This is a genomic window from Sphingomonas sp. PAMC 26621, from assembly GCF_000251145.1.
Taxonomy (GTDB): domain Bacteria; phylum Pseudomonadota; class Alphaproteobacteria; order Sphingomonadales; family Sphingomonadaceae; genus Sphingomonas.
Genome location: NZ_AIDW01000037.1, coordinates 56,047 through 171,389, shown reverse-complemented (window position 1 = coordinate 171,389; position 115,343 = coordinate 56,047). Strand labels below are relative to the sequence as shown.

At 64.1% G+C, this 115,343-nt stretch carries 105 protein-coding genes and 2 tRNA genes (2 of these 107 only partly in view); 61 read left to right on the top strand and 46 right to left on the bottom strand.

The features are described from left to right. On the top strand, positions 1–613 hold the end of the coding sequence (locus RI03_RS18465; protein ID WP_010219123.1) for a transglycosylase domain-containing protein. The gene continues 1,520 nt to the left of window position 1, outside the view; only the last 613 of its 2,133 coding nucleotides appear in the window; its start codon lies off the left edge, out of view; it ends in the stop codon at positions 611–613. A 218-nt stretch (positions 614–831) separates the two neighbouring features. Beyond that, positions 832–1,728, top strand: coding sequence for a GTPase Era (gene era / locus RI03_RS18460; protein WP_010161764.1), 897 nt, complete (start codon positions 832–834; stop codon positions 1,726–1,728). Positions 1,729–2,083: 355 nt separating this feature from the next. Here the strand turns inward: era and RI03_RS18455 are convergent, their stop codons facing one another. After that, positions 2,084–2,782: an NAD-dependent deacylase gene (locus tag RI03_RS18455; protein ID WP_010219122.1), complete on the bottom strand. Its 699-nt coding sequence runs from the start codon at positions 2,780–2,782 to the stop codon at positions 2,084–2,086. Between the two features lie 60 nt (positions 2,783–2,842). Between RI03_RS18455 and dapB the strand changes: the two genes are divergently transcribed. The 6 genes from dapB (at position 2,843) to RI03_RS18425 (ending at position 5,506) form a co-directional block, all read left to right on the top strand. Then, positions 2,843–3,571, top strand: a complete 729-nt coding sequence (dapB, locus tag RI03_RS18450) for a 4-hydroxy-tetrahydrodipicolinate reductase (protein ID WP_010219121.1) — start codon at positions 2,843–2,845, stop codon at positions 3,569–3,571. Beyond that, on the top strand, positions 3,568–4,239 hold the full coding sequence (gene nth, locus RI03_RS18445; RefSeq protein ID WP_010219120.1) for an endonuclease III: 672 nt from the start codon (positions 3,568–3,570) through the stop codon (positions 4,237–4,239). Before dapB ends, nth begins: the two co-directional genes overlap by 4 nt. 5 nt (positions 4,240–4,244) lie before the next feature. After that, the gene (locus RI03_RS18440) at positions 4,245–4,610 is read left to right on the top strand and encodes a hypothetical protein (RefSeq protein WP_010161769.1); all 366 of its coding nucleotides are present in this window, start codon (positions 4,245–4,247) and stop codon (positions 4,608–4,610) included. A gap of 55 nt (positions 4,611–4,665) precedes the next feature. Beyond that, positions 4,666–4,742, top strand: a tRNA-Arg gene (locus tag RI03_RS18435). A gap of 126 nt (positions 4,743–4,868) precedes the next feature. Next, positions 4,869–5,129, top strand: a complete 261-nt coding sequence (locus RI03_RS18430; protein WP_010219119.1) for a hypothetical protein — start codon at positions 4,869–4,871, stop codon at positions 5,127–5,129. Beyond that, positions 5,126–5,506 (top strand): hypothetical protein, encoded by a 381-nt coding sequence (locus RI03_RS18425; protein ID WP_010219118.1) that lies wholly within the window; start codon positions 5,126–5,128, stop codon positions 5,504–5,506. Before RI03_RS18430 ends, RI03_RS18425 begins: the two co-directional genes overlap by 4 nt. Before the next feature lie 267 nt (positions 5,507–5,773). Here the strand turns inward: RI03_RS18425 and RI03_RS18420 are convergent, their stop codons facing one another. The 3 genes from RI03_RS18420 to RI03_RS18410 all read right to left on the bottom strand — a co-directional run bounded on the left by RI03_RS18420 (position 5,774) and on the right by RI03_RS18410 (position 14,562). After that, positions 5,774–11,608 (bottom strand): DUF3320 domain-containing protein, encoded by a 5,835-nt coding sequence (locus RI03_RS18420; protein ID WP_010219117.1) that lies wholly within the window; start codon positions 11,606–11,608, stop codon positions 5,774–5,776. 402 nt (positions 11,609–12,010) lie between these two features. Continuing rightward, positions 12,011–13,450, bottom strand: coding sequence for an MBOAT family O-acyltransferase (locus tag RI03_RS18415; protein ID WP_010219116.1), 1,440 nt, complete (start codon positions 13,448–13,450; stop codon positions 12,011–12,013). Then, on the bottom strand, positions 13,447–14,562 hold the full coding sequence (locus RI03_RS18410) for an SGNH/GDSL hydrolase family protein (RefSeq protein WP_010219115.1): 1,116 nt from the start codon (positions 14,560–14,562) through the stop codon (positions 13,447–13,449). Before RI03_RS18410 ends, RI03_RS18415 begins: the two co-directional genes overlap by 4 nt. Before the next feature lie 183 nt (positions 14,563–14,745). Between RI03_RS18410 and RI03_RS18405 the strand changes: the two genes are divergently transcribed. Together RI03_RS18405 and RI03_RS18400 are read left to right on the top strand one after the other, a co-directional pair. Next, positions 14,746–14,991: an acyl carrier protein gene (locus RI03_RS18405; protein WP_026046858.1), complete on the top strand. Its 246-nt coding sequence runs from the start codon at positions 14,746–14,748 to the stop codon at positions 14,989–14,991. A 4-nt stretch (positions 14,992–14,995) separates the two neighbouring features. Next, positions 14,996–16,876, top strand: a complete 1,881-nt coding sequence (locus RI03_RS18400; RefSeq protein ID WP_010219113.1) for an HAD-IIIC family phosphatase — start codon at positions 14,996–14,998, stop codon at positions 16,874–16,876. Positions 16,877–16,948: 72 nt separating this feature from the next. On the opposite strand, the gene RI03_RS22375 is transcribed toward RI03_RS18400, so the two are convergent. Next, positions 16,949–17,275 carry a hypothetical protein gene (locus RI03_RS22375; protein ID WP_051007297.1) on the bottom strand — a complete coding sequence of 109 codons (327 nt, stop codon included), beginning with the start codon at positions 17,273–17,275 and terminating at the stop codon, positions 16,949–16,951. A 102-nt stretch (positions 17,276–17,377) separates the two neighbouring features. Next, the gene (locus RI03_RS18395) at positions 17,378–18,424 is read right to left on the bottom strand and encodes a biotin/lipoyl-binding protein (RefSeq protein ID WP_051007296.1); all 1,047 of its coding nucleotides are present in this window, start codon (positions 18,422–18,424) and stop codon (positions 17,378–17,380) included. Positions 18,425–19,354: 930 nt separating this feature from the next. Between RI03_RS18395 and RI03_RS18390 the strand changes: the two genes are divergently transcribed. Then, positions 19,355–21,019: a hypothetical protein gene (locus RI03_RS18390; protein WP_051007295.1), complete on the top strand. Its 1,665-nt coding sequence runs from the start codon at positions 19,355–19,357 to the stop codon at positions 21,017–21,019. 290 nt (positions 21,020–21,309) lie between these two features. Then, a complete protein-coding gene (locus RI03_RS18385; protein WP_010219110.1) occupies positions 21,310–21,768 on the top strand; it encodes a PEPxxWA-CTERM sorting domain-containing protein in 459 nt (152 codons plus the stop codon). Between the two features lie 46 nt (positions 21,769–21,814). On the opposite strand, the gene RI03_RS18380 is transcribed toward RI03_RS18385, so the two are convergent. The 5 genes from RI03_RS18380 to RI03_RS18360 all read right to left on the bottom strand — a co-directional run bounded on the left by RI03_RS18380 (position 21,815) and on the right by RI03_RS18360 (position 26,050). Continuing rightward, positions 21,815–22,339, bottom strand: coding sequence for a CAP domain-containing protein (locus RI03_RS18380; protein ID WP_010219109.1), 525 nt, complete (start codon positions 22,337–22,339; stop codon positions 21,815–21,817). A gap of 85 nt (positions 22,340–22,424) precedes the next feature. Next, complete coding sequence (locus tag RI03_RS18375) at positions 22,425–22,928, bottom strand: L,D-transpeptidase family protein (RefSeq protein WP_238542443.1); 504 nt, start codon at positions 22,926–22,928, stop codon at positions 22,425–22,427. Between the two features lie 116 nt (positions 22,929–23,044). Next, positions 23,045–23,704 carry a PEPxxWA-CTERM sorting domain-containing protein gene (locus RI03_RS24180; RefSeq protein ID WP_010219106.1) on the bottom strand — a complete coding sequence of 220 codons (660 nt, stop codon included), beginning with the start codon at positions 23,702–23,704 and terminating at the stop codon, positions 23,045–23,047. A 367-nt stretch (positions 23,705–24,071) separates the two neighbouring features. After that, on the bottom strand, positions 24,072–25,610 hold the full coding sequence (locus RI03_RS18365) for an ArnT family glycosyltransferase (RefSeq protein ID WP_238542442.1): 1,539 nt from the start codon (positions 25,608–25,610) through the stop codon (positions 24,072–24,074). Between the two features lie 176 nt (positions 25,611–25,786). Next, positions 25,787–26,050, bottom strand: coding sequence for a hypothetical protein (locus RI03_RS18360; RefSeq protein WP_010219103.1), 264 nt, complete (start codon positions 26,048–26,050; stop codon positions 25,787–25,789). Between the two features lie 436 nt (positions 26,051–26,486). Between RI03_RS18360 and RI03_RS18355 the strand changes: the two genes are divergently transcribed. The 6 genes from RI03_RS18355 (at position 26,487) to gyrB (ending at position 33,473) form a co-directional block, all read left to right on the top strand. Next, positions 26,487–27,272, top strand: a complete 786-nt coding sequence (locus RI03_RS18355) for a Coq4 family protein (RefSeq protein ID WP_010219102.1) — start codon at positions 26,487–26,489, stop codon at positions 27,270–27,272. A 216-nt stretch (positions 27,273–27,488) separates the two neighbouring features. Beyond that, positions 27,489–28,547, top strand: a complete 1,059-nt coding sequence (recF, locus tag RI03_RS18350; RefSeq protein ID WP_010219101.1) for a DNA replication/repair protein RecF — start codon at positions 27,489–27,491, stop codon at positions 28,545–28,547. An 85-nt stretch (positions 28,548–28,632) separates the two neighbouring features. Then, on the top strand, positions 28,633–29,412 hold the full coding sequence (locus RI03_RS18345; RefSeq protein WP_010219100.1) for an OmpA family protein: 780 nt from the start codon (positions 28,633–28,635) through the stop codon (positions 29,410–29,412). A gap of 373 nt (positions 29,413–29,785) precedes the next feature. Beyond that, positions 29,786–30,037 carry a hypothetical protein gene (locus RI03_RS18340; protein WP_010219099.1) on the top strand — a complete coding sequence of 84 codons (252 nt, stop codon included), beginning with the start codon at positions 29,786–29,788 and terminating at the stop codon, positions 30,035–30,037. Beyond that, positions 30,030–30,869, top strand: a complete 840-nt coding sequence (locus RI03_RS18335; RefSeq protein WP_026046856.1) for an SPFH domain-containing protein — start codon at positions 30,030–30,032, stop codon at positions 30,867–30,869. The genes RI03_RS18340 and RI03_RS18335 overlap by 8 nt, the downstream gene beginning before the upstream one ends. 84 nt (positions 30,870–30,953) lie before the next feature. Beyond that, a complete protein-coding gene (gene gyrB, locus RI03_RS18330; RefSeq protein WP_010219097.1) occupies positions 30,954–33,473 on the top strand; it encodes a DNA topoisomerase (ATP-hydrolyzing) subunit B in 2,520 nt (839 codons plus the stop codon). 59 nt (positions 33,474–33,532) lie between these two features. Here the strand turns inward: gyrB and RI03_RS18325 are convergent, their stop codons facing one another. Next, positions 33,533–34,123 carry a PEPxxWA-CTERM sorting domain-containing protein gene (locus RI03_RS18325; RefSeq protein ID WP_010219096.1) on the bottom strand — a complete coding sequence of 197 codons (591 nt, stop codon included), beginning with the start codon at positions 34,121–34,123 and terminating at the stop codon, positions 33,533–33,535. A gap of 488 nt (positions 34,124–34,611) precedes the next feature. Between RI03_RS18325 and RI03_RS18320 the strand changes: the two genes are divergently transcribed. Next, positions 34,612–35,001, top strand: a complete 390-nt coding sequence (locus RI03_RS18320) for a hypothetical protein (protein ID WP_238542441.1) — start codon at positions 34,612–34,614, stop codon at positions 34,999–35,001. A gap of 230 nt (positions 35,002–35,231) precedes the next feature. Here RI03_RS18320 and RI03_RS18315 read toward each other — a convergent pair whose 3' ends face one another. Further along, positions 35,232–36,137, bottom strand: coding sequence for a DUF808 domain-containing protein (locus RI03_RS18315; RefSeq protein WP_010219094.1), 906 nt, complete (start codon positions 36,135–36,137; stop codon positions 35,232–35,234). A 136-nt stretch (positions 36,138–36,273) separates the two neighbouring features. On the opposite strand from RI03_RS18315, the gene RI03_RS18310 reads away from it, so the two are divergent. Beyond that, the gene (locus tag RI03_RS18310; RefSeq protein WP_010219093.1) at positions 36,274–37,125 is read left to right on the top strand and encodes a class I SAM-dependent methyltransferase; all 852 of its coding nucleotides are present in this window, start codon (positions 36,274–36,276) and stop codon (positions 37,123–37,125) included. A 3-nt stretch (positions 37,126–37,128) separates the two neighbouring features. Here RI03_RS18310 and RI03_RS18305 read toward each other — a convergent pair whose 3' ends face one another. The 9 genes from RI03_RS18305 to RI03_RS18265 form a co-directional block, all read right to left on the bottom strand. Continuing rightward, a complete protein-coding gene (locus tag RI03_RS18305) occupies positions 37,129–38,727 on the bottom strand; it encodes a methyl-accepting chemotaxis protein (RefSeq protein ID WP_010219092.1) in 1,599 nt (532 codons plus the stop codon). Continuing rightward, on the bottom strand, positions 38,724–39,044 hold the full coding sequence (locus RI03_RS18300; protein WP_238542440.1) for a hypothetical protein: 321 nt from the start codon (positions 39,042–39,044) through the stop codon (positions 38,724–38,726). Before RI03_RS18300 ends, RI03_RS18305 begins: the two co-directional genes overlap by 4 nt. Positions 39,045–39,134: 90 nt before the next feature. Continuing rightward, positions 39,135–40,187 (bottom strand): sensor histidine kinase, encoded by a 1,053-nt coding sequence (locus RI03_RS18295; protein WP_010219091.1) that lies wholly within the window; start codon positions 40,185–40,187, stop codon positions 39,135–39,137. After that, positions 40,184–40,633, bottom strand: a complete 450-nt coding sequence (locus RI03_RS18290) for a response regulator (protein WP_010161796.1) — start codon at positions 40,631–40,633, stop codon at positions 40,184–40,186. Before RI03_RS18290 ends, RI03_RS18295 begins: the two co-directional genes overlap by 4 nt. Before the next feature lies 1 nt (position 40,634). Continuing rightward, positions 40,635–42,155, bottom strand: a complete 1,521-nt coding sequence (locus RI03_RS18285; protein ID WP_026046853.1) for a sensor histidine kinase — start codon at positions 42,153–42,155, stop codon at positions 40,635–40,637. Positions 42,156–42,321: 166 nt separating this feature from the next. After that, on the bottom strand, positions 42,322–43,086 hold the full coding sequence (locus RI03_RS18280) for a 3'-5' exonuclease (RefSeq protein ID WP_010161798.1): 765 nt from the start codon (positions 43,084–43,086) through the stop codon (positions 42,322–42,324). A 206-nt stretch (positions 43,087–43,292) separates the two neighbouring features. Then, positions 43,293–44,675: a phosphoglucomutase/phosphomannomutase PgmG gene (gene pgmG, locus RI03_RS18275; RefSeq protein WP_010161799.1), complete on the bottom strand. Its 1,383-nt coding sequence runs from the start codon at positions 44,673–44,675 to the stop codon at positions 43,293–43,295. Positions 44,676–44,736: 61 nt separating this feature from the next. Next, positions 44,737–44,997 carry a DnaJ domain-containing protein gene (locus RI03_RS18270; RefSeq protein ID WP_010219088.1) on the bottom strand — a complete coding sequence of 87 codons (261 nt, stop codon included), beginning with the start codon at positions 44,995–44,997 and terminating at the stop codon, positions 44,737–44,739. Continuing rightward, positions 44,997–45,761: a division plane positioning ATPase MipZ gene (locus RI03_RS18265; RefSeq protein WP_443208565.1), complete on the bottom strand. Its 765-nt coding sequence runs from the start codon at positions 45,759–45,761 to the stop codon at positions 44,997–44,999. Before RI03_RS18265 ends, RI03_RS18270 begins: the two co-directional genes overlap by 1 nt. 110 nt (positions 45,762–45,871) lie before the next feature. On the opposite strand from RI03_RS18265, the gene panC reads away from it, so the two are divergent. The 3 genes from panC (at position 45,872) to RI03_RS22915 (ending at position 48,576) form a co-directional block, all read left to right on the top strand. Continuing rightward, on the top strand, positions 45,872–46,717 hold the full coding sequence (gene panC, locus RI03_RS18260; RefSeq protein WP_010219086.1) for a pantoate--beta-alanine ligase: 846 nt from the start codon (positions 45,872–45,874) through the stop codon (positions 46,715–46,717). A gap of 291 nt (positions 46,718–47,008) precedes the next feature. After that, positions 47,009–47,305 (top strand): SEL1-like repeat protein, encoded by a 297-nt coding sequence (locus RI03_RS18255; protein WP_010161804.1) that lies wholly within the window; start codon positions 47,009–47,011, stop codon positions 47,303–47,305. A 210-nt stretch (positions 47,306–47,515) separates the two neighbouring features. Next, positions 47,516–48,576, top strand: a protein-coding gene (locus RI03_RS22915; protein WP_170318413.1) for an IS630 family transposase whose coding sequence is annotated in 2 segments (ribosomal slippage) — positions 47,516–48,008 and positions 48,008–48,576 — 1,062 coding nt in all. Because the reading frame shifts where the segments join, the coding sequence is not laid out codon by codon here. On the opposite strand, the gene topA is transcribed toward RI03_RS22915, so the two are convergent. Beyond that, the gene (gene topA / locus RI03_RS18240) at positions 48,577–51,231 is read right to left on the bottom strand and encodes a type I DNA topoisomerase (RefSeq protein ID WP_010219084.1); all 2,655 of its coding nucleotides are present in this window, start codon (positions 51,229–51,231) and stop codon (positions 48,577–48,579) included. It lies immediately after the preceding gene. Between the two features lie 106 nt (positions 51,232–51,337). On the opposite strand from topA, the gene RI03_RS18235 reads away from it, so the two are divergent. After that, positions 51,338–51,568 carry a hypothetical protein gene (locus tag RI03_RS18235; protein WP_138995728.1) on the top strand — a complete coding sequence of 77 codons (231 nt, stop codon included), beginning with the start codon at positions 51,338–51,340 and terminating at the stop codon, positions 51,566–51,568. A gap of 116 nt (positions 51,569–51,684) precedes the next feature. Here the strand turns inward: RI03_RS18235 and dprA are convergent, their stop codons facing one another. Continuing rightward, positions 51,685–52,782, bottom strand: a complete 1,098-nt coding sequence (gene dprA / locus RI03_RS18230; RefSeq protein WP_010219081.1) for a DNA-processing protein DprA — start codon at positions 52,780–52,782, stop codon at positions 51,685–51,687. Next, positions 52,775–53,380 carry a glycerol-3-phosphate 1-O-acyltransferase PlsY gene (gene plsY / locus RI03_RS18225; protein ID WP_010219080.1) on the bottom strand — a complete coding sequence of 202 codons (606 nt, stop codon included), beginning with the start codon at positions 53,378–53,380 and terminating at the stop codon, positions 52,775–52,777. The genes dprA and plsY overlap by 8 nt, the downstream gene beginning before the upstream one ends. 114 nt (positions 53,381–53,494) lie before the next feature. Here plsY and murI point away from each other — a divergent pair, with 114 nt between their 5' ends. Beyond that, positions 53,495–54,289: a glutamate racemase gene (murI, locus tag RI03_RS18220; protein ID WP_010219079.1), complete on the top strand. Its 795-nt coding sequence runs from the start codon at positions 53,495–53,497 to the stop codon at positions 54,287–54,289. Between the two features lie 71 nt (positions 54,290–54,360). Then, positions 54,361–55,602: a 5-aminolevulinate synthase gene (gene hemA / locus RI03_RS18215; RefSeq protein ID WP_026046850.1), complete on the top strand. Its 1,242-nt coding sequence runs from the start codon at positions 54,361–54,363 to the stop codon at positions 55,600–55,602. 315 nt (positions 55,603–55,917) lie between these two features. On the opposite strand, the gene RI03_RS18210 is transcribed toward hemA, so the two are convergent. The 6 genes from RI03_RS18210 to RI03_RS18185 all read right to left on the bottom strand — a co-directional run bounded on the left by RI03_RS18210 (position 55,918) and on the right by RI03_RS18185 (position 60,589). Continuing rightward, on the bottom strand, positions 55,918–56,358 hold the full coding sequence (locus tag RI03_RS18210; protein WP_010219077.1) for a DUF3429 domain-containing protein: 441 nt from the start codon (positions 56,356–56,358) through the stop codon (positions 55,918–55,920). 33 nt (positions 56,359–56,391) lie between these two features. Continuing rightward, complete coding sequence (locus RI03_RS18205; RefSeq protein ID WP_010219076.1) at positions 56,392–57,015, bottom strand: class I SAM-dependent methyltransferase; 624 nt, start codon at positions 57,013–57,015, stop codon at positions 56,392–56,394. 26 nt (positions 57,016–57,041) lie between these two features. Further along, entirely contained in the window at positions 57,042–58,283 is a 1,242-nt protein-coding gene (locus RI03_RS18200; protein ID WP_010219075.1) for a DUF3419 family protein, read from the bottom strand. Positions 58,284–58,548: 265 nt separating this feature from the next. Further along, entirely contained in the window at positions 58,549–59,103 is a 555-nt protein-coding gene (locus RI03_RS18195; RefSeq protein ID WP_010219074.1) for a fasciclin domain-containing protein, read from the bottom strand. A gap of 110 nt (positions 59,104–59,213) precedes the next feature. Then, complete coding sequence (locus RI03_RS18190; protein WP_010219073.1) at positions 59,214–59,975, bottom strand: anti-sigma factor; 762 nt, start codon at positions 59,973–59,975, stop codon at positions 59,214–59,216. Next, on the bottom strand, positions 59,972–60,589 hold the full coding sequence (locus RI03_RS18185; protein ID WP_051007300.1) for a sigma-70 family RNA polymerase sigma factor: 618 nt from the start codon (positions 60,587–60,589) through the stop codon (positions 59,972–59,974). Before RI03_RS18185 ends, RI03_RS18190 begins: the two co-directional genes overlap by 4 nt. Before the next feature lie 169 nt (positions 60,590–60,758). Between RI03_RS18185 and rpiB the strand changes: the two genes are divergently transcribed. From rpiB to RI03_RS18160, 5 genes are all read left to right on the top strand, one after another. Further along, positions 60,759–61,211, top strand: a complete 453-nt coding sequence (gene rpiB, locus RI03_RS18180; protein ID WP_010219071.1) for a ribose 5-phosphate isomerase B — start codon at positions 60,759–60,761, stop codon at positions 61,209–61,211. Then, on the top strand, positions 61,208–62,524 hold the full coding sequence (gene glyA, locus RI03_RS18175) for a serine hydroxymethyltransferase (RefSeq protein WP_010219070.1): 1,317 nt from the start codon (positions 61,208–61,210) through the stop codon (positions 62,522–62,524). Before rpiB ends, glyA begins: the two co-directional genes overlap by 4 nt. Further along, the gene (gene nrdR, locus RI03_RS18170; protein ID WP_010219069.1) at positions 62,525–62,995 is read left to right on the top strand and encodes a transcriptional regulator NrdR; all 471 of its coding nucleotides are present in this window, start codon (positions 62,525–62,527) and stop codon (positions 62,993–62,995) included. A gap of 108 nt (positions 62,996–63,103) precedes the next feature. Further along, complete coding sequence (locus RI03_RS22910; protein WP_010161822.1) at positions 63,104–64,261, top strand: TrmH family RNA methyltransferase; 1,158 nt, start codon at positions 63,104–63,106, stop codon at positions 64,259–64,261. Between the two features lie 52 nt (positions 64,262–64,313). Then, positions 64,314–64,574, top strand: coding sequence for a hypothetical protein (locus tag RI03_RS18160; RefSeq protein WP_010219068.1), 261 nt, complete (start codon positions 64,314–64,316; stop codon positions 64,572–64,574). 7 nt (positions 64,575–64,581) lie between these two features. Here the strand turns inward: RI03_RS18160 and RI03_RS18155 are convergent, their stop codons facing one another. Beyond that, positions 64,582–64,887 carry a chorismate mutase gene (locus tag RI03_RS18155; RefSeq protein ID WP_010219067.1) on the bottom strand — a complete coding sequence of 102 codons (306 nt, stop codon included), beginning with the start codon at positions 64,885–64,887 and terminating at the stop codon, positions 64,582–64,584. A gap of 212 nt (positions 64,888–65,099) precedes the next feature. On the opposite strand from RI03_RS18155, the gene rpsD reads away from it, so the two are divergent. Then, positions 65,100–65,714, top strand: coding sequence for a 30S ribosomal protein S4 (rpsD, locus tag RI03_RS18150; protein ID WP_010161826.1), 615 nt, complete (start codon positions 65,100–65,102; stop codon positions 65,712–65,714). A 282-nt stretch (positions 65,715–65,996) separates the two neighbouring features. Here rpsD and RI03_RS18145 read toward each other — a convergent pair whose 3' ends face one another. Then, a complete protein-coding gene (locus RI03_RS18145) occupies positions 65,997–67,973 on the bottom strand; it encodes an alpha/beta hydrolase family protein (protein WP_238542439.1) in 1,977 nt (658 codons plus the stop codon). Between the two features lie 167 nt (positions 67,974–68,140). Here RI03_RS18145 and RI03_RS18140 point away from each other — a divergent pair, with 167 nt between their 5' ends. From RI03_RS18140 to RI03_RS18130, 3 genes are all read left to right on the top strand, one after another. Beyond that, positions 68,141–69,772 (top strand): M28 family metallopeptidase, encoded by a 1,632-nt coding sequence (locus RI03_RS18140; RefSeq protein ID WP_010219065.1) that lies wholly within the window; start codon positions 68,141–68,143, stop codon positions 69,770–69,772. Between the two features lie 19 nt (positions 69,773–69,791). Continuing rightward, positions 69,792–70,766 (top strand): agmatine deiminase family protein, encoded by a 975-nt coding sequence (locus RI03_RS18135; RefSeq protein WP_010219064.1) that lies wholly within the window; start codon positions 69,792–69,794, stop codon positions 70,764–70,766. A 282-nt stretch (positions 70,767–71,048) separates the two neighbouring features. After that, entirely contained in the window at positions 71,049–72,086 is a 1,038-nt protein-coding gene (locus RI03_RS18130) for a metallophosphoesterase (RefSeq protein ID WP_010219063.1), read from the top strand. Between the two features lie 182 nt (positions 72,087–72,268). On the opposite strand, the gene RI03_RS18125 is transcribed toward RI03_RS18130, so the two are convergent. Then, positions 72,269–72,667 carry a low affinity iron permease family protein gene (locus tag RI03_RS18125; protein ID WP_010219062.1) on the bottom strand — a complete coding sequence of 133 codons (399 nt, stop codon included), beginning with the start codon at positions 72,665–72,667 and terminating at the stop codon, positions 72,269–72,271. A gap of 49 nt (positions 72,668–72,716) precedes the next feature. Here RI03_RS18125 and aguB point away from each other — a divergent pair, with 49 nt between their 5' ends. Continuing rightward, the gene (gene aguB / locus RI03_RS18120; RefSeq protein ID WP_010161833.1) at positions 72,717–73,568 is read left to right on the top strand and encodes an N-carbamoylputrescine amidase; all 852 of its coding nucleotides are present in this window, start codon (positions 72,717–72,719) and stop codon (positions 73,566–73,568) included. A 199-nt stretch (positions 73,569–73,767) separates the two neighbouring features. Here the strand turns inward: aguB and RI03_RS18115 are convergent, their stop codons facing one another. Further along, complete coding sequence (locus RI03_RS18115; RefSeq protein ID WP_010219061.1) at positions 73,768–74,436, bottom strand: uracil-DNA glycosylase; 669 nt, start codon at positions 74,434–74,436, stop codon at positions 73,768–73,770. A gap of 23 nt (positions 74,437–74,459) precedes the next feature. On the opposite strand from RI03_RS18115, the gene folK reads away from it, so the two are divergent. The 15 genes from folK to RI03_RS22370 all read left to right on the top strand — a co-directional run bounded on the left by folK (position 74,460) and on the right by RI03_RS22370 (position 91,279). Next, positions 74,460–74,957 (top strand): 2-amino-4-hydroxy-6-hydroxymethyldihydropteridine diphosphokinase, encoded by a 498-nt coding sequence (gene folK, locus RI03_RS18110; RefSeq protein WP_010219059.1) that lies wholly within the window; start codon positions 74,460–74,462, stop codon positions 74,955–74,957. A gap of 15 nt (positions 74,958–74,972) precedes the next feature. Further along, positions 74,973–75,048 (top strand) — tRNA-Lys (locus RI03_RS18105). Positions 75,049–75,694: 646 nt separating this feature from the next. Next, positions 75,695–78,811, top strand: coding sequence for a glycosyltransferase family protein (locus RI03_RS22905; RefSeq protein ID WP_170318412.1), 3,117 nt, complete (start codon positions 75,695–75,697; stop codon positions 78,809–78,811). A 333-nt stretch (positions 78,812–79,144) separates the two neighbouring features. Then, positions 79,145–79,576 (top strand): sugar 3,4-ketoisomerase, encoded by a 432-nt coding sequence (locus RI03_RS18085; protein WP_010219056.1) that lies wholly within the window; start codon positions 79,145–79,147, stop codon positions 79,574–79,576. A 120-nt stretch (positions 79,577–79,696) separates the two neighbouring features. Beyond that, positions 79,697–80,659 (top strand): glycosyltransferase family 2 protein, encoded by a 963-nt coding sequence (locus tag RI03_RS18075; RefSeq protein ID WP_238542449.1) that lies wholly within the window; start codon positions 79,697–79,699, stop codon positions 80,657–80,659. A gap of 560 nt (positions 80,660–81,219) precedes the next feature. Then, on the top strand, positions 81,220–81,981 hold the full coding sequence (locus RI03_RS18070) for a GNAT family N-acetyltransferase (RefSeq protein ID WP_202949379.1): 762 nt from the start codon (positions 81,220–81,222) through the stop codon (positions 81,979–81,981). A 110-nt stretch (positions 81,982–82,091) separates the two neighbouring features. After that, the gene (locus tag RI03_RS18065; RefSeq protein WP_037515577.1) at positions 82,092–82,394 is read left to right on the top strand and encodes a hypothetical protein; all 303 of its coding nucleotides are present in this window, start codon (positions 82,092–82,094) and stop codon (positions 82,392–82,394) included. Next, a complete protein-coding gene (locus RI03_RS18060; RefSeq protein WP_010219050.1) occupies positions 82,391–83,101 on the top strand; it encodes an SDR family NAD(P)-dependent oxidoreductase in 711 nt (236 codons plus the stop codon). Before RI03_RS18065 ends, RI03_RS18060 begins: the two co-directional genes overlap by 4 nt. After that, on the top strand, positions 83,101–83,781 hold the full coding sequence (locus RI03_RS18055; RefSeq protein ID WP_010219049.1) for an MBL fold metallo-hydrolase: 681 nt from the start codon (positions 83,101–83,103) through the stop codon (positions 83,779–83,781). The genes RI03_RS18060 and RI03_RS18055 overlap by 1 nt, the downstream gene beginning before the upstream one ends. Before the next feature lie 51 nt (positions 83,782–83,832). Further along, positions 83,833–84,891: a 3-oxoacyl-ACP synthase III family protein gene (locus tag RI03_RS18050; protein ID WP_138995726.1), complete on the top strand. Its 1,059-nt coding sequence runs from the start codon at positions 83,833–83,835 to the stop codon at positions 84,889–84,891. A gap of 2 nt (positions 84,892–84,893) precedes the next feature. Beyond that, entirely contained in the window at positions 84,894–86,078 is a 1,185-nt protein-coding gene (locus RI03_RS18045; protein ID WP_010219047.1) for an SDR family oxidoreductase, read from the top strand. Beyond that, on the top strand, positions 86,078–87,880 hold the full coding sequence (locus tag RI03_RS18040; protein WP_010219045.1) for an HAD-IIIC family phosphatase: 1,803 nt from the start codon (positions 86,078–86,080) through the stop codon (positions 87,878–87,880). The genes RI03_RS18045 and RI03_RS18040 overlap by 1 nt, the downstream gene beginning before the upstream one ends. Then, positions 87,873–88,112, top strand: a complete 240-nt coding sequence (locus RI03_RS18035) for an acyl carrier protein (protein WP_202949378.1) — start codon at positions 87,873–87,875, stop codon at positions 88,110–88,112. Before RI03_RS18040 ends, RI03_RS18035 begins: the two co-directional genes overlap by 8 nt. Further along, on the top strand, positions 88,109–89,446 hold the full coding sequence (locus tag RI03_RS18030; RefSeq protein WP_010219043.1) for an ANL family adenylate-forming protein: 1,338 nt from the start codon (positions 88,109–88,111) through the stop codon (positions 89,444–89,446). Before RI03_RS18035 ends, RI03_RS18030 begins: the two co-directional genes overlap by 4 nt. Before the next feature lie 42 nt (positions 89,447–89,488). Beyond that, positions 89,489–91,279 (top strand): hypothetical protein, encoded by a 1,791-nt coding sequence (locus RI03_RS22370; RefSeq protein WP_138995724.1) that lies wholly within the window; start codon positions 89,489–89,491, stop codon positions 91,277–91,279. 20 nt (positions 91,280–91,299) lie between these two features. Here the strand turns inward: RI03_RS22370 and RI03_RS18020 are convergent, their stop codons facing one another. Then, positions 91,300–92,667, bottom strand: a complete 1,368-nt coding sequence (locus RI03_RS18020; RefSeq protein WP_010219041.1) for a glycosyltransferase family protein — start codon at positions 92,665–92,667, stop codon at positions 91,300–91,302. 124 nt (positions 92,668–92,791) lie between these two features. Here RI03_RS18020 and RI03_RS22900 point away from each other — a divergent pair, with 124 nt between their 5' ends. The 4 genes from RI03_RS22900 (at position 92,792) to RI03_RS23730 (ending at position 97,017) form a co-directional block, all read left to right on the top strand. Beyond that, on the top strand, positions 92,792–94,192 hold the full coding sequence (locus RI03_RS22900) for a glycosyltransferase family protein (RefSeq protein ID WP_010219040.1): 1,401 nt from the start codon (positions 92,792–92,794) through the stop codon (positions 94,190–94,192). 177 nt (positions 94,193–94,369) lie between these two features. After that, a complete protein-coding gene (locus RI03_RS18010; protein WP_010219039.1) occupies positions 94,370–95,461 on the top strand; it encodes a DegT/DnrJ/EryC1/StrS family aminotransferase in 1,092 nt (363 codons plus the stop codon). 52 nt (positions 95,462–95,513) lie between these two features. Next, positions 95,514–96,458, top strand: coding sequence for a hypothetical protein (locus tag RI03_RS18005; RefSeq protein WP_138995723.1), 945 nt, complete (start codon positions 95,514–95,516; stop codon positions 96,456–96,458). A gap of 274 nt (positions 96,459–96,732) precedes the next feature. Further along, positions 96,733–97,017 carry a hypothetical protein gene (locus RI03_RS23730; protein ID WP_170318411.1) on the top strand — a complete coding sequence of 95 codons (285 nt, stop codon included), beginning with the start codon at positions 96,733–96,735 and terminating at the stop codon, positions 97,015–97,017. A gap of 538 nt (positions 97,018–97,555) precedes the next feature. Here the strand turns inward: RI03_RS23730 and RI03_RS18000 are convergent. Next, a complete protein-coding gene (locus RI03_RS18000) occupies positions 97,556–98,866 on the bottom strand; it encodes a capsule biosynthesis protein (RefSeq protein ID WP_081504266.1) in 1,311 nt (436 codons plus the stop codon). Positions 98,867–99,101: 235 nt separating this feature from the next. Between RI03_RS18000 and RI03_RS17995 the strand changes: the two genes are divergently transcribed. Then, positions 99,102–100,547: an LTA synthase family protein gene (locus RI03_RS17995; RefSeq protein WP_010219036.1), complete on the top strand. Its 1,446-nt coding sequence runs from the start codon at positions 99,102–99,104 to the stop codon at positions 100,545–100,547. A gap of 19 nt (positions 100,548–100,566) precedes the next feature. Here the strand turns inward: RI03_RS17995 and RI03_RS17990 are convergent, their stop codons facing one another. Next, on the bottom strand, positions 100,567–101,325 hold the full coding sequence (locus tag RI03_RS17990) for an SDR family NAD(P)-dependent oxidoreductase (RefSeq protein ID WP_010219034.1): 759 nt from the start codon (positions 101,323–101,325) through the stop codon (positions 100,567–100,569). Positions 101,326–101,584: 259 nt separating this feature from the next. Between RI03_RS17990 and RI03_RS17985 the strand changes: the two genes are divergently transcribed. After that, positions 101,585–102,151 carry a sterol desaturase family protein gene (locus tag RI03_RS17985; RefSeq protein ID WP_010219033.1) on the top strand — a complete coding sequence of 189 codons (567 nt, stop codon included), beginning with the start codon at positions 101,585–101,587 and terminating at the stop codon, positions 102,149–102,151. 9 nt (positions 102,152–102,160) lie between these two features. Here RI03_RS17985 and RI03_RS17980 read toward each other — a convergent pair whose 3' ends face one another. From RI03_RS17980 to RI03_RS17965, 4 genes are all read right to left on the bottom strand, one after another. Further along, positions 102,161–103,768, bottom strand: coding sequence for a capsular polysaccharide export protein, LipB/KpsS family (locus RI03_RS17980; protein ID WP_010219032.1), 1,608 nt, complete (start codon positions 103,766–103,768; stop codon positions 102,161–102,163). A gap of 166 nt (positions 103,769–103,934) precedes the next feature. Further along, on the bottom strand, positions 103,935–104,546 hold the full coding sequence (locus tag RI03_RS17975; RefSeq protein ID WP_010219031.1) for a histidine phosphatase family protein: 612 nt from the start codon (positions 104,544–104,546) through the stop codon (positions 103,935–103,937). Next, positions 104,543–105,352 carry a 3-deoxy-manno-octulosonate cytidylyltransferase gene (locus RI03_RS17970; RefSeq protein WP_010219030.1) on the bottom strand — a complete coding sequence of 270 codons (810 nt, stop codon included), beginning with the start codon at positions 105,350–105,352 and terminating at the stop codon, positions 104,543–104,545. Before RI03_RS17970 ends, RI03_RS17975 begins: the two co-directional genes overlap by 4 nt. A 13-nt stretch (positions 105,353–105,365) precedes the next feature. Next, positions 105,366–106,358 carry a KpsF/GutQ family sugar-phosphate isomerase gene (locus RI03_RS17965; RefSeq protein ID WP_010219029.1) on the bottom strand — a complete coding sequence of 331 codons (993 nt, stop codon included), beginning with the start codon at positions 106,356–106,358 and terminating at the stop codon, positions 105,366–105,368. Between the two features lie 173 nt (positions 106,359–106,531). Here RI03_RS17965 and kdsA point away from each other — a divergent pair, with 173 nt between their 5' ends. Next, positions 106,532–107,371: a 3-deoxy-8-phosphooctulonate synthase gene (gene kdsA, locus RI03_RS17960; protein ID WP_026046842.1), complete on the top strand. Its 840-nt coding sequence runs from the start codon at positions 106,532–106,534 to the stop codon at positions 107,369–107,371. Positions 107,372–107,376: 5 nt separating this feature from the next. On the opposite strand, the gene RI03_RS17955 is transcribed toward kdsA, so the two are convergent. Beyond that, entirely contained in the window at positions 107,377–108,567 is a 1,191-nt protein-coding gene (locus RI03_RS17955) for a glycosyltransferase family 4 protein (RefSeq protein WP_010219027.1), read from the bottom strand. Positions 108,568–108,849: 282 nt separating this feature from the next. Between RI03_RS17955 and RI03_RS17950 the strand changes: the two genes are divergently transcribed. Together RI03_RS17950 and RI03_RS17945 are read left to right on the top strand one after the other, a co-directional pair. Continuing rightward, the gene (locus RI03_RS17950) at positions 108,850–109,656 is read left to right on the top strand and encodes an ABC transporter permease (RefSeq protein ID WP_010219026.1); all 807 of its coding nucleotides are present in this window, start codon (positions 108,850–108,852) and stop codon (positions 109,654–109,656) included. Between the two features lie 133 nt (positions 109,657–109,789). Then, on the top strand, positions 109,790–110,860 hold the full coding sequence (locus tag RI03_RS17945) for a lipopolysaccharide biosynthesis protein (RefSeq protein WP_238542438.1): 1,071 nt from the start codon (positions 109,790–109,792) through the stop codon (positions 110,858–110,860). A 47-nt stretch (positions 110,861–110,907) separates the two neighbouring features. Here RI03_RS17945 and RI03_RS17940 read toward each other — a convergent pair whose 3' ends face one another. The 3 genes from RI03_RS17940 to RI03_RS17930 are packed head-to-tail and all read right to left on the bottom strand — an operon-like array spanning position 110,908 to position 114,740. Continuing rightward, positions 110,908–112,230, bottom strand: a complete 1,323-nt coding sequence (locus RI03_RS17940; RefSeq protein ID WP_010219024.1) for a hypothetical protein — start codon at positions 112,228–112,230, stop codon at positions 110,908–110,910. Further along, positions 112,227–113,537 (bottom strand): glycosyltransferase, encoded by a 1,311-nt coding sequence (locus tag RI03_RS17935; protein WP_010219023.1) that lies wholly within the window; start codon positions 113,535–113,537, stop codon positions 112,227–112,229. The genes RI03_RS17940 and RI03_RS17935 overlap by 4 nt, the downstream gene beginning before the upstream one ends. Before the next feature lie 12 nt (positions 113,538–113,549). After that, entirely contained in the window at positions 113,550–114,740 is a 1,191-nt protein-coding gene (locus RI03_RS17930) for a glycosyltransferase family 4 protein (RefSeq protein WP_010219022.1), read from the bottom strand. Between the two features lie 115 nt (positions 114,741–114,855). On the opposite strand from RI03_RS17930, the gene RI03_RS17925 reads away from it, so the two are divergent. Beyond that, on the top strand, positions 114,856–115,343 hold the 5' portion of the coding sequence (locus tag RI03_RS17925) for an ABC transporter ATP-binding protein (RefSeq protein WP_010219021.1). 175 nt of this gene lie beyond the right edge of the window; the window shows 488 of its 663 coding nt (coding positions 1–488); it begins with the start codon at positions 114,856–114,858; its stop codon lies beyond the right edge, outside the window.

The window sequence follows — 115,343 nt, the reverse complement described above, 5'->3', positions numbered from 1 at the left end:
GGTCCGCGCGCGCGGGCTCGAGGATGCGCCGTCGCGCGGCATGTTCGCGACGCTGACCGATCGCCCGCATGCGCTGTCGGGGACGATCCGCGACGAAATGCTCGACCTGTTGTCCGCCTCCGCCGAGACCGGGACGGGGCGCGCGGCGGCGCTATCGGTCAAGACCTACGGCAAAACGGGGACGACGCAGGACAGCCGCGACGCGCTGTTCGTCGGCTTCGCCAACGGGCTGGTGGTCGGCGTGTGGGTCGGCAATGACGACAATACGCCGAACGCCGGACTGTCGGGCGGCGGCGTGCCCGCGCGGGTGTGGAGCGACTTCATGCAGCAGGCGCTCGGCGTCGGGCGCGCGGTGGTGCCCGAGGCGGTGACCGAGGATGTCGACCCGGACGCCAACGGCTTTGGCGAGACGATCGAGAACTTCCTCGACCCGGGGAATATCCCGCCGGTCGAAGGCGAGATTCCCGGCGTCGGGCGCGTGCGATTGCGGGACGGGCGGCTCGATTTCGAACCGACCCGCGACGGGCGGCGCGAGGACGAGCGCGACCGCCGCCGCCGCGACGACCCCGAGGATCGCGCACCGCAGCGCGATGGCTATGAGGACGAGCAATAGCGGGTGGCTGGCGCGGGGGCGCGGTTTTGGGTACACGCACCTCAAAATCAGGAGCGCTTCTCCGGCGAAGGCCGGGGCCCAGTAGCGAAGGGGGTTGCAACAACGCGCTGCGCTCGCAACCATATCGCCCGCTACTGGGCCCCGGCCTTCGCCGGGGAAGCGCCTTTATGCGTGCATTCATTTTATCGGCGTGACGCCGCGTTGTTCCAAGGATTCCCATGACCGACCAGAAATGTGGCCTCGTTGCCGTCCTCGGCGCCCCCAATGCGGGCAAGTCGACGCTCGTCAACGCGCTCGTCGGGCAGAAGGTCGCAATCGTCAGCCCCAAGGCGCAGACCACCCGCGTCCGGCTGATGGGCGTCGCGATCGAGGGCGACACGCAGCTGCTGCTGGTCGACACGCCCGGCATCTTCGAACCCAAGCGCCGCTTCGACCGTGCGATGGTGCAGGCGGCATGGGGCGGGGCGGAAGGCGCGGACGTGCTCGCGCTGGTGGTCGATGCCAAGGGCGGGCTGCCGACCAAGGTCACCGACATCGCGACCGCGATCAAGGACCGACCCGAACCCAAATATCTGATTCTCAACAAGGTCGATCTGGCGGACAAGGCCAAGCTGCTGCTCCACGCCGAGCGGCTCAACGGCCTCGTCGCGTTCGACGAGACGTTCTTCGTCAGCGCCTCGACCGGGGACGGCCTGCCCGAGTTGAAGGCGCATCTTGCTGCGCGGATGCCCGCCGAGCCGTGGCATTTTCCCGAGGATCAGGTGTCCGACGCGACCGAGCGCAGCCTTGCGTCGGAAGTGACACGCGAGCAGATCTTTCTCCAGCTCCATGCCGAACTGCCCTACGCGTCGGCGGTCGAGACCGAGCAATATCTCGAGCGCGAGGACGGATCGGTCGAGATCCACCAGCAGATCCTGGTCGAACGCCCGACGCAGCGCGCGATCGTGCTCGGCAAGGGCGGCACGCGGATCAAGGAGATCGGCGCACGCGCGCGGACCGAGCTGAGCAGCATCATGGGGCGGCCGGTGCATCTGTACCTGCACGTCAAGGTCCGTCCGGGCTGGGACGACGAGCGCGACGTCTATCGCGACATGGGGCTCGACTGGGTGGAGTGAGGCGCGCGCTTTCGCGCCGGTTTTGCTTCCCCCTTCTTACTTCCCCGGCGAAGGCCGGGGCCCAAGAGCGGAGCGGTCGAAGGCCGGGCGATGCGCTCCGTTACCCTGGACATCACGACTGGGCCCCGGCCTGCGCCGGGGAAGTGCGCGGTGGGGTTCAGCCCGGCCTTCGAGAGACCTCTGCAAAAGTTGGTTTGCCGACTGGTCCTTTGCTGTTTTCCCGCGAAGGCGGGAATCCAGGGCCAAGCAAAACAACAGCTTACGGTTCTCGTGACTCCTGGACTCCCGCCTTCGCGGGAGAACACCTGTGGTTTCGCAGAGCTCTCGCCTTCGCCGACGAAGCGCGCGGTGGGATTCAGCGTAGCATCGCCTCGACCCATTCCGGCACCAGCACCCCCGCCGCCCCGAGCCGCGTCTCGTGGAAATAGGCGCTCCCCGCCGACCGCTCGAGATTGAGCTCCAACGTCCGCGCGCCCGCATAGCGCGCACCCTGAACGAACCCGGCGGCGGGGTAGACCGCGCCCGACGTACCGATAGATACGAACAGGTCGGCATCCGCGAGCGCACGTTCGATCCGCTCCATCTGGTACGGCATCTCGCCGAAGAACACGATGTCCGGGCGCAGTTCCGGCGCGCCGCAATGGCCGCACACCGACCCCGGCGGGAGCGCTTCGGTCCACTGCACGCGCGCGCCGCACGCCGCGCAGAGCGCCGACTGTAGCGCGCCGTGCATGTGGAGCAACCGCGTCGCGCCTGCGCGTTCGTGCAGGTCGTCGACGTTCTGCGTCACGATCAGCAATTGCCCGCGCCATTCGGCATCGAGCCGGGCGAGCGCCGCGTGCGCCGGGTTGGGCACGACGCCCGCCAGCGCCGCGCGGCGCGCATCGTAGAAGCGATGCACCGGCACCGGATCGGCGGCGAGCGCCTCCGGCGTGCAGACGTCCTCGACCCGGTGGCCTTCCCACAGCCCGCCCGGCCCGCGGAAGGTGGCGATTCCGCTCTCGGCGGAAATGCCCGCGCCTGTCAGAACCACGATGTTTTCGGTCTCTCGCATGGTATCCTTGTACGCGAGGCTCTAGAGGCCCGGGAGAGGAATTTACGAAAGGCACGCGCGATGACCGCGATCGGGATTATCGGGAGCGCGGGGCGCATGGGGCAGGCGCTCGCGGCGGCGGTGCCCGACCTTGGCGCGACGCTCGTCGGGGGAATCGACGCGGGCGGCGATCCGGCGGCGCTGGCGCATGACGCCGACGTGCTGATCGACTTTTCCGCCCCCTCCGCGCTCGAGCGCAACCTCGCGGCGGCGCGGCTGACCGGCACGCCGATCCTGATCGGGACGACCGGGCTCACTCCGACGCATCACGCGCTGGTCGATTCGGCGGCGAGCGACATCGCGGTGCTGCAGACCGGCAACGTCTCGCTCGGCGTGACGCTGCTGGCGAAGCTGGTGCGCGAGGCCGCGGCGCGGCTCGGCCCCGAATGGGATATCGAGATCGCCGAGATGCACCACCGCCACAAGGTCGACGCGCCCTCGGGCACCGCGTTGCTGCTCGGCGAGGCGGCGGCGGCGGGGCGGGGCGCACCGCTTGCCGAGCTGCGCGTGGCGGACCGCGCGGGGCTGGTCGGCGCGCGCTCGGAAGGGACGATCGGCTTTGCGTCGCTGCGCGGCGGATCGGTCGCGGGCGACCATCTCGTCGTGTTCGCGGGCGAGGGCGAGCGGATCGAGCTTGGCCACCGCGCGGAGAATCGCGCGATCTTCGCGCGCGGCGCGATCACCGCGGCGTTGTGGCTCGCGGGGAAGCCGGTCGGGCGCTACGGGATGGAAGAGGTGCTGGGGGTTTGAATAAGGCCGACGTCGTCGAGTTTTACGCGCGGCTCGCCGCCGACAACCCGCACCCCGAGACCGAGCTCGCGGCGGGCAACCCGTTCCAGCTCGTCGTCGCGGTCGCCCTGTCGGCGCAGTCGACCGATGTCGGGGTCAACAAGGCGACGCGGCTGCTGTTCGAGGACGTCAAGACGCCCGAGCAGATGGTCGCGCTCGGCGTGGAGGCGCTCAAGACGCATATCAAGACGATCGGGCTGTTCAACACCAAGGCGAAGAACGTGATCGCCTTGTCGCAGAAGCTGATCGACGACCATGATGGCGTGGTGCCGAACGACCGTGCGGCGCTCGAACAGCTTCCCGGGGTCGGGCGCAAGACCGCCAATGTCGTGCTCAACGTCGCGTTCGGTGCGGAGACGTTCGCGGTCGACACGCATATCTTCCGGGTCGGCAACCGCACCGGCCTCGCGCGCGGCAAGACCCCGCTCGCGGTCGAGCTCAAGCTCGACAAGGCGACGCCGCAGCCGTTCCGGCTCCACGCGCACCATTGGCTGATTCTCCACGGGCGCTATGTCTGCAAGGCGCGCACCCCCGAATGCTGGCGATGCAGCGTTGCCGATCTCTGTGCGTTCAAGCCCAAGACGCCCGCGCCGAAGCCCCGCGCCGATCCGCGTCCAGCACGGGAGTGAGTTGCATGCGCCTGATCCTCGCCGCCGTCGCGCTGCTGTCCGCCACCACCGCCGCCGCCGCGCGCGAGCAGATCCCGGTCGCCACGCCCGACGGGGAATCGGTGTCGTGCGTACCGCTGATCCAGATCCGCGAAACCCGCGTGCGCGACGACCGGACGATCGATTTCATCATGAGCGGCCGCAAGGTCTATCGCAACACGCTGCCGTCCTCCTGCCCGAGCCTCGGGTTCGAGCAGCGCTTCAGCTATGCCACCAGCCTCAGCCAATTGTGTTCGACCGACATCATCACGGTGCTGTACCAGGCGCCGTATCTGACCCCGGGCGCGAGCTGCGGGCTCGGGCAGTTCCAGCCGGTGACGCTGGCACGCTGAATCGCGCGCGTTTGGGCTGGCGTCGGCGCGCGGGCTTTGCTAGGCGAGCAGTCAGGCACCCGTAGCTCAGCTGGATAGAGCGCTGCCCTCCGAAGGCAGAGGCCACTGGTTCGAATCCAGTCGGGTGCACCATTTTCGGTTCTACCGGAATGACTGGCTACGATTTCCCGAAAATTCGTTGTGCGTTCCCCAAGTGTGAGCATTGGTATTTAACCACGCTCCCGTTATGTTCTAACGATTGTGGGCTCGGGGGCGAGCATGCAGGAACGCTTTGTCGGCGATGAGAACCTGACCGATAGCCTCGCGACGATGCCGGTGATCATCGCCAGCATTGCGTTCATGCTGATCTTGTATCTTGCGGGCAATGCGAAGTTCGCGACCATTTACGTTTTCAATAAGAGCGAGGGACGATCTCGCCTAACGGACGCCTCGACCAAAATTGGGCGTCAAATCTCTGGCAAGCCTTTTACCGTTCACATGATCGGATCCAAGCCGTTCAGCGCGCGCAGGCGTCGTTGAGCAGTCAGGAGATCTTTCGCCGTGGCGGGTGCGCCTTGTCCTGCAGCATCGCGTTCGGCCTGGGCGTGGCTGTCGGCTTCTTTCTCTTTTGGCTCGATGACCAATGGACGCCGTTTATCGACCAACCCACCGCAGCAAGCTATGCGCTTGATTATGCGCGGGACCTGTGTGGCAGGGGCGTGGGTTTCCGCACAGGCGTCTGCACCCACAGGATAACATCCGTGCAGGAGAGCAAGGACGGTTGGATGTTCGGTGTTCTGTCCGCCGACCGCGAGACGGCTGCGCTTATCCTCGTCAGTCGTAAGGGCGCGATGGAGGCTGAGGGTATGCGGGTCGAAACGGTATCCCTTGCCAAGAAATCGATAACGCGCCGGTGAAGCAGGCCGTCAGGAAAACCGCGCCCTTTGCGTTTGCAAACGATCCGTCTCATGCGCAGCCATTGATCCTGCAAGCGGCACCGAAATTTCTCAACGTTCTCGGTGCCTAACATTATCATGCCGGATGCAGCGCAATCGTCCCATCAGGAACGCTTCGGTCACTGCGAATTCCCTAGAAGTTGATATCCTGCCCAAGGCACGCGGTCCTCTCCGCCCGGCGACTGGCGGCATGTTCGCCCTATGCTCGTTTTTTCGGGCACCGCCGCGTCAAGCGGCTTCTATCCTCGCCTTTGCAACTGCCGAAAGACGCCGCACGCCGAAGGCTCGGGCGACTTCAGCGGTATTTTTGTTCAGGCGAGCGATATGCAGTTCAGCAAGGGCGATGTCCTCGATCTCACGCACGTCCTCGCTGCGCGCCGGGTACCGCGCCAGATGCCAGCCAGATTGCGAAACACCGTCCGCCCATATGAAGCGGCCTCCACCAGCCTCTTCTTCGACCACGTGCGATTGCTCCACGATCGCCATCACGCGATCGCGGATAATCCTCCCGGTGCGTTGGAAGCCGTGTGCTCTAGCAATCCGCTGGACAAGCAGCCCCTCGGCAATTGGCGCTTCCACGGACAGCGCATGGCCGATGAGGGACCGTAGCGCCGTATCGTAGGAAGGATCGTAGAAGCGTTCGGCATCGATGGTCGGCGCCAGCACCGCGAAATCCGTCGCTCGATAGAGGCCATCGTCGTCAGCGACCAGGATCGTAGCCTGCTCGGGTTCGACACGGCGGGCGTAGCTGTCTTCTCGCGCTGATGTTTGTGTGCTTTGTGGTGCGGCCATCTCCGTCGCGACGACGGGTTCGGCCGGAATACCACCTTCTTCGGAAGACACTACGACTGGATCGGGTTCGGCGATTGGCGGCGTGACCCGGACTGCTTCGACGGCGGCAGGTTTGCGGGCGGCTACGGCGGTGCGATCGGCCGCTAGCAATGCTTCGATCTGGTCGTGCAGCCGGTCGGCGGCCCGGTCCTTGTCGATCCACCAGTCGGTGGACCAGATGCGCAGGAGACTCCAGCCGAGACTTTCGAGGATGGCGGCCCGCACCTTGTCGCGGTCGCGCGCGGTGGCGGCGCTGTGGTAGGCGGCGCCGTCGCATTCCACACCAACAAGGTAATCCCCCGGCCGGTCGGGGTGGACGATGCCCAGATCAATACGGAATTTGGAGACGCCGACCTGCGGCACGACCGTCCAGCCCCGACGGCGCAGCGCCATCGTCACCGCCTCTTCGAAGGGTGAGTCCGCCCCGCCCAACGATCCCTTGTTCGCTTCCGCCAGCGCGCGGGGGCCACGGTCGGCGAATTCGATGAAGGCCTTGAGGTCGCGGACGCCCTCGGACGACGTGCGGGTCAGGTCGATCATGCCGGGGTCAAAGGACGTGAAGATCTTCATTTCGCGCCGCGCACGTGTTGCCGCGACGTTGAGCCGCCGCCAGCCGCCGCTGGGATTGAGCTTGCCGAACGACATCGACATCGTCTTGCCGGCCGGTTCCGTCGGGCCGAAGTTGACGCCCAGGAGAATGACGTCGCGCTCGTCGCCCTGCACGGTCTCCAGGTTGCGGATGCACACCGGTTCCCGTCGCTCCTGATCGAAATGGGGCACGATCTCGGGGTGAGCGCGCTGCGCCTTGTCGAGCAGGTCCTCGACCAGCCGCATCTGCTCGGCGTTCATCGTGATGATGCCCAGCGTGAGCGGGGACCCTTTTTCGTCGACGAAGCCAGGATCGCGCAGCCGTAGCACCGCTTCGTCGACGATTGCCTGAGCTTCGATCGGATTGGTGCGCGCACCGGCGGTGTAGACGCCGGGAACGCGCTGCCATGTAACCGCGCTTGGCCGCGTCTCGGGCGCAGGGAAGGTGACGAGCTTGCCTTGGTAATATCGCGTGTTCGAGAAGGCGATCAGGCTCTCGTGACGGCTTCGGTAGTGCCAGTCGAGACTGTGTTGCGGTACCCCTGCGGCGATACACTCGTCCAGGATGCTCGGCATGTCCTGATCGGTATCATCGTCGATGGTTGCGGTGCCCGCGCTCCGTTCGAAATTGTTACTCGGCGGCATTTGGCGTGGATCGCCTGCGATAATGACCTGTCTGCCGCGCGCCATTGCGCCGATCGCATCCCAAGGCGTGATCTGTGATGCCTCGTCGAATATCACCAGATCGAACATTGCCTGATCGGTCGGCAAATATTGCGCGATCGACAGGGGACTCATCAGCATACAGGGGGCGAGCCTGGTAAAGGCATCCCCCATTTCCGCAGCGAGTTTGCGGATCGGCATGCTGGGGCGCTGCAACTGGAGCTGGTATTTCAGCGTACCGTAGCCGTCCTTTTTGCCGACTTCGCTCTTATCAGGGATCAAGCCGCAGAGCTTGGCGCGAATATATCGGGAAGACAGGTTGCTCATTCGGTCGTCGAGTTCGCGGAAGCGTGCGATGCGGTCATCCTGCTCGCCCGCCATGAATCGGGTGAGCAAAGGCTCCTGATCGATTCGCGTAAAGGCGAACCACCGCGCATAGGCCGTTTCGAACGTTTCCACCGCGCGTTCGGAGGCAACGGCCCCGCGCTCGATCGCCTCGACAAGCGGCACCAGTCCGGCCTGAATGGCTTCGTCACGGACCCGCCGCCAATTCGCCCAATCTCGCAGTCGGCGTGCATGCAACACAATGGCGTGCGCGCGGGTTCTGTGATCGTCAAAGCTCGCGCCCGGTGCCGCGCCGGACAGCGCGTCGAAGCGCGTCAGCAAGGTATCGAGGGTTTCAAGGGCCTGGCGGAGCCGGCCGGTGGCAATCGCAACCGCACCGTCTGCGGCAAGCATGTCATTGGCATCCACCACCAAGGTCGACGTCGCGACGCGTAATGCTGCGAGAGACTCCGGACCTTCTGCTTCGCTGGCGATCGCCACCCGCAAGCGTTCGGCACGCGCGATGGTCTGCTCGATCCGATCCGGATCGCTGGCCAGTCCTGCCCAGCCGGGAATACCTGATGCCAGGAGTGCGAGGGTGTCGATCTGCGTCAGCAAGTCGCGCATCGCAGCAAGACGTGGCAGGTCTGTTTCGACATCGACCAAGCCGGATGCTTCGCCCGCCAGCGCGAGGCTGCGCGTAACCTTCCGCTTTGCCAGTGTCGCAAGAAACCAAAACTTGCCCGACGCCGTCTTCCAGGCGGCGCGCATCGCGTCGATATCGATGTGGCGTGCCGCCTCCGGCGCGTAGGCCGCGCTCAGGGCACGCTCCTGCTCGCGATAGCGCGTTATCACCGCCAGCCCATCCCGCGCCGCCCGGACGTGGTCCACCATATCGGGCGCAAAGGCGAAGCGGAGGTCGTGGCCGTGCATCGACACACACAGGTCGGTGAAGGCGAGTAAGGCGCCAAGCCGACGGCGTTCGGCACCGAAAAGCGGCAGTCGCACCGCGACTGCGATGCCGTCGCGCGCCGCCTCGACGGCGTCGATCGTACTCGGCACGTCGCCAGCAACAGCGGCAAGCTCCTCCTGCCAGCCGTTCGACCAATCCGAGCACGCCACCCCATCGAGATCGGCGGGAAGATCCTCCACGGCCTTGCGCGCGATCCCGATGCGCCGGGCGATGTCGCGGAAGCGGGCGATATCGTCGGCCGAATGCACCACCGAAGGTTGCAAGGCGAATTTCGGCGTGGTGCTTCCGGCATCGCGCACGGTGCGGCCGATCGCCCGGTGAATCGTAAGACCGTTGGGTTCGCGTCGATGCAGCAGCGCGACCACGTCGTTGAGTTCGTCTCGCGCGCGGCGAGTCTCTGCCGCTTCGCGATCCCAATCTTCCTGGCTGAGCGCATCGCGCGCGGTCCAGGCGCTATCGAGTTGCTTGAGCACGGCCGATTTGGTCGCCTTGGCCGAGTGCAGCTCCAGGCAAAAGGGGCCGAGCCCCTTGTCCGCAAGACGGCGTTGCACGACTTCCAGCGCCGCACGTTTTTCGGCCACGAACAACACGCGGCGTCCGAGCGCGAGGTTGTGGGCGATCATGTTCGCGATGGTCTGCGACTTGCCGGTCCCCGGCGGCCCGTCGAGGACGAAATCGCGCTGCTCGGCGGAGGCCACGACCGCCACTAATTGCGAACTGTCCGCTGGCAGCGGGGTGAAAAGCGCCGCGGGGTCAACTTTCGCGTCCATTTCCTCGGGCCGGGGAAACCCACCCTTGTCGATCTGGACCGACCCATCGCGATCAATCAAATGGCGGACCAGCGGGCTTTCGCGCAGACGATCTGCGCGGTCCACCAGATCCTTCCACATCAGATATTTGGCGAAGGAGAAGGTGCCGAGCGCGATCTCCGGTACGACTTCGAAACCGACCATGTCCCGCACGGCAGTCCGCACGGTTCGCCATATGCCCGCAACGTCGATGCCGCTTTTGTCCTTTGGCAGATCGCCGTCGAGGCCCGGAATAGTGAGCTCGAAATCCTGACGGAGCAGTTCCAGCAAGGTCAGGTTGAAGCGGGGCTCGTCTTCGTGCGCCAGCATGGCCATACCCGAAAGCGCGCTCTTGCGTTCGAGCCTGATCGGCAAAAGGATCAGCGGGGCACGGTAGACCTTTTCCTCGGACGCAGTTTTCTTCCATTTTAGGAAACCGAGGGCGAGGTAGAGCGTGTTGGAGCCGCCTTCCTCAAGGTCGGTACGGGCCTTGCGGTAGAGTTCGACCAGCGCGGCATCGAGCATGCCCTTGGGAAGAAGCGACAGGGCCTCACCGCGTGCAATCGCCTGGGCGGCCACTTCGAGACGCAAGCTGGTCTGCGTCTGCTGCTCGTAGAGTTTCTCGTCACGGCCACCGACATCGAGATCGGGCATCGGTACGATCCGGACCTTGCGCCCATCGGCGAGCAAATCTTCGAGCGCCCCCGGATCGGGGCAGAGCAGCCGGATGACGCTCTTGCCATCCCGCAGGTTCAGCAGATTGTTGCTCGTCGTCAGGTTCAGCAACTTGCGTTGCCACTGGAGGATCCGCCCGGCTGCAGTCGGTGCTGCCTCCGTCCCCTCGACGTCGAACGCTGGCAGGGCGGGGGCCGCTTCCAGGCCCTCTACCACCATAGCGGTGTCGGGACCGGCTGGGTGATTCGCGACTGTGACCCCGAGCGGGCGGATTTTCTGCATGCGCGCACGTCGGACATCGACCACCATCTGGAAACGCGGGTCCGCTTCTTCGGCGATCTGGCGTCGGGCGGCGGCCATGGCTTGGCTGAAGCTGGCTGGCGTGCTCTGGGTTGCCAAGGTCGTCTCGAACACGACGAGATCGTCGACATCGAAGCGCCGTCGGAGGGCGGCGGCCTCCTCGGTCACCAGTGCGGCAAACTCGATCGGCTGCAACCAGACGCCGACGAAGGCATGGCCTTCGGTGAGGATCAGAAGCGGATTGAGACTGGCCTGCTCCAACGCCGCCGCGAACAGCAAGGCGGTGTCGAGGCAGGTGGCCAGCCGTCCGTCCAGGATTTGCGACGGCGTGCGGACTTTCTGGCCGGTTCGTCCAAAGCTCGCGGGTGGAAGGGCGTAGGAGATCCGCAGGCCCGACACCGCCGACCAGATTGCGGACGCAAGTTCCCAGACCCGCTCGCGCTTGCCCGACTGATACCCGTCGATGCCATCGGGTTTTCCAGCGCTGCGCAGCACGTCCGAAGCACCCTTCAGCACGCGGTCTATGGCGGGATCGTTCGGCATGACGAACGCGGGCAAAAGCTCGGCCATCGAACCCATGCCGCCCCACTGATTATGCGCCAGCAGTTCCACAGGATGCAGCACCTCGGCGAGAATCGCACCGACGCTGTCGGTCAGCGTGAGCGTGAGCGACCCGACAAGGCTTTCGGTGAGCTCATTCAGCAAAGTCGCATTGAGCCTGATATCGCGGTCCGCGATCCGCAGAACGTCGCCGGGCATCATTGCGTCGATTCGCCACGTCTTGCTTTGCACGAACTGGGGGTCCGCCATCAGCGACAATTTCAGATGATTCGCGCCGACGTCTGCGGGAGCCGAAACACTCAATTCGTGTATCATCGGAATCGCATTTTGATGGGTAGCGAAGCCGATTTTGGCCGCCACTGCAGCCTCTATAGCCCAAGTCATCTGCGCTCGCCCCCCAGCGTATCCAATACGAAAGTATGAAGCGCAATAAGCTCCCATCGCAATGAAATTCTAAGGGGCGAAGGTGACGCCGTCTGACGGGAAGGGACAAATGTGCAAATGCAAGTCATCGGAGAAATCACGATATCAGCGTGGCATCGGAATTTCCCAATGATCTGAGTGCCCATCGCTTTTAGTGCGGATGCACCAATCATAGGTGCAGAGAAGCGCGCTTTCCGCGGATCGGCCATCAAGACGTGCGGTGTCCCTATCAACCTGCCGCAAGGTGTGTTGCGGCAATAGGTTCGTCCTGTTCCCAAATTAGATGGTCAGCGCGAAGCGTCCAGCGATCCTAATTAGCTGCCCGGCTCCGGCCGAACGCTAGAAGGTGCGGTACACGATTCCGGGCGCCGGCTGCGACAGTACGGCAACGAAGAGGAAGGAAGCGATTGACAGCAGCGTCACGAACGCGGTTCGCGTGGCGGGATGTCGTAGGACTATATACAGATGCGGGCTTGCGCGCGAAGCCTGAAAGACTGTTTCCCACAGCGCCAGTCCTACCGTTGCGATCAGCCACAACAGCGCGATGGCGATCAGCCACGACCCGCCCGCGGCGCCCGCAAATGCTTGGCCTATTTGCGTCCAGCTTGCCCAAAACCACAGCAGCGACAGCGCAAACCAACTGAAGGTCAGGCCGCGCGCGCACATTGCGTAGACCGGCTGTGCTGCCAGCGCGCGGTAGGGTTTGCGTCCGAGGCGGTTCGACAAAAACACCTGCCATGCCTTGTTCACGGCCACGCCGCCGCCCTGCAGTACACCGAACACCGCGAATTCTGACGTCCGTCCGTGCCAGATGCCGATCAGGAAGAAGGTGACGAAGAAGCAGGCGATGCCGAACACCTGTTCGAGTGCCGGGCTGGGAAAGCGGCGCATCAGCGCAATCAGGAGTGGATTGTAGACGTAACTCTTGAGCCAACCCGACAGCGTGATGTGCCAGCGGTTCCAGAAATCGAGGAACGACGTGGCCGAGAAGGGGCGATTGAAATTCTCCGGCAGGCGCAGCCCCATCAGGCACGCAATGGCGATGACGATGTCGATATAGCCGGAAAAATTGCAGTAGAGGAAAAACGGATAGCTACCGATCAGCCGGGCGAAAGCGAACACGTGTGTGCTAGCCACTTCCGACCGTGCCAGTTCAGCAAAGGCGTCGAGCTGTATCATGCTGAGCAGCAGCCCGAGGACGTTGACCTTGAAGAAGCCGATCGCGATCCGTTCCAGCTGCGCACCGATGGTGGCGACGTCGAGCCGCGGCGCTGTGTCAGCGAGTTGGCCGTGGAAATCGTCGAAGCGCTGGATCGGGCCGGAAATCAACGTCGTGAAATTGAGCGTATAGGCAACGTAGCTCGCCGGGCGCAGTGCGGTGGCAAAGGCGGGCCGCCGCGCCTCGATTGCGAGATGCAGCACGCGAAAGAAAATGTAGCTCAGGCCGAGCGTCACATACGGAATGGCCAGAAAGCTTGCTTCGGGCAGAAAGCTGTAGCGCTTGAGCCACGCGAACGCGACGATCAGCAGGAGGACTGTCACCAGCCGCGCCCACGGTACGCCACGTCGCGCCGCGTCGATCCCGACATATCCCATCACGAGGAAGCCAAGAAGCGGTAGAAGATCAAGCAACCGCGGTGCGAGCGCCACCAGGAAGATCGCGCTCACGGCAATCAGTACGCCGGAACGCCAAGCCGGTGCGCGACTGAGGTTGGCGATCACGGCGGCGATCAGCCCGAACAGGATCAATGGGACCGAAGCGCTGTCGAGACCGCTCACTTGGCGGCTCCAACGGGAGGGATCGCGTTTGAGCGCACCAACGCATCAGCCAGCATGCGGGCAAGCATTGTGTGGCCTTCAGGCGGCAGATGCTCGTCCACTGGGAAGAACAAGTCGCCGGCATTCGCTTGGCCCGCCACGTCGCGTGTCATATCGACATAGCGCGCGCCATGCGCAACCACGACGCGCTTCACTAGCCGCCCAAGCAGGTGCGGGTCATAGCCTGCCGGCCAGTTATGCTCCGCCAACATGATGGTCTGCGGGCGGCTTGGCAGTAGCGTGACAATCAGTGGCACCCCGGCTTTTTTCGCGCGCGCTGCAACAAGGTCCAGCGAGCGGCTGAAGCTGGCGAGGCCCGCGTCCAAAGCCGGCGTTGGCCGGTCGCGCAAATAATCGATCGCCGGACCCTGCGCGAGCGTGTGGCTCAGATACTGACTCTGGCTGCTGTAGAGATAATGCCGCAGCATGAAGACGGTCCGCGTGTCGCTCACGTCCGCGATCAAGCGGCGCCACGCGCGGGCGGGTACCGTAGCAAGAGTATGCGGCTCCGCGGTCGGCATTAGCGCGCCGCCGACCTTTTCTGCGGGCGCCTCAACGCCCTCCTGCACACCACCGATATAAGGCAGGATCAGGCGGCCGTTGACGATGTCGAACGGCGTCAGCGTCCACACGATCATGTCGGGGTGCGCCGCGATCATCGGCGCGGTGCGCAGTGCGAGGCTGGCGGGGGTTCCCCATTGCATGCTCTCATTGAACACGTCGATCGACCGCCCGGTGCGCGCCGCCAGCGCCGGGCCGAGCTTGGCGGCGAAACTCTGTTCGCGCGCCACGTGCATGCCGAACGAAATGGACGAGCCGATCAGCACGATCCGATACGCCCCAGCGGGCGCCGGACCGCAGCCCTGTGGCGTGCGGAAGCCGCAGGGGTTGAACCGGTACTCCACCGCCGCGCTCTCGAAGATCTTCTGACGGCAGACGGTGTCCGGCCTGGCGCGAACGCCGGTCGCGGCGTCGCCAGTCACCAGGCAGGCGAGCGTGGAAGTCGGCGATTCTCGGAAAAGGGACCGCGCGAGCAATTCCGCGCTCGCGCAAAACAGCACGAATGTCAGCACCGCAACCGCGACACATGAGATAGCAAAGCGCCTCGACAGCACTGTACCTGACTCGCTTACGCCCCTGATCAAACCCGCCCCCGATAACCTTTTGATGAACCGTGAGGTTCTTACCGCCCGCCTCCACCTTGCATACTTCGACTGTAGGGTGCAACTGCAGGGCGACCCGAACGGAGCTGCCGCATGACCAGAGAAGACGTGATCTCGAAGCTGGTAATTGTCATGGAAGACGTGTTCGATCTCGACGATCTCGATTATGCTGACAATCTAACCGCAGGTGACATTCCGGAATGGGATTCACTCAGCCATGTACGGTTGATGGTCGCAGTCGAGCGCGCCTTTGCAATCCGTTTTACCAGCAGCGAGATCGAGGATTTCAAGGTGCTCGGTGATCTCGTCACCGCGATTGCGGCCAAGGCGGCGGGTTGATACGGTGAGCGACACGAGTTCGACCCTGCCTTGGCTGCTGCCGCCACCGGTCGATTTCCGACAGCAAGTCAAAACGCTGGCCCAGGGAGATGCAACCAACCTGTCCGCGCTGCGGCGGCTGGCAGCGACGGCGATGAGCATCGATCAACTCGGGCAGATGAGCAAGGCGGTCACTACGATCGCCCCGCGCCTGACCGGGCTGACGCCAATGACGCTGGCGTTGGTCGGCTCGCACACGCTTGATTACGTCGCGCAGGCGCTGGTCGCGACCGGTGTGCGCCACGGCCTGCTGTTGTCGCTCGTCAAGGCAGATTACGGCCTCGTCGCGCAATCCGTGCTCGATCCCGGCTCGCCGATCGCTGCCGTCAAGCCCGATGCGGTGCTGCTTTCGCTCGATCCGGCGATGCTCGGTTTGGCCAGCGCGCAACTCGACTCCGGGGCGGCGGAGGCGGCGGTCGACGGCGCGATCGCGCAGGTTACGATGCTCGCTGCCGGCATCCGCGAGCAAATCGGCGCAACTGCCGTGTTGCAGACCCTACCCGAACCGGCCGACAGCCTGTTCGGCGGCTACGACACGCGCGTCGCGGGTTCACCGCGCGCGATGATCGCAGCGTTCAACCGCCGGCTGACACAAGAGGTGGTGCGCGGCGGTGACCTGCTGATCGATGTCGCCTTCGCCGCCGCCAGCTTCGGCCTCGATCGCTGGCACGATCCGCGCGCCTGGCACAGCGCCAAGATCGCGCTCTCGCTCGAGGCGATACCGCTCTACGCCGACCATGTCTGCCGCGTGCTTGGCGCGGCGAGGGGCAAGGCGCGCAAATGCCTCGTGCTCGATCTCGACAATACGGTCTGGGGCGGAATCATCGGCGATGACGGGCTTGAGGGCATTCGCATCGGTCAGGGCAACGCGACAGGTGAAGCGCATCTCGCGGTGCAGGCGCTGGCCCTCCAACTGCGGGGGCGCGGCATCATCCTCGCGGTATGCTCGAAGAACGAGGAGACCAACGCGCTGCTGCCGTTCCGCGAACACAAGGACATGCTGCTGCGCGAGGCGCATATCGCCGCCTTCGTTGCGAACTGGACCGACAAGGCGGCCAACCTTAGGCACATCGCCGAAACGCTCAACATCGGCACGGACGCGCTGGTGTTCCTCGACGACAACCCGGCCGAACGCGCGATCGTCCGGCAGGAACTGCCCGAGGTTGCGGTGCCGGAGGTCGGCGACGACCCGGCGCTATACCCCGGCATGCTGACGCGTGCCGGCTATTTCGAGGCGTTGTCGTTCGGTGCCGAAGATGCGCAGCGTGCCGCCTTCTATCAGGACAATGCACAGCGCCGCACCGCGGCGGCAAGTGCGACCAATCTCGATGACTATCTCGCATCGCTCGATATGGTGCTGGAAGCACGCCCGTTCGACGCGCAGGGCCGGTCCCGGATTGCGCAACTGATCAACAAGTCCAACCAATTCAATTTGACGACCCGTCGCTATGGAGAAGACGAGGTCGCTGCGTTCGAGCGTGATTCCGAAGCCTTCACTCTGCAAGTGCGGCTTGCCGACCGGTTCGGCGACAACGGCATGATTTCGGTCATCATCTTCCGCAAGGGCAGCGACACCTGGGAGGCGGACAGCTGGCTGATGAGCTGCCGCGTGCTCGGCCGGCGCGTCGAGCAGGCGGTTCTGGCGATCGTTGCCAAGGCGGCCCGCGCGGAGGGCGCCCGGCAGCTCGTTGGCCGGTATATTCCGAGCGAGAAGAACGCGCTCGTCCAGGACCACTATGCAAAGCTGGGGTTTTCAAAAGTGAAAACCGAAGAGGACGGCACGACGAAGTGGATGTTGTCGCTAGCGGGTTATGAAGCTTCGACGCTTCCGATGGTATCGAATTAGCGCAGGTAATTATCAGGCCACCTCACGCGGACGGCGATGGTGCCGATCGCAACCCAGCGATCGGCATCCGGCTCAACTGATCGAAGCCTCGCGGTGCACCAGCCGCATCAGCCAGCGGAGCGCGCCGTCCAGCATGCTTCGACGCTCGGCATCGATGATGAGTCGGCCGGGGATGGGCTGGATGAACGCTGCGGGCCGTTCTGGCGCGTCGATCGCCGCGAGGAAGCGCAGACGGTACAGCGCCTCGCGCGGCTTCAGATGGTTCTGCGAATCTCCGTTGACCGCGATCGGCCCGCCGTTGGTCGAGACGAGCAGCGGCTGGTCGAGCGACTGCACCGCCGCCCGCCCGATCTCGAGCAGCCTTGCCGGCCGGGCGGACCGCGCGACGTCGTCGGGCACGAACCGGGCGTGCGCGGACTCCGCGATGCGTGCGAGGCCGGTCTCGCCGACAAAGGCCTGGATGTCGGCGCGGTCGGGGCTGACGATCTCGCCGCCGCCAATTCAGCGGCCCGCGTGGATTTCGGGACGAAGGTCGGCGACGATCCCGTCGATCGGCGCGCGCAGCACCAGCCGTTCCGCCAGGTCGCTGGCGCCCTTCAGCCGCGCGCGCTCGGCGGCGAGCTCGCGTTCGATCACCGCGCGGTTGGACAGGTCGATGCGATCCGCGCTCGATCGCGCGAGCTGCGTTTCGAGCCCGGCGATGCGCGCCGCGCTGCCCTGCTGGCTGGCGTGCAGGGCGGGGGCGCTCAGTTCGGCGATGATCTGCCCGCGGCGGACCGCCTGCCCGTCGGCGACGCGCACCGCGTCGATCCGCGCGGCATCCCCCGCGACGAGCGGTTCCGAATCGATCGGCGCGAGCAGCGCGGGGGCGCTGACGTGCCGGTCGAGCGGCAGGACCATCGCGACCAGCGCGAGCCCTGCCATGCCCAGCGTCCAGCGCCGGCGCTGGCTGCGGGCGATGTCGTGGCGCAGAAGTGTCCAGGCGCGGAGTTCGGCAAGGATGGGGCGCACGATGAAGACTCCGATCTCGATCGCGAACAGCAGGATGCCCGCGAGCTTGAAGAACAGATGATAGACCAGCAGCGCGATCCCGAAAAACAGCACCAGCCGGTAGATCCAGGTGAGCCACGCATAGCCGATCAGGAACCGGCGCAGCCGCAGCGGCAGATCCTCGGGCGGGGCATGGCCCAGCCCGAACAGCAGCTCGCGCAGCTGCCAGCGCCCCAGCGCGAAGGCGCGCGGCTGCAGATTGGGGACGCCGAGCAGGTCGGACTGGACGTAATAGCTGTCGAACAGGGTCAGCGGGCTGAGGTTAATGAACAGGCTGACCACCCAGCTCGACGTGGCGAGGACGAACATCGCGCTGCGCAGCGCGCCGTCGGGCAGCCAGAGCCACACGAAGGTGCATAGCGCCGCGGTCATCAGCTCGGCGGCGACGCCCGCGCAGTCGATCGCGATGCGCTGGCGGCGCGGCGGTGTCCGCAGTGGCGAGCTTGGCGAGCAGATCGCCGCCGTCCAGCAGGGGGCTATCCGACGATACGGCATCATGCGCGGTGACGATTGCCGCGCCATCGAACATCAACCGCGGCTCGAGCGGCATGAGGCACGCCATGCTGCTGGCGGGCCCAGGGAAAACCGCGTCTTGCCTGCCGTCTTCGAGACCATTGCGACTTCACCCAAAATCCGCCGGGACCCCGCGGCAACGCCGTCGGGCACCACCGTCCCCGGACGGTAGCGAACCCGTCGAAAGCCCCGCCGAAATCCGTAAGTCCCCCTTTGCCACTGTAGATGCGCGCAAGACGGTCCGGTCATGCTCGGTGCTTTTCGTCACCTGTGGATGCTGCGCAGTTGCCTGTTCGGCGCGTCTCACTCTCTACCCAGCTTCGGCTTCAGGTCGCTTCGTGCGCGCGGGCATTGGTGAGCATACGGGAGATCTTCCGCCGCAGCGGGGCCGCTGTCCTTCAGCGTTACGGTCGGCCACGGCGTGACGGCGGCTCCCGTGTTCTTCTGGCCGATGACCGAGGGGTGCCGCTGATCGATCAACCCACCGCCGCCCGCGGCGCGCGTGGATATGCACGCCACCTTTGCGGCAGGGAATGAGATGTTCGGCGTCGTGTCAGCCGACCCGCGGCTGACTGCGTTTGTTCTCGTCAGTCGTACGGGCGCGACGGAGGCCAAGAGTATGCGCAAAAGCAGCAGCGCGGTTGGCGACGCGAAACGGCGTGGCGCACGAATTCGTCAATGCGGGCCTGGCGCGGGACCGACCGAGCCAGTCCCCGTTGACTTGATGTTCTACTTATCTGATTTGCCACGGTAATAAATGAGGCGACGTAAGCGCCGAATTGACCCCCACCCGCATACCAACTTCTATTTCGCAGACTTCCGTTGAGATGACGCAGGGTCGGCGACCGTCAGCGCGCCGCCATTGCTGAACGTTGAATTTGAAATTCGCCCCTTTGAAACAAGGAAACAAATTTCGTGTCGAGCGACAAGATCGAAGTACGTCCCCTCCCCGCTTTGTCTGCGACGGGCTCGCACAAGAAAGTCCTGCTTGCGACGGTTTTGGCCGCAACCGTGATCGGAGGAGCCTTCGCGGCAGTTGGTGCAGGCTCAGGGACCAACAGTACGTCGCTCAGCCCGGCAGTGGTCAATCAACCGGCACCTCCAGCGATCTATCAATTTGGCACGAGGACTGTACCGACGCCGACGGGTACACCGTCGCCGGCCCGGTCGCTTTCGCTCGGGATCAACGTCGCCAGCAGCAATTACTACGGTACCGAGCGGACGTTCGCCAACCTGGCCTTCGCTACCGGTGCGTGGCGCAATCCAGCCGCCAGCTGGGCGGACGTTCCGAAAGACAAGCTGACGCCTGGCGGTACGCCGTTGATCTATGCGGCTCTCATTCTCAACGTCCCGCAGACCGTCTGGGCGGGCAAGGCAACCCCCATCACGTGCACATGGACCGGCAGCGGGAACATCCGGGTCGACGGGGACGCCCGGCTGACCGGGAGCAATCATGCTGCGAGCTTTACCTGGCCAGGATATACCGGGAAGGCGCTGCCGACCGTGATCCTGTATGTGGACTCGGTCAACAAATCGGACCCCCTCGCCAACCTCGACTGTCGCGAGCCCAATCTTGCCACCAATGGTGCGTTCGATCAGCGGATCGTCGATGACCTCAAGCCGTATGGCATCCTCCGGTTCCTGGATTGGTCGAACGCCAACAGCAATCCGGCAAGCGTGACATGGGCGACGCGCTCGACGCCGGCCCGGCTGGTTCAGGACGGCACCGACGGTATCGCGCTCGAGCATATGGTCGACCTCGCCAATGCGGCGGGTGCAGACCCGTGGTTCACGATCCCGTGGAACGCCGACGAGACGTATGTCCGCGCGATGGCGAAACTCGTGCACGATCGCTTGGCGACAGGGCACCGGGCCTATTTCGAGCTATCGAACGAAACATGGAACTACGGGTTTCCGATTGCCAACCAGGTGCTGAACGAAGGGGTCGCAGAGGGGCTGTCCAGCGACAAATACACCAATGGCGTTCTTCGCTACGCCGAGAAGTCGATCTGGTTTCACAAGCTGCTCACCACCGCTTTTCAGGACAATCCCGCGCGCCTGGTTCGGGTCTTCAGCACGCAGAATGGCAACGGGTGGTCGATCGACCAAATGATGGGCTTCCGTGACGCGCCGAAATGGGCGGATGCAATCGCGACCGCGCCGTATTTCGGGCACGACCTGCTACGATCCGTCGACTCCGGCGTCACCGACTTGCCGACGCTTTTCGCCGCGCTCGAAACGATGCGCGTCGCCGCCATTGACCGCGCCGTCGCCGACAAGGCAAGCGCAACCAAGTGGAACAAGCGATACGTCGCTTATGAAGGTGGCCAGCACATCGTTCCCTTCGCGGAAAACGCGGCGGTCGCGGCGCAGATGCAGCGTAGCCCCCTCATGCATGACATGTATCAACGCTATCTCCAGGATTGGAAAACGAAGATTGGCGACACCTTGACGCTGTATTCGGCAACCGGTTTCATTGGCCAATATGGAGCGTGGGGGATCCGGGAATATGCCGGCCAACCGCTCGCGGACTCGCCCAAACGACGGGCGGTTCTGGAAGCTGCCTCGGCAGCGCGTTGATCCAAGCCGCTCCCGTTCCCAAACGCGACCGGTGACTGTAAGAAATTCTTACAATCGATGGAGTGCGTTTCGCAATTCAGCGGACTTGCGGAACGGATTTCAGCGGTTGGCATGACTCGTGCTGGTGGTTCGGAGCAAAGGCTGTGCTGAAGGCTGGAGGTTGAGCCAACTCGGCGACCCTCACATCCGCGAACAAACAGTGGGGTTATGCCATGCGTGTTTTGAGATCACTGTCACTTGCCGTTGCGTTGTCGACAGTACCGACCCTGGCTCAAGCGGCTGAGTTCACGTTGACCGGCGCGCATACGGCGACCTTTACGCTGCCGCTTAGCCCAACCGCGATCGACCCCGAGGGCCAGGCTGCTGGTTTGAACGACCCCACGATCTTCGCGCTCGAAAGCACCGCCACGGTTGACGGTGTCCCAACGCCCGTTCTTTTCTACTTTTATACCGCTCAAGGCGCGGGTGGGTTCGATCTGTTAAGTCTTAGTTCTCATTTCTTTCGATACTCTCCCTCGGGCGCATCGATCTTTACCGGAACTGTTTTCAACCCGACATTCGTGCTCGGGGAATATGACTTCACCGACTTCAACCTTCCTGCGCTGACCTATCATCTTTCGGTTACGGCGGACGCCGTGGCGCCCGTGCCCGAGGCGGCGACGTGGGCGATGATGCTCGCCGGTTTCGGCATGATCGGCGTCGCGGTCCGTCGTCGTCAGTTGGCTCCGATCACGATCCGCTACGCCTGAGTTTTCGGTAACGGGGACTGGCACCGTCTCGGCTGACACCAAGACCTCAAAAGGCCTGCTCGCCGACATAATTCCCGGCGTTGCTGTAGCGACAGACCAGGACGTCGGTATGCAAACCGGTCGCCTGCGCGCATCCGACCTTGCTCGTAGCGCGCCACGCGACCTGGGTGTAATGACCGACATCCTCTACGTTTCCGGTCGTGCTGTTGTCGGGAAACGTTCCGGGCTTGAAGAAACGCTTTTCGCGGATCCAGGCGTCGACCCGCTGCTCGAGCCGATAGGCGCCTTTCGTGCCTTCCCACAGGTTCTCGCCTTCCGGGTTGGACGGCAGCTCGGCGGCGTGTTCGAAGGCACCGGTTGCTGCGAGGTGGTTTGCCCAGCTTTGCGCGGACTGCGCTAACGCTGTGTTCCACTGGAGTGGTGCCACCCCCAGGCCGGCCCGCTCCCGGTTATGCAGCGAAAGAACCGTCGCTTCGAATTCCGCGGCCGTGCTGGTCGCGCTGACGAGGATGGGGGCAACGGTCGCCAGCAGCGCCACCGTCAGGGTGCGTTTCAACGTGCGCACAGACATACGGACAATACCTCCGGAGGAGGGTATTGCCGGGTCGGACTGTAGTTATCGTTTCAGGACCTGGTTAACCGCCTGGTCGGGATCTTCAGGCCGCGATGATTGCGACCCGATCGCCAACCTTCATCTGCCCGTACAGAAGCCGTGCGAATTCGAGCGGCACGCCGATGCACCCGTGGGTTGCCGAACCCTCGCGGACGGTACTGGCGTGAATCGCGACCCCGTCCCCCGTCAGCCGCAACATGAAGGGCATCTCGGCGTCGTACAGCGACGACCGGTGCGTTTCGGCCTTCGCCAACACCGGATAAACGCCTCTTGGGGTCGGTTTTCCGTCGGCGCCAAACAGCACCACGGTCGTACCGATCTCGTTCCCGCCACGAAACACCGACAGCGTCTGGCGCGACAGGTCGACCCGTACCCAGACCGGCCCGTCAGGGATGCCCGCATCGTTCCAGATATAGTCGCCGAACCGTATCGGTCGCTGGCTGTTCAACAGGCTCTTGACCCGTTCGCTCTTGCCATCCGGCAGGACGAGGGCCGGATACCCATTCGCGGGATAGGTTATCCGGTCGCCGCTGGAGATCGGCGCCACCGGCGACGCGGGACTTGCCCCGTGGCGTGACCCGAAAGCCGGGACAAGAAACGACGCGGCGACCAGGGTTGCGACACCCAACACGGCCATAACGATACGCATTGCCTGCAATTGCGTCAGCGCACGGTATCGGCAGCGAGGGGTACTGTGGACGCGCTTTTACGGCGCCGCCGATATCCGATGCCGACCAGAAAATATCCTGTCAGCATCAGCGCCCAGGTCGAGGGTTCCGGGACCGCGGAGGGGACCGAGGGAACACCCCCTCCGTTACCCCCGACTCCGACAGCACCGCCGGTGCCCGGCGTACCGCCACCGCCACCACCGGAAATCGTACCGGGGAAGCCGCCCCCACCGAAACCGCCGCCGGGTGCTGGAACACCGGCCGGAAAACTCGTGACGGCCTCATCGGGAATGATCGCGTCCCCAGTCGGGAGAACCGGAATCAGACCCGTCTCCGTTGCCGGGACAGCAACAGGCGGACGCGTCCGCACGTTCGAGAGAACCCGCTCGGACGGCGCTGCCGGGCCAGTACCGGTGCCGCTCGTCCGATCGTGCGCATAGGCCTTTTTCGATTGCAGGAGCGCACCGCTGGACCGCGACCCGGGCGATCGACCCGAAAGGACGGAAAGCGGATCGGCCAGAAGTGCTGCAGTGGCGGGGCTGAGCTGCCCGCCGCTCACCATGTACTGCAGCGCCCCGACCGAGCAGGCGACCGCGACGACCGCCCCTATCGGACGGATGTACGACTTCTTCCAGAACGCAAACTTGTCTTTCATCTCAATATATTCCCCAATACCAATTCAACTCGGCATCAAAGGATTCGTTGCACGCGGGGTGCAGGGTCGGTGTCCCAAATTGAGCGCAGACGCCTGATTCCCCCCGAGTGGCGGGGTAGAGGCGGTGCTAAGGGCGCGGGTTCGACGTCCACGGCGGCTCCAGCGTAAGGCGTTGAAGCTGGTCGCGGTGGAGGGGCGGCGCTCGAGGAGCGTTGCGTTTGGGGAAAGCGTTTCGACCACCCGCGATACGCGACGGTCTCATCCCAAATAGGGTGTCGTCAGGAACGCTTCCGCGTCGCCAGATCCTGGACGGCGAGAGGAAAGGGCACTGGTGCGTCCCGAGCGGGGATGACCGCTTTCCCTCGTCTCACGACGCTGGCGCGTGAAAGCGGCGACCCTGCCGCAGATAGACGATCATGTGGCCCGCCTCGCGCGGAACCGCGAGGACCGGTCGATAGTCGCGGCGCAGCGCGGTCTCGACAAGGCCGAGCGTCTGGCGGTTCCATTCGGCGAAAGGCGTGTCGAGCGTGACGATGACCGGCGGCGCTCCTGCGAGGATGCGGCGGACCTCGGCGACCTCGTCGATCCCGCTTGCGCCGCGTTCGGGTTCGTAGACGAGCGTCGAGGGGAAGACGCGCGTCGTCGGCAGGCAGGTTCGCGCGAGGTGGTACAGGATCGAATCCCCCGCGAAGACATAGGGGCAGCCACCCGCGCTGGTCGCACGCATGACCGCGGCGACCGTGCGCACGCCGGCGGCGTCGACGGGGCGGATCGGCACGCGCGCGACGAACAGCCCGAGCCCGACCACGAACAGCGCGGGCGTGGCGAAACGGTAGCGATCGAGCACCGGCGCGGCGAGGATCGCGAACGGCGCGACCAGCGGCAGCACATAATGGTCGAAGAACGCGCCGATCATCGCGAACGCGACCAGCGCCGCGCCCAACCAGCCGAAGGCGAGGGTTTTCTCGGCGGTCCACGGCCGCATTCGCCACGACACGATCGTGCAGAGCAGGAAGGGGGACATCTGCCCGATGTTGCCCGCCATCCGCGCGGCGATCTTCGCGGCGGGATAGCCCTTGCGGAGCGTGATCGAGGCGAAGTTCGAGAACCAGAACGCCTGGAACACCGCAGGCCCGCGCCGCGCATAGTCGAGCACCACGGCGGCGGTCGGCACGATCGCGAGCATTACCCACAGCAGCGCCGCTAGGCCGATGACCGGCCATTTTCCCCCCGCGCGGCGGAGGTACCAGAGGTGCGCGACGCCGAAGAACGAGCCTTCCACCGCAGGAGTGTATTTGGTCTGGATCGCCAGCCCCGCGAGAAAGCAAGTCGCCGCGCCGTTGACGACGATCGCGCGCGCCGCCCCGCGCCCGGCTCCGCGTGCCGCGAGCTCGGGGAGGCGCAGCGTCAGCACCGCGGCGGCGGTCATGAAGAGATTGTAGAAGACCGGCGACTGCCCGCCGCGCCCGCTCAGCAGCGGCAGCCACAGCAGATAGGCGATTGCCGCCACGAGCGCCGCGCCACGCGACGCACCGAGCCTGCGCGCACCCCGCTCGACCAGCAACGCGGTGCCCGCCGCGAACAGCGTCGCGACGAGTTGATAGGCGAGGATCCCGTCGCCGGGCAGCAGCCGGATCGCGGCGAAGATCAGGAACAGCCCGACCGGCTTGCGATCCCAGATGTCGACATAGGGAAGCGCGCCGTGGAGCATCCGGTCGCCGACGAGCAGGTAGAATTGCTCGTCGACATGGATCACGGGATTGCCGAAATCATGGCAGCGGATCAGCACCGCGACCGCGAGCAGCAGGAGCGCGATCGACAGCGGGCGCGCGGTCGTCGTCCGTTGCGGGCGCGGTTCCGGCGCCGGCACGGCCGGGTCGACGATCCGTCGGGTACTCGCGCTCATGATGGTCGACGCCTTTACAAAACACAGAAACACGTTTCCCGCGACAGGGCTGACCGCTTCCCCTGGCGTCGTCTGGAAAGCTGCGACGACGCGGCCATGCAACGCCGCGATGTACAGTCGGGCGATCCCCTACCGGGGTTCTGGAGAGGCGGGCGTCGGCGTGCCTTCGCTACCGTTCAGCTGTTCTCGAACAGCGCGCCGCGTAGATTGATCGCGTCATATTGATCGAGCAGGGCACTCACTTCGGCGACGATCGCTTCCTGCTCCGCGCGGACTCGCTCGGACGCGTCTGTCGTGGGCGTGCCATTCCTGCCGTCATGGATCGTGAAGCCGTTGTCGAGCAGCCAGATCGTATCCGTCGCGCGCGATCGCTGTCGTCGCAGGTGGACCGCCCATTGCTCAATCAGTCCTGCCGGAACTTGCCGTTCGATTTCACCCATGTCCCTGCCTACAGCGCGGCTGGTTAACGCACAATTTAGATATGGCCCGTGTCGGATTTTTGCCCCCGGCGCGGCCGCTTGTCCGCCGCCACGGCGGTGCCTCGGCGACACCGCCGGACCTTGCGATGTGCCGGGGCCAGGATCTTCGGCTGGGGTCACCACCGCCTGCAGCCCCCCGGGCGTCCGGCGGACGATGCTGCGGCTGGATGGATCTTCGATCACGGATACCCTCGATATTCTGTTGCCACCGGGCTGCCCCGTGCCGCCTTTGTGCAGTGTATGGGGCAGCGACGTTCGCGCGGCACCCCTGCCGCCCGGTTTCGTCCTAATGGACGAGACCGGGCGGTGCCGGGCGCACCGGCGCGGCCCCTCCCGCAACATTGACAGGGCGGGGCGGGCGAGCTATTGACACGACTGTCAGTAAGGAGCCGAGTCGATGGCCACGCTTCCCCCGTTTCCCGGCACCAGTGGACGACGCGACTGGCGCACCGCATTCGATGCGATCCGCAAGTTGCTCGCGAACGGCGACGATACCACCCAGGTCTTCCGCATCATGCGCGCGCTCAACGTCGGCAATTCGCCGATCAACTATGCGCGGCTGATCGCCACCACGCAGGGCGGGCGGCTCGCCTGCGAACAGACCGAGCTTGCCGAGCGCCTGTCGGACAGCGCGTTCGTCGCGGGGTTCGCGCCCGGCACGGTCGGCGCGGCCTATCGCGAGTTCCTCGAGACGACCGGTTATTCCGCCGACGGACTGGTGCAGGTGAGCCAGGTGATCAGCGAGGATCAGGTCGCACACCCTTATGCCTGGTTCGGGCGGCGGGTGCGCGACACGCATGACATCTGGCACGTGCTGACCGGCTACAAGGCGGACGAATCGCTCGGCGAGGCGTGCCTCGTCGCGTTCAGCTATGCGCAGGTCGGCGGGCTCGGCTGGGCGTTCATTGGCGGCGCGGCGGCGCTCAAGAGCCTGTCGGTCACGCGCAACACGCTGTTCGCGCGTGCGGTGTGGGAAGGGTATCGCAACGGGCGCCGCGCGCGGTGGATTTCGGGCGAGGATTATCTCGCACTGCTCGCCGAACCGATCGATGCGGCGCGCGCGCGGCTCGGGATCGTGACGCCGGTCGCGTATCTCAAGGCGCAGCGCGAGCTGGGGGCGGAACTGGCGTCGTATCTGAGCACCCGGCGCGAGACTGCGGTGGAGCCGTCGCTCGCGTCCTAGGACGGACGCTTTATTTCCCAAACGCCTTCCCGTTCGTTTCGAGCGAAGTCGAGAAACCTGCGCTGTGCCGAGTTTCTCGACTACGCTCGAAACGAACGGACGGAGGGGGATGGCTCGACTTCGTTCGCATCGGCCGGGTGGAGGCGTGTTGGCTTCTCTCTCCGCGCGTGCATCACGCAAATTGCGTAACGCGGCCAACAGGGTAGAGCGGTCGCGATGCTGACGCGCCTCGTCCTCACGAATTTCCGCAACCATGCCGCGCTGGCGATCCCGCCCGGCCCGGGTTTCGTGGTGCTGACCGGCGAGAATGGCGCGGGCAAGACCAACGTGCTCGAGGCGGTGTCGCTGCTTGCGCCCGGGCGTGGGCTGCGACGCGCGGGGCTGGGCGAGATGGCGCGGCAGGACGGGCCCGGCGGGTTCGGGATCGCGGCGGACCTTGGCGGCGACGTCGCGCTCGCGACCGGCACGCAGGCGAGCGCGCCCGAGCGGCGGATCGTGCGGGTGCAGGGTTCCGCGGTCGCCGCGACGCAACTCGCGGAATGGCTGACCGTGCTGTGGCTTACCCCCGCGATGGACCGGCTGTTCGTCGAGCCTGCGGGCGAGCGGCGGCGGTTCCTCGACCGGCTGACGCTCGCGCTCAGCCCCGGCCATGCGGTCCACGCCAACCGCTACGAAGCCGCGATGCGCGCGCGCAACCGGCTGCTCGGCGAGGAGGGGCGGCCCGACCGCGAGTGGCTGAGCGCGCTCGAGGTACAGATGGCCGAGCATGGCATCGCGATCGATGCGGCGCGACGCGATACGGTCGCCGCGCTGGGCGCGCGGCTGGTCGAGCAGCCCGACGGCCCGTTCGCGCGCGCCGGTCTAGAGCTGACCGGCTGGACCGGGGCGGGGGAGACGCTCGCCGCGGATCTCGCGGCGGGCCGCGCGCGCGATGCGGCTGCGGGGCGTGCGCTGGTCGGCCCGCATCGCAGCGATCTGGCGGTGACGCATCTCGGCAAGGCGCAGGCGGCGGCGCTGTGTTCGACCGGCGAGCAGAAGGCGTTGCTGCTCGGGCTGATCCTCGCGCATGCCGATCTCGTCGCCGAGCGGACCGGGATGGCGCCGGTGCTGTTGCTCGACGAAGTCGCGGCGCATCTCGATCCGGTCCGGCGCGCGGCGCTGTTCGCGCGGCTCGCAGGGATCGGGCAGGTGTGGATGACCGGGACCGAGGATGCCCTGTTCGCGGACCTCGGGCGCGACGCCTTGCGTCTCACCCTGGGGCATGGCACCGCCTGAACCCCGGCTGTCGAGGGAACTCACCCGCGGTTCAAGCGCTCGCGCCCAAATCCTTCCCATCGGGCGGGGGCCAGGGAGTTACACGATGACGATGATCCGAAAGTCGATCCTTACCGCTGCCGTTGCCGCCGTCGCGCTCGCGGGCAGCGCGATGCCCGCCGCCGCGCAGGAGCGGTGGGACTGGGGTGGTGGCCGCCCGGGTGACCGCGATTATCGCCTGGTTGGCGCGGGCGTGCCGATCCTGTTCCCTGAGCTGCGCGGGACCAACCGCGGCCGCGCGTTCGTGCTGCGCAATTTCGACTTCAACCATGACGGTCGCGTCAATCCGCGCGAGGCGGATGCCGCCAACCGCGCGTTCGCGCAGGTCGCCGGCCCGCGCCGCGACCGGTTCGACTGGGCGTCGCGCGACCGCGTCGTCGTGGTGGAGGACCGCCGCGGTCCGCCGCGCGGCGGTTGGGACCAGCGCGCGATGCGTGGCTATGGCTTCCGCCAGACGTCGCGCGGCGCGATGATGCGGCTCGACGAGGACGTGCTGTTCGCGACCGACAGCGCGGTGCTGCGCCCGGGCGCGGTCGACAAACTGAAGGGCCTTGCCGACTATCTGCGGTCGGAATCGGGCGTACGCGTCGCGATCGACGGCTATACCGATTCGCGCGGGACCGACGCGCACAACCAGGCGCTGTCCGAGCGCCGCGCGGATGCGGTGCGCACCGCGTTCGACCAGATGGGCGTGACGCGCGCGCGCTTCTCGGTGGTCGGGCATGGCGAGGCCAGTCCGGTCGCGCCCAACACGACGCCGCAGGGCATGCGCCAGAACCGCCGCGTCGAGGTGACGTTGCTGGGGCAGCGCGCCGACCGCTTCTGAGACTTGCTACCGCCCCGGCAGCGTGCCGGGGCGGACTGGCGCCTTCGCAAAACCTTTGCAAGAACGTCCGTCATCTTGAACTCGTTCAGCTCTCCGCGAGTCCGGACCAGGTTCGTTGCGCGGTGGATGCTGAAACACGTTCAGCATGACGGCAGCTTTGGGCGAGCGGTCACGATCAAGCCTCCGATTGCCTTTGTGGCCCCGCACCCTGCCGGGGCCGCGTCCCCCCATGCATCGGATGCACGCTCGATTGCGTTGCGCGGACTCCGATTGCGATTGTAGCGAACTCGTAACGGGCAGATATTGCCACCCGCACCCCTGACGGGGCGCTGCGGCCCCGGCATCCTTCGGGGGCGTTCGGGGCAAACCTTCCATGAAATCGCTGGATCTGTGGCTCGTCGGCTTTGGCTTGCGCTGCGCGGGGCTGCTCGTCTGCGAGCTGGCCTGTTTCGGCTTCGTCATCCCCACGCTGTTCAACCTGCACAGCGACCTCGCCAATCTCGGCGCGGCGCTGCTCGCGCTCGTCGGGCTCGTGGCCGGCTTCCTGTCGGTCACCGCGCTGACGCGCGAATTCACAATCCTCCTGCTGGACCCAGATAATGAAAAGAACAGGGACAATGACTAGACTCGTTCGTTTCGCCCCTCTCTTGCTGATCCCGTTGATCGCGATCCTGCCGATGAGCTCGTGCAGCCGGGTGGAGCCGGGGCATGTCGGCATCAAAGTCAGCAATTTCGGCAGCGCCGCCGGCGTCGCCGACCATGCGCTCGGCGTGGGCTGGTACTTCACGCCGTTCGGCACGAATATCTTCGAATATCCGATCTACACGTCGACCTATGCCTGGACCAAGTCGAGCACCGAGCAGAGCGGCGTGGACGAGGAGTTTCCCTTCCAGGATCGCAACGGGCTCAACCTGTCGGCGGATGTGTCGGTGGCGTATCGCGTCGATCCCGTGAAAGCGCCGATCCTGTTCCAGAAATACCGGATCGACATGGCGGGGATCGTCGCGGGGCCTTTGCGCAACGCGGTGCGCAGCGCGCTCAACGAGGAAGCGGCAGGGCTCGGCGTCGAGGAAATCTACGGCCCGAAGAAAGCGGCGTTGCTGTCGGCGGTGCAGCGCGATGTCGATCGCTATTTCGAACCCGTCGGGCTGCATGTCGAGCAGCTCTATTGGGCGTCGAACATCCGTGTACCCGACCAGGTGCTGAACCAGATCAACACCAAGATCGCCAACGAGCAGGCGGCACTGGCGGCGCAGGCGAACGTCGCGACGGTCAAGGCCAATGCCGACGCGCGGATCGCCGAGGCCGAGGGCAAGGCGAAGTCCTCGCAGATCGAGGGGGAAGCCCTGCGGGCCAACCCCGAGATCCTGCGGCAGCGCGCGATCGAGAAATGGGACGGCAAGCTGCCGACCTACAGCGCCGGGGGCGGGCAATTGCCCTTCATCGTCGAGAAGTAGCGTAATCCGGCCCGGGTGTGGCGTCCCGGGCCGGGAAACGCCATTTCGCTTCCGTTTCCAGCCCTGAATCCCTATACGCTTGGCATGGCAGAAGACCCCAATACCAACGACTATGGCGCAGACTCGATCAAGGTGCTCAAGGGCCTCGACGCGGTGCGCAAACGGCCCGGCATGTACATCGGCGATACCGACGATGGCTCCGGCCTCCACCACATGGTGTTCGAAGTCTCCGACAACGCGATCGACGAGGCTTTGGCCGGGCATTGCGACCGGATCGACATCACGCTCAACGCCGAGGGATCGGTCACGGTCGAGGATAACGGCCGCGGGATCCCGACGGGCATCCACACCGAGGAAGGCGTCAGCGCCGCCGAGGTGATCATGACCCAGCTCCACGCGGGCGGAAAGTTCGAGAACACCTCGAACGACAATGCGTATAAGGTCTCGGGCGGGCTCCACGGCGTCGGCGTCTCGGTCGTCAATGCGCTGAGCGAGTGGCTCGATCTGACGATCTTCCGCGAGGAGCAGGAGCATTACATGCGCTTCGCGTTCGGCGATGCGGTGGCACCCCTCAAGATCATCGGCCCCGCGCCGGGCAAGAAGGGGACGCGCGTCACCTTCTTCCCGTCGCCCGCCACGTTCAAGATCACCGAATTCGACTTTGACAAGCTCGAGCATCGCTACCGAGAGCTCGCGTTCCTCAATTCGGGCGTGCGGTTGTTCCTCAACGACGCGCGGCACGCGGACGTGAAGACGGTCGAGCTGTATTACGAGGGCGGGATCGCCGCGTTCGTGAAGTATCTCGATCGCAACAAGGTCGCGCTGATGCCCGAGCCGGTCGCGATCAGCGGCACGCGCGACGACGTCACGATCGACGTCGCGCTCGAGTGGAACGACTCCTATTACGAGAACGTCCTCGCCTTCACCAACAACATCCCGCAGCGTGACGGTGGCACGCACATGGCCGCGTTCCGCGCGGCAATGACGCGGACCCTCAACAATTATGCCGAGAAATCGGGAATGTTGAAGAAGGAGAAGGTCAGCCTCACCGGCGACGACATGCGTGAGGGCCTCACCGCGATCGTCTCGGTCAAGCTGCCCGACCCCAAGTTCAGCAGCCAGACCAAGGACAAGCTGGTCTCGTCCGAGGTGCGTCAGCCGCTCGAATCGCTGATGGCGGACAAGCTTGCCGAATGGCTCGAGGAAAACCCGGCACACGGCAAGGCGATCGTCCTCAAGATCATCGACGCTGCCGCCGCGCGCGAAGCCGCCAAGAAGGCGCGCGAACTCACCCGGCGCAAGGGCGTGATGGACATCGCGTCGCTCCCGGGCAAGCTCGCGGATTGCCAGGAGCGCGATCCGGCCAAGTCCGAACTTTTCCTGGTCGAGGGTGACTCGGCTGGCGGTTCGGCCAAGCAGGGGCGTGACCGCCACTTCCAGGCGATCCTCCCCTTGCGTGGCAAGATCCTGAATGTCGAGCGTGCGCGGTTCGACCGGATGCTTTCGTCGAAGGAGATCGGCACGCTGATCCAGGCGATGGGCACCGGGATCGGGCGCGACGACTTCAATGTCGAGAAGCTGCGGTACCACAAGATCGTCATCATGACCGACGCAGACGTCGATGGCGCGCATATCCGCACGCTGCTGCTGACGTTTTTCTATCGCCAGATGCCCGAGATCATCACCAAGGGGCATCTCTACATTGCGCAGCCGCCGCTCTACAAAGCGACGCGCGGACGGTCCGAAGTGTATCTCAAGGACGACAGCGCACTCGACGAATATTTGGTCGAGAATGGCGTCGCGAGCGTCGTGCTCGAGGGGGCACAGGGGTCGCGTTCGGGCGCGGACCTGCGGACGCTGGTCGATCACGCGCGCCGGATGCGGACGCTGATGCGCTTCGTGCCGCGGCGCTACGACCCGACGATCGTCGAGGCGCTCGCGATGGGGGGCGCGCTCGATCCGGCGCTCGATCTCGAGGCACGACGCGAGCGCGTGGTGCAGGTCGTGCGTGGGCTCGACGCGGCGGACCAGGATGCGCGCTGGTCGGCGACGCTGGCAGAAGACGGCGGGTTCCATGTCGAGCGTGTGTGGCGCGGCGTGACCGATCACCATATCATCGAAGCGGCGTTCCTCGGCTCGGCGGAGGCGCGCAAGCTCCACACGCTCGCGGCGGAACAGGCCGAGGCGTTTGTCGATACAGCCCGTCTCGTGTCGAACAAGGCAGCGGCAGCCGCACAGGCGGAAGCGGATGCCGCGGCGGACGAAGCCGAGGCGACCGCGCCCGAGGGTGGCCGCGCCGGCGCGCCCGCGACGGTGAGCAAGGGGGCGACGATGGTTGCGCGCCCGTCGCAGCTGCTCGACGCGATCCTGACCGCGGGGCGCAAGGGTCTCGCGATCCAGCGCTACAAGGGGCTGGGCGAGATGAACGCGGACCAGTTGTGGGAAACCACGCTCGACCCGCAGAACCGCTCGATGCTTCGCGTCGAGGTCGATCAGGCGGATGTCGCGGACGAGATCTTCACCCGGCTGATGGGCGACGTGGTCGAACCGCGCCGCGAGTTCATCCAGGAGAATGCGCTGAGCGTCGCCAACCTCGACGTCTGAGCGGTTTCCGACGCTGAAGCCCGGAGCGCCGCCAACCCGTCGGGTTGGCGGCGCTTTCGTTATGCGTGGCGGACGGTGGTGCGCACCGCGCTGCGACGGCGGGCGGCGCCCCCGATCAGGCCGAAGCCGAGCAGCATCAGCGCCCAGGTCGCGGGTTCCGGAACCGCGGCGACCGGCTGGCCGATGTTGAGCGTCACCCGCTCGGTGCCGATCGTATAGACATACGACCCGACGGAGAGGCCCATGCCGGACAGGGTCAGATACTGCCAGGTGGCAGTCGAGTTGATCGCTGCGCCGCTGACATAAGCGACCGGCAGGAAGAGGCGGTTGTTGACCAGATTGAAGCCGAACGGATCCCCCGACGAGAAGGACGCGCCCGTCATCGAGGTCGTGCCGAACGTGGGACCGGTAAACCCCGAATAGGCGTTGACGATCGCGCCATTGGTGCCGGCAAAGAAGAAGCTCGTGCCACGGACCGTGGGAACCAGCGTCGCGGTGGCGACCTTGGTGAAACCCGTCGTGTTGAGCGAACCGCTGGTCGTCGCGGTCACGCCGCCGGCGTTCTGCGTGATGGTGATGGTCACTGCGGCCTGCGCGGTCGTTGCACCGCACGCCAATGCTACAGCTGCCGTCAGCGCTGAAATCTTCATTGCCCGTCCCCCATGGATGGAGCGTATCTTCGCCCCGTGTCCACGAATAAGCAAATAACGTACCAATGGCTGATCATCTGGAAAGAAGACATGAAAATACATCCGGCAAATCATGACCTGTAAAAATATATTACGATATTAAGTCATTTCGGCCTCTTGCCAGTTTGGCGAGGGTAACTTCGCCAATCGCCTTGGATACTGGTAAATCGCCTTGAGGGGAGGGGCTCTGTCGGCCAGCGACGCTACGGGAGCGGCACACCACCATCGGATCGCTTTGGCAAAGGCCCGTGACTCGGATGAGATCCGCGGGAAAGCCCGGCCCGGCATCAGTCGTATTCTGGCGGCGCTTTCCCGACTTGCGGTTCATGCCCTGATTCATGGTACGAAGCGGGATGCTCCGCAGATCTCCCTGGCTCGCCCTACTTTTTCTTGCGGGATGCGGGCCGCAGCGTACCCCGCCGCCGTCGTTGCTGTTCGAAGGGTTGCCGGTGCGCGGTAGCCTCGCCGATGCGCGCCACGCGGGGTTCACCGATTGCGTCCAGCCCGATTGGGATCGTCTGCGGTGTCGGCGGCACAGCGTGACGGTGAAAGGCGCGGGGCCGTTCGAGGCGGCGGTCGATCTGGCAGGGCATGACGGCAGCGGCGGGTTCGACCAGTTGATCGTGTGGCACCAGGCCGACCAATATGCGGTCTACAAGATCACCGACGTGCTCGACGCGGAGCATTGGCGCAATTGCAGTACCGGCACGGGCGATCGTGGCGACCAGATCGTCTATACGCGGACGGGCATGCCAGTGCGAATGTCGATGGACCTGAGCTATTGGGGCAAGCGCCGGTTGCGGGTGCTTCCGGATGCGGCGACGAAGCGGCCCTGCTGAGAGGGGGGCGCGCGCGGCGGAGGTGCCGCCCCAGTTTTCCACTCTCTTTCTGTGCGCTTCCCCGGCGAAGGCCGGGGCCCAGTAGCGAGGGCCTGACTCAGAGCGCGCAGCGTCTCCCATAAGCGACCCGCTACTAGGCCCCGACCTTCGCCGAGGAAGCGGTTATGGGCGTTGGCACCCCCCTCAGTGCGCCGTCCCCGTGCCGAACAGCGCGATGACGCGCGGCACGATCAGCGCGAGCACGCCCCCGCGATCAGCCCGACCACCGCCGAAGCCAGCGCGAAGCCGAACCAGTGCCCGACGCCGGGGGCGAACGACAGCACGCCCGCGAACCACGTCGCGACCGCCTCGGCGATGTGCGGGATCGGGGTCAGGTGGAATTGCTCGAGCCCGTGGACCAGAATCCCGCCGCCGACCCACAGCATCGCCACCGTGCCAATCCTGGCGATCGCGCCAAGCACCACGGGCATGGCGGCCACCATCCCGCGCCCGATCCGCTGCGTCACCGCGCTCTCACGCTGCGCGAGATGCAGCCCGATATCGTCCATCTTCACGATCAGCCCGACGACCCCGTAGACCCCGGCGGTGATCAGCAGCGACACCGCGACCAGCGCCGCGGCTTGCGTGAGGATCGTCTGGTCGGACACTTCGGCGAGTGCGATCGCCATGATTTCGGCGGAGAGGATCAGGTCGGTGCGGACCGCCCCCGCGACCTTGCTGTTCTCGAGCTGCTCCGGGGTCTGGTCGCCAACTGCGGCCTCGTCGTCGGCGGCATGGTGCCCGAGCAGGCTCCCGAGGATTTTCTCCGCGCCCTCGAACGCGAGATACAGCCCGCCAAGCATCAGGATCGGGGTGATGATCCACGGCACGAATGCGCTGAGCAGCAGTGCGGCGGGCAACAGGAACAGCAATTTGTTGCGGAGCGACCCCTTGGCGATCCGCCAGATGATCGGCAGTTCGCGCGCCGGGGTGAGGCCGGAGACGTATTTGGGCGTCACCGCGGCATCGTCGACCACCACGCCGACCGCCTTGGACGAGGCCTTCATCGATGCCGCCGCGACATCGTCGACCGACGCCGCGGCAAGCTTCGCGATGGCAGCGACGTCGTCGAGCAGGGCGACCAGACCTGATGGCATGCGAAGTGTCTCCGGGGGATTATGAACGATGTGTCATGAAGCTGTGCGAGCGGGAACGGCGGGGCCGTCATATCGATCCGTCGCGGTTGCGCAACGAACCCCGCGACCGCGCCACCTTTCGTAACGAAGCCGCTTGTTGGAACGGCAGCGTTATGGTGAACTGCGCCAAACCGCGACGGATCGTCGCGAAGGGGAGACGATGATGCGCACGATCCTGACAGCCCTGGCGGCGACCGCCCTGATGACGACCGGCCTGGTACCGACGGGCGCCGGCGCGGCGACGGTGACGCCCGCGTCGAAGCACGCCGCGAAGGACACGCAGCGCGCGGTCGCGAAGGCGCTCGCCGACTCGGCGCGCGCCGACCAGCAGGGTGACGACGCGCGGCGCAAGGCCGCCGAGGTGCTCGCCTTCTCAGGCGTCGGCCCGGGGGACGAGGTGCTCGATTTCCTGCCGGGCAGTGGATATTGGACGCGGATCTTCTCGGGCATCGTCGGCAAGACCGGGCATGTCTATGCGGTGTGGCCCGCCGCCGGCGCGAAATATGCCGAGAAGGCGATCCCCGCGCTCGAGGCGAAGCATATGGCCAACACCTCGCTGACGGTGATGTCGGGACCCGCCATTCGCGCGTCGGAACCAGTCGACCTGTTCTGGACGGTGCAGAATTACCACGACGTCAATAACGAACCCGGCGGCGAGGCCGTGCTCGACGGGTTCAACCGGCAGGCGTTCGCCGCGCTCAAGCCCGGTGGCACCTATATCGTGATCGACCATGCCGATGCCGCGGGCAGCGGGATGACGGGGACTTCGACCCGGCACCGGATCGATCCCGCGGCGGTCAAGGCGCAGGTCGTCAAGGCCGGCTTCGTGTTCGAGGCCGAGAGCGACGCGCTGCGCAACCCGGCGGACGATCACAGCGCCGCGGTGTTCGACCCCGCGATCCGCGGCAAGACCGACCAGTTCGTGTTCCGCTTCCGCAAGCCGCGCTGATCGTCACGCCGCGACGGCGTGATCCGCTTGCAGGAACGAGACGAAGGCATCGGTCGAGGATAACAGATCGCGCGCGCTGACCGACAGGTCGGCGGCGCTGCGGGTGACCGAGGCGGAGAGCGCGGTCGCCTTGCCCCCGGCGCGCGCGACATCTGCGATCCGCCGTTCGACTTCGTCCGCAGTGGTCGCGGCGCGCGCAGCCCCGGCGTCGACGTCCCGCGCGGTGTGGCGCTGTTCGGCGACCGCAGTGGCGATCCCCGACGCGGCGAGCGATACCTGCCCGATCGCGCCGTTGACGCTGCGGAGCTTGTCGCTGGTGTCCGCAACGCCTTCGCGGATCCCCGAGATGAGGCTGCCGATCCGGTCGCTCGCGCGGGTGGTGTCCGCCGACAGCGTCTTCACCTCGCCCGCGACCACCGCGAAGCCGCGCCCCGCGTCCCCCGCGCGCGCCGCCTCGATCGTCGCGTTGAGCGCGAGCAGATTGGTCTGCGCGGCGATCTTGCGGATGTCCGCGAGGAAGCCCTCGATCTGGATCGCATGTTCCTCGAGCATCGCAACGGTCTGCACGCTGCGCTTGGCCTCGCTGCTCGCGGTCTCGGTCAGGGCCGACTGGCGGTCGGCGGCGATCGCGATCGTCTGGACCGATTCGGAGAGCGTGCGGATCGAGGACGCGACCTGCGCGATGTCCGAGGCCGCGCGTCCGGCTCCCGCCGCGACCTGGTCGGCTTCGTTGGTGGTGCTCTCGGTGATGTCCTCCAGTTGCACCGCCGCCTGTTCGAGCTGCTCGGTCGCCTCGCCGATCGCCTTGATCACCGAGGTGACCGAGCGTTCGAATTCGTTCGCGATTCCGAACAGCTCGGTGCGCCGCGCCTGGGCGATCCGGGTGGCCTGTTCGGCCCGCTCGCGGCGTTCGCGTGCGGCCTCGGCTTCGGCGAGCCGCGCCTGCTCCATCGCGCGCTCGGTCTGGCGCTGCCCCTGTTCGGCGGCTTCGGTCAGCTCATGCGAGCGGCGCAGCGCCGCCTGCTGGCCGAGGAACAGCCGTTCGAGCTGGACCGTCAATGCCGCCAGCACCCCGAACTGGAGCCCGACCGCGACGACGTGGAACAGGATCCGCCCGACGTTGCCCGAGCCCGTAAAGACCCATTCGGGCGCCAGCCACTCGAGCGAAATGTGGTGACCCGCAGTCAGCACGGTCGCGAGCGCGATCGGGCGCCAGTCGGCGAGCATGACGAGCGCCGCCATGCCGACGAAGAAATACATGTGCGCATCCATCTGCCAGGGATGCCCCTTGAGCAGGAACACCAGCATCGCGGGGATGACCGCAGCGCTCGCGCCGATCATCGTGCGCGCCTCGCCGTCGTGTCGCCCCGCCAGCGCCATCAGCGTCGGGCCGATGTTGATCGCGATGCCGACGACCAGCAAGGGCAGCGAAACGCCCGCGTGGAGGATCGCATTGCCGATCAGCAGCAGCGCGAGCGAGACCCAGCCGATCAGCGCCCACAGCCGCACGCCGCGCCGGCGCAGCGTATCGAGCGGGTCGAGCGCGGGCGGCTTCGGCGCGTCCGCGCGGCGCCGTGCGAACGGTGCGAGAAGGCACGTCATGCCGCGGGGCCGAACTGGCGGTCGTCGCCGCAGCCCGCAGCCGGGGCGGCGAGCAGGATGACGTTCCACGCGCGGATCTGCCGCAGCAGGCGGGCGCGATCCCCGAGCACGACGAGCGACCCGGGGAACGGCCCGTTGCCGACGAGCAACGCCCCGCTCGCGCGCGCCAGCGGGACGAGCGACGCGGCGTTGTTCTGCAGCATGGGGATCAGCAGGATCGCCCCCTTGGCGGGCGGCCAGAGCGCCAGCCCGAGCACGGCAAGCACCGCCACTACCGCCTGCAGGGGTATCGCTATCGGAAAGGGGATGTGTCGCATCCCGCCGGTCTATGGGTATGCGGTTAACGGATGGTAAGTTATCGGAAAAAGGGGCGTGCGTCTTTAGTCTTAGCGGGGTGGCGGTGCCGCTCAGTCCCGCGCCGCGCGCAGCGTCGCGCGGACGCCGTTGCCGATGCTGTCATACTCGACGATCGTCTGCAGGCTCTGCGCCATCGCGCGGATCAGCTTGGTGCCGACGCCGGTGCCCTGAGGGGTCGCGTCGGCGGGCATGCCGATCCCGTCGTCCTCGACCAGCAGCTTGAAGTGCGTCGCCCCGTCCTCGCGAAGCGAAACGCGGACTTCGCCGCCGCCGACCGGATAGGCGTATTTGCACGCGTTGCTGACGAGCTCGGTGACGATCACGCCGAGCGAGACCGCACGGTCGGTCGCAAGCCGGATCGGCTCGGCGAACAGCGACAGCGTGCGCGGGGCGGTCGGGGTCGACCAGGTCTCGCCGAGTTCGTCGACCAGCGCTTTCAGATATTCGCGCATGTCGACCTGCTCGACATCGTTGCTGGTGTAGAGGCGACGGTGGACCTGCGCGATCGCGGCGATGCGGCGCTGCGTATCCTCGAGCGCGAGCCGCGCATTATCGTCCTGCAGCGCCGTCGATTGCATCCGCACCATCGCGGAGACGATCTGCAGGCTGTTGGCGACGCGGTGGTTGACCTCGCGCAGCAGCGCTTCGAGCCGGGCGTTGCTGGCGCGGAGCTGGTCCTCGGCGGCGGTCTTGTCGCGTTCGAGCGCCGCGCGTTCGAGCACCTGCGCGAAGGCGCTGGCGAGCAGGTCGAAGAAGTCGCTGCCGACCGTCTTGACGACATAGTCCGACGCGCCCGCCTTGAGCGCGGCGACCGCGATCCGGCCTTCCTCGGACCCGGTGACGTAGACGACCGGCGGCGCGACCGGCAGCTGGCGGATCGCGTCGAGCGTCTCGATCCCGTCCATTCCGGGCATGTAGTGATCGACCGCGATCAGGTCGAAAGGCTGTTCGCGCGCAAGCGCCAGCCCCTCGGCCCCGCCCTCGGCGACCGTTACGGTAAACCCGAGCCGCGACAGCGCGCGCGCCGCGAGCCGTCGCAGCCCCGCGTCGTCATCGATGTAGAGGACCGCTGGCCCGGCAGTCTGGCCCGAGCGTTCGATCACCCGTGGCCCTCGGCGTCGGGGACCTGGATCACCGACAGGAACAGCCCGAGCTGGCGGATCGCCTGTGCGAAGCTTTCGTAATTGACCGGCTTGGTGATGTAGACGTTGCAGCCGAGATCGTAGCAGCGCTGAATCTCGACCTTGTCGTCGGTGGTCGTCAGCACTACGACCGGGGTGCGCTTGAGCGGGCCGTCCGAGCCCTTAATCTTCGCGAGGATGTCGGTGCCGCCCATGTCGGGCAGGTTGAGATCGAGCAGGACGAGCGCGGGGCCACCGTGGCCGGGGCCGCGATCACTGTTGAACAGATATTCGAGCGCGCTCGTGCCGTCGGTGAAATGCTGGATTTCGTTGAGGATGCCCGCGCGCCGGATGTTCTTCTCGATCAGCCGGGCGTGCCCCTCGTCATCCTCGATCATGATGATGCTGACGGTCTGGTGGTCGGTCATCTCAGCGTCCTCGGGTATCGGTCTTGGGTTCGGCATAGGTCGCCGGAAGCGTCAAATGGAAGGTCGCGCCGCGTCCGAGTTCGGACGTGACGTCGATCACCCCGCCAAGCCGATACGCCAAGGCGCGGACATGCGCGAGTCCGATCCCTTCGCCCGGCTGGTCCTGCGTGCCCGAACGGCGGAACAGGTCGAACACGCGGGCATGATCGGCGGGCGCGATGCCGCGGCCATTGTCCTCGATCTCATAGCGGATCCGCTTGCCGGTGCGCTTGCCGCGTACCACGATCCGTCCGGGGCGCTTGGGATCGAGATATTTGACGGCATTCTCGATCAGGTTGGAGAAGATCTGCTCGACCGCGACCCGGTCACTGACGAGGTCGGGCAGCGGGCGCTCGACCGTCAGCGTGGTGCCGCGCTGCTCCATCTGCTGCGTCAGACTCGCGCCGATCCCGTCGACCAGCGTCGCCAGATCGAGCGGCTCGGACGAGATGACGCGGCGGCCCTGGCGCGACAGCTTGAGGATCGCGTTGATCAGCCGGTCCATCTTCTGCGTCGAGGTGCGGATGAAGCGGATCGCCTCGGGCAAATCCTCGCGCGCCGCCAGCCGGGCGTCCTCGCTGACGATCTCGGGCGCCTTTTCCTCGGCACGATCGATCAGTTCGGTGATCGCGCCGGTCGCTGCCTCGAGCTCGGCGGTGAAGCCCATCACGTTGACCAGCGGGCTGCGCAGGTCGTGGCTGACAATATAGGCGAAGCGCTGGATTTCCTCGTTCGCGCGGCTGAGGTCGGCGGTGCGTTCCTCGACTTGGTTTTCGAGCGTATCGGCGAAATCGCGCAGCGCATCGCGCGAAGTCGCAAGCTCGCGGGTGTAGCGCAACACCGTCACCAGCGTGACGAGCGCAACCAGCGCGAGCAGCAGCCCGGCAAGCCCGAGCGTGACGTAGAACAGGCGGACGCTGGACTGCTGCGCCGCATCGCGGATCGCGAGCAGGCGCTGTTCCTCGGCGACCATCCGGTCCGCCAGCGCGCGGACGGTGCGCATCCGGCGCGCGCTCGTTTCAGCCTCGAACTGCGCGACCGCGGCGGTACGGTTGCCCTGCCCAGCGAGGACGATCGTGCGTTCGCGCTGTTCGGCGAGCGCTGCGGTCTGCCCGCGCAACGCGGCGACATTGGCCTGCTGGCGGGGGTTGTCCGCGGTGAGCGTGGCGATCCGGTTGATCGCACGGGGAAGCTCGGCGATCGCGGCGCGATAGGTCGTCAGATAGATCGGATCGTCGGTGATCAGATACCCGCGCCGCGCGGTTTCGCTCTGTTCGATCGCGATCCGCGCGCGGCCGATCGAGAGTTCGACCTCATAGGTGTGGTTGACGTCGCGGGTGTGGCGCTCGTTCTGGTCGGTCGACCAGGCGGCGGCGATCCCGGCGGCGACGAGCAGCAGGAATCCGAGCGACATGCACGCCACCAGGAACCGGCCCATGCGGCCTTCGCTGACGCCAAACCCTGGGACCAAACGCTTGTACATGGCTGCGTCCTTACGCAGCGGCAACGATAAACGCCAGTGGCACGGCGTTGATGACGATCAATCGGATCCCTCGCCGTTTGCCCTCAGCGACGTCGAAGGGCCAGTGCTGCATGGGCTCCTACATCGCTCAACCCGAACGGATTTGGGTGGCCCGCGAGGACGGGCCTTACAGTAGCTTCCCCTGCGGCGACGGCCGCCCGACGACACCCCCGCCGCGCCTGCGCGCAAGCTCGGTTTCGGCGGTGAAGCGCACGTCGAGATCGCGATCACCCAGCATGATCGACAGCGAATCGTCGCTGATCTCCTGCCAGCTCTTGCCGCGATCCGGCCCGGGGCGGATCACGCGCGGCAGCAGCCCGGGGACCGCCGACCAGGCGAGCAGCTGCTCGGGACCGACTTCGTTCAACATGTCGCGCAGGTGGAAGGCGGTGACATAGGCGTCGGGGAAGGCGCGGTGCGCGGGCAGGCCAAGCTCGTGGACCATCCCCTCGGGCTTGCGCCAGTAGCGGAGCATCTGGTTGGAAAAGCTCGGCGTATCGGGCCACAGCCGCAGCGCGCATTTCCACGTGCAGATCCACGGCGCGCCGCGCGTCAGCGGAGACGTGCAGAACTTCTGTTCGTAATCCGCGCGATGTGCCGCGAGCGCGATCCGGCGCGGATAGGGGTCGAGCACGCCGCGCGCGACGTCGTGCCAGAAGGGCGCGTCGGCGACCTGTTCGTCGAGGATATGGTGGATCGCCTGGGTCAGCGGGGGGATCGGGCGACCGGGGTTGACGAGCCGCGCGCCGCCTTCGCCCTCGATCTCCCAGCGGCCATCCTTCTGCAGCGCGACGTCCTGCCAGCCGATCTCGCACACGCCGTGGATCGGCGGACCTTCGCCGGTGGTCTCGAGGTCGATGACGCGGATGATCTGGGGCGCGGGGGGAGGCATTGTGCCTAGGTGGCGTGTTTTGAAGGGGATTGCGAGGGGAGTGTAGTGCGCTCCACAGCTTTCGTCATGCCGGACTTGTCCCGGCATCCACCGTGGTCTGCGTCCTGCGCGCGTCGGGCAAGACCACGGTCGACCCCGGGACAAGCCCGGGGTGACGGCTGGGGTGGACCCCGGGCAAAGCCCGGGGTGACGGTCAGGACAGGACCTTAGTGCGCCGCCTGCGGGCCACGCTGCAGCCCGCTCTTCTCGAGCTGGTCGTCGATCATCGCGAGCAGGCGGTCGAGCGCGGGCTGGTCCTTTGCTTCGGCGCGCGCGACGAGCACATCCTGCGTGTTCGATGCGCGGAGCAGCCACCAGCCGTCGGGGGTGTTGACGCGTGCGCCGTCGGTGCGGTCGACCTCGGCGCCATCCGCCTCGAGCCGCGCGAGCACTTCCTCGACCACCGCGAACTTGCGGCTCTCGTCGACCTGGAAGCGCATTTCGGGCGTGTTGACCAAAGCGGGCATCGCGCCGCGCAACTCGGTGACCGACTTGCCGATCATGTGCGCCGCCCGGATGAAACGAACCGCAGCGTATTGTGCGTCGTCGAACCCGTAATATTCATGCGCGAAGAAGATATGGCCGCTCATCTCGCCCGCGAGCGGGCTGTCGGTTTCCTTCATCTTCATCTTGATCAGGCTATGCCCGGTCTTCCACATCAGCGGCTTGCCGCCGAGTTCGGCGACCCGGTCGTACAGCATCTGCGACGCCTTGACGTCGGCGATGATCGTCGCGCCCGGAAGCTCCTTGAGGACAGGTTCGGCCAGAATGGAGAGAATTTGGTCGCCCCAGATCACGCGGCCTTCGCCGTCGATCGCGCCGATCCGGTCGCCATCGCCATCGAACGCCAGACCGAAATCGAGGTTCTTTTCCGCGACGAGCCGCTTGAGATCGACCAGATTGGCTTCATCGGTAGGATCGGGATGATGGTTGGGAAATTTGCCGTCGACATCGGTGAACAGCAGGTGATGCTCACCCGGGAGGAGCTTGACCAGCTTCTCGATGATCGGGCCCGACACGCCGTTGCCCGCGTCCCACCCGATCTTGTAGGTGCCGCCCGCGAACCCGGCCATCAGGCGGCCGACATATTCGTCCTCGACGTCGGCGGTCGAGACGGTGCCTTCGCCCGTCTCCCAATCGCCTTCCTCGGCCATCCGCCCGAGATCCTGGATGTCCGCGCCGAAAAACGGCTTGTGCTGCAGCACCATCTTGAAGCCATTGTAATCGGAGGGATTATGGCTGCCGGTTATCTCGATGCCGCCATCCACTTCTAGCGTGGCCTCGGCGTAATAGAGCATCGGGGTCGGCCCCATGCCGATCCGCACGACGTCGACGCCGGCCGCGGTCAGCCCGCCGACGAGCGCGGCTTCGAGTTCGGGCGAGGACAGGCGGCCGTCATAGCCGACCGCGACGCGGGTTCCCCCGGCGCGGCGCACGCGCGTGCCGAAGCCGCGACCGATCGCGTCGGCGTCTGCAGTGCCGAGCGTTTTGCCGACGATGCCGCGGATGTCATATTCGCGGAGCGAAGTCGGGTCGAAACGATGCGTCATCATGGTCCTCCTGGGATTTCGTTGCACGATCAAATCGATCAGACGTGCGAAAGTTCAATGATCAGGGTTTAAGCAGTACATCCCGCGCCGCGTTGATACGACGGGTAAGCTCGGCCGATCCCCCCTTGTCGGGGTGGAGCGAGGTGACGAGGCGACGGTGCGCGGCGCGGATCGCGGCGGCATCGGCCGTCGGGCCGACCCCGAGCACCGCGCGCGCTTCGCTCTCCGCGGTTTGCGGGCGCGGTTTCGCCTTGGGCCTGGGCCGCAGCAGCAGCAGCCACACGCCGACCAGCAGCGCGACGAGGAGCAGGACCTTGCTCATCAGGCGAACGTCGGCAGCACGGATTCGGGCAAGGCGAGCGCGCCCATCATCTCGCGCAGCTCCTGCCGCGCGGCGACATGCGCCAGCCCCATCGCGCCGAATTCGCCCGAATCGAGCATCGTCAGCCCGGCGGGGAACAGCTCGCGATAGATCACGCGCTCGCCGAGCCCCGGCACGATGCGGAACCCGACTCGCTTGGCGAGCTGGTCGAGCGCGTCCGACACGCGGCGCATGTTGCGCGCCTCGATATGCTGGACGCGGTTGCGCAGCACGACCCAGTCGATCGTCGAGCCGTCCGCGCGCGCGCGGGCCTTGCGCGCGTCCCAGATCATCTCGGCGTAGAAGCTCGGGCGGGTGACCTTGTAAGTCTCGGGATGAACCTGCCCGATCAGGTCGAAATCGACGAAACTGTCGTTCATCGGCGTGACGAGCGTGTCCGCGCGCGCTGCCGACAACCGGCCGAAACGGTCGTCGCGACCCGGCGTGTCGATCACGAGGAAATCGGTATCGGTCGCGAGGTCGGCGAACAGCGCCTCGAAACGCTCGTCGGTCTCGCCGTCATGCGTCGCGTGGCGCGGGATCGGTAGCGCGCGACCGGTCCGCTGGACGGTTGCTGCGCGATTGTCGAAATAGCGCCCCATCGTGCGCTGGCGGTGGTCGAGATCGAACGCGGCGACCTTCGCCCCGCGCGCGGCGAGCGCGATCGCGACATGGACCGCGGTGGTCGACTTGCCGGTGCCGCCCTTTTCGTTGGCGAAAACGATGATGTGGGTTTTCGCGCAGCAGTGGCCAACGGGATGATGTCCTAGCGTCTTGTTCGGTACGGCCTGCCCCCATAGAAGGCCTGCCCGTCCTTACCGAAGGCCCAACCCGCGTGCAAACCATCCGTACTCTCGACGCGCTTCGCTCCGCGATCGCCGATTTTCGCAGCGACGGGGCGGGCATCGCGCTCGTGCCGACGATGGGCGCGCTCCACAGCGGGCATATCGCGCTGATCGAGACCGCGCGGCGGCAGGGGCGCAAGGTCGTCGCGTCGATCTTCGTCAATCCCAGGCAGTTCGGCCCGAACGAGGATCTTGCACGCTATCCCCGTCGGGAGGCGGCAGACGCGCGGATGCTGAGCGAGGCGGGGTGTGACCTGTTGTGGCTGCCCCCGGTCGACGTGATGTATCCGGCGGGCTTCGCAACCAATATTTCGGTGTCGGGGGTGAGCGAGGGGCTCGATGGCGCGGCGCGGCCGGGGCATTTCGACGGGGTCGCGACGGTGGTCGCCAAGCTGTTCAACCAGGTCCGGCCCGATGTCGCGCTGTTCGGCGAGAAGGATTTCCAGCAGCTCGCGGTGATCCGACGGATGGTCGCGGACCTCGATTTCGGGATCGAGATCGAGGGCGTGCCGACCCAGCGCGACGACGACGGCCTCGCGCTGTCGTCGCGCAACGTCTATCTCGAGCCCGAGCAGCGTGCCGCCGCAGTGGCCTTGCCGCGCGCGCTGGGCGAGGCGGCGCGCGCGATCGCGCGGGGTGATTCTCCCCCGGATGCGCTGGCGGCGGCGCGGGAATCGCTGATCGCGGCGGGGTTCGTGGTCGATTATGTCGAACTGGTCGATGCCGCGACGCTGACCGCGGATATGGCGGAAGACCGGCCCCGGCGGCTGCTCGCGGCGGCGCGGCTTGGGGCGACCCGGCTGATCGATAATCTGGACGTGCCGGCGCAGGGGTAGCCGGGACGGGGGCAGCGACAAAATTCTAGAATGTGACGGCTCTCCCTCACGCCGCTTCCCCGGCGAAGGCCGGGGCCCAGGAGCGCAGCAGAAGAAGGTGAGCGCTGCCCTCTGTTACCCTGGACATCGCGACTGGGCCCCGGCCTCCGCCGGGGAAGGCCTTGGAAGGCTACCAGCTACGACCCTTGAAGGCCCCCGCTACGACCAAAGGCTAATCCCCCCGTTAACCTTTCCTTGACCGGCCGCCGCGCACTGTCGGGGCGAGGGTTTGGTTAACCGGGAAGATTCGACATGGGCACGAGCCTCAAGAACGCACAGTTTCTCATCGACAGCAAATTGGCCGAAGCCGCGTGCGGCGATGCCGACGCCTGCTACGAACTCGGCATGGTCTATTCGAGCGGCACCGCCGGGGTCTCGGTCGATCTGGTCGAAGCGCACAAATGGTTCAATCTCGCCGCGGTCGCGGGCAGCGAAGCGGGGATGGCGAGCCGCGGCGAAATCGCCGAAGACATGACCGCGCGCGAAATCGCGACCGCACAGGCCGCCGCGCGCGCCTGGCTCCGCGCGACGCAGCGCCGCGCGGCCTGATCCCGTTTCGTCACGCCGGGCTGGTCCCGGCGTCCCCTGGTGCTTGCGTCCCCCGGTTGGTTAGCCCGGCCGACGGTGGACCCCGGGACGAGCCCGGGGTGACGGTTTCCAGAGAGGCTAATACCAAGTCCCTCGGAGCCTGACTCAGCGCCGGGGATTCCCAAGTCGGTCATGATCTGATTCAACATCGCAAACGGTGGGAGGTTGGCGGTGGCATCAGCGGTTGGGCTAAGGGACGATTTCGACGGGTCTGGTCTTCGAAGGTTGGCGCGTTTGAGCGGTGACGCCAATCAGGTCCGGCGGCTGCTGGCGCTGGCGGTGATTTACGATGGTGGTGCGCGGCACGCGGCGGCACAGGTCGGCGGCGTTGGTTTGCAGACGGTTCGAGACTGGGTGCTGCGCTTCAATACCAGCGGGCCCGACGGCTTGCTCGACGGCAAAGCCCCCGGTCCCCGTCCAGTGCTTGGCCCAGAGCATAAGCGGGCGCTTGCCGAGATCATCGAACAGGGCCCGGTCCCGGCGTCGCATGGCGTGGTGCGCTGGCGGATCGTCGATTTGATCCAGTGGCTGTTCGACGAATATGGTGTGTCGGTCAGCAAGCAGACGCTGAGCCGCGACCTGCGCGCCATGGGCTACAGGAAGCTGACGGCACGACCGAGGCATCATGCGCAGGCGGCTGACGCCATCGACGTTTTTAAAAAGGCTTCCCCGCCCAAGTGGCAGCGATCCGGGCAGCGCTCCCTGGCGGTACACCTATAGAACTGTGGTGGCAGGATGAGGCGCGGGTCGGCCAGAAGAACGGCATCACCCGGCGCTGGGCCAAGCGCGGGACACGTCCGTCAGCGCCGAAGGACCAACGTACCACCTCGGCCTACATCTACGGCGCCATCTGCCCAGCCGAGGGCAAGGGAGCGGCCCTGGTGCTCCCGCGCTGCAATACCGAAGGGATGACGCTGCACCTCGCCGAGATATCCGCCGCCGTGACGCCCGGCGCCCATGCCGTGCTGATACTTGACCAGGCAGGCTGGCATCTCTCGGCGGGGCTGATCGTCCCGGCCAACATCACGCTGCTGCCGCTGCCGGCAAAATGCCCCGAGCTCAACCCGGTCGAAAACGTCTGGCAGTTCATGCGCGACAACTGGCTGTCGAACCGCATCTTCAAATCCTACGACGACATCCTCGACCATTGCTGCTTCGCCTGGAACCGCCTCACCGATCAGCCGTGGCGCATCATGTCCATCGGACTGCGGTCGTGGGCCCATCGGTCCTGATCAGAGAGTCTTGGTATAAGCGGTCGCCTTCTTCGCGGCGGGCTTCTTCGCCGCAGGCTTCTTGGCGGCAGGCTTTTTCGCGGGAGCCTTCTTTGCAGGGGCCTCCGCTGCGGCATCCGCGGTTGCAGCCGACTTCGCCTTGGCCGGAGCCTTCTTGGCAGCCGGTTTCTTCGCCGCAGCCTTCTTCTTCCCCTTCGTAGGCGGAGCCGCCGCCGCGCGGGCGTCGATCAGCTGCGCGGCTTCCTCGAGCGTCAGCGCATCCTTCTCGATCGACTTGGGCAGCGTCGCATTGGTCGTCCCGTCGGTGACGTACGCGCCGTAGCGGCCCTCCATCAGCTTGATCTCGGCCTCGCTGCGGGGATGCAGGCCCAGCACCTTGAGCGGTGCCTGCGCGCCGCGCTGCGGACGCCCGCCGCCCGCCGCGGCTTCGGCGAGTTTCACCACCGCCGCGTTCATCCCCGTCTCGAACACGTCGTCGGTCGAGGTCAGCCGCGCATATTTGCCCGCGTGCTTGAGATACGGGCCATAGCGGCCGATCGCCGCCGTGATCGGTTCGCCGGTTTCGGGATGCGTGCCGATGGTCCGCGGCAGCGACAGCAATTTGAGCGCCCATTGCAGATCGAGCTCGCCGATATCCTTCGGGATCGACGCCATCTTGCGCGTCTCGCCCTCGCCGATCTGGATATACGGCCCGAACCGACCCGATTTGCGCTCGACCGGCAGGCCGGTTTCAGGATCGTTGCCGAGCGTCTCCGGGCCCGTATCCACACCCTCGCCGTCCGCACCCGGCTGGCCGAAGCGGCGGGTGTATTTGCACTCGGGGTAATTGGAGCACGCGACGAACGCGCCGAACTTGCCACCGCGCAACGCGAGCTGCCCCTGGCCGCAATTCGGGCACAACCGCGGGTCGCTGCCATCCGCCATCGGCGGGAAGAGATAGGGCGCGAGGAACTTGTCGAGCTCGGCGGTCACTTCGGACGGCTTCTGCTCCATCACCTCGGTGGTGCGCGGCTTGAAGTCCTTCCAGAACGCCTCGAGCACCGCCTGCCATTCGGCGCGCCCGCCCGAGACTTCGTCGAGCTCGTCCTCGAGCCCCGAGGTGAAGTCGTAACTCACATATTTCTCGAAGAACCGTTCGAGGAACGCGGTCACCAGACGCCCCGATTCCTCCGCGAAGAAGCGGTTCTTCTCGACCCGGACGTATTCGCGGTCCTTCAAGGTCTTGATGATCGACGCATAGGTCGACGGACGCCCGATCCCGAGCTCCTCCAGACGCTTGACCAACGACGCTTCGGAGAAGCGCGGCGGCGGCTGGGTGAAGTGCTGCTCGGCGGTGACGCCCTTCTTGGCAGGCGCATCGCCTTCGCGCAGCCGCGGCAGGCGCTTGGCGTCCTCGTCCTGCGTGTCGTCCGAGCCTTCCTCGTACAAGGCGAGATAGCCCGGGAAGAGCATTACCTGACCGGTCGCACGCAAGCCGGTGTGGCCGGTGCCGTCCGCCATCTCGACCGTGGTGCGCTCCATCCGCGCCGACGCCATCTGGCTCGCGAGCGCGCGCTTCCAGATCAAATCGTACAGCCGCGCATGGTCGCCGCCGCCCGCTTTGTCCTTGCCGAAATCGGTCGGGCGGATCGCCTCGTGCGCTTCCTGCGCGTTCTTCGCCTTGGTCTGGTAGACGCGCGGCTTGTCCGGGACATAGCTCGCATCATAGCGGTTCGCGACGGCGTGACGCGCGGCCGAGATCGCACTCGAATCCATCTGCACGCCGTCGGTCCGCATGTAGGTGATCGCGCCGTCCTCATAGAGGCCCTGCGCGATCCGCATCGTGTGATCCGCCGAGAAACCGAGCTTGCGCGACGCTTCCTGCTGGAGCGTCGAGGTGGTGAAGGGCGGCGGCGGGTTGCGCGTCGCGGGCTTCACCTCGACCGATTGGACGGTGAAATGCCCTTGCTCGACCGCGGCCTTGGCGCGGTTGGCGACGCCTTCCTCGCCGATCGACAGGCGATCGAGCTTCTTGCCCTCGAAGGTCACGAGCCGCGCCTGGAACGGCGTGCCGTCCTGCTCCATGTCGGCGATGACCGACCAATATTCCTGCGCGCGGAACGCTTCGATCTCGCGCTCTCTGGAGACGATCAGCCGCAGCGCGACCGACTGCACGCGCCCCGCCGACTTCGCCCCGGGCAGCTTGCGCCACAGCACCGGCGAGAGCGTGAAGCCGACCAGATAATCGAGCGCGCGGCGCGCACGATAGGCGTCGATCAGATCGGTATCGAGCTCGCGCGGATGCTTCATCGCATCGGTGACGGTCGCCTTGGTGATCGCGTTGAAGGTGACGCGCTGGACGTCCTTGGGGAGCGCCTTGCGGTTGCGCAGCACTTCCTGGACGTGCCAGCTGATCGCCTCGCCCTCGCGATCCGGATCGGTCGCGAGGATCAGGCGGTCGGCGGTCTTGGCGAGATCGGTGATCGCCTTGAGCTGCTTGGTCTTGTCCGCGTAATTCTCCCACTCCATCGCGAACCCTTCATCGGGGTTCACCGATCCGTCCTTGGGCGGAAGGTCGCGGACGTGGCCGTAGCTCGCGAGCACGCGGTAATCCGAACCGAGATATTTCTCGATGGTCTTCGCCTTGGCGGGCGATTCGACGATGACAAGCTGCATGGGGGTCTATTGCGTCCTTACGTGTACGCGCGAGGGTGACGGGGTGGCGGCGGGGTCGTCAAGCGTCGGGTTTCGTTTTTGGCCGGATTGGCCTAATGTGGGCGTCATGCCTGCGATGATCGATCCGCTCGAGGTAGCCAAGTCATACGAAGACGCTGGTCTTGCTAACGTGCAGGGGGAAGATCTGGTCACCCGGGATTATTTCAAGGGCGAGATAGTCGCGTTGAAGAACGATATCGTGTGCTGGATGCTTGGGTCGCAGGTCATGCCATCGTGGTGCTTGTTGCCTTGGCTCAATTCACGCCGCTGCTGGCCGCCTATTCCTAAAGTTTCATGACACCATCCCCTCCGTTCGTTTCGAGCGCAGTCGAGAAACCTGGCACAGCGCTGGTTTCTCGACTTCGCTCGAAACGAACGGGTGGGGGGGGACTACGGAGACGGCGCGCTTCCACGTCAGGCCAACGCTACCCGCCCGCCCGCATGCCGTTCCAGCCGCCCGGCCAGTTCCAGTTCCAGCAGCACCGTCTGGACGATCGTGGGCGACGCCCCCGATTGCCGGATCAGCTCGTCGATCGCAACCGGCACCGGGCCGAGCAGGCTGAGGATCGCGCGCCGGTCGGTGTCGCTCGCATCCTCGGGGGGCGGCGCGCGGAAGGGGCTGTGCGGGCTTTCGATCATCCGCGCGTCGATCGGGCGGATCGTCTCGAGCACGTCGGCGGCGGACTGGACGAGCGTCGCACCGTCGCGGATCAGCCCGTTGCACCCTTGCGCGCGTGGATCGAGCGGGCTGCCGGGGACTGCCATCACCTCGAGCCCGAGCTCGCCCGCCAGCCGCGCGGTGATCAGCGAGCCCGACTTGGGTGCCGCCTCGACCACCACCGTGCCGAGCGACAACCCCGCGATGATTCGGTTGCGATAGGGAAAGTGCCGCGCGCGCGGTTCGGTGCCCGGCGGCTGTTCCGCGATCAGCAGGCCCTCGGTCGCGATGCGTTCCTGCAATTCGGCGTTTTCGGGGGGATAGACCACGTCGATCCCGCCCGCGATCACCGCGATCGTGCCGGTCGCGATCGATCCGACATGCGCCGCGGTATCGACCCCGCGCGCCAGCCCCGACACGACGACGACCTGCTCGCGCCCCAGTTCGGCGGCGAGCTGGCGCGCGAAGCGGCACGCCGCCGCCGAGGCGTTGCGCGCGCCGACCATTGCGACAGGGGTACGCGCGAGCAAATGGGTGTCGCCGCGCACGATCAGCGCGGGGGGTGCATCGTCGAGCTGCGCGAGCAGCGTCGGATAGTCGGCGTTGCCAAGGAACAGGTGGCGCGCCCCGAGGCGGTGGACCTGCGCCAGTTCGCGCTCGGCCAGCGCAATGGGGGCGACCGCGGGGGGCTTGCCGCCGCCGCGCGCGGCGAGTTGGGGCAGGGCGGCGATCGCCGCGCCGGCCGAGCCGAACCGCGCGATCAGTTGGGCATACGTGACAGGGCCGACCTGCGGGGTGCGGATCAGGCGGAGCCGCGCGATCGCGTCGCCCCCGACCTGCTCCGAATCAGCCATGTTTCTGGCCGATGCGGGGTTCCGTGCCGCTCATCAGCCGGTCGATGTTGCTGCGGTGCTTCCACAACACGAGCAAGGCGAGCGCGAGGAGCAGCAGGACGATGTCGAACTTGGAAAAGTAGGACGCGCACAATGGCGCGCTGACCGCGGCGGTCATCCCCGCCAGCGACGAGATCCGCGCGAACGCGAGCAGCGCGATCCACACCGCGGCATAGACCAATCCGATCGGCCAGTGCAGCGCGAGCACGATCCCGAGCAGCGTCGCGACGCCCTTGCCGCCCCTGAACCCGAGCCAGACCGGATAGAGATGCCCGAGGAACACCGCGGCGGCAGCGACCACGCCGTTGCCGTCGAGATAGACGTCCGCGAGCCACACCGCGACGAACCCCTTCGCCGCATCGAGGAACAGCGTCGCCGCGGCGAGCCCCTTGCGCCCGGTGCGCAACACGTTGGTCGCGCCGATATTGCCCGACCCGACCTGGCGCAGGTCGCCCGCGCCCGCCATTCGCGTCAACAGGACGCCGAACGGGATCGCACCCAGCAGGTAGCCGAGGACCAGCGCCGTCACCGGAGCGATCCACAGATATTCGGTCGGCACTGTCTGCAACCCCCCTCGATTGATCCTGTGATAGCAGGATGCGGGCCATGGCCCAACACCGTCCTTCAGGCCATGGTTTTGTGATCCCCGGCGCTTCGGCTAAGGGGCAGGGCGATGGATGAAAGACCCGTTCTGTTCTTCGATTCCGGCGTCGGCGGCCTGTCGGTGCTGGGCGCGGCGCGCACGCTGCTGCCGCGGATGCCGGTCGTCTATGTCGCCGATTCGGGGGGGTTCCCTTATGGCACCAAGAGCGAGGCCGAGATCGGCGCGCGCGTGCCCGCCTTGCTCGGGCGGCTGGCCGAGCGCTATCGTCCCCGGCTGATCGTGATCGCGTGCAACACCGCCTCGACGATCGCGCTCGCGGCGGTGCGCGGCGCGCTCGATGTGCCGATCGTCGGGACGGTGCCCGCGATCAAGGTCTCCGCGCTCCACAGTCGCACGCGGGTGATCGGCGTGCTCGGGACCGATGCGACCGTGCGCCAGCCCTATGTCGACGATCTCGCCGCGCGCTTCGCCAGCGACTGCCTGGTGCTGCGGCACGGGTCGGCCGAACTGGTGACGCTCGCCGAGGCGCGGCTGCGCGGGGAGGTGACCGACCCGGCGCGTTATGCCGCGATCCTCGACGGGCTGTTCGCGCAAGGCGGCGGGGAGCGGATCGACACGATCGTCAACGCCTGCACGCATTTCCCGCTGGTCGAGGCGGAGCTGCGCGCCGCTGCGCCGCATCCGGTCGATTTCGTCGACGGGTCGGACGGGATCGCGCGGCGGATCGCGTTCCTGACGCAAGGGCAGGACTGGCCCGAGACACCGGGCCCGGGCCGGGCGGTGTTCACTGCGCGGATGGCGGGGATGGCGGCGCTCGACGCGACGCTCGGCAGTTATGGCCTGGCCACGGTCGAAATCCTGTGACGTGCCCGCTCGATCAGACTGATCGTGCGAAGGCGCTGGAATTCACAGGGGGCGAGGGCTATTTGGGGCGCATGGACATGGACTCACCACCGCGCGGAGTCGACTACTCCCGCATCTTCGCGCAAGCGATCGACCGCCTCCATGTCGAAGGTCGCTATCGCGTCTTCATCGACATCCTGCGCAACAAGGGCGCGTTCCCCAACGCGCGCTGCTTCGCTGGCCATAATGGCCCGAAGCCGATCACGGTGTGGTGCTCGAACGACTATCTCGCAATGGGCCAGCATCCCGCGGTGATCGGCGCGATGGAAGAGGCGCTGCACGATGTGGGCGCAGGCTCGGGCGGGACGCGCAACATCGGCGGCAACACGCATTATCACGTCGATCTCGAATATGAGCTCGCCGACCTCCACGGCAAGCAGGGGGCGTTGCTGTTCACCAGCGGCTATGTCTCGAACGAGGCGACGCTGGCGACGCTCGCCAAGATCCTGCCGGGCTGCATCATCTTCTCCGACGAGCTCAACCACGCCTCGATGATCGCGGGGATCCGTAATTCGGGATGCGAGAAGCACGTCTTCCGCCACAACGACCTCGCGCATCTGGAAGAACTGCTCGCGTCGGTCGATCCGGCGACGCCAAAGCTGATCGCGTTCGAGAGCGTCTATTCGATGGAAGGCGACATCGCGCCGATCGCCGAGATCTGCGACCTCGCCGACAAGTATAGCGCGCTGACCTATCTCGACGAAGTCCATGCGGTCGGGATGTACGGCCCGCGCGGCGGCGGCATCTCGGATCGCGAGGGACTCGCGGATCGGCTGACGATCATCGAAGGCACGCTCGGCAAGGCGTTCGGCGTGATGGGCGGCTATATCGCTGCCGACCAGACCATCGTCGACGTGATCCGCTCCTACGCGCCGGGGTTCATCTTCACGACCTCGCTGTCGCCGGTGCTGGTCGCAGGCGCTTTGGCAAGCGTGCGGCATCTGAAGGCATCGAGCGTCGAGCGCGAGGGGCAGCAGGCGGCAGCGGCTGGCCTCAAGGCGATGTTCGCGGAGGCCGGGTTACCGGTGATGAACTCGACCACGCATATCGTCCCGCTGATGGTCGGCGATCCGATCAAGGCCAAGAAGATCAGCGACATCCTGCTCGCCGAATACGGCGTGTACGTCCAGCCGATCAACTACCCGACCGTCCCGCGCGGAACCGAGCGGCTGCGCTTCACGCCGGGTCCGGCGCACGACGCGGGCATGATGCGCGACCTGACCGATGCTTTGGTCGAGATCTGGAGCCGGCTGGAGTTGCGCAAGGCGGCGTGATTGGGGCTGAGGGACGTATCTCTCTCCTTCGTCATCCCCGCGGAGGCGGGGATCCATACCGGCTGAATGGTGTAACTGTCCGGCATGGCGGTAATGTAGTCCCGCCTGCGCGGGAATGACGGCAGGGGGAAGGAACCCCGGTTGATTCAACCCGTTACGCTTCCGTACTTATGGAGGAAGCGTGATGGGCAAGGGCTGTATTCTGTGGGCAATCGGTGTGCCGATCCCGGTGATCATCGTCCTCTGGTTGTTGTTCGGACATTGAGCGTAACGCGTCATCCCGGGCCAATCCCGGGATAACGCGGCGAAGCGCGATCAACCCAGCGCCAGCAGCAGCGTAAGCCCGCCAAGCCCGAGCGACAGCGGCAGTCGCAGGCTCATCCACCACGACGGCACGAGACCCTGTCGCGCAAGGATCAGGTCGACCCCGAGCGCGGCGATCAGACCGACGCCCAGCACCACCAGGGACGGCCCCGGCCACGGCGCGCCGACCGCCCAGGGGATCGCGCTTGCGAGCGCGATCAGCGACGGCACCACCGAGGCGACCCACAGCCAGTGCGGCGGCCTGGTCGCTGCGGCTGCGATGCCCCACCACAAGCCACCCAGAAAACTCAGGATCAGCGCGGCATAGGCATAGCCCAGCGCAATCGCGGAAAAATGCACCGCCTCGTCCCCGCCGAATACCAGCGCGACCGCCGCAAGTTGCGGCAACAGCCCGGCAAGGCCGAGCCAGCGCGGGAGGGGCGGCGGGCTCACAAGCGGGTCTCGGTCAGATGCATCATCAAGCCTTTACGCGCGGACAAGCGATGCGCTCCACGCGTATCCGCGCCGCAACGACGCGAACCGCCCGATCAGTCCATGCTCGCGCGCGGTCGCGCGGACCACGTCGGGCAGCGCGGCGCGCGGGGTGACGTCGAATTTCGCGAGCCACGCGAACAGCATCACCTGGAACGGGCGCGGCAGCCCCTCCTGCTGGCCGAAATCGACGATGTCGAGCCGACCGCCCGCCGCGAGCTTCCCCGCCGCCTCGCGCAAGGCACCCTGCCAGTCGGGGATCATCGACAGCGTATAGCTCTGGAACACGCGGTCGAACGCGCCGACGCCGAACAGCGCCGCCGAATCGAACGCGGTCGCATCGCCCTGCGCGAGCTCGATCCGGTGCGACAGCCCCGCGGCGGCGATCTTCGCGCGGGCGGTCTCGAGCATCGCGGACGAGATATCGATCCCGAAATAGCGCGCGTTGGGAAACGCGCGCGCCGCCGCGATCAGGTTGCGCCCGGTGCCGCAGCCGACCTCCAGCACCAGCCCGCCCGGCGGCGGCGCGATCCCCGCGATCAGGGCGTCGCGGCCGAGCAGGTAATATTTCCGAGTCAGATCATAGATATGACGCTGCGACCGATAGATCGCATCCATATGCCCCGCATGGCCGGACGACTGCGTCACGCCAGAACGTAAAGGTGGACGCCACCGTAGATCGAGGAGCGATCGCGACGCGTGTAATCGAGGGACTCCGCCGCGCGATAGTCCCAGCGATCGAGGATCGCGGCGGGGACGCGCCCGGGCAGGATGCTCGGGATGCCCGCGGTGCGGAACAGCACGCGCGACCCGGGCCGCGCGGTGCGGGTGATCTCGCCCCACAGGTCGGTGAGCTGCTCGTCGGTCATCCAGTCCTGCGCGTCGAGCAGGATGTAGCGGTCGAGCGTCGCATCGCCCTGTTCGCGCAGATAATCGGTAAAATTGGTGTGGCGTACCTCGATCCGCTCGGCGCGCTCCACGATCTCGGCGTGATGCGCGGCCTGAAGATACGGCGGGAGCGGGGCAGCGGCGTCCTTGCCATAGCCACGCCCGAACGCCTGCCACGCGAAGTAATTGTCCTTGATGTCGAAATCGCACGCGAGCTTTTCGAGCCGCGCGCGGAGCACCACCGCCATCTTCTCGTTGCCGGCAAGCGCCTCATATTGCGCGGGCGGGATGCCGAGTCCGAACAGCGATGCGGGCTGGTCGGTGATCCACTTGACCACGCCCTTGTCGAAGAAGGGCGCGAAATCGCGGTCGAAGATCGCGCGCTGTTCCTCGATCGAGGTCGCCTCGAGCAACACCCGGGGGTTCACCCCGTTGAGCCTTGCGAGCAGATGCGCGACGCCGATGAAATTGCCGAGCAGCCCGCGCTTGTAGACGTTCTTCGAAAAGCCGCCGATCCGCCGCCGGCCGATCATGTCGCGGCCTTCCCAATAGGCCAGCGTCGCCTCGTCGAGATGCTGGCGGATGTAGGTGCGATAGGCGCGGACGTTGTCGCGCGCGTTGGCGGTCGCGAAGAAGCGGTGGAAGGTCGCGTGATCGGGCAGATGCCGCGCGGCGACCAGCTTCAGCTTGTTGAGCGCGATATGCGCGGTGTTGAGATCGACCGCGGTGATCGCACGCGGGTTGGCGGTGAGGTAGGACAGCACGTTGCACCCGCCCGACGCGATCGTCACGACGTGCGAATCGGGCTGAATTGCAAGCGCCTCCATGTCGACCGCGGGGTCTTCCCAGATCTGCGCATAGACGAGGCCCCGGAAGGCGAAGGTGAACGCGCGTTCGAGCAGGCCCTGTTTCGACAGATGATCGTGCCGCAAGACGGCGCTGCGCACCGCTTCGTTCTTGGGGGCACCATTCTTGGGGGACCGAAGCGCAATCGCCATCTGAACACTCTCCATCCGGATCGCGCGAAATCTGTAGGCGCGGGGGGCAGCGTTGCCGCTACGACGATCCGGTGACGCTTCCATGACGCTATTGCGTCCGAATGAAAAGGACCTGCCGGCTAAAGGGGGGCCGACAGGTCCTCTACAATCAACCGTTCGCCGCATAGGAGGGGAACCGGCGAACGGATACACGCTACCGCTTGGGGCGGAAGCAGGGAAGATACGCACAAACACGGTAAGCGGATGCGCGTATTGCCCGCTTTTTTTACGGGAGCATCACGGTGTCGATCACGTGGATCACGCCATTTGACTGCATCACGTTGGCAATAGTGATTTTTCCGGTGTGACCCTTGTCATCGGCGACGGTGTAGCCCTTGCCCGATTTCATGAACGTCAGCGACCCGCCCTGGACGGTTGCATAGGTTGCCTTGCCCATGTTCGCCTTGATCTTGGCGGCGATGTCCTGCGCGGTGACCTTGCCCGGGACGACATGATAGGTCAGCACCGACGTCAGTTGTGCCTTGTTCTCGGGCTTGAGCAACGTGTCGACCGTGCCCGCCGGGAGCTTGGCGAAGGCGGCGTTGGTTGGCGCAAAGACGGTGAACGGACCCGGGCCCGACAGCGTCTCGACCAGGCCGGCGGCCTTGACCGCGGCGACCAGCGTGGTGTGGTCCTTCGAATTGACGGCATTCTCGACGATCGTCTTGTTGGCGTACATCGCGGCGCCGCCGACCATCGGGTTGGTGGCTGCGACGACGAGGGTGGGGGCGCTGACGGCGATCGCGGTTGCGACGATCGCGGCACGGAAGGTGCGGTTCATGACGGCTCTCCTATCTTGGCGTTCAGGTCGAACGCGCCGGAGATACGCGGCACCCGGAAAGGCGGATGCAGGACGCCGTTGCGCGATCGTAATTATTTTCGGGTGGTCGGTCAGACCGGCGACAGCGCGCCCTTGGCGACCACCGGACCCGTCGGTGCCCCGGTCTTCGACCCGCCGACCGGCTCGATCGACACCGCGAGCGTCGCGCCTGCCGCGAGATACGCGCGAACGGTCGGGCTGAGCGCGAGTGCGGTCCCGCCGCTATCGTGGAGCAGACCCAGCGATCGCGGCGTCCCGTCGCCGGGAATGACCCACAATTCGGCGCTATGCTCGGCGCGCGCGAGCGTCGTCTCGGTCAGCCGGAGCGTGCCGCTGCGCTGATCGTAGACGACCGTCATCGGTGCCTGCTTGCCCTCGGGCTCGAGCGAGGCGACCAGCGTCGGCAGCGGCGCGGCGACCGGGGTCGCCCGCGACGGCGGCGGGGGTGGCGGTACGGTCGGGAGCGATAGCGGGCGGACCAGCAGGATCGCCAGCAGTCCAACCGCCGCGATGCTCGACAATGCCGCGAGCGACGGCCACAGGCGGCTCGCGCGCGGATGCGGCGCGACGTCGCCGGTCGCCCCGCTCAGGCGATCGATCGAACGTTCGATCCGCGGCAGGATGTCGGGCGCGGCCATCGCCGGCCACAGGTCGAACAGTTGCGCCAGATAGCCGCGCCATTGCTTGACCGCGCGCGCGAAACCGGGTTCGGACAGCACGCGCCGCATCGCCTGCGCGCGCTCGTCGCCCTCGAGCACGCCGAGCGCGAGTTCCGCCGCGGTCATGTCGGGGCCGTCGTCGCCTGGAATGTCCGGATGCCGCACGTCGGTCATCGCTCGAGGCACTCGCGCAGCCGGGCAAGCCCGCGCCGCACCCAGCTCTTCATCGTGCCAAGCGGGATGCCCTGGCGTTCGGCGAGTTCGGCATAGGTCACGCCGTCGAAAAAGGCGGTGTGGATCGCGCCACGCTGGCGCTGTTCGAGCGTCTCGAGACACTCGCGCAACAAATGATTTGCCTCGTCGTCGAGCATCGTCTCGCTTGCGATCGGCGCGGTGTCGCGGATCGGCGGCGCATCCTCGATCGGGGTGGAACGGCGGACGGTCTGCGCGCGCTGCCAGTCGATCGCACGGTTGCGCGCGATCGTGGCGAGCCACGTGATCGGGCTGGCGCGCGAGGGTTCATAGGCGCCGGCGCGCTTCCAGATCGTGAGATATACGTCGTGCAACACGTCTTCCGCTGCCTGCCTTTCGCCGCAGATACGGTAGCAAATCCCGAAAAGCTTCGCCGATGTCAGGGAATACAGGTCCCGGAATGCGACACGGTCTTCCTCGCCGGTGCGCACCAGCGCCTCGACCAGCCGTGCCCGCGCGGTTGCTTCGGGGGATTCGCCGACCGGCCTTGGGGCCGGGGCGGGGGCTGCTGCAGCATCGGGCGGGAAATCCGTCACGTCGATGGCGTAGCCCGGCAATAGGCAGGCGGCAATCGCCCAAGGTTGATTTGGTCGAATTGTTTTTCTCGATCGTGGTTCGCTGTGGCATTTTGGCGGCTGCGCCGGTAAGGGCGCGGTCATCCAACCCGCCCCGCACCGGGGCTCTTACTTGGGAGCGCGTGCAGCCTTGCGCATCGCCATCGCATCCGATCACGCCGCCTTTGCGCTCAAGCAGGGGCTGGCCGGCTGGCTCGCCGAGCAGGGCCATGACGTGCTCGACCTGGGCCCCGACAACGATGCGCGCGTCGATTATCCCGATTACGGTTTCGCGCTCGCTGCCGCCATCGCCGACGGGCGCGCGGAGCGCGGGATCGCCTTGTGCGGCTCGGGCATCGGCATCTCGATCGCGGTCAACCGCAACCCGGCGGTGCGCTGCGCACTCGTATCCGAACCGTTGTCTGCCGCGCTTGCGCGCGAGCATAACGATGCGACGGTCATCGCGATGGGCGCCCGGCTCGTCGGCGAGGACATGGCCCGCGCGTGCATCTCCGCCTTTCTTGCCACCGGTTATGCCGGTGGCCGTCATCAACCCCGCGTCGACAAGCTCGGCGCCCCTGCTTTCCTGAGAGAACCGGCATGAGCACCAACCCGACCCAGCTCCACGACGTCCAGCCCGACGGCTTCTTCACCCAGGGCCTCGCGGACGGTGACCCCGCAGTGTTCGGCGCGATCGCGCACGAGCTGACTCGCGAGCAGACGCAGATCGAGCTGATCGCGAGCGAGAACATCGTCTCCAAGGCAGTGTTGCAGGCACAGGGGTCGGTGTTCACCAACAAATATGCCGAGGGCTATCCCGGCAAGCGCTACTACCAGGGTTGCGCCCCGTCAGACGAGGTCGAGCAGCTTGCGATCGACCGCGCCAAGGCGCTGTTTGATTGCGCCTATGTCAACGTCCAGCCGCATTCGGGCGCGCAGGCGAACGGGGCTGTGATGCTCGCTTTGGTCAAGCCCGGCGAGACGATCCTCGGCATGAGCCTCGATGCGGGCGGCCATCTGACGCACGGCGCGCGCGCGGCGATGTCGGGCAAGTGGTTCAACGCGGTGCAGTACGGCGTCGATCCGGTCAGCCACCTGATCGACTTCGACGAAGTCGCCACGCTGGCGCGCGAGCACAAGCCCAAGCTGATCATCGCGGGTGGCTCGGCCTATCCGCGCCAGATCGATTTCGCCAAGTTCCGCGCGATCGCGGACGAGGTCGGCGCGTATTTCCTCGTCGACATGGCGCATTTCTCGGGGCTGGTCGCGGCCGGGCTGCATCCGTCGCCGCTGCCGCACGCGCATGTCGTCACCACGACGACGCACAAGACGCTGCGGGGCCCGCGCGGCGGGATGATCCTCAGCAATGACGAGGCGCTCGGCAAGAAGTTCAACTCGGCGGTGTTCCCCGGATTGCAGGGTGGCCCTCTGATGCACGTCATCGCGGCGAAGGCGGTCGCGTTCGGCGAGGCGCTCCAGCCCGGCTACAAGAGCTATATCGCCGCGGTGATCGAGAACGCCAAGATTCTTGCCGCGACGCTCAAGGAGCGCGGCGCGGAAGTCGTCTCGGGCGGCACCGACACGCATCTCGCGCTGATCGACCTGACGCCCTTGGGCGTGACCGGCAAGGACGCCGACGAGGCGCTCGAGCGCGCCGGGATCACCTGCAACAAGAACGGCATCCCCAACGATCCGCTCCCGCCGACCAAGACCAGCGGGATCCGTGTCGGCTCGCCCGCCGGCACGACGCGCGGGTTCGGCCCGGCCGAGTTCCGCGAGATCGGCAACATGGTCGCCGACGTGCTCGGCGGGCTTCGCACCCACGGCGAGCATGGCGACTCGCAGGTCGAGGCGAATGTCCGGGAGCGCGTCCGCACCCTGTGCGCGCGCTTCCCGATCTATCCCGAGGGCATGTGATTGCGCTGTCCGTTCTGCGGCCATGAAGACAGCCAGGTAAAGGATTCGCGCCCGACCGAGGATGCGGGCGCGATCCGGCGGCGGCGGCAATGCGAAGGCTGCGGCGCGCGCTTCACCACGTTCGAGCGGATCCAGCTGCGCGAGCTGACCGTGGTGAAGAGTGAGGGTGCTGGCCTGAAGCGCGAGCCGTTTGACCGCGAGAAGCTGCTCCGCTCGGTCTCGATCGCGGCGCGCAAGCGGCCGATCGAGGCGGTGCAGCTCGAGAAGCTGGTGTCGGGAATCCAGCGCCAGCTCGAGACGCTCGGCGAGAACGAAGTGCGCTCGGGGCGGATCGGCGAGATGGTGATGGAGGGGCTGAAGGGGCTCGACTCGGTCGCCTACATCCGGTTTGCGAGCGTGTATAAGGACTTCCGCGAGGCGCGCGACTTCGAGGAGTTTGCGGGGAATGTGAGCGAGGTGGGGAAGGGGTAGGGGCGGATCGTTTGCCCCTGCTTTCATCCCCGGTTTCACCCACTTCCGTTCGTCCCGAGTAGCGGCTGAGCGAAGTCGAAGACGCGTATCGAAGGATAGGGCCGCACGATGAGCTTCTGGGTCTACATTCTTCGCTGTAGCGACGGCAGCTATTATACCGGGCACACCGACAACCTTGAGGGCCGCATCGGGCAACATCAGTCCGGTACGATTGAAGGTTATACGCAGACGCGCCGACCCGTTGTACTGGCGTGGTCGCAGGATTTCCCCTCGCGGATCGAGGCGCTTGAGGCTGAGCGCCAGATCAAGGGGTGGACACGGGTAAAGAAGGAAGCGTTGATGCGATCGGACTGGCAGGCGCTGCATGAGGCCGCGATACCGCCCGCGGAGAGGGCCCTTCGACTGCGCTCAGGGCGAACGGAAGAAGGGGAGAGCGTAACGAAAACGGATGAACAGATGGACGACGTTGCGTTGGACACTCCTCCATCCGTTCGTGCTGAGCGAAGTCGAAGCACCGCCCCAAGCGAAACGCCCGAAACCGCGCCCGCCCCACCCCCCGTCCTCGTCCTCGTCCGCCCCCAGCTCGGCGAGAACATCGGCAAGGCCGCGCGCGCGATGCTCAATTTCGGACTGACTGAGCTGCGCCTCGTCTCCCCGCGCGACGGCTGGCCCAATCCCGGCGCCGGTCCGGCCGCGTCGGGTGCGGACATCGTGCTCGAACAGGCGCAGGTGTTCGAGACCGTCGCCGAGGCGATCGCGGATTGCGCGCACGTCTATGCCACGACGGTGCGCAAGCGCGGCGTGACCAAGCCCGTCGTCACGCCCGAGGCTGCCGCGCAGGCGATCCACGCGACCGCAGGCCGCTCGGCGATCCTGTTCGGCCCCGAACGCTCGGGCCTCGAGACCGACGACGTCGCGGTCGCGCGCAGCATCATCACCGTGCCGATCAACCCTGAGTTCGGCTCGCTCAACCTCGCGCAGGCGGTGATCCTTGTCGCGTACGAATGGTCGAAGGGCGTCGCGCTCGCCAGCCCGCCCGAGGTCGACCTGCCGCTCCCGGCGCCGCAGGCGGAACTCGACGGGATGATCGCGCAACTCGACGCGATGCTGGTCGAGAGCGACTTCTTCTTTCCCCCCGCGCGGACGCCGGTGACGCGTCGGACCTTGCGGACGTTGCTGACCAAGCCCGGCTGGTCGACGCAGGAAGTCCGCACGATGCGTGGCGTGCTGAGTTCGCTCAGCGGAAAGAAGCCGCGCGGTTCTTGATTGGTGGATCGTCCCTCGATACGCTCGGGCGATATCGGATTCGGGGGACGTTATGAAACTTGTACTTGCCGCAATTTTGCTGAGTTCGCCCCTGGTCGCCCACGCAGCCGATCCCGCGGTCGCCGCCAAGCCGATCGCCGATCCGGACAAGAAGATCTGCCGCGCCGAGGACGTCACGGGATCGCTCTTCCCGAAGCGCGTGTGCCACACCCGCGCCGAATGGGCCGAGATCGGCGCGAGCCGACAGACCGCCGCGGAACGCTATATCTCGCAAAAGGAAATGAGCGGGCACGCCCTGCCGCTTCCAAACTGAGGCGCGTCTACCGCCGGTCGAACGCCGCTAGCTCATAGGCGATCGACGCTTCGACCAGTCGCTCCCAGAGGTCGGCCACGACCGCTTCGGGCACGCCGACCGCGCGCGCTTCGGCGCAGGCGTTCGCGATGACCTGCGTCTTGCGCGCTTCGTCGCGGACCGCGGTGCGCGCAGGTTTGATCCGTGCCGCCGCATCCATATAAGCGAAGCGGCGCGCAAGCAGCGCGACCAGATCGCGGTCGAGCGCGTCGACGCCTGCGCGCACCTCGGTCATCGTCGTGCAGTCGGGGCCGGGGAGGATCGGATCGGTCATGCGCACAGCCCTTGGCGCGGCATTGCCGACCTGTCCAGCTTGACTCACGCCGCATCCCCCGCTACCCGCCCGCCTTCGCAAAAGGCCCCGCACCCCGGTGAAGCGGTGGCCCCGACCAGACCCTCGGGTCAGGCGGAGCGATGACCGGGTATCGATCAGCAAAGCCTCACCGCGGCGTTGGTCTTGTTATTGGCACTTGCAAGGAATTCATCATGTCGAAGCGTAGCAGCGCAAAGTACAAGCTCGATCGCCGGATGGGCGAGAATATCTGGGGTCGTCCCAAGTCGCCCGTCAACAAGCGTGAGTACGGCCCCGGCCAGCACGGCCAGCGCCGCAAGGGCAAGGTCTCGGACTTCGGCATCCAGCTCCGCGCCAAGCAGAAGCTCAAGGGCTACTACGGCGACGTGACCGAGAAGCAGTTCCGCGCCTGCTACACCGAGGCAGCGCGCATGAAGGGCGACACCGGCCAGAACCTGATCGGCCTGCTCGAGCAGCGTCTCGACATGATCGTGTATCGTGCGAAGTTCGCCCCGACCGTCTGGGCGGCGCGTCAGCTCGTCTCGCACGGCCACGTCCGCGTCAACGGCGTGAAGTGCAACATCGCATCGCGCCGCTGCTTCGTCGGTGACGAGATCACGCTGGGCGACAAGGCCAAGGAAATGGCGCTGGTGCTCGAAGCGCAGCAGCTCGCCGAGCGCGACATCCCCGATTACGTCGCTCCGGACGGCGCGGCCAAGGTCACCTTCACGCGCGTTCCGTCGCTCGACGAAGTGCCTTACCCGGTGAAGATGGAACCGAACCTCGTGGTCGAGTTCTACTCGCGCTGATGACGCGGATTAGCCTCGGCTAATCCGGACATCCCGCGCGAGCGGCCGGCGGGGCACCGCCCCGTCCGACGACGTGGCTTTGCCACGGCGCGGTTCGAGACAAAAAAGGGCGGTCCCGCTGGGGCCGCCCTTTTTCGTTGCGCTTCCTTTCCCCCCGTCCCGTTCGCCCTGAGCGCAGTCGAAGGGCCGCGCGCAAACAGGCCAAGGCCCGTGGGGAGGGGGGCTTCGACTTCGCTCAGCCCGAACGGGGTGGGGGTGGGGGTGGGGGCAGCCTGAAACCCCCTACTGAATCCCCATCGTCGTGCGCAGGAACATGTCGCTGCGATCGAGCATCGTGGTCCGTGCCTCGCTGTCGTCGAGTTGGTGCGTCAGCCCCTTGAACTCGACCAGTTCGACCTTCTTGCCCGCGTTGCGCAACCGGCTCGCCATCAGGCGCGATTCGCCGATGCCGACATTCTGGTCGAGGTCGCCGTGGAACATCAGCACGGGCGCGGTGATCTTCGCTGCGTTCTGCGCGGGCGAGCCCTGGCGGACATGCGGTCCCTTGCCGATGAAGGCGTCGACGAGATTATAGTCCATGTAATTGTCATGCTCGTGCCGCAGCGTGTCGAGATCGGTGACGGGGGCGATCGCGACGATCGCCTTGAACAGCGTCGGGTCGAGCACCGCGGATTGCAGCGCGGCATAGCCGCCATAGGACCAGCCGACGATCGCGAGCGTCGACGGGGCGGCGATCCCTTCCTTGACGAGCCAGTGCCCGCCGTCGTTGACGTCGCCGATCGCGGTGCGCCACGACTGGAAGCCGTTCTTCTGGAACCAGCCGTCACCATACCCCGTCGATCCGCGGTAATTGGGCTGGAGCACGGCATAGCCTCGCGCGGCGAAGAATTGCGCGAGCCAGTCGAACCCCCATTCGTCGCGCGCGCCCGGCCCGCCGTGTGGCATGACGATTGCGGGCAGGTTCTTCGCAGTCTGGCCGACGGGTAGCGTCAGATAGGCCGGGATCGGCGTCCCATCGGCGGCGGGAAAGGTGATCGCCTTCACCGGCGCGAGCGTGACGCCCTCGAGCGGCGGGCGCGAGCGGAGCAGCCCGCCCAGATGCCGCGTCTTCTTGTCGAACAGCGCAAAGCCGCCCGGGTCGACATCGCTTCCGGTCCATAGCAGCAGCTTGGATTCGTCCGCGCTGGCATCGACGAAGCGGACGAGCGGCTGTTTCGGCAGCGCCTTGGCAAGGCTCGTCTGAAGTTTTTTCAATTCCGGATCGAAGAATTCGACCTGTCGCCGATCGGTGACATAGGTAGCACCGACGACGCGGTGCTGTCGGCCGATCACGACGAGCCCGGCAACGTCGACATCGGGCCGGGCGAACACGAGGTCACGCTTGAGGCTGCCGTCCAGTGCGATCTTGTAGAGGGCCTTGCGCCCGTTCTGCGCGTCGAACCCATAGGTGACGTTGAGCGCCGGATCGACCGCATAGGGATCGAAGCCTTGCTCGGTCTGCGAATCGCTGGCCACAATGCTGAGCGGAAGCCAGGCGGTCGCGCCGGGCTTGCGATATTGGTAGATCATGCGTGCGCCGCTGTAGCCCGCCCCGGTCGTCGGCCGCAGCCCCATGATGCGGACATGGCCTTGCCCGTCGGCGATATATTCGCGCGCGATCGGTCGCGGCCGCTCGACCGTCTGGCGGTGGAGCGTAACCGGATCGATCCGCTCGACCCCCATGCCCTCGCCTTCGCCCGCGATATGCGTGCCGGTATCGGACTTCGCGACGTATTGCCGCGTCATCAGCACGGTGTCGCCCTTGGCGTCGCCCTGCCAGTCGATGACGTGCCCGCCATCCTGCATGATCCCGACCGAATCGAGCGAAGTCCGCGCGCTCAGCAGTTTCATGTCCTTGCCGTCCGCGCTGAGCGTGACGATCCGGTCGAACCCGAGCATCCCGCTGACGCGCCCGACGGTGATGCTGAGCCCGCAGATCAGCCGGGTGTTGTTCGACCATTGGCAATAGTCGAGCTGTTCCTTCTCGCCGGACGACGCCACCACGACGACCGGAGGCGTGTCCGTGTCGGTCGAGAAGACCATCGCGCTGGCCCCGCGCTTTGCATCGGACACCAGCGCGACGAAATGCTTGCCGTCCGGGGACAGGCTGATCTGCTGCACTTCCTCGCGCGCGCCGAACTTTTTGGCGGCATCGCTGGCGGCGTGCACGGGCGTTGCGGCCGTTGCCAGCAACACCATCACAATAAAGCGCTTTCTCATCCCCATTTCTCCCCTGGGCGGGATGATAGCAGGCAAATTCGCGCCGCCAAGTCACCTGGTTGGCGTTATTGCGCCCGGCACGCGAGGCTGTCAGAACACCGGCCAAGCAATAGGGGTGCGTGCCGGTGAAGAGCTTCGAGACACTTGGATTTGGCGTTGTGTTGGCAATGCTGCCGGGACTGGCGCAACCGATCGCGGCGCAGGCGACGAAGCCTGCCCCCGCGATCTCGGTCGAGACGCTGAAGGACGTGACCAAGACGCTGTCCTCCGACGCGTTCGAGGGCCGCAAGCCGACCACGCCGGGCGAAACCAAGGCGACCGAGTACATCGTCACGCGCTTCAAGGCGGCGGGGCTCAAGCCCGGCAACGACGGCAAGTGGTTCCAGGACGTGCCGCTGGTCGAGCTGACCGCGCGCAACGTCACCCCGATGACGTTCAAGGGCGGCAAGACCCCGGTCAGCTTCGCTTATCGCAGCGACATGGTGCTCGCGACCTACCGCGTCACGCCGAAGATCGACCTGAAGGACAGCCCGGTCGTGTTCGTCGGCTACGGCATCACCGCGCCCGAGCGCGGGTGGGACGATTATGCGGGCGTCGACGTCCGCGGTAAGACGGTCGTCATCCTGGTCAACGATCCCGACTGGCAGGCACCCGACAACACCGGCCTCTTCGAGGGCCGCGCGATGACCTATTACGGCCGCTGGACCTACAAGTTCGAGGAAGCCGCACGCCACGGCGCGGCGGGCGCGCTGATCGTCCACGAGACTGCGCCCGCGGCCTACGGCTGGGGCGTCGTCCAGTCGAGCTGGACTGGGCCGCAGCTCGAGCTTGACGAGAAGGGCGACCATGCCGACCAGAGCCAGGCGATCGGCTGGATCCAGCTCGACAAGGCGCGCGCTCTCTTTGCGAGCGCGGGGCAGGATTTCGATGCGTTGAGCAAGGCCGCCAAGGTCAAGGGGTTCAAGGCAGCGCCGCTGGGCGTGACCGCATCGGCGTCGTTCGACACCACGATCAAGCGGCAGGCGTCGAAGAACGTCGTCGGCATCCTGCCCGGCAAGCCCGCCGCGCAGGGCGGCGCACCCGGCGAGTACGTCTTCTACACCGCGCATTGGGACCATCTCGGGCGCTGCGACCCGGTCGATGGCGACAATATCTGCAATGGCGCGCTGGACAACGCGAGCGGGGTCGCCGGGCTGGTCGCGCTTGCCGAAGCCAATACCAAGGCGGGGCCGGCGCGGCGCTCGACCGTGTTCCTTGCGGTCACCTGCGAGGAGTGCGGGCTGCTCGGCTCGCGCTATTATGCCGAACATCCGATCTACCCGATGGCGCAGACCGTCGGCGGCGTGAACATGGACGGGCTCAACGTCGTCGGTCGTGCGAAGGATTTCGTCGTGACGGGCGCGGGCAAGTCCGAGCTCGAGGACATGATGAAGACGCTCGTCGTCGCGCAGGACCGCGTCGTGAAGCCCGAGCCCAACCCCGAGCGCGGCAGCTATTTCCGCTCGGACCATTTCGCGTTCGCGCGGGCTGGCGTGCCGATGTTCTACGGCGAATCGGGTGAGGATCTGCGCGTCGGCGGGACCGCGGCTGGCCATGCCGCGACCGAGGACTATATCGTCCATCGCTATCACAAGCCGCAGGACGAATATAATGCGGCGTGGGACTGGTCGGGGGCGGTCGAGGATCTGACGCTCTATTACGGTCTCGGCCGTGAATTGGCGGATGGGACGAATTGGCCGAACTGGTACAGCACCGCCGAGTTCCGCGCGATTCGCGACAAGAGCCGCGCGGGCAAGTAAACACAGGAACGTTTGAAGCATGACACGCGCCGTCCCGCCCGCCGAATGGGCCCCGCACTCTGCCGTCTGGATCGGCTTCCCGAGCCATCCCGAATTGTGGGTCGAAGACCTCGAGCCTGCGCGCACCGAGGTGGTCGCGTTCGCGCGTGCGGTTCATGCCGAAGGGCGCGGCGAGCGCGTCCTGCTCGTCGCGGCGGATGACGAGGCGGCGACCGCCGCGCGCGCGATGGCGGGCGATTTCGCCGAGATCGTGGTCGAATCGTTCGGCGACATCTGGCTGCGCGACACTGCACCGATCCTGCTGTCGGACGGCAGCGGGCGGGACTTCGCCTTCAACGGCTGGGGCGGGAAATATGATCTGCCGGGCGATTCCGACATCGGGCGGCGGCTCGCCGAGGACAGGCAGATCGCGGTCGAAAGTTGCGACTGGGTGCTCGAGGGCGGCGCGATCGATGGCGACGGGACCGGGTTGCTCGTCACGACCCGGCAATGCCTGCTCAACCCGAACCGCAACCCGGCGCTCGACCAGGCGCAGATCGAGCAGCGGCTCCACGACCATCTCGGCTTCGCGCAGATCCTGTGGCTCGGCGACGGGCTGATGCACGATCATACCGACGGGCATGTCGACAATCTCGCGCGCTTCGTCGCGCCGGGGGTGCTCGCGATTCCCGAGGCCGCGGACAACGACCCCAACTGGCTGGTCTATCAGCACGCCGCTGCCGCCGCCGCCGAGATGCCGGGGATCGACCTGGTGCGCATCCCGTCGCCCGGCCGCGTGCTGCGCGACGAGGAGATCGTGCCCGCGAGCTACATGAACTTCTACATCGGCAATGCCGCGGTGGTGGTGCCGCTGTACGGCGCGCCCAACGATGCGGCGGCGGTCGCGGCGTTGCAGGCGTTGTTCCCGGGGCGCGAGGTGGTCGGCCTGCGCGCGGATGCGATCCTCACCGGGGGCGGCAGCTTCCACTGCATCTCGCAGCAGATTCCGAGGTAAGGGGGGGAGCCTTCCCCTCCCTCTTTCCGTTCTTGCCGTTCACCCGTTTGAACCCTCCACCCGTTCGTTTCGAGCGAAGTCGAGAAACCTGCGCTGTGCCGGGTTTCTCGACTTCGCTCGAAACGAACGGGATGGGGGCCGCAATTTGCGCTACGAGCCGCTTAAAACCACGCCCGCAAACGCCAGAAGGACCGCGCGATCTTCCACCTGCTTTTCAGCCTGCCATGGCTGTTCGTCACGCTGCGCTTCATCCTGCCGCTCCCGTGGCATCCGGCGGCCAAGGTGATCCTCGCGGGTGTGCTGCTGGTAGGCTCGCAATTCCTGTTGTGGAGCCGGCTGTCCTCGGGGTCACCGTTCGCGCCCGAGATGCCGTGCGGCGTCGTGCTCGCGTTCAACGTAGCATATGGCGCGATCCTGTTGCTCGCGGTGTTCCAATTGGCGGTCGATCTGGCGCGCCTGCCCGCGCTGCTGATCGGGCAGGGCGGCTTCGTGGTGGCGGTGGCGGTGCGCTACGCAATGGGGCTGGCGGCGCTGGTGCTCGCCGCCCTGGGCGTGGCGCAGGCGCAGCGGGTGCCGCCGGTGCGCAATATCGACGTCGTCATCCCCGGGCTGCCCGCGGCGTTCGACGGCTATACGCTGGTGCAACTGACCGACCTCCACATCAGCCGCCTGTTCCCCGCGCGCTGGACGCAGGCGGTGGTCGATCGCACCAATGCGCTCCACCCCGATCTGATCGTCGTGACCGGCGACTTCATCGACGGATCGATCGCGATGCGCCGCGCGGATGTGGAACCGTTGCGCGGGCTTCGCGCCGCCGACGGGATCTACGCGATCCCGGGCAACCACGAATATTTCTTCGAATATGAGGCGTGGATGGCGCATTTCGCAGGGATGGGGATGCATCTCCTACCCAACGCGCACGCGGTGCTGACTCGCGGCGACGGGCGGCTGGTGATCGCGGGAGTCACCGATCTGTCGGCGCGCGAGACCGGCCATCCCACGCCCGATCTGGGGAAGGCGCTGGCAGGCGCACCGGCGGGCGCGCCGATCATCCTGCTCGACCATCAGCCCCGGATGGCGCGCACCGCGGCGGCGCGCGGTGTGGCGTTGCAGCTATCGGGGCATACGCACGGCGGGATGATCGTCGGGCTCGACCGGCTGGTCGCCCGCGGCAACGCCGGGTTCGTCTCGGGGCGCTATGCCGTCGAGGGCATGACGCTGTACGTCAGCAACGGCACGGGGTTGTGGCCGGGGTTCGCGCTGCGGCTGGGCGTGCCGTCGGAATTGACGCGGATCACGCTGCGCGCGGGGCCACGCTAGACTGACCTCTTCGGTTCGCCCTGAGCGCAGTCGAAGGGCCGCTTGCCGCCCTCAGCAAGGCCTTTGGCGCGAGCGGGGCTTCGACTTCGCTCAGCCCGAACGGGTCGGGGGATTCCGTCAAACGAACGCGACGTCTGCAACTCTGGGTTCCTGCCGGCGCAGGAACACACAGCGGCGGGACCCTAAAGCCGCCCCAACAACCGCTCGATCGATTCATGATGCGTCGTGTCGTCGCCGCACTCCCGCTCGAGCACGCGCTTGATCCGCTCGAGTTCGTCCTGAGTCATGTGCTCGATCCCGATGAACTCGTTGCGCGCGTCCGTCGTCGCGCGGATGATCTCGTCGAGCTTGGCCTGGATCGCCGACGCATCGCGATTCTGCGCATTCTGGATCAGGAACACCATCAGGAACGTCACGATCGTCGTCGAGGTGTTGATGACGAGCTGCCACGTGTCCGAATAATGGAACAGCGGCCCGGTCATCCCCCACACCGCCACCACCGTGAAGGCGCTGACGAACGCGATCGGCCGCCCCGCCCAACTGGCGACACGTTGGGCAATCGTCTCGAACAACCGTTCCATCAGCGATATCCCGTTTGAATCTGGCGTACGAAGCACGATATGGCGGCGCATGACCGAAATCACCGTAGCCGCGCTGCAACTCGCTTTCTCGAACGATATGGACGCGAATATCGAGCATGTCTCGGAACTCGTGCGCGAGGCCGCGAGCCGCGGCGCGCAGGTGATCCTGCCGCCCGAACTGTTCGAGGGCGAATATTTCTGCCGGGTCGAGGACGAGGGGCTGTTCTCCAACGCGAAACCAGTCGGCGAGCACAAGGCGGTGCTCGCGATGCAGGCGCTCGCCGAGGCGCTCAAGGTGACGATCCCGACCAGCTTCTTCGAGGCGGACGGGCCGCATCATTACAATAGCCTCGCGATGATCGGCCCCGACGGCGAGGTGCAGGGCGTCTATCGCAAGAGCCATATCCCGGACGGCCCGGGCTATGAGGAGAAATTCTATTTCCGCCCCGGCAACACCGGCTTCAAGGTGTGGCCCGGTCCTGCGAAAACGACGCTCGGCGTCGGGGTGTGCTGGGACCAATGGTATCCCGAAACCGCGCGCGCGATGATGCTGATGGGGGCGGAAGTCCTGTTCTACCCGACGGCGATCGGCAGCGAGCCGCACGACACGTCGCTCGATACCGCGCGGCTGTGGCGGCGCGCGATGGTCGGCCATGCAGTGTCGAACGTCGTGCCGATCGTCGCGGCCAACCGCGTCGGCGTCGAGCACGACCAGACCTTCTACGGCACCAGCTTCATCGCGGACGAGCGCGGCGACATCCTGGCGGAGCTGGGACGCGAGGAGGAGGGTGTGATCACCGCGACGATCGACCTCGACCGGGTGAAGCGCCATCGTGCCGCGTTCGGCTTTTTCCGCGATCGCCGGCCCGAGCTGTACGGGCGGCTGGTCCAGGATATCTGAAACGGATCCGGCGGGTCGAGGGGAGACCCGCGGGAGCGACCGGGCCGGGGGCGGCGGTTTGACCCGCCTGATTGCCGTAATCGCTCCCGCGTATCGGTACGCTACGCGCCACGACCGCTGCAACACTCCGCCGCGGACATCGTTGTCTTATCGGATTTGGACGACCAAATCTCTCATCCATTCGACCGAAAATATTCCGTTAACGTGCCGTAGTGTCACGCAATTCTACCGCACGTGCGAACACGGCAGAGAACATCTCGGCGGTCAGCCGGCCGGTGTTCTGGTTGTAGCGCGAGCAATGGTAGCTATCGATCAGGATCCGCCCGTCGGGCATGCGATGTTCGGCGAGATGCCCGAACTTGCACTTGGGCAATCGCCCGCCGAGCACCTTGACCGCGGACTGATGCGCGATCTGCCCCAGCGCGACGAACACGCGCGCCTGCGGGACCGCGGCGATCTGCCCCTCGAGGAACGGGCGGCAGGTGCGGATTTCCTCGGGCGTCGGCTTGTTCTGCGGCGGCAGGCATTTGACCGCGTTGATGATCATCGCGCCCTGCAATTGCAGCGTGTCGTCGGGCTTGGCCTCATAGGTGCCCGTGGCGAGCCCGTGCTGCGCAAGCGTGTCGAACAGCAGGATCCCGGCATGGTCCCCGGTGAAGGGGCGCCCGGTGCGATTCGCCCCGTGCTTGCCCGGCGCTAGGCCGATGATCCCGAGCCACGCCGCCGGATCGCCAAAGGCGTTGACCGGGGCGTTCCACCAGGTCGGGAATTCCTGACGGAGTTCCTCGCGGAAGCCGACGAGGCGGGGGCACAGCGGGCAATCGCGGGGCGGTTCGGATTCGGGGATCGGGCTGGGTGCGAAGGTCATCGAAACGCGATAGGCGTGTTCGGGTGACGATCTCAACCACTTCCCCGCATTATGCGATCGCAATCGGTTCGAACCGCCGCGGGCGGCACGGGGGGCCGCGCGCCGAAGTGACTGCCGCGATCGCGGCGTTGCCGGGGGTGATCGCAGTATCGCGGCTGATCGAGACCACGCCGGTCGGCCCGTCGAGCCGGCGGTTCGTCAACGCGGTCGTGGTCGTTGCCTGCACCGATTCGCCGCCCGAACTGCTGCGGCGGCTGAAAACGATCGAGCGGGACTTCGGGCGGCGCCGCGGGCGGCGCTGGGCAGCACGCGTGATCGACCTCGACATCGTCCTGTGGTCGGGTGGGGCGTGGCGTTCGCCGGGGTTGCGCGTGCCGCATCTCGCCTATGCCGACCGCGACTTCGTGCTCGGTCCGCTCGCGACGATCGCCCCGCGCTGGCGCGATCCGTCGAGCGGACGGACGATCCGTCAGCTCGCCAGCCGCTTGCGCAAGGTTGACCCGACGCCGATCCGCTCCTAACGCGCTTCGACGTGAGGGCTCGTAGCTCAGTCGGTAGAGCAACGGACTTTTAATCTGTAGGTCCCGGGTTCGAATCCCGGCGAGCCCACCACGTTGTCGGAGGAGCCCTGGCGGTGCGCTGACTTTGGTATAACAGCGGCGCTCAGAGTGCGAACTCATCCCCGAATTATTACGCCAGATCGGCGCGCCGTTAGCGTTCCCCGATGTGGCGCAGTGATCGGCTCCGCCTCCACAGCCACCGAAAGCCGGGTACGCGGTTCATTTTACATAATAGAGTCCCGCTCAGGTGCCTTTCGTATTGCCAGACCGTCGCGGCCGTTCTCGTGGAGTCGCAAAATCCAGTCGCGCGCGATCTGCAGCATTATGTCAGCTCGTTTCGCCACGTCAGTCCGGCTCCCGCCGACCCCGATCAGCGCCAATGTCAATTAGCGGCGGACCTGATCCGCATCGCCTCTTCGTCGGCCATATCAAGGCAAATCCGTCCGATGAGTAGTCAGATTGAACATCAATTGCTGCCGTCATCGTAGGCCTACATAGGCAGGCAACATCGAATCAAATTCCAGCAGCCTGAAATTCCGGCCGCGGGTCTTCCTCAGCGCGCTTTGGCATCAGCCGAATTCCTGCAGCAGAGCCGGTACCGTGAGGCCCTTCACATCATTGCCTTTCGGCCGCGGATATCGCACAAATCCGATAAATTCAGCTTTGGCCGCCTGCTCGCACGCCTACCGGGGAAAATAATGCTTTCGCTATTTTCGGAATTAGAAGCATCAGTGAACGCCTTTGTTGCCGAGAACGATTATAACGGTGCTCTAGACGAAATAAGAAACTTTGTTGTCGCGGTGATGAATATGCAGGCGGCTCCAGGCGAAGTCGTGGGCGCTCGCAAAGTCGATAGCCTTTGCGAGTTGGTAGGAAATAGTTTTTTTGATCGAACCTTTAATCGAGAGATACTGAAGGCAGCCAAGCCAGAGAAAATGCGGATGATTGTACTGTGTACCGGCCTTTATAAATATGGTGGTACAACACTGGTTATCAGAGACCTAATCAATGCGCACCCGGAATATGACTGCACCGTAATAGCGACAGATTATCTCCAAGATATGACGCCTGAAGACTTGGCACTTTCACGGATTGATGGATCAGGGGCCGATGTATCTATCTGTCCCCAAGGCGACTCCGTATCAAAACTAGGATGGCTTATACTGAAACTAATCGAAGCTGCTCCAACTCGAATTTTTATTCTGAATCACCATCAAGACTCTGTCATAATATCGGGAGCTTCACCATTTGTAACAACGGCGGATGTCGTATTTTATCATCATGCCGACTACAACATGTGCCTTGGCGTTCACCTTAAAGGGGCAATTCACGTCGATCCACATAATGTTGGATACCATAATTGTCGGACTAACGAAGGTTTGGCTGATAACGCCTACGTTCCAATGACCGTTGATGACCGCGTCTCGCGGCGTATTGCGTCAAGCTTTATGCCGGGCGGCAGCCTGACAACGTGCTCGTCTGGCAGTTACCATAAATTTCGAAACTTTTATCTGTATCCCTACAATGAGTTAATTGCTGAACGCTTAATGTGTCGGGACGGTATCCACATCCATATTGGTGGGATATCCACACCGCATCTCGCAGAAATTCGTCAGACATTGATTAAACGAGGGCTTGAGCCTGACAGATTTGTCCATGTACCATGGACAGCTTCCTTCTGGGATTCAATTGTCGACCGCTCTGTTGATCTTTTCATTGGGTCATTCCCAATCGGTGGAGCACGAACAACCATTGAGGTGATGGGCGCTGGTATTCCTATAATAATGCCTGACAATTATCTCTCAAGATTTTTCAGCAGTCGCGACATTGTATACGAGAGCTGTTTTATTTGGAAAACACCAGAAGAGTTTTCAAGAACCATACGTAGTATCGACTTAAGTTCGCTTAAGATCCACTCAGAGCAGTCTCGTGCCCATTTTGATCTATACTACAATGGTGCCTCTATCGATCTTGAGGAGACGATAAACAGTATCTGTCGTCGTGATATAACCCCCCCTCCTTACGACCTCTATGATTATAATCCGGACAAACTTGACAAATTTCTACATTTAAAGCGAATTGATGAACTTCTGGCTCAGCACGCTGCGGATGTTGCTTTGACGGGGCTCTCGGGAAAAAATGTGTCCGCGGAACCTGCGCCGGCACACCGATACAAAAGTTCATTATTGAACCGTGCGATTTCCTACGTTCGAAAAAAGCGTCTCAATACACATGATAGAGGCCTTTCCGAGATTGAGCAGAGGCTGTTCAAAGCTATAAGCATCAGCACTGAAGGTGTAGGGTTTGATCCCGCGATTTATCTGGAGCGAAATCCAGACGTTGCTAGCGCTGCCGTCGACCCTTTGGAGCACTTCGTTAAGCACGGTCAATATGAAGGCCGAGGTTCGTCTTTTTTCTTTTCGGATGAATGGCATATCGAGATGAACCCCGGTGGTGGGTCAAGTCTAGCTGAAGTGATGACCCATATTTCGTATACCAGGTCGCAAAAAAGTAGAAAAAAAGCGGCGTTCTTCACCTTTGATCGAAATTCCGGAGGTATTCCGAATTTCTATGTCAGTGAAATGATCAGGTCGCTTGCCGAAAGCGGCGTCAACGTTGATGTTTACGCTGGTGAACATTTTGCGACTGTCGACAACGCAAAGGGGTCGCAGGATCAATCGTACAAGTCAGTTATTAAGGAATTCATACGAAGTAAATCGTACGACTTTGCCTTAAGTTTGAATAACGCTTTGGTGATACCGGAAACTGTATCATCTCTCAACTGTACAATCGTTTCGATCCTAGAAGACGATATATTTAGTTACGTAGACAGGGGGCATGGTATTGCGTTGAGCCTGCCAATACATGCTGCGCCAGTATACTCGTCGTTTGATGAGGATGCGAAGTCTATATTTGATATAAGAGCTGATGTCAGTTTTCTTCCGTTCGCTACGACGACTAAGGACAGAAAATCAAGCTCTAGCACCGAGCAAACCGAAATTTCGTGGATTGCCGCCATGCTTGGTGATCATGAACTTGATACCTTTCTTTTTCGTGTTGATCAGGAATTGCCTAAAGGCTTGGAATTAATGGCCAAGTGTCTGGCGGACATTCAAAAAACAGGCCAAATTAGTATGGCGCCGGCTTCACAAAAAGCGGCGAAAAGACTTTGCGAATTTGCTGACTGGGGTTATTCCCTACTAGAAACGCGCATGCAAGAAATCGTTACAAACAGAATGCGCTTGCAAGCCGTGGAGAGGCTCGCGCCGCTGGGTCTCAAACTCTATGGCAATGCGCGCTGGCGGTCTGCATTGATGATGTCCCCGGCTGCAGTGCAATCCTTTCGAAGCGATGATGATTTGCGAAGGCATTCGGACCTTTGCAAAGTCTATGACCGATCTAAGATATCGATAAATATACCTCAAATCCATGCCGGTACAGGAATGCAGCATAGAATACTGGATATCCTCGCATCAAAAAGCTTACTGATCACTCAGTATGTGCCTAACTCCGATATGGAACTCTTGTTCGGGGCCGACTCCCCTATCGTCACATTTTCCGACATCGATGACCTTTACGAAAAATGTGCGTATTTTCTTAACAATGATACGGAGCGCCTAGCTCGGGTAGCTGCCTGTAACGCGTTGGTTGCGAAGGGTTACAGCTTCCAGGACCGAATCATCGACTATCTCAAGCTGAGTAATCCCGCTCAGGTCAATAAAATCGATACAAGAAAAGGTGCTGGCTCAGTTTCGTTAATCTGGCCTGAGCGAATTATCGATTGGGCATCTAGACGGGATCGCAGTATCAACTGAACTCCAATCTTTGGGGCGTCGATCCGTTTGGCTCTGATCCCCATGTTTATGAGATGTATGCAATGGGCTCTGGATACCGCGCACCGGAGATTGGTACCTTATTGAACGTCGATCGCCTCGTCGCTCAGTCCATCGCCCGTCCCTCAATCCGAAGGCGTCATTCTTGTGTCAAAACGGCCCTGAAAGTCGCGCCGTCGTTCGCCCCAGCAGACGGCCGGCAGTAGCGCGTGGTGGTCCCAGTTCGCCCCCGTCCGCCCGCGGCGGGGGGCGATTGACGGATAAGGTCGACGTGTTTAATTGGATAACCTTTAATAATGGAAACAGCGTCGGGTAATGACATGTAACGAAACGGCAAAGTGGCATTCAGTAGATTTCCCGCGAATAGAGGATGATCGAGGCTGTCTGAGTGTTATCCAGGGCGGTATTGACATCGACTTTAACATCGCGCGAGTATATTTTTTGTACGATTTGGCTGAAGGCGCCGATCGGGCGGCGCATGCCCATCGTGAGCTACACCAAGTCTACCTTGCGATGAGCGGTAGCTTTGATGTCCACCTGACCGATGGCAGGGTATCAGAAACTATCACCCTGGATCGTCCCAATTCCGGCCTTATCATTCGGCCCGGCGTGTGGCGGCGGATCAATCGCTTTTCGCCAGGGGCGGTCTGTTTCGTGCTGGCGTCGGAAGTTTATCTCGAATCTGACTACATCCGGAATTACGACGATTTCGTCCGTTATAGCGCGGAGCAGGCTGTGGCCGGATAAGCGCAGGTGTCCGGCCCCATTTGAAGGCCGGCTGAGGGCATCGTCGTTATCAGGGTGACGTGCGCCCCGGAACGGAGATCATGACTTAAATCGTGCAAGTGGGGAGTGGTGGTGCGTACGATGCAGGCTTCGGTGCCCCTAGTCAGCGCGCTGGTGACGACCTTCAATCATGAAGGTTTCATTGACAGCGCCATAACCAGCCTACTTGCGCAGACCTATCCTGCGATGGAGATTATCGTCGTTGACGACGGGTCACAGGATCGCACCGTCGAGCGGGCATGCGATTACCGCAGTCGGGGCGTACGCGTTCTGCAAGGCCCTCGACAGGGGCCGAGTCAGGCAATGAACATGGCGATGGCCGAGGCGACGGGCGACATCTTTCTGCTGCAATCGGGCGACGACTTATCCTCCCCCGTCCGGGCAGAAGCGCAGGTCCGGGCGCTAGCCAAAGCCGACCTGCACGCTACCTTTCCGACGCTGATCGACGGTGAAGGTGGGGTGTTGGCAGACAGTGCCTTCCCGGTCTTCTTCCGCGCCCATTCGGTCACGGACATGGGTATGCTGTTCAAGTCGCTTTACGAAGACGGCAACTTCCTATGCGCCTCGTCCGTGGGGTTGCGGCGTTCGGCGTGGGAACGGCTAGGCGGCTTCCATCCCGGTCTGCTTCAGCTTCAGGATTATGATTATTGGCTGCGCGCTCTGACGAGCGGCCTGGTTCTCGCCATTGATCCTGACCGGCTCGTCTCCTACCGACTACACGACAAAAACCTATCCCGCTCGGCGAATAACGTCCGTATGCATCGGGAAATGGGTGCGATCTTCCGCGCATTCGGCACCCGCGTCCCGGACAGCTTCATCAACGTAATCCTTTATGACGGATCGTTCGACGGCGTCGGCTGGCAGGATGATAATCGCGATGTGCTTCTCGCGCTTCTCTACCTGCGCCATCCCATCGAGTCCGTGCGGCAGATCGGCATCGAGGCGCTCATTTCGCTGCTAGGGCATGCGCCGTCGGCCGCCATGCTGGAGCATCGCTTCGGCCTGTCGTTCCGGGCGCTCTTCGACCTATTTCTGCGCGGCTAGAGAAGGGCTTGGTCTCGGGCAGGGAGCTTGCAGAAAGTACTGCTGATGGGCCGAGCGGTCGGATCGTGCGCTATCTGTCCATCGTATCGGACGACCTCTCCAGTCTGCTGGCCTTTGAAAGGCATTAGGGCCGATATTGGGCGTATCTACGCAATTGTGCATCTGGCAATCGACGTTGGCGATACCGGGTGACTCGCCGCGCGCCGCGAGACCCACCGCATTGCCTATTATGCCTCCATTGCCGTCGAGCCGCATGTCGACGACAGGTATACGTACTGGATGCCGAGGCAAAGCGGCGAGGGGAGAAGCGATTTGGTGCGTGAGTCACCGCAGCACTAGCCAGTGCTTCGTCGCGCGGCTTGGAAAGTCCCAAGCGCACCGGCCGCATGCGAAAGCAGCTGTGCGCGTAACGGACCGCGGCCTTGTCCTGTGGTTAGACAGCGCTGTTCAGCGGTCAAGGTCACCGTTTGGACCGCCGCCGACCATGGTGCCACCGACGCCTTCGCGACGTGACCGCCTGCAGAGCAATATTATGCCCCACAAGCCGCCGTGGGAGTAGCGTGATCCGGGCATTGAATTATCACGACCCGAAGCCATTTCAGAGACCGGGGGAAGGTTTTGATATTGCTATCTGGTTCGCAAAAAGCCGAATAATCCCGGTTGCGTTGCAAGCGCGTTGCAAGTGCCTGGCAATGCATTTAAGCCGCATTTTTTGTTCACCAGCCCGTTTGGGGATCGTCATGAGTTGCAAGTCCGTGATCCTTAACGGTCACTATATCGACCTGCGTCCCTTATCTATTAGCGATGCCGAGAGGACATTCCATTGGCGGCAGAGCGAGCGCGCCCGGCATCTCAATGCGGGTGCCGCCTCGGTTGAACAGCAAGCGAAGTGGATCGCTGCCCGCCCTGCAGGCGAGTATAACTGGATCATTCATCTCAAGGACGGCACGCCCATCGGCATGCTGTCGCTGGTCGACATCGATACCTATAACAGTCGAGCAGAAACCGGTCGTTTTCTGATTGGTGAGGAGGAGAAGGCGAAGGGCTTGCCCGTCGCCGTGGAAGCGATGGGCCTCCTCTACGAGTTCGCCTTCAACACCCTGGGCCTTTCGCGACTTTTCGGGATGATCTCTGCCAATAATGGCCGAATGGTCAAATGGCAGAAATATCTCGGAATGGTCGAAGAGGGGCGCCTTCGCAGTCATTATCGGACCGAAGTGGGTGCTCATGACGCCGTCGTGTTAGGCATCTTGCGCGAGGAATATCAGGCAACGTTTATCCCACGCGCCCGTGCGCTCATGGCGATGGGCGGTTCGGCATGAGGTTGCCCTTGGGCGGGGATAAAGTCTAAAGGAATCGTAAATCGGATAACTGGCCCCTGATCGGGGGGAGGATCGCTGTATGTCGCGGCGAGGTGGAGTTTGGAAAAGAAATGGATCTTGAGAACAAAGTTAAGGCGATTGTTTTTGAAGCACTAATTAACCTTAACGAGGAGCAGGCGGACGGCGAGCAAATCGCGCTAGACCGGGAGTCGGTCTTGTTTGGTAGCGATTCCATGATAGACTCTCTGGCTTTGGTGTCCGTCATCGTCGATGTCGAGACGGAAGTCGGTAGCGAATTCGAAATGCCGATTGCGTTAACCGACGATCGCGCGATGAGCCGTCAGCCTTCACCTTTCGATACCGTAGGGACGCTGATAGATTATATCGTCGAACTGCTGCAAAGTGACCGATGAGCATATATTTCGACAAAACCGCTATTGTGACCGGTTGCACGCGTGGTGTGGGCCGTGACATCGCACTGCACATTCTTGATCAGGGCGGTGCCGTGGTGGGTCTTGCACGTGGCGATCCCAGCATCGATCATTCGAAGTACACGCATTTTGCCGTGGACTTGGCCGACACGTCTGCGATCACCGATGCTTTTGCGCAAATTCGCAAACATACGAGCAAAATCGACATTGTCGTCAACAATGCCGCGGTACTGACCTCGCAATACTCCATGATCATGCCGCCCGCCGCCGCGCAGGCGATGGTCAATGTGAACCTGCTTGCACCGTTCCTAGTCTCGCGAGAGGCGGCGAAGTTCATGCGCAAGACCAAGTGGGGCCGTATCATCAACATCGGATCCATGGCCGCAAGCCTCGAGCCGATCGGCGATTCCGTTTATGCGGCGACCAAGGCCGGGCTCAGCACCCTCGCAAATGTGATGGCTAAGGAGTTCGGCTCGTTCAATGTGACGTGCAATACAGTAGGTATCACTGCCATCGACAGCAGCATGCTTGCCCAATTGCCGCGTGATAAAATCGAGGAGATCATCTCAGGGCTGCCCATCCCGCGCTTCGCGAAGATCGACGATATCCTGAACGTCATCGACTTTTTTTCCATGGAACGCAGCTCCTATATCACCGCGCAGACCATTTTCATCGGCGGGGTCAATTAATGACCTTCTGTCAGATATCTGACAATATCTGGCAGGTTCACGCTGGCGAGTTTCCGTCGAATAGCTATCTCTGGCGTGACTCTACCACCGGCGATCTGATCCTCGTCGACACAGGCCTGGACGCAGATGCGCTGTCCGAGGCCGTCGCCAGTGTCGGTGGCCTACTGAAAGCGGTGGTATGCACTCACGGTCATTTCGACCATATGGGGTCAGCGGCGATATTTCAGGATCGTTACGCGCTAGATGTTCACATACACGCACAGGATTTAAAGATCGCCAAGACCGCGAACTTCCTGTTGATGGCGTTCAAGCTCACCTCCCGCGTGAAGACGCCGCGCTTCTCCGTTTTCGATGGCGTGTCGGGCGAGTTTTCCGTGGGCGATATTGTGGTGCGCTATCGGCATGTACCGGGGCATACGCCGGGCAGTTGTTTCATCTCCATCGGCAATGCCTGTTTCACGGGCGACAGCCTCTATGCCTCCGGCATCGGTCTTTCAAAAACGCCGGGCGAGGTGCCCGAACTGCTGCGCAAAAGCCTAGCAGAGGCGATGAAGGAGATACCGGACAACATTCTGATCTGTCCCGGTCACGGGAGAACTGCCCTGTTCGGTTCCATAAAATCCGGCAATCGCGCGCTTCGAGATTTTCTCAGGGCCGAGGATCAAACGATAAGCGTTTAAACAAGAACGCTATAATATCCGGGTCTACGAATTTATTTAGGATGTGTGATTGTGACAGAGCATGAAGGGGCGCTTCAGTCCGCCCCGAATGAGGCGAAGGAAGGTAGCGGCGTCGCCATTATTGGGGTTGGCCACCGCTTGGGTTCTCTGGTCGAGGATAACGAAACTCTCTGCGCCAATCTCGACATCACGCCCGAGTGGATCCTCGAAAAAACAGGCATTGAGCGCCGCTATCTCGCGGCGCCTGACGAGACAGCCTCCGGCCTGTCGCTCAGCGCGGCGCGCGATGCGATGGCGAGCGCCGGAATCGATGCCTCGGACATCGACATGATCGTTTGCTGTACTTTTTCTGCCGACTATCGATTTCCGGCCCTAGCCGCGAAGATCCACGCCGATCTGGGCGTGACCGGCGGGCAGATGCTTGATGTGCAGGCCAATTGCGCAGGCTTCGTGACCGGGTTGACGGTTGCCAGCGACCGGATGCGGCTCGATCCTGACCTCCGCAACGCGCTCGTCATCGGGGTGGAGATGAACAGCCGCTTCATTTCGCGAAGCAATGCAGACGCGGCGATCTATCACAGCGATGGCGCGGGCGCGGTGATCCTCGGCCGCCGGCCGGGCGCAGGCATCGTCGCTTCGGCATTCCACACGGATAGCTCCAATTATGAAGCGGTCCGCGTACGGGGCGGCGGATCGACCTGGACCCGGCCAGACCGCCCGTTCGACCCGTCCATCGACACGATGGAACTGAACGGGATCGCAACCTGGAAGCAGGCGATTACACATCTGCCTAGGGTCGTGAAGGCGGCATGCCAGAAGTCGGGGATAGAGCCGAAGACCGCCGACTTCTTCATTTTCCATCAAGCCAACCTCAAGCTGATTCAATATTTGGTACGAAAACTCGGCCGCGATATGGCGTCCACCTACACCAATGTTGAGCGGGTCGGTAATTCGGGTGCCGCCTCGGTCCCAATCGCGCTCAGCGAAGCGGTCAGCGCGGGCAAGATGAAGCAGGGCGACAGCGTCGTTATCGCTGCCGTGGGCGCAGGCTTCAACTTCGGCGCTAGCGTGTGGCGCTGGTCCAACATCAGCAATGCAGGCACGAATTGAGCATGTTTTCCAATTTCGACGCCATTTCCGTCGGCGATGTCCGCACCTTGTCAAAGCATATCGGCGAAGAGGATGTGCAGCGGTTTGTCGACATGACGGGGGACAATAATCCACTCCATGTCGACCGCGACTATGCCGAGACTACGCCGTTCAAGGATATCGTGGTCCACGGCATGCTTGGTGCCAGCTTCATCTCGACGGTCATCGGAACGAAGTTGCCAGGTCCCGGCGCCCTTTGGGTGTCGCAGAATATGGAGTTCCGCAAGCCCGTGCGGCTGGGTGACGACCTTGTCATCGCCTGCACCGTGCTGAAGAAGCACGACCGGGATCGCCTCCTGGAGCTGGAAACGACGATTACCAACCAGAATGACGAGATCATCCTCTCCGGCCATGCGAAGGTTAAGGTGCTCGCGACGAAGGTGCAGGCGTCCCCCGTCGCGCCCGTGGCGGCCAAGGTTGCTATCGTAACCGGTGGCGCGGGGGGCATCGGCGGTGCGATTTCCCGCCGACTGAGCGCCGATGGCTATGCCGTCGTCGTAACCTATGCCCGGTCACGCGACCGCGCCGATCGCCTCGTCGCGGAGCTTCAGGCGGCGGGCGGCAAAGCGCTGGCCGTGCAGGGCGATGCGAGCCGGGCGGGTGTCGGGGAGGCCGTCGTCAAAGCGTGCGTCAACGCGTTCGGCGGCGTTAGCGTTCTCGTCAACAATGCCTCGCCCGCTATCGGGCCCAAGCCGCTGACGGCGGTGGAGTGGTCCGACGTCCAGAAGCATCTGGACGTTCAGCTGCGAGGTGCCTTCGAGATATCGACCGCCTGCTTCGCGCATATGAGCGCGGCGGGCTTCGGTCGCATCGTCAATATCACGTCGCAGGTAGTTGAATCCAACCCAACGCCCGGCTGGACCGCCTATTCCGTCGCCAAGTCCGCGCTGGCTGCGCTGTCTCGCCAAATGGCCGCCGAATACGGCCCCTTAGGGGTCACGGTGAACAGCATCGCGCCGGGCATGACCGAAACCGCGCTGATCGGCGATATATCCGAGAAGATGCAGCTGATGATCGCCCGGCAGACGCCCCTGCGGCGGCTGTCTACTCCGGAAGATGTGGCTGCTGCGGTTGCGTTTCTCGCATCCGACGAGGCGGCGTACATCAACGGCCATAGTCTTTCCGTAAACGGGGGGTCTTCGATGTGATGGCTGACCCGGCCGAACTGAACGCGCTGCGCGCGGTGCTGACTGATCCAGCGGCGAGTTTCCTTCAGGTGCAGAAGGCGGTGTCGGGGCTGGAGAAGGCCGATGGTACGTTGACGGAGCGGACCATCGGAGTCGCATCCAATGTGCAGGTCGACCGGCTCGCTCTCTATCTGCGGCGTCATGCGCTAGTGGCGGGGGTGAGGCTGAAAGTTGTGATGGGCGGCTATGACGCGCTGCTGCCCGATTTTCTGGCGTTCGGGCAGAACTGCGTTGACTATATCCTGGCGATCCCCTTCTTCGACAATCTCCAACCTGCGTTCGAGGCGCAACTGAGCGCCGGTATTGATCCCGTGACCGTCGATCAGGTAGGGCGCAATCTTGCCGAGCAATATCGAGTGGCGCTTTCCAGCTGCCCTGATGTGCCGCAGGTCCTGGTGGCTGGCATGCATCGCGCCGAGCCAATGGTGCAGGTCATCGGGCAGGATGCCGTCGCCGGCGCGCTGGACGCGTTCCGCGCAGCACTGAAAGGTGTCGTCGACGAGTTCTCCAACGCATCGCTGGTCGATTTTCAAGCGTTCGCGGCCAACGTGGGCCTGCGAGCGCTGATTGACCGACGCTTCTACGCGCAAGCCAAGGCGCCCTATTCCATCGCGATGCTCGACGAGATCGGGCGCGGGATCATGGCCGCAACCCGGGGCTATGGCCGCTACTTTTACAAAGTTTTGGCACTCGATTGCGACAACACCCTCTGGGGCGGCGTGATCGGGGAAGATTTGCTCGACGGCATCAAACTGTCGCCGTTCGAATATCCCGGCAGCGTGTTCTGGCGCGCCCAGCAAGAGCTGCTCGCGCTTGAGCAAGCCGGCGCAGTGCTGTGCTTATGTACCAAGAATAATCCCGCGGATGTTGAGGAGGTTCTGGCCAACCACCCCGACATGCCGATCCGCGCCGAAAATTTGACGATCTGCAAGATCAACTGGGACGACAAATCCAGCAACCTTCGCGCCATTTCCGCGGAGCTGAACGTAGGCCTGGACAGCATCGTGTTCCTCGACGATTCTACTTATGAGCTGGAGGGGGTGCGGTCACAGGTGCCCAGTGTGCGCACAGTCCAGGTGCCGACTAACCTGACCGACTATCCGCAGGTGATCGAGCAAATTAAGGCGTTGTTCTTATCTGGCGGGGTGAGCGCGGAAAGCCAAGCCAAGTCGCAACAATATAAGCAGAAATTGTCAGCCGAGAATACGCGCGCCCAGTTCTCCTCGCAGGAGGAATATCTTGCCTCGCTGGACTTGCGCATCCACATCGCCCGCAACAGCGAGCGCGACCAGTTGCGCATCAGTGAGTTGAGCCAGAAGTCCAACCAGTTCAACACGACGACGCGTCGTTACACTCCCGGCGAAGTGGCTGCTGCCATGACCAGCGCCGAACGATGCGTCTATTCCGTCGTGGTGGAGGACAAGTTCGGCAGCGCCGGGCTAACCGCTGTGATTGTGATGGACTATTCCAGCGACGCGGCTGATGTAGAGGCGTTTCTGATGAGTTGCCGGGTAATAGGGCGAGGCGTCGAGGAAGCGATTTGGTCGACCATCGCCGTCGATGCGGCGGCGCGGGGCCACTTGAAGATACGGGGCCGATACATCAGGACGGCCAAGAATGTGCTGGTCGAGCGCATCTTCGATCGCCTCGGCTTCGAGATCGAGGCGGAGGACGAGGCGGCGCAGCGGCGTAGCTACCTCTCCACCGTCGACCGGCTCAAAGATCAGAAATCCCCGTGGATAAAGGTGACCTGTGTTGGATGAAACGAAACTGAAGTCAGTTATCGCAACGGTGCTGGAGATCGATCCAGCAGACATTGATGATGATTCGAGCATGGACACGATCGAGAAGTGGGACTCCATCAAGCATATGGACCTCATCCTCTCCCTGGAGGAAGAGTTCGGCGTTTCGGTGCCGGATGAGGAAGCTGGCGAGCTCACCTCCTATGCGCTCATCAAGTTGGTGATGAAGGAATTACTTGAGGGCCGGGCGTGAACTGGCTCATCGATCGCTTCCGCGATCATGCGGAAACTGTCGCCTTCGTCCATAACGGGCGCAAGGTGAGCTATGGTCAGGTGTGTGGGCTGGTGGAGGGCTTCGGCGCTGAGCTCGCGGCAAGGAAGATCGCCGCCGGCCAGAAGGTGGTCGTCGTGGGCGATTATTCGCCGGAAGTCTTCTGCATGCTGCTGGCGCTGGCAATCCAAAAGTGCCTCGTCATCCCGCTCAGCCGACAGTCGGTGGTTGAGGAAGATGTGGCGTTGCAGGTCTGCGGGTCGGACTGGCTCGTCTCCTTCGACGAGCACGGCCAGTCGTTCGAGATCGTGTCGAAGGCGATTGCGGTGCAGAATGATCTGCTCGATGGCTTCCTGACCAAGGGGCATGCCGGCCTTATCCTGTTCAGCTCCGGGTCGACGGGCGCGCCCAAGGCGATCCTGCATGATTTTGAACGCGTGGCGGAGAAATTCCACAAGCAGCGCAGTCCGCTTGTTACCATTCCGTTTCTTATGATCGACCACTTTGGCGGCATAAATACGATACTGGCAATAACATCGAGCCTAGGCACACTCGTAACCATCGACGATCGATCAATCCCGATGCTGTGCAGCGCGATCGAGACGTACAAGGTTGAGCTTCTGCCGGTAACGCCGTCTTTTCTCAACCTGCTGCTGTTGTTGCGTGGGCACGAGACCCACGATCTGTCGTCTTTAAGACGCATTACCTATGGCACGGAAGTTATGCCGCAAGGCACGCTCGACCGTTTGCAAAAAGCGTTTCCCGGCGTCGTCCTGCAACAGACTTATGGTCTGTCGGAGGTCGGCGTGCTGCATTCGCAATCACGCCCCGACGGATCTTTGTGGCTGCGGATCGGTGGGCAGGGCTTTCAGACGCAGGTTCGCGAAAACATCCTCTGGATCAAGTCGGATTACCGCATGGAAGGCTATCTGAACGCAAAGAGCGGCTTTGACGACGATGGCTGGTTCAACACCCAAGACGAGGTTATCGTTGACGGCGAATGGTTTAAGATTCTCGGCCGTGTCACTGACATTATCAATGTCGGCGGTCAGAAGGTCTATCCAGTCGAGGTCGAGAACGTCATCATGGGTCTTGACAATATCGAGGATACCGCCGTGTTTGGCGAAGCGCACAATATCTTGGGCCAAATTGTCGTCGCCAAAGTGCGTTTGCGCGAACCGGAAGAAGTGGACGTGCTCAAGAAACGTATCCGCGCAGCCTGCCTCGCCACGCTGACCTCGTACAAGGCACCGTCGAAGGTCATTATTTCCACCGAAAGCTTTAATTCAGTCCGGCAGAAAAAAGTTCGGAAGTAAGTCCCGCCCCTTCCATCCCTGATGTCAGTCCCGGAGAGTATAATGTACTCGAGTTTCTATGAGTTAAAGTCGGAAGTAGGGAAGAAGGTTGTTTGCGGAGAATATTCCGATGCACTCGATAATTTGAAACGTTTCATCATCTCGGTTACGAACGAGCAGTCATTGCCGGTTGAAGTGGTTGGCTCGCGTAAGATCGACGAATTGTGCGAACTGATCGGTGACGGCTACTTTCGTCATTTTTTTGAAGCGCGGCTAGCGCAAAGTCCCTTCCGTCCGGTCGAAAAGCGTGTGGTTATTGTCTGCACCGGCCTCTACAAATATGGTGCTACTTCGCTGGTCGTCGGCGATCTGGTAAAAGCGCATCCCGGCTACGAGTGTTCGGTGATTGCGACCGATTATCTGAACGACATGTCGTCGGAGGATCGCGAACTGTCAGACATTGACGCCTCGGGTGCCGTCATCTCCGTCTGTCCGCCGGGCGAGGCGCAAGAGAAGCTCGGCTGGCTAATCCAGCAGTTTTTGCGCATCGCGCCGGCGCGTATATTCCTGCTCAATCATCATCAGGATCCAGTGGCTATTGCTGCCGCGCGGCCGTTTGTCGACAAAACTAAAGTTATTTTCTATCATCATTCCGACCATAATATCTGCGTGGGAGTCCACATGGAGGGTGCGGTCCATGTCGATCCGCATAATATCGGGTTTTATAATTGCCGAAACAATGAAGGCATTCGTGGAAATGTCTACGTTCCGCTGACGGTACACGACAACGACGTGACCAGGGTTGGTTCGCAATTCGTGCGGACGGGGGAACTGACGACCTGTTCGTCCGGTGCCTATCACAAATTCAGCAATTTTTATCTCTATCCCTATCAAGACATGCTGGTGGACCGCTTCAAAGGGCGGAACGGCAGGCATATCCATATCGGCGAAATCTCCCCGTCCGAACTCGCCGCCCTCCGCGACAGGCTGACTGCCAACGACATCGATGCCGAGCGGTTCGTCCACATCCCCGGTACGCCATCGCTATGGCGGACGCTGGTGGATCAGGAGGTCGACCTGTTTATCGGCTCCTTCCCCATGAGCTGCACACGCACCACGATTGAAGTGATGGGCGCGGGCTTGCCGATCTTGATGCCCGAGAATTATCTGTCGCGTTTCGCCAGTAACCGCGACCTAGTCTATCCGGATGCGTTCTTGTGGAAATATCCGGCGGAATTTGCGGAGGTCATCCGCACAGTAACGCCGAAGTCACTCGGCATGCATGCCGCCCGTTCCCGCGCGCATTATATCCTTCAGTACAGTAGCGACTGCGTGGATGTAGCCGGCAAGATCGAAGCGATCTGTAACGGCCTGCCGACGTCCGCCCCTTATGAGTTGTACCCTTATCAGCCGGATCATCTCGACAAGGCTCTGCATTTCAATCACGTTGCCCATCTGACGGCCAGCCATGCCGCGCAGCAGGCGCTTGCCAGCGTTCAGCATGGTGGAGCGTTGGACGACGATGGGGGGCCACCCGACAATACAGCGCTGGCCGGCAACCGATTTATTCGTACTTTGGCGCGTCTGCGCGAGAAGACCGTAGGCGACCAAGTGCGGCGTTCGAAGAAAGCCGAGCGCGTGCGTCGCGCTGCGGTAAATCGCTTACCACCCGAGGATAGGCAGCTGTATCGCTCCATCAGCCAGCGGCCAGACGGCGCCGGCTTTGACCCGGCCTCCTATCTGCGCCGCTACCCTGACGTGGCGGCGGCGGGCGTCGACCCGCTCCTTCATTTCGTCGAGTTTGGACAGTATGAAGGGCGGGAGCCTAGCTTTCTTGATGGCAGGCACGGTTGAGTACGGAGAAGCAGCAACGTTTATCGTCGGCCGGTCCAGTTGGTGAAGCGCTGCCATTCTATTTTGTCGAGTCTGCCGCGCCCCCCGCCTTCTGGAACGCCACGTGACAGCGGTGCGGCTGCGGCGGCATTGCTCAGGTTCAAATAGTCCGTTACGCGCTCTTGGAAGCTGAAACTGGGACCGACGAGCTCGTGGCATGCTTTGACTAGTGTTTGTCGCTCATCCTCTCTCGCTAAGTAATGGTCCGCGAACTTGCCAAGTTCGGCGGTCGTTCTGAAGCGCGGCAGGGGGAACTTTCCCTCGAACACCGCATCGATATCGGACTCGTCGATATGCTTAGTTAGCAGGAGCGAGCGGGAAGCCATGACGTCAAGTATGCGATATTGCATTCCCGTCTTAGCCTGCGCCTGCGGCATGTTGATGGAAAGTCGGGACGCGTTGTAGACATCCATTTGCGCGCGATGGGAGGATATAGTCCGTCCGGACATGAATGACTGGGCTGTCGCCCGATTTTTCGGAATCAGCATGTTCCACCGGTCATTGCCGTAAAGTGCAAGCCCGCGATGACTCAGTTCCTCAACAATGGCGGTGCGTTCAAGGTTGGTCACAATATTCTGAAGGTGGATTTCGAGGAAATCGATCTCCCATCCAAGGCTCGCGCAAAAGTCCAAGACTTCCCTGCGTTGCTTGTAGTCGTGCAGATAGCCGACGCTGGAAATTCTGTTCAGGCATTCGCGCATGATCCCGCCGAAGAATGGGTGCCGCGCCACGAAGTCGATCAGCTGGTCAAGGAAGTGGTCGCCGACCAAGCTGGCGATCCACGAGATGTTGCGCCATACGACTGCATCGCCTGTGGGCGGCCTTCGCCAACCATCGATATCGGTGGCTGGCGGCAGGAAGTGATACCGCTCCAATGCATGGGGGCACTTCGTGGCGATATCCTGCTCGAGCGAGCGGTAGATAGGGGCGATCTTGATATCAAGTTCGAAAGCCGAAAACCCGCCCCTGTCGCAATAATCGAACAGATGTTGTTCGCTGTCGACAATGACCGAAACGGGATAACAGTTCAGCGCCTCGACGACCTTTGGCATCAGCATGGAGTTGTTGAAGGATATGGCGAAATCATATCTCTGTGACTCAACATGTGTTGCCAGTCGGGCTGGCGAAATCACTGGAGCCGTTCCAACCACGCCCCTGCGTTCCGCAAAATGATTCCCCAAATACAGGTCAACATCGATGTTTAGCGATAGTATATTTTCAATGTGCTGCTCCATGTAGCCATCGACATGGAAGTTCGTGCTCCAGGAATATCCAAAAAATGCAGCCCGCGGCTTACGCCGATCCCCTACGTGATCACTATATTGGTTGTGGTCGGCTTCCGTCATCATTTCCGCTGAATGTATAATATCTGTTCTTTGGAATATTGTAAGATAATCGGACCCGAATCAGTATTGCTTTCGATGCAGAAAACAATCCTGGACAGGATATCATAACCGATTAACCACCACTCCGATGACACAAACGATCCTGCACAGTCTAGAGCGGTTGGGAATAGACCTGCGGGTGTCAGCAATTTTCGATGCAGACTGGTATCGGAAGGCCTATGCGGATGTCGGCGAGTGCGCCGACCCGGTTCAGCATTTCATCGACGTCGGCTGGGCGCAGCGGCGTGCGCCAAACGCTTTCATGGACCCCGTTTGGTATCTTCACCAATATCCCGACGTGCGCGATGCTGGCGCGGACCCCTTGCTTCATTACATGCAGTCGGGCTGGCGGGAAGGGCGTGAGCCCGGCCCATGGTTTAGCACTTCCCGCTATTGCATCGCCAATCCCGACGTGCGCGATGCCGGGATCAATCCGCTGCTCCATTACCTTCAATCGGGACGGGCGAAGGGCAGGGCGCCGCTCGGCCTGTCGTCTCTGGATCCGGGCACAGTGGACGTGTGCATCCGGGTCGAGGATATCGGGACGCCAATCATCGTTCAATGGTTGGCGGAACTAGTCCTGCACGACCGCAGCGTACGGCTGCATGTTGTCCACCCTCGCTCCCTATTGCATCGTGCGGTGCTGGCGCTGGTAGGGGCGGGGCTGGGGCGCTGGCATCGGGTGCGTGCCCCCATCATCAGCATCAACGGCGCGGGCCTGACCCCGCGCGTCGCAAAGGTGGCGGGCCGGGGCCTTATCGTGGTTTTCGATAGCGCGGCGGCCGCGCTTGCCATGCGGCCCGGCCTGCGCAATGCCCTATCCCTGGCGACGGTCGCGACCCCATCGACGCGGATCGCAGCGTTGCTGACAAGCGTGACCGATTCGTCGCCGTTACGCTATGCAGAACCGATGTCCGGTGCCTATCTGCAAGCCGGATTGAGCGAACGGTCAATCCCGGTCATCTGGCGTTGCCCTTCACCGCTATCGCTGCACGGTAGGCCGCCCCTGGCGATCCGAGAGCGGCGTGCTATCGCGCACAGGCTCGCCCCCTTCGGTCTCCGGATTGTCGGCGATGCGGGGTGGCGCGACCAGCGCCGAGGGGTGGCAGCGGCTCTCGACGTGCGGAACGACTGGGCGAGCCTGCGTTGTGCGCGCGAGTGCTACGGTGACGCTAAAATCGCCCTAGTCACCCCACCACCGGGGCAAGAGCGGGAGATACCGGCGGACCTCTTGATCGCGATCGCGTCGGGCACCTTGGCGGTTGCGCCATATACCATGGCTAAGGCGCTGTTCGACCGCTTCGGCGATGACGTCCCGGTTCCCCTCTACAAGGATGTGGGCGAAGCGGTCTTGATTGTTGAACATTACCTCCGCGAGGAGGAGGAACGGGTTGCGCTGGTCGACAGAGGGGCAGTGCGTCTTTTGAGTCAACCCGGATATTCCGCGGTAGTCGGCGACCTGTTGCACAGCATGACCATAGGACAATGACTATTTTAGCAGGAGGTTTCGCTCGTGTCGCTGCTTGTCAAAATTGCCCAACATACTTACCCGTTGATCGTGCCTCGCGACCTTTCTGGCCGTGAGGCGGTGTAAATTACCCGTCGATGGACGGGGGCAGGCTTCTGCGCGATGGATGCGTAGATCTGATAGGGAATACTGCCAGTTATGAAGGTTCCTTTCGTTGATTTCCGAAATTCGATTGCCACCAATCGCCAGGAGATTCTTGATGCCATGGCCCGTGTTGTGGACAGCGGAAGCGTAATATTGGGGGCAGAGACGGCGGCGTTCGAAAGGAATTTTGCAGGTATATGCGGGGCTGGGCATTGCGTCGGCGTCGGTAATGGATTGGATGCGCTTAGCCTCAGCTTGCGTGCCGCCGGCGTTGGACCGGGCGACGAAGTGATCGTGCCGTCGCAGACCTTCATTGCCTCCTGGCTCGCCGTGTCGCATGTAGGTGCCACTCCGGTCCCAGTGGAGATCGACCCCTTAACCTACACGCTTGACCCCAACCGGATTGAGGATGCGCTGACCGACCGGACGCGTGCGGTCATGCCGGTCCATCTTTTCGGCCATATGTCCGACATGGACGCTATTATGGACATTGCGGCACGCCGCGACCTGTTCGTGCTGGAGGACGCCGCGCAGGCGCATGGCGCGGAATATAAGGGGCGCCGCGCAGGCAGCATCGGTCACGCGGCGGGTTTCAGTTTCTATCCGACTAAGAATCTCGGTGCGTTGGGCGATGCCGGCGCGGTAACGACCAATGATCCCGTGCTGGCCGAGCGCATCCGTAGTCTTCGCAACTACGGTTCGGCAAAAAAATATCACCATGACGAAGTGGGCTTCAACTCTCGCCTGGACGAGGTGCAGGCCGCTATCTTGAACGTGAAGCTCCGGTATCTGGCGGATGAGAATGACCGTCGCCGAGACGTTGCGGCCCAGTATCTTGAACAGCTGGCCTCATCCAGCAAAGTGCAACTGCCTGTCGAGGCAGACTGGGCTCGCCACGTCTATCACCTATTCGTCGTGACGTTGGATCGACGTGATGCGCTGTCGGAGCATCTAAAGGCGGCCGGGTGCGATTCCCTGATCCACTATCCCATCACCCCCGGCGGATCGGGGGCGTATACCGGAGATGGCATCGGTGCGCAGCCCATTGCGGACCGACTGGCCGATACTGCCCTGTCCCTGCCGATGTGGCCAGACATGTCGGCCCAGCAGGTGCGCCAGGTCGTGCACGCCATTGACAGCTTTTGATCCGCCGCATGAGCGCGAGCCTAGCCCAATGACGGGAGAGTCACATTGTAATTTGTCCGAGGGGGTGGTGGATCGTCCGGATATCCGCCCGATCTTCGATGCGGCCTGGTATGCGCGTCGGCAGGGCCTAGACGGGGAGCTGGCGGCTTGGCGGCATTATGCGGCTGAGGGGGGGCGTGGGCGGTTGGACCCCAATCCGCTGTTCGATAGCCGCTGGTATAATGCTGCCTATCCGGATTCTGCCTCCGTCGATGCGGTCAGTCATTTCTTGGCGACCGATAATGCGCAGGTACTTTGCCCCTCGCCCTTTTTTGAAAGCGACTGGTATGTCGCCAACAATCCAGATGTCCGCGACGCCGGGTTGAATCCTTATGTCCACTATATTCAATGGGGTCGGCATGAGGGACGCATGCCCAACCGCTGGTGCGACCCGGCCTATGGAGGCCCCGAGACCTTCGACCCGGACGTCCGCGTGGATTTCGTGCCGGAGGAGTTGGTCGGCTATATTCCCCATTATGCGGTGCTGGCGGGCCTGACGTCCGGGCTGGAAGCGTCCGTTTTCTTCGCCCCTAGGACCCCGCGCTGGATTTTCGCGCGGGTGACGATGAAAGAGGCACCGCGCGACGAGAATGCGGTGCTGCTCGGCGGCGCACGCGTGCGGTTCTATGGTGATAGCGTGTACGACCCAAACGCCGAAGCTGGCACGGCGGGGTGCTGGCGGGCTTATCGGGTGCGCTATGCCGTCGCGCCGCTCATCACACATGCAGTCACGCTGCTGGGTCACGATCTCAGTTCTGCGGATGCGATGACGCTCGGGGGGGAGGCAGTGGCCCGCACCGCCGCAAGTCGGCCGGACGTTCTAACCGCACAGATCTCGTTGATCGTCGACGCGCCCTTCGCCGCCCAACTGCGCCAGCATCTCGCCCACGGTCCGCTTGCCGCTGTGTCAGTTGTCGCGATGGAGCCGGGCTATCTTTGCCGCGTCAGGCTGCTCTAACCGCGCCGGGTCTCTCCGAGGCCATTCCGTTAAGTCACAGGGTCATGCGGTCTTTAACGAAGATGTCGCAATATCGTTGTTCAGCTTCAGCGGGCGGAGAATTCCGATTGGCTCCCGCAACTGCCGACTGTTGAACCAGTCGACCCACCGCAGGTCGCGAATTGGACCGCCTTGCTGAAGCAGCTTCGCGCCGAGAATTCTGCAAATATCGCCGAATCTGTTTCGATTGGCGCAGGGCTATTCCTAGAATGGTAGGCCGGAAACCAAATGGCCGTTGTCGGGTGAAGAGGGGAATTCGAACAACTTGGGAACCCAGGACGCGGTGAGAAACGACATCCGCCGAATCAGCAAGTATTTTGGTAAGGATCGCGGCGCGATTTTGGCCATAGCGCTACAACAGCTTGACGGAGCGCGTTTTGCCCCAGCTGCTGTAGAATGTTCTGAACCGCAAAGCCGTCAGCTTGAAGGCCCGCGACGGCTGCGTTCCCTTGCGATCTGGAACGGTCCGGCATTGCGGCGAGAAGCCTTGGAGGCTGTCATTGGTAAATTGCTCGACTGAAGTATCACCTATCGCCTGGACGATGAACAGCCGCTGAGGTTGGTAACATCTTCGTAGAGCAATAAAATACTCCTAATTTGGCAGCCGACCAGTTTGACTCATCCGACCTGTTGAAGCAAAAAAGGCGTTGGTGTTCGATATGAGCACGAGGTCCTTGGCGCCGCTCACTATGAAGCCGAAGCAATAATTGCATACGACAGATTGCAGGTTGTCCGGTTCGGTAAGGGCAAGGGCGTGGACCGCCTAGTCTAAAACTCGAGCATGTATATGTCGTTCGTAGGGGAAGCAGCTGCGAACTCGACGCTGGAGCCGATAGCCCTGCGTCATGTGCTTGACCGGCTGCAGGTTCAGGCATGCACGAGGCTTAGTATCGGAAGGCGCTGTTGAATTACGTCCTAATTAAGTACCTCAACTTGCGTCAAAACATATTAGGGTAGCCGCAGCCAGCCGCTCGAACCCAATCGGTCTGCGGTTTGGTAATAGATTACGGCTACCGCTTTGTTACAAAGTAAGCGCGCCACGGTGGCAGCATTATTCGCTAGCGGATCGTCAGATCCCGCACGGCGATCGCGCTTTGCGGTTTTGCCCCGGCCAGCCGAGCAATCACGCCATCGGTCACCTGCTGGAGTGCCTCTTCCGAGAAAAATCCGCCCGGAATCAGGCAGCGGTCGATCAGCACGCGGCGAAACGCGGCCCAGGTTTCCGGATCTGGCTTGCCCGGGTCGCGCCAAAAATCGTCGAGCCGGCCTTGGAAAGTGATGTCCTCCATGTCGTAGACGGCATGACCAAGCGCGATCACCGGCACGTTCTGCATCAGTGCGAGTGTCCCGCTAGTGCTGTTGATCGTCACCATGCCGTTCGCGCGTTGCGCGACCGGGACCATGTCGCCGCTTTCGAGATAATCGATTCGGTCGGTGACGCCGTACAGGCCCGCAAGCGCATTGGTCTCGTTGCGCCAGTCGCGCACGCCATTGTCGAGCGGATGTTCCTTGATCAACAGCCGAAGCGGCGCCGGTGCATGCGCTGCGAACGAGCGGATGACCATGCGGAGGGCATCGGCGATCCCCGCGAAGTTGGAATGAAGCCGGATCTGAGCGTCCGAATCCAGCTGAAGCGGGAACAGGAAATAAGGATTCTGTCTCGTCTGAAGACTCTCGATCAACGCGGTCGAGCGGTCCGCTGCTTCCTTACGGCGCCGCAACCGTCGTATCCATCCCATACCCTCCACGAGCGGATGCCATGGACGGTGCGTCTGCCAGTGCGGATACCGCCAGCGGCTGAACACGTCCGCGAAATTATACGCGATCGCCTCCAGTGCGCGGCGGCGGAACGAAGACGGGACCTGGTAATGGACCGGGACCGGCGGCAGCGTGGCGGCCTCTGCACGGTACCACACGGGGTCACGGGGCAAGCTCGAATGGCCATTGACCCCGCCGAGCTCCAGCGTGACCCAGTCCGGCCGGATATAGCCTTCCTCGAACACGTGGACGGGAATGTGCAGGTCGCGACACAAGGCGATTGCGCCGAGATGCATCGCGCGGCAATCGCCGAACAGCATCACATCGGTGATGCGATGCCGCTCGATCAGCCGCGCTAGTTCGCCAGGCCAGTCTTCCAGCGTCCCGCGATAGTCGATGCCGTTCGGCATCCGCCAGAAAAGGCGGTCGCCACCGTTGAAATTGACCTTGTAGACGCCGTACCCTTCGCGTCTCAGCGCCTGACCGACGCGGCGGAAAAGCGGGCCCATCAGTCCTTGCAGGAGGAGAATGTTGCGCTCGCCAGGTACGCGAAGTGCGCCCGGCGCAGCGATCCTTGGCGTGATGCTCGCGGACGCGAGGGAGGCAGGCATCGGGCAATCCTTCAACGAGTCGCTATCTGGGCCTGCCCGCACGGTGCATGCCGGATCCGTGCGAACTGCCGCTATGCAACCGAGGGTGGTATCTTCCATCCGCTAGAACCGTTGCCCGCCTTAAGCAAGATTATCCGGCGGTGACAGCGCCATGGCAGAGCGCTATAGCGCCCCCCAGTCGCCAGGTTTTGCGCGCATTTCGTCGACTTCATCAAGCGGACATCGCGGGCAAGCTGTGACGATCGGTATCTTATCCTTTGCACTGATGCAGGGCACCGCTTGGCTGTTCAATGGCATGGTGCGTCCGCATCGCCATGGGCCGCGCAGCGTGATCGGTATCGGCGTGCACGCCCTGATGCTCTCCATGCTCTTCGGCGGGTTCCTAGGTCTCTCGGGAAGCGCCGCGGTCGCGGGGGTGGCGACGGTGGCACTGATGGCGGTCTTCGTCGTGGCCTCCAATGCCAAGCACGCCATGCTGGGCGAGCCTTTGTCCTTTTCCGATCTTGCGCTGTTCGCGGCACTTGTGCGGCACCCGAGGTTTTATCTGAGTGCGCTGTCGACACTTCAGCAGGCGGCCTTTGGGGTCGGTGCCGTGGCGGTGCTGGTCGGGCTCGCCTGGTTGTTTGTCCCCGACGCGGCCTCGCACCTTGCGGGCGTCGCTATTGCGCTTGCCGCCCTCGGCGCGCTTGTCTTGCTGGGTCGAAGCGGTGCCGGACGATCGGCCGCGCCAGTTCCGGATCTCGATCGGGATCTGGCGCTGCACGGGCTGATAGCGGTGCTCCTGCTGTACTGGCTGCGCTGGCGCGAGACCCCCGATCCCCCGGCGTGCACCGAGACTCCCGTCACTGCAGAGGACCGTGCTGCGCTCGACCTGATCCTGGTTATCCAGTGCGAATCGTTTGCCGATCCGGTAGCGCTGACCGGGAATCGACAGCTTGCAATGCCCGGGCTCGCCCGTGCCCGGAGTCTTGCCGTGCAAAGCGGGAATCTTAGTGTGAGCGGGTTTGGCGCCTACACGATGCGGACGGAATTCGGCGTGCTGTTCGGGCGGAGCGAGGCCGCGCTCGGCTTCCGACGCTATGATCCGTTCCTCTCCGCACGCGGCGAGGCTTCCTACGCGATCCCGGCGCGGCTTGGGGCGCGGGGCTATCAGTGCCTGTTCGTTCACCCGCACGACCTGCGGTTCTACGGGCGCGACCGGCTGATGCCGGCGATCGGCTTCGATCGCTTGATCGGCGAGAAACATTTCCCGACCGCGACCCCGGGCAACGGCCGTTATGTCGAGGATCGCGCGGTCGCAGCAGCGCTGGGCGAGGTGATCAATCATGCCCGCAAACCGACGTTTATCTATACCGTCACGATGGAAAACCACGGCCCGTGGCGCAAGGATCGCATCACCGGTTCGCCGGGCGGGCTCGACGCCTATCTACATCATTTGCGCAACAGCGACGCAATGCTGACCGCGCTGATCGATCACCTTCTTGCGAGCGGATCCTCCGCGTTGCTCGTCTTCTTTGGCGATCATCGCCCCAGCATTCCCGGCATTGTCGAGCCCGGGGCAGACCGCCACACGCCCTATGTGATGCTGCGCTTCGCGGACGGGAAGGCAATTCCGGGGAATGGGACGGCGCGGGACCTGACGCCGGACGAACTGCACCACGCGATCCTGCGCGCGTCCTAGCCGTGGCGGATTGCCCGCGTCAGCGGGGCCGCAAGCTGTTCAGCAGGCGATCGCGCAAAGCCGTCGGAAGCAACCGGTCGATCGCTCTCAGCAGCGCGAACGGCCAAGGAAGGATTAGGTGTCCACGCCCCGCCGCACTCGCGCGCGCAATGCGCGCGGCAACGTAAGACGGCTGGACCAGCACCGCCCGTGGCGCGGGCACTGCGCGCCCACCTGGTGTGTCGATGGGTCCGGGGGAAACGAGCAGCACGTTGACGCCATGGGGTGCCACACCGATTCGCAGAGCCTCGGTGAAGCGCGCAAGTCCTGCTTTCGAGCCGGCGTAAGCTGCGGCAAAGGGCAACGCGTGGAATGCCGCCGCCGAACCGATCACGACGATATGGCCGCGCCCACGAATCGCCATCCGGTCCGCCAAGGCCGCTGCCATCGCGCTCGGCGTCACGAAGTTGACCAGCCCCATGATCCTGATGGTGTCTGGCGGATCGACCCGGTCGATCGAGGCCTGGATATCGCCGATCCCAGCCGACAGGACGGCAAGGTCGATCGCGTCGGCGGTATCCTCGTCAGCGATCGCCGCGATTGCGGCGGCGGTATCGACCAGATCGAGCGCGCGGATAGACACGGTCGCGCCCGCCGTCCGGCACTGATTCGCGACTGCTTCGAGCCGCACCGAATCCCGTCCCCACAACAAGAGCATCTTGCCGGGCGCGGCATAATGCCTCGCAATCGCCGCGCCGAGACCGCTCGACGCACCCGTAATCAGAATTCTGAGCAGCACATCGGTCCCGAAATGAGAACTTGTTAACGCAACATTCGATCGCGTGTTTATGTTATCTGCCGCAAAACCGCAGGATAAAACGATTTTTACTACGAACTGACAGTCGGAATGACGCTCATAGCTTGACAGAAACACCCAGTCTCTGTCCATAGCGCCTATGAACATACGTCGAGAAGGTCGGGAGCCGAACCGGAGCGGAGACGGCGGCTATCCGCAACGCTTACGCCTGTTTCGCCACGCGTGGCTGGAGCGACTGACGGTGATCTCCCCCAAGGCCTTTGCCGTCACCTGGGCGGCGATCCTGCTCTTTTTGGTGTGGGCTGGTTGGGGAATCGTGTCGTTCGGGCCTTGGCTCGGGCTGGTCGCGGGGGGCCTGCTGATCTGGTCGCTGTTCGAATATTGCATGCATCGCTACCTGTTCCACCTCGAGCTCAAGTCTGACCTGGGTCAGTGGCTGGGGTTCGTGATCCATGGCAATCACCATGATGATCCCAAGGATCCATACCGCAGCCTGATGCCGCCGATCGTCAGTGTCACCTGGTCGGCAATGATCTGGGGCGGGCTTGTGCTGCTGTTCGGACAACCCGGTACGGTCATCTTCCTCGGGTTCGAAATCGGTTACGTCTGTTACGACACGATCCATTATGCCTGCCACCAGCGCCCCGCGCGCAGCGGGATCATGCGGATCCTCCGGCAACATCATATCCGCCACCATTATGGTCGAACGCCAGGTAATTACGCGATCACCACGATCTTCTGGGATCACCTGTTCGGATCGTACATCTCCGCCAAGGCGGCGGCGCGGCTGAATGGACGGCGTTCCTGATCGTACCGACTAGAGCGGCGACGGGCTTGCCCGGCGGCCTGCTTTGGTCAGTCGGCCCTGTAGCCGTCGGATACGGCTTACCCAGCCAAGGCGGTTGACCGCGTCGCCCGCGACCATGCGGTCAAGCAGTACCTCCGGCTCGCACGGTATCCCGGTCACCGGGTCGAGATAGCGCGGGTAGAGGATTAGCACCCCCGCAACGAGTTCGGCGAGCGTCAGCGCACGGCCTCGCCGCGTAGGGGCCTCGATCACGTCGTGAGTCAGCCCCCAGCCCGCATAAAAGGGCATGCCGTGGCAGGTGACCGTGCGGTTGCGCAGCAGCGCCTCGAAACCGGTGAGCGACGTCAGCACATGGACCGAATCGACGACGTCGAGCAGCGCTGCCATTCCGCCTCCGCGAACGATGCGGTCGGCGTAGCGCATCGCATCGGCATCTTGCACCGCACCCTTACGATGGCCGGCATCGACGTCGGGATGCGGTCGGAACCAGATCTCGGCATCGGGTTCGAGCACGCGAGCACGACGCAGCAGCTCGAGATTGCTCGCGAGTCCGCCACCACCGAGGCGAACAGACATGTCGTCCTCGACCTGCCCCGGAACCAGCACGAGCCTTCGCCCGGGCTGCCGCGCGGGAACCGGCTGCGCGCCGTTGCCGCCGTATTTGCTGATCCCTGCCGTGACGATCCGCGTCCGCAGCCGTTCCGCGCGACCGAGCAACGCCGGGGGAAAGTCGGTTGCCGCGAGCAGGGCCTCGAGGTCGCTCGCGCGGGACGGATCATAATGGATGCCAAGCCGGTCCACCGTGACCGAGGACGGCGGCACCATGTCGCTCCCCAGTCCGACCGATCTGACGAAACCGTCCTCGACCCGGATCAGCAGGACGCCGAGTGTCGCCGCCGAATCGACCATCGCGGGCGATATCCGCGACGGCCAAACCGCCACCGCGCCGCTGTGCCGCGCCGCATGAGCCAGCGCGCGGCGTTCGGACTGGAAAAAGCGCAGGGGCTGGTCGGCGGACCATAGGAAGCGCGCGATTTCATGCCGCTTCCACCAGGCGATGCCGCTCGCGGCGACGATGCCGCGATTGGCCACGATCGTCCGGCGCCAGAAGGTCAACAGCGCGATCGTGCTCGCGGCATCGGACTCGTCCCCGGTGAACGGATCGAGATAGCGTGTCCGGAGCACCGCGGTCACGGCCTGTTCGCGAAGTGCCGCGGGGTGCGCACCTGCAGCACCGAAGCGACCGTCCGAAAGCAGCCGAACGGTGCAACCGGCGATATGGGCCAGCACGGCCCATTCATCATCGCCATGCGCCAGTAGCAGCATAGCCGCGGGAAGAAGCGACCACGGATCGACCTCGCCGAACAGCACGGGTTCCGGCGCGACCCAACCGCGCACCTTGCCGTGGCGTGCGTAGGCCGCGGGCAAGAGCCATTGGCACGCGGAACGTTCGGCATCGCTGAGGTCGGCGCGCACCGCGAGCAGATCCTCCGGCGATCGTACGCGGACGATCAGCCCGCCGGTGGGAAGCTCTGCCGCCGGTGCCCAGAAGGCGCCCCCGACCTGCGCGTCGCGGATCGCCGCGAATATCGCGTCGATCGTGCTGTCTGCAATCATTGGCAGGACTGGCGAGCGCGCCGCTTCCGACGTCGTTCGTGGCGCGCCGGGAAAAGGTGGAGCACGCAGCAGCGCGGCGTCGGTGCCACGGGGTTGGCGGGAGGATCGGAACACCGTCATGTGCACCCTCTCCCCGAGGACGTCACCAAGCGCAAGCATCGTGGCGTCAGGGCCGCCGATCCCATTCAACCAACGCCCGCTGATCGCCCTCGGCGCGTATCGTGCCGAAGGCACCCGTTCGCAACCGCAAACTCTTTCGGGCGCTGGCTTGCGCGGCAAGCGCTGAATCTGCCTGAAGCGCGAAACGCGCCGCACCGTTGCTCGTCACGAGCAAGGTTGTGCCCGGGCGCGTCTGCGCGAACAGCGCGCGCCAGCCTTCGATCCTTGCCATGCGATCCACCGTCCACCCCGGTGGCGCAATCCCGACCCGATCCCATTGGTCGAGCGCGTCACGCCCGATCCGGGCGATCACTTCGTCCTCGGTGCGGTTTTCATCCACGCCGTGATCGATTTCGGCGAGCAGCACCGTTGGTTCCGCCTCCACCGCTGCCCCGAGCGTCGCCCGAATGAGGTCCGCGGTCTCACGCGTCCGCCGGAGCGGCGAACACAGGATCCGGTCGAACCGCAAACCCTGGTCCTTGAACGCCCGGCCCAGCGCCTCTGCCTGGGCGCGCCCCGTATCGACCAGCGGGAGATCGGTTCGCACGCCGACCCGGCGCGCTGGTTCCCCGGGGGCGAAGGTGTTGCCATGCCGCACGATGACGAACAGGTGGCTCATCGCGTGTGTGGATCGCCGAACCGGCGGATCAGGTCCTCGGCAAGCGCCACGTCCACCGCGGTATCGATCCCCGACATCGCATGCAGCGGCGGTTCCACGAGGATGGTGTGGATCGTCAGCCCCATTTCGAGAAACCGCAGCTGTTCCAGGCCCTCGAGGCGTTCGTATGGGGACGGTGGTGTCGCCTCGAACTGCTCAAGTGCCTCGATCCGATAGGCATAGAGGCCGAGATGGCGGAAAACGGGCGAAACTGGGCCTTCCGCCCGCAGCGCGGCTTCGTCCCGGATCGCGGGCAGGATCGTCTTGGAGAACCAGTGCGCCAAACCGTTGGCGGCGCGGACGCAGGTGGTGCCGCTGGACGGCGAGGTCAGTTTGTGCGCGCGCATCGCATCGAGCGCTGGCCAATCGAGGTGGACGACCGGCGTGACGCAAGCGGCGGCGGTGTCGCGGGCCGCCGAAATCAGCGCGGCGACTATTGCGGCGGGCAGAAACGGGGCGTCGCCCTGCAGGTTAACCACGATGTCCGGTCGTACGGAGCGCGTTGTGGCGGCTGCACAGGCGCGGCCCGACCCCGAGCTAATCTCGCGTGCGGTCATCGCGACGGGGCACCCCAGCGCCTCGGCATGATCCGCGATTCTCGAATCGTCGGTCGCGACGACGACATCGCAGTCGCTCGCAATCTCCGCCGCCGCACGTGCCACGCGCACCACGCGTTCGAGCAGGCTGTACCCCGCGATGCGCCGCAACGGCTTTCCCGGAAGTCGGGTCGAGCCAAAGCGGGCAGGGATAACGATCAGGTCGGTCATAGCCGGTGCCAGATCAGACGACGCCCGCGCGTAGCAGATCGTGCATGTGAAGCGCGCCGACTAGTCTGCTCCCCTCGCACACGAACAGCACCGTCACCGCATTGGCGTTCATAATCCGCAAGGCCTCGGTCGAAAGCGTTGTGGGCGCGACCGAAAGCGGATGGTGCGACATGTGCGCCTCGATCGGATCATGCAGGTTCTGCTGCGTCGCTAGGCTGCGGCGAAGATCGCCGTCGGTAAAGGCGCCGACCAGATTGCCGCTGCCATCGAGCACCGCGGTCGACCCATAGCGTTTGTGACTCATCTCGAAGGTCGCATCCATCAGCGACGCCCCCAGCCGAACGGTTGGAATCTTATCGTCCTTCCCCATCAGCTGCTGGACCGAGATGAGCTGCGAGCCAAGTTGGCCGCCCGGATGGAACGTCAAGAAATCCGATTTGGAAAATCCACGCTGCTCGATCAGCGCAATCGCCAGTGCATCACCGAGCACGGTCTGGAGCGTGGTCGATGACGTCGGCGCGAGTTCGTTCGGGCAAGCCTCGCGGACATGCGGCAATACCAGGCAAATGTGCGCGGCACGGCCGGCGGTGCTTTCGGGCCGCGCGGTGGCGACGACCAGCTTGATGCCGAAGCGATGACAATAAGCGATCAGATCGCCCAATTCGGTGGTCTCGCCCGACCAGGTGATCGCCAGAACGATGTCGTCGCCGGTGATCATGCCGAGGTCGCCGTGGCTCGCCTCGCCCGGATGGATGAACAGCGACGGCGTACCGGTCGATGTCATCGTGGCAGCGATCTTGCGCCCGATGATCCCGCTCTTGCCCATCCCGCTGACGATCAGGCGGCCCGAGGTTGCAGTGATCGCGGCGACGGTCTGCTTGAAGGCCTCTCCCAGCAGCGATTCGCCCATGGCCGCGGCGAGCGTCGTCAGCGCCTCCTGCTCGATCCGGACGGTCCGCAGTGCGGACTCGAGTGCTGCGTCGCCGACCCGGTGCTTTTCTAGCATTTGCAATTCGTCACTCCAATTGGCCAACGTGCTATGGCAAAGCCGACCGCCAGAAGATAGGGGATAGACCGGTGCCGCCACAGCGTGGATTTGGCAAGGGTCAAGCGTTAATTGCCCGTCGGCACCGTGGCCTGGACGATCATTCCCATCGATTATCGAAAGACAGACGTTCCATGAAGTTGTGTGGCAGAGCCGTAGGTCTCGAACATCCGTTCTTCCTCATCGCTGGTCCTTGCGCGATCGAGACTGAAATGCTCGCGCTTTCCACCGCCGAGGCCCTCAAGTCGATCGCGGACCGCCTTGGCATCATGCTGATCTACAAGAGTTCGTTCGACAAGGCCAATCGCAGTTCGGGGACATCATTCCGGGGTCCCGGGATGGCGGAGGGGCTCCGCATCCTTGCCAAGGTCCGCTCGGAGATCGGTGTGCCCGTGTTGACTGACGTCCACACCCCCGAACAGGTTGCCCCGGTCGCCGCTGTCGTCGACATGTTGCAGACCCCGGCGTTCCTAGCGCGACAGACAGATTTCATCGCGGCCGTCGCAGCGAGCGGTAAGCCGGTCAACATCAAAAAAGCGCAATTCATGGCGCCGGGCGACATGGTCAACGTGACCGCCAAGGCACGCAGCGCAGCGATCGCTGCGGGGCAGGATCCGGACAGCTTTACCGTCTGCGAACGCGGCGCCTCGTTCGGCTACAATAATCTGGTGTCGGACATGCGCAGCCTCGCGATCATGCGCGATACCGGATGCCCGGTGGTGTTCGACGCAACGCATTCGGTCCAGCTCCCGGGCGGTCAGGGGGACCGGTCAGGCGGCCAGCGCGAATTCGTGCCCGTCTTGGCGCGGGCTGCGGTTGGCGCAGGCGTGGCGGGGCTGTTCCTCGAAACGCATCCCGACCCGGCGAACGCCCTTTCGGACGGGCCCAACGCCTGGCCGCTTGATCAGATGGAGCCGCTGCTGCGCCAGTTGCTGGCGATCGATTCGGCGGTGAAGGCGCAACCGCTGCTCTAGCCGGCTCAAGCGGGGAGCGTCTCCAGCCACTGGTCGACCGTGGCGAAGTGGCCCGGCCAGTCCGGAACGCGATACCCTCGCATCGCCTCGATCTGCCGTGCGCGTTCGGGCGCGGGCGCGCAAAAATCAAGGATTGCCTGCTCCCACGCGACCGCGTCATGCGCCGGAAGGAAGGTCGGGATCGTGCCGGCAATTTCACGGAACACCGCAAGATCGGACGCAATGACAGGGGCGCCGAGCTGCAGAGCCTCGATCACCGGCATGCCGAACCCTTCCGCGAACGACGGCATCAGCAACGCACGCGCACCGCGCAAGAGGCCGGCGAGCTCGGTATCGTCGCAGCGGCCATATTCGCGCACGGCGCCGCGCAAATCGGTCGCGCGGTCGAGCAGGGCGAACGCCGCCGCAGCTTCCCACCCGCGTTGCCCCACCAGGACCAGCAAGGGGGCGCGATCCCCCAGCCGCGCGACCAGTCGTTGCCATGTCTGGAGCAGCAGCAAATGATTCTTTCGCCCCTCGATCGTCCCGACGCTGACGAAATACGGTCGGTCGAGTACGGTCGCGGTCGCGCTGGCGGGCAGCACGTCCCCGGCGAGCCATGCGGTCGTCGTCGGCGGATGCCGAAGCTCGCGTGAAATGGCAAAGCGCTCCAGCGCATCCACCGTCGCTTGCGAATTGCCGATGATGCCGCTTGCGCTCGCAAGCGCGTTGGTCATCCGGCGGATATGCTTGTCCGCTTCCCCGGGGCGGCAATATTCAGGGGTCTCGATCGGGATGAGATCGTGGATCAGATGAACTGCGCGCAAGTCGTGTTCTGCAATCCAGGTGACAAGACCGGGATCATCGAGGCCGGTATGCCCGATGTTGAGATAGATCTGCCGCCGCCGAGGCACTGCGACGAGCGCCCGGGGCAGCGCGCGCGCAAGCGCGGTCACCAGGTCGCGACGGGACAGGGTCGTGCCCGCCAGGAGGATTGCCATCACCCGCTGCGCATCCGCTCCCGTTAAAACGAAGCGTCGTCCCTTCCATTGGATGACGGCATCCGCGCACGCGCCGTAATGCGCGATATAGGCCAGGCACACCCGATCGATCCCGGTCGGCAAACGGGCGGACCAGGACCGCCAGATCACCCGGCCGATATCGAGCAGGAGCGGACGGTCGGTCCCGGCAAGTGGCGTGGCAGTGCGGGCTGGCATTGTCGTCAGCGTCCGACCTTCGCCAACGGCAGGCCGGATTGCAGGCAGTATTCGCGCGACGTCGGCATGGCGTGGCTATAGAGGGCGGCACGGACCGCGTCACCTCTGCAATTGGCGCGCGGGGGCAGCAACGCTATAGCGATGGAAACCGTCCGGCACTTGCGATACAGGCCCTGCGGGAAAGGCCGTGCCGCATCGCGGGCCGTACGCCTTGCGGCTGGTGCGGAGCGGCAGGATTGGCACGTTCCAGGATAATGGCAAAATGACGAAAGACAGTGCGGCATGAACAGCCGGGTCGCCGCAGCCCCGAAATTCTCCTGGGGTCAGGCTTTGACGGTGCAAGGCCGCGTCATCGGGGCAGTGCTGATGCGCGAGTTGCACACCCGCTACGGTCGCGAAAACATCGGCTATCTCTGGCTGGTCGCGGAACCGCTGATGCTGGGCAGCATCATCGCGTTGCTCCACAGCGGGCAGACTGCGCATGAGGGCTCGATCAACCCGGTTGCGCTGACAGTTGTCGGTTATACGATTTTCATTATGTTCCGCGGCATCGTGAATCGTGCGGAGGGGACGCTGCACGGCAATCTTCCGCTTCTGTATCACCGCATGGTGACAGTGTTCGACATCGCGCTCGCCCGTGCGCTGCTTGAGGCGGCAGGAACGTTCGTGGCGTTTACGATCCTGTTAAGCCTGATTATCGCGATCGGCTTTGCCGATTTTCCGGCACGACCGCTGATGCTGCTCGCAGGAATCGCGTACATCTTTTTCTTCTCGTTCGGCATCTCGATGATCATCGTCGGCGGAACGCACGACAACAGCCTGCTTGAACGCCTCGTCCATCCGTTCAGCTACTTCATGATCCCGCTTTCCGCGGCGTTCTATCAGGTGTCCTGGGTTCCCGAGCCGTATCGGCACTTGCTGCTGTACAATCCCTTTCCGCAAATGTTCGAACTTGTGCGGTACGGGCAGTTCGAGTCCGCCAATACAGAATATATCAATTTTATCTATATCACCGCCGCAACGCTTATTCTGAATTTGCTTGGCTTGATCGCGGTGCGGGCGGTACGGAACCGCGTACATTTGAGTTGAGCTCGCTGCCGCATTTTATTCGAGAGTTAATTGCATGAACATGCATGGTATTTTTGCACCATCGCTGGAAACGCCGCCAGAAGAGCGTCCAACGGTGTGGGCGCGAACCGTGAATCTCTTCCGGGAACGGCGCATGCTCTTCCTGATCGTGATCCTGCCGACGCTATTGCTCGCTGGCTATTACTACCTTTTCGCAGCTGACCAATATCAGTCGGAGGCGCATTTCGTGGTGCGCTCGGCCGATACGCCCACCCCCACCTCGTCGGGCTTCGGCGCGTTGCTTGGGTTAACCACTGGCGGCGGGTCGGGCGGGGATGCGGCGAGCGTGTCGGACTATCTCCTGTCGCACGAAGCGGTGGACAAGCTGCGGCGTGAAATCGACCTTGTCGGCCGGTTTCGCCGCCCCGAGGCGGACCTGCTGAGCCGCCTCAGCCGCGAGAACCCCACGCCCGAGGGCCTGCTGAGATATTACGACGACAAGGTCTCAGCGCGGACCGACCACGACACCGGAATCACCACGTTGTCGGTGCGGGCGTTTCGACCGGACGACAGCTACGCAATCATTAACAAGCTGCTCGTGATGGGCGAACAGCGCGTCAATCAGCTTAACGCGCGCAGCTATCGCGATGCAATCTCGGCGTCGAAGCGTCAGCTTGACGACGCTGAGGTCGCTGCCGCCGAGGTGCAACGCAACTTGACCTCGTTCCGTCAGGAAAAGTCGGACATTGACCCCGAAGGATCGGGCAAGGCGCAGATCGGGTTGGTCTCGACGCTGCGTGCCAATCTGGCGGCGTCGCAGGCGCAGTTGGAGACGGCGGGTGCCTTTATCAGTCGGTCGAGCCCGCAATATATGGCGCTGTCCCGGCAGGTTCGGTCGTTGCGCGCGCAGCTCGCTATGCAATCGGGGCGGCTGGCGGGTGGTGGGCCCACCATCGCGAACAATCTTGGTGGCTATGAGGATCTGCGACTTCGTCAGGAATTCGCGGGCAAGCGATATGAGGCGGCGGCGGCGGCGTTCGCCCAGGCGCGCGACCGTGCACAGCGCCAGCAGCTGTATCTGGTACGGATCGTCGATGCCAACCTGCCGGTTAAATCGCTCTTCCCGCAGCGCGAGCGCATCCTGCTCACGGTCTTCTTCGGGCTGCTGCTGGTGTACAGCATCGGCTGGCTGATCGCGGCGGGCGTGAAGGAACACGCGGCCTGATCGACCGCCCGCCCGCGCCCCGGTGGGGCAGCGGGCGGGCGTATCGCTCAGCGCATACGACGGGCGATCAACGCAAACGGAATGTTCCGTGCGCCAATGCCTTGCCGCGGATCGACGTCGAACTTGAGCTGCGCGACTTCGTGGCCATCGGCGATCAGCGACAAGGCCATCCGTTCGATTTCGGCGCGCGCGAAACTGGTCCAGGGCGGATCGTTCGGTGCCGCATCGGGATCCACCGTATCCAGGTAGCTCAAGGTGCCGATCTCACCCGAATAGCGCAGCATGTGGATCGCCACACCGCCAAGCTTCAGACAGGCGATACTGTCGCGCAGCATTTGCGGAAAGCGCGCCCGCGTTGTCGCGTCGCGGGACGTACCCGTGGACCACAGAAAATCGAACCCGCCAAGCCCGGGCGGCACCGCTAGATGCTCGAACAGCGTCAGATGGACCGAATCGAAGAACTGGCGCGGGTTACAGAGCGAGCGATCATGCAGCTGTTCCAGCGCACGTCCAGGGTCCCCCTCGGGCCAATCGTCGCGTTGCGTTGCCGCGGTCAACACGGTGCAACCGCGTCCGGCGAGATAGCTGGGGAGCGGATGGTAGGCCGGGAACATCCCGAGCGCAGCGGCATCCTTGGTCGGGACGTCATAATAAGCCAGCGCCTGCAGGATGAAGGCGTTTTCCCACGCTTCGGCACCGCTGCCGTCGGGTTGCCCAAGCACGCCATTCCAGGCGGCGACCAGCGGGTCGCGGATCTGTGGCGCAGTCATCGCCTGCGATACCGGACGCGCCAGCACGGGCTTCTGCATCGTGACGAGCTCGGGCCGTTCGCGATGATGCGCTATTCGCGCGACGCGAGGCGCAGCGGACGGATTGACCGGATCCGCGTTTGGCAGCGGTGCATCCCGCTCGCGGGGGGTCAGCGTCAGCGACAACGCGTGCGCCACCGCGTCCGTCTCGTCCTCGATCGTCCCGCTAAGCGTGTACATCATGTTCCGCCGGCTCTCGAACGCCACCTCGACCATGCCGTCGCCGACCGCGATCCCGGCCAGATCGAGCGTGACGGTCTTGAGCAGCATCGGTGCCGTGCCCGGGAACGTCGACAGGGCATGGACGCGGATCGACAGCGTTCCCGTGGTAGCAAGGAGGTCGTGGAAGGTCAGCGTGAACCGCACCGCACCCGGGGGCGGGAAGACCTGAACCGACTGGAAGGCATAGGTCGGATCCTCGCCTGCATCAGGACCGCCAAGTGGCGCGATCCGGCTTGCGACATGCGGACGCGCCTGGAACGGGTCAATTGGAAGGAAGGACAGGCCATCCGGGTTTGGATCATGGCTTTCGGCGGGTTCGAGCAGCATCTGATCGCTCATCTCGGTGTCTCCAGAACCCGTTGATATAGGGCATCAAGTGCTTGTTTGTAGCGCTCGCTCGAAAAGCGTTCCGCTTGCGCCACGCCGCGCACCGCCAGGTCCGCGCGCAGATCGGCGTCCGCGTCGAGCCGGCGCAGCCCGGCGGCGATCGCGGCGACGTCATACGGATCGACCAGCAATGCGGCGTCTCCGGCGATCTCGGGCACAGACCCGGTCAGCGACGACAGTACGGGGACGCCGAGCAGCATCGCCTCGTGGACCGGCAGGCCGAACCCCTCGTACAGCGACGGGAAGGCAAGCGCGCGTGCGCCGCGCAGCAGCCGCATCAGCAGGTGGCGCGGGAGATAATCGATCTGGATGATTCGCTGCTCGAGATGCGCGTGCCGCGGACTGGCGACGTCGTCTGTGCGGGGGAGCAGCACCAGCTCGGCCTCGCTTTGCCACGAGCGCGCGGCGACGATGACGAGCGGGGTCTTGGTGTCGAGCGAAAGATACGCTTCGATCAGCCGTCCCAGATTTTTCTTCGGCTCGATCGCGCCGAAAAACAGGAAATAGCCATCGCGCGGCAGGCCGAAGGTCGTCTGGATCGTGTGCGCGGAGGCATCGGGATGCTCGTCCAGCAGGTCGGGGTCCATTGGCGAGACCTGATAGGTGTTGACGACCCGGTCGGGTGCCACGCCGAGCAGATCGACAATGTCGCGACGGCTGGTCTCAGAAACCGTGCAGATCGCATCCGCCCTGGCAGCACAGCCGGCGACGAGCGATCGATAGAAGCGCTTGTCGTCAAGCGTCGCGAACGGCAGCCGCAGCGGCACCATGTCGTGCAACGTATAGATGTTGCGCGTGTCCTCCAGCACCACCGGCACGGGATAGGTCCAGTGCATGATCTCTGGCGGATTCTCCATCCGCAGCCGCGCGAAACGCCCCGTCGCGCGGAAATAGGCATGCGATCGTTCGAACACATGGGCTCCGCTCGACAGCGTGTCGAACGCCGCCATCCGACCGCGTAACGCGCGCGTGTCGACCGTTCCGGCGGGGACCGGGAGCGCCTCGAGTCCGCGTGCGGTGCCAAGTGTCGAGAGAATGCGGCCAAGTCGCTTGCGCCGCATGCCCCGGTCACCGGGACGGGCAAGACGATCATAGAACAATGTCTCACGCTCGTCTGCGGGACCAGTGACGTCCAAGCCGAAGACGCCGTCCACATGATGTTGCATCGACTGCAACGTCTTGGCCAGCATCAAGCTATACGTGGCGATTCCGGTACCGTTGGCCATCGCCAAATTGTAGCCGTCGATGCCGATGCGCAAACGTGGTTGCCCTTATCTGTGGAAAGCAGGAGCGTTACCGTGCAAACCGCGCGCCTGCAACGTATCCCGGTAAAGCTGGAGCAGCCGGACGACGAAGCGATCCTGCGAGAAAGCGGCCACGCGCTCATGCCCGCGATCGACCAGCGCTTTGCGGAGCGCTGTGTCCCCGGCAAGATCGGCGAGCGCCCCGGCAATCCCCGCGACATCGTTCGGATCGACCGCCAGCGCCGCGCCGCCGGCGACTTCCGCCAGCGCGCCGCGATCGCTGGTCAGCACAGGCGTCCCCAGGGCCATTGCCTCGACCAGCGGCAGTCCGAACCCCTCGGCAAGCGACGGGAACACCAGCGCGCGCGCGTTCGCGATCAACCCCAGCAGCGTGGCGCGTTCGAGATAGGGGATGCGGCGGGTCCCCGGGGTTCGGGCGATGTCGGCAAGGATCGGTTCAGCGCGCCAGCCGTTCGGACCTGCCACGACCAGCGGCAGATCAACTCCCGCGCGGCGATAGGCGGCGAGCACTGCCGCGACGTTCTTCCGCGGTTCGACCGAACCGACCATCAGGAAATATCCCTGCGGAACGAGTCCCTCCGGGATCGGACCCGGTGCCAGGTCAGCGATATCGACGGGCTGGCCGGTGTCGGTGACGAAATCCGGCGTGCATTTCAACGATGCGATGATCGCGGCACGCGCGTCCTGTGACACGGTCGTGATGCCGTCGCCGCTAGCAACGATCGCGTCCAGCACCGCGCGATGCCGTCGTGGATCGATCGACGTCAGGTCGGGGCGCACGAGCGGGATCGCATCATGGACGGTGTATATGTTGATCCACCCCTCGATCCGCATCGGCACGGGATAGGTCCAGTGCATGATCCCAGGTTCAAGATCGCAACGAAGCGGATAAAGCGTACGGTGCACCCCGAAATGGATATGCGCCCGGCGAAAGATGTCTCTCCCTGAAAGCGCCAAGCCCGCCGCATCACCGACCGTTCGCAAGTTGCGCGGCGCGCGGCGGAGCAGATCGATATTCTTCCGGATCGGCCCGTCGTCGGTATGGTCCGCGAGCAGCCGATAGGGTTGATCGCTGATCAATGCGATTGCCGCGGCAAGCGAACGCGCATAGCTCGAAACGCCGGTGCCACCTTTTTCCAGCATCCGCGCATCGACGCAGATCGGGATTGCAAGCTCGTCGCGCCAGGATGCTGTCATCGTCTCCAGCTGCTCATTCTGCTACGCCTTCCAAACCTGCCTCGAAGCCTGTACGGGGACAAAGCGACGAAGGCGACTGCCGGCGGGCGCGACCGAACCAACGACGGGACTTACCATGATACGGTTCGACCATGTGTCGAAGACCTACCATCTTCGCAAGTTCGAGAAGCTGGTTTTTGCCGATCTCAACTTCACGATAGAAAAAGGCGACTCGATAGGCATTTGCGGTGCGAACGGTGCTGGCAAGTCGACATTGATGCGATTGATCGCCGGAGTCGAGCAACCGACAACGGGCAAGGTCACACGATCGATGACGACCTCGTGGCCGATCGGCTATGGCAATGCCTTTCAGTCTAGCCTGACAGGCGCTGACAATGCGCGCTTCATTTCGCGAATCTACAATCGCCCTGAGCAGGAATTACTTGATTTCGTGGAAGACTTTGCCCAGCTCGGGCCATATCTTCATCAGCCGGTCAACACCTATTCGGCGGGCATGAACGCGCGTTTGGCGTTCGGGATCAGCTTGGCGATCGACTTCGACTGTTACCTTGTCGATGAAGTTACGGCAGCGGGCGACGAACGTTTTCGACGTCGCTCCGAAGA

Bases quoted from the DNA above. Each gene is read 5' to 3' on its own strand.
- RI03_RS18145 (WP_238542439.1), bottom strand. From the start codon at position 67,973: ATGAGAAAGCGCTTTATTGTGATGGTGTTGCTGGCAACGGCCGCAACG.
- RI03_RS18195 (WP_010219074.1), bottom strand. From the start codon at position 59,103: ATGAACCGCACCTTCCGTGCCGCGATCGTCGCAACCGCGATCGCCGTC.
- RI03_RS17965 (WP_010219029.1), bottom strand. From the start codon at position 106,358: ATGCTAGAAAAGCACCGGGTCGGCGACGCAGCACTCGAGTCCGCACTG.
- RI03_RS17940 (WP_010219024.1), bottom strand. From the start codon at position 112,230: ATGAGCGATCAGATGCTGCTCGAACCCGCCGAAAGCCATGATCCAAAC.
- recF (WP_010219101.1), top strand. From the start codon at position 27,489: ATGCTGACGCGCCTCGTCCTCACGAATTTCCGCAACCATGCCGCGCTG.
- RI03_RS18140 (WP_010219065.1), top strand. From the start codon at position 68,141: ATGCTGCCGGGACTGGCGCAACCGATCGCGGCGCAGGCGACGAAGCCT.
- dapB (WP_010219121.1), top strand. From the start codon at position 2,843: ATGACCGCGATCGGGATTATCGGGAGCGCGGGGCGCATGGGGCAGGCG.
- kdsA (WP_026046842.1), top strand. From the start codon at position 106,532: ATGAAGTTGTGTGGCAGAGCCGTAGGTCTCGAACATCCGTTCTTCCTC.
- RI03_RS18340 (WP_010219099.1), top strand. From the start codon at position 29,786: ATGAAATCGCTGGATCTGTGGCTCGTCGGCTTTGGCTTGCGCTGCGCG.
- gyrB (WP_010219097.1), top strand. From the start codon at position 30,954: ATGGCAGAAGACCCCAATACCAACGACTATGGCGCAGACTCGATCAAG.
- RI03_RS18055 (WP_010219049.1), top strand. From the start codon at position 83,101: ATGACCTTCTGTCAGATATCTGACAATATCTGGCAGGTTCACGCTGGC.
- RI03_RS18135 (WP_010219064.1), top strand. From the start codon at position 69,792: ATGACACGCGCCGTCCCGCCCGCCGAATGGGCCCCGCACTCTGCCGTC.
- RI03_RS18290 (WP_010161796.1), bottom strand. From the start codon at position 40,633: ATGACCGACCACCAGACCGTCAGCATCATCATGATCGAGGATGACGAG.
- RI03_RS17950 (WP_010219026.1), top strand. From the start codon at position 108,850: ATGAACAGCCGGGTCGCCGCAGCCCCGAAATTCTCCTGGGGTCAGGCT.
- RI03_RS18335 (WP_026046856.1), top strand. From the start codon at position 30,030: ATGACTAGACTCGTTCGTTTCGCCCCTCTCTTGCTGATCCCGTTGATC.
- RI03_RS18255 (WP_010161804.1), top strand. From the start codon at position 47,009: ATGGGCACGAGCCTCAAGAACGCACAGTTTCTCATCGACAGCAAATTG.
- RI03_RS18190 (WP_010219073.1), bottom strand. From the start codon at position 59,975: ATGACCGACGTGCGGCATCCGGACATTCCAGGCGACGACGGCCCCGAC.
- RI03_RS18160 (WP_010219068.1), top strand. From the start codon at position 64,314: ATGAAACTTGTACTTGCCGCAATTTTGCTGAGTTCGCCCCTGGTCGCC.
- RI03_RS18075 (WP_238542449.1), top strand. From the start codon at position 79,697: ATGCAGGCTTCGGTGCCCCTAGTCAGCGCGCTGGTGACGACCTTCAAT.
- pgmG (WP_010161799.1), bottom strand. From the start codon at position 44,675: ATGACGCATCGTTTCGACCCGACTTCGCTCCGCGAATATGACATCCGC.
- RI03_RS18270 (WP_010219088.1), bottom strand. From the start codon at position 44,997: ATGAGCAAGGTCCTGCTCCTCGTCGCGCTGCTGGTCGGCGTGTGGCTG.
- RI03_RS18205 (WP_010219076.1), bottom strand. From the start codon at position 57,015: ATGGATGCGATCTATCGGTCGCAGCGTCATATCTATGATCTGACTCGG.
- hemA (WP_026046850.1), top strand. From the start codon at position 54,361: ATGGACATGGACTCACCACCGCGCGGAGTCGACTACTCCCGCATCTTC.
- RI03_RS22900 (WP_010219040.1), top strand. From the start codon at position 92,792: ATGACACAAACGATCCTGCACAGTCTAGAGCGGTTGGGAATAGACCTG.
- RI03_RS18315 (WP_010219094.1), bottom strand. From the start codon at position 36,137: ATGCCATCAGGTCTGGTCGCCCTGCTCGACGACGTCGCTGCCATCGCG.
- dprA (WP_010219081.1), bottom strand. From the start codon at position 52,782: ATGGCTGATTCGGAGCAGGTCGGGGGCGACGCGATCGCGCGGCTCCGC.
- RI03_RS18430 (WP_010219119.1), top strand. From the start codon at position 4,869: ATGCAGGAACGCTTTGTCGGCGATGAGAACCTGACCGATAGCCTCGCG.
- RI03_RS18305 (WP_010219092.1), bottom strand. From the start codon at position 38,727: ATGACGTGCCTTCTCGCACCGTTCGCACGGCGCCGCGCGGACGCGCCG.
- RI03_RS18345 (WP_010219100.1), top strand. From the start codon at position 28,633: ATGACGATGATCCGAAAGTCGATCCTTACCGCTGCCGTTGCCGCCGTC.
- RI03_RS17930 (WP_010219022.1), bottom strand. From the start codon at position 114,740: ATGACAGCATCCTGGCGCGACGAGCTTGCAATCCCGATCTGCGTCGAT.
- RI03_RS24180 (WP_010219106.1), bottom strand. From the start codon at position 23,704: ATGAAAGACAAGTTTGCGTTCTGGAAGAAGTCGTACATCCGTCCGATA.
- RI03_RS18395 (WP_051007296.1), bottom strand. From the start codon at position 18,424: ATGATGCCGTATCGTCGGATAGCCCCCTGCTGGACGGCGGCGATCTGC.
- rpsD (WP_010161826.1), top strand. From the start codon at position 65,100: ATGTCGAAGCGTAGCAGCGCAAAGTACAAGCTCGATCGCCGGATGGGC.
- RI03_RS17970 (WP_010219030.1), bottom strand. From the start codon at position 105,352: ATGACCGACCTGATCGTTATCCCTGCCCGCTTTGGCTCGACCCGACTT.
- RI03_RS22905 (WP_170318412.1), top strand. From the start codon at position 75,695: ATGCTTTCGCTATTTTCGGAATTAGAAGCATCAGTGAACGCCTTTGTT.
- RI03_RS17945 (WP_238542438.1), top strand. From the start codon at position 109,790: ATGCTCTTCCTGATCGTGATCCTGCCGACGCTATTGCTCGCTGGCTAT.
- RI03_RS18200 (WP_010219075.1), bottom strand. From the start codon at position 58,283: ATGGCGATTGCGCTTCGGTCCCCCAAGAATGGTGCCCCCAAGAACGAA.
- RI03_RS22910 (WP_010161822.1), top strand. From the start codon at position 63,104: ATGAGCTTCTGGGTCTACATTCTTCGCTGTAGCGACGGCAGCTATTAT.
- RI03_RS18155 (WP_010219067.1), bottom strand. From the start codon at position 64,887: ATGACCGATCCGATCCTCCCCGGCCCCGACTGCACGACGATGACCGAG.
- RI03_RS18010 (WP_010219039.1), top strand. From the start codon at position 94,370: ATGAAGGTTCCTTTCGTTGATTTCCGAAATTCGATTGCCACCAATCGC.
- RI03_RS22370 (WP_138995724.1), top strand. From the start codon at position 89,489: ATGTACTCGAGTTTCTATGAGTTAAAGTCGGAAGTAGGGAAGAAGGTT.
- RI03_RS18020 (WP_010219041.1), bottom strand. From the start codon at position 92,667: ATGATGACGGAAGCCGACCACAACCAATATAGTGATCACGTAGGGGAT.
- RI03_RS18300 (WP_238542440.1), bottom strand. From the start codon at position 39,044: ATGCGACACATCCCCTTTCCGATAGCGATACCCCTGCAGGCGGTAGTG.
- RI03_RS18405 (WP_026046858.1), top strand. From the start codon at position 14,746: ATGACCAGAGAAGACGTGATCTCGAAGCTGGTAATTGTCATGGAAGAC.
- RI03_RS18380 (WP_010219109.1), bottom strand. From the start codon at position 22,339: ATGTCTGTGCGCACGTTGAAACGCACCCTGACGGTGGCGCTGCTGGCG.
- aguB (WP_010161833.1), top strand. From the start codon at position 72,717: ATGACCGAAATCACCGTAGCCGCGCTGCAACTCGCTTTCTCGAACGAT.
- glyA (WP_010219070.1), top strand. From the start codon at position 61,208: ATGAGCACCAACCCGACCCAGCTCCACGACGTCCAGCCCGACGGCTTC.
- RI03_RS18325 (WP_010219096.1), bottom strand. From the start codon at position 34,123: ATGAAGATTTCAGCGCTGACGGCAGCTGTAGCATTGGCGTGCGGTGCA.
- era (WP_010161764.1), top strand. From the start codon at position 832: ATGACCGACCAGAAATGTGGCCTCGTTGCCGTCCTCGGCGCCCCCAAT.
- RI03_RS18440 (WP_010161769.1), top strand. From the start codon at position 4,245: ATGCGCCTGATCCTCGCCGCCGTCGCGCTGCTGTCCGCCACCACCGCC.
- RI03_RS18000 (WP_081504266.1), bottom strand. From the start codon at position 98,866: ATGCCTGCCTCCCTCGCGTCCGCGAGCATCACGCCAAGGATCGCTGCG.
- RI03_RS18360 (WP_010219103.1), bottom strand. From the start codon at position 26,050: ATGGGTGAAATCGAACGGCAAGTTCCGGCAGGACTGATTGAGCAATGG.
- RI03_RS18125 (WP_010219062.1), bottom strand. From the start codon at position 72,667: ATGGAACGGTTGTTCGAGACGATTGCCCAACGTGTCGCCAGTTGGGCG.
- RI03_RS17955 (WP_010219027.1), bottom strand. From the start codon at position 108,567: ATGCCAGCCCGCACTGCCACGCCACTTGCCGGGACCGACCGTCCGCTC.
- RI03_RS18065 (WP_037515577.1), top strand. From the start codon at position 82,092: ATGGATCTTGAGAACAAAGTTAAGGCGATTGTTTTTGAAGCACTAATT.
- RI03_RS18365 (WP_238542442.1), bottom strand. From the start codon at position 25,610: ATGAGCGCGAGTACCCGACGGATCGTCGACCCGGCCGTGCCGGCGCCG.
- murI (WP_010219079.1), top strand. From the start codon at position 53,495: ATGGATGAAAGACCCGTTCTGTTCTTCGATTCCGGCGTCGGCGGCCTG.
- RI03_RS18280 (WP_010161798.1), bottom strand. From the start codon at position 43,086: ATGCCTCCCCCCGCGCCCCAGATCATCCGCGTCATCGACCTCGAGACC.
- RI03_RS18235 (WP_138995728.1), top strand. From the start codon at position 51,338: ATGCCTGCGATGATCGATCCGCTCGAGGTAGCCAAGTCATACGAAGAC.
- topA (WP_010219084.1), bottom strand. From the start codon at position 51,231: ATGCAGCTTGTCATCGTCGAATCGCCCGCCAAGGCGAAGACCATCGAG.
- RI03_RS18040 (WP_010219045.1), top strand. From the start codon at position 86,078: ATGGCTGACCCGGCCGAACTGAACGCGCTGCGCGCGGTGCTGACTGAT.
- RI03_RS18285 (WP_026046853.1), bottom strand. From the start codon at position 42,155: ATGTACAAGCGTTTGGTCCCAGGGTTTGGCGTCAGCGAAGGCCGCATG.
- RI03_RS18115 (WP_010219061.1), bottom strand. From the start codon at position 74,436: ATGACCTTCGCACCCAGCCCGATCCCCGAATCCGAACCGCCCCGCGAT.
- RI03_RS18060 (WP_010219050.1), top strand. From the start codon at position 82,391: ATGAGCATATATTTCGACAAAACCGCTATTGTGACCGGTTGCACGCGT.
- RI03_RS18085 (WP_010219056.1), top strand. From the start codon at position 79,145: ATGACATGTAACGAAACGGCAAAGTGGCATTCAGTAGATTTCCCGCGA.
- RI03_RS17980 (WP_010219032.1), bottom strand. From the start codon at position 103,768: ATGATTGCAGACAGCACGATCGACGCGATATTCGCGGCGATCCGCGAC.
- RI03_RS18455 (WP_010219122.1), bottom strand. From the start codon at position 2,782: ATGCGAGAGACCGAAAACATCGTGGTTCTGACAGGCGCGGGCATTTCC.
- RI03_RS18355 (WP_010219102.1), top strand. From the start codon at position 26,487: ATGGCCACGCTTCCCCCGTTTCCCGGCACCAGTGGACGACGCGACTGG.
- RI03_RS17975 (WP_010219031.1), bottom strand. From the start codon at position 104,546: ATGAGCCACCTGTTCGTCATCGTGCGGCATGGCAACACCTTCGCCCCC.
- RI03_RS18045 (WP_010219047.1), top strand. From the start codon at position 84,894: ATGTTTTCCAATTTCGACGCCATTTCCGTCGGCGATGTCCGCACCTTG.